Below are 114,411 nucleotides of genomic sequence, written 5' to 3'. Positions count from 1 at the left end.
GCGGTGACCTGCCCCTGGTAGGAGCCGGAGGTCAGGGACCCGGACAGTGGCGTGATGGTCTTGTCCGAGTTGGTCGAATTGCCATTCGCCAGGAACGGGCCGGACGCGGTGCCGCTCGGCAGGATCATCCGGAAGTACGAACCGGAATCGATCGAGAAGGTGCCCGTGAGCGTGTCGGCGTTCGCCGCGGGAGTAGCGACGGCGGTGACCGCCGCTGCGGCCGTCACTGCCAGGGCGGTGCCGAGGGCGCGGCGGGAGAAGGTGGTGCGCATGGGGGCGATCTCGCTTTCGTCAGGATGTGGAGGAGCCCGATGGAAGCTGAACGCTAGTTGCGGTCGTACGGTCCGCGAAGAGTTCCGATCACCGCGATCCGGGATACGTGATCTCGATCGCGTCGGCGCCCGGAGATCTGTCCGTCGCGACGGGCACCCCGGGCGGGACGGGCACGTTGACTAGAGTCATGGCGTGAGTACTTCGGCCATCGCCATCATCGTCGCCGTCGTCGCCGTCCTCGTCGTTCTGGCGGCGCTGGCGACCGGCCTCTACCTCAACAAGCGTCGGCGCGTCTCGCTCAAGGAGGAGACGGCCGAGCCCAAGAGCCTCGACAAGTCGGGCGGGTACAAGGCCGGCGGTGGTTTCACCTTCAGTGAGGGCACGCGCGAGGCCGAGCCGGTGCCGCTGGTGCCGAAGGCCCCGACTGCCCCGAAAACGGTGTCCGAGGCGGCACCTCATATCTCCCTCAAGGACCTGCAGGAGTCACGCGAGCAGGAGGCCGCCGAAGCGGCGCAGGCGCAGACCGACGCGCGCCTCGCCGAGGCTGAGGACATCGACCCCGGCATCGCGAACGTCGCGCCGTCCGCGCCGACCGAGATCGAGCGCATCGAGGACGAGGCGCCGGAGGCCGCGCCCGAGGCGCCCGCCGAGGCCGACACTCCCGCCGACGCACCTGCGGAGACGATCGCGCCCGCCGCGCCCGTCGCACCGGCGGAACCGGTCGCTCCGGCGGCGCCCGCCGAGGACGAGGCGCCCGTGGCGGCACCGTCGGCCCCGAAGCTGGACGAGATCGCCCCGACGGAGGGCCGCCTCGACCGGCTCAAGGGCCGGCTCGCGCGCTCGCAGTCGACGGTCGGCGCATCGCTGCTCGGACTCCTCGGCGCGGGCGACCTCGACGAGGAGTCGTGGGAGGAGATCGAGGACACGCTGCTCCTCGCGGACCTCGGCACCCCCACGACGATGGCCGTGGTCGAGAAGCTGCGGGACCGCATTGCGACACAGGGCGTCGCCAACGCCGCCGAGGCGCGCGCGCTGCTGCGCCAGGTGCTGATCGAGGAGCTGCACCCCGAGTACGACCGCAGCATCAAGGCCCTGCCGCACGCCGGCGCACCGTCGGTGCTGCTGGTAGTGGGCGTGAACGGCACCGGCAAGACCACCACCACGGGCAAGCTGGCCCGGGTGCTCGTGGCCGACGGCCGGCGCGTACTGCTCGGCGCCGCCGACACCTTCCGTGCCGCCGCGGCGGATCAGCTGCAGACCTGGGGCGAGCGCGTGGGCGCGGAGGTGGTGCGAGGCAAGGAGGGCGCCGACCCGGCCGCCGTTGCCTTCGACGCGGTGGCGCGCGGCACCGAGGAGGGCGTCGATGTAGTGCTCATCGACACCGCCGGCCGCCTGCACACCAAGACCGGCCTCATGGACGAGCTGGACAAGGTCAAGCGTGTCGTCGAGAAGAAGGCCAAGGTCGACGAGGTGCTGCTGGTCCTGGACGCCACCATCGGCCAGAACGGCCTCGCGCAGGCGAAGGTCTTCGCCGAGGTCGTGGACATCACCGGCGTCGTCCTCACCAAGCTCGACGGCACCGCCAAGGGCGGCATCGTCTACGCCGTGCAGCACGAGCTCGGCGTGCCGGTGAAGCTCGTCGGCCTCGGCGAGGGCGCCGACGACCTCGCGCCGTTCGAGCCGGCGGCCTTCGTCGACGCCCTCCTCGGATAGGAAAACGCCGGGAATTCCGCACTGAGCCTGGGTTCGAGGCCGCATTCGGGCTCGAAGCGCTGCGGAATGCGAAATCTCTGGCGCCGCCGGAAACACGGGCGTAACCGGAGGCCTCGATGTAGGGCTGACCGGTTACACACGAGCAACACGAGCGCCCCCGCAGGGAAACCGCGGCCGCAGAAGCTGTTCTCACTCGCACCGCAACGGCGGCGCGCCCGAGGAGGTTTCCCGTGCTCTTGGCTTCTGTGCCCGACGAACTGTTCGGCAAGGTCGACTCCGGCACCACCGCGTGGATGCTGATGTCCGCAGCGTTGGTGCTGCTCATGACGCCTGCCCTCGCGTTCTTCTACGGCGGTCTCTCCCGCCAGAAGAGCGTGCTCAACATGATGATGATGTCGATCGGCTCGCTCGGGCTGGTCTCCGTGATCTACGTGCTGTGGGGCTACTCGATGTCGTTCTCCGGCGAGGGCAACTATCTCGGGCTGTTCGACAATCCCTTCAAGTACTTCGGTCTCGACCAGCTGATGGAGACCAAGCCGTCGGGTGAGGACACCCTGGTGGTGCTCAACGCCGCGGGCAGCGGCCTCCCGGCGATCGTCTTCGCCGGCTTCCAGCTGACCTTCGCCGTGATCACCGTCGCGCTGATCTCGGGCGCCCTCGCCGAGCGCGTGAAGTTCGGGACGTGGCTGCTGTTCACCGGCATCTGGACCACCATCGTGTACCTGCCCCTGGCGCACATGGTGTGGGGCGGTGGCCTGCTGTCGGGTGCCGAGGGCGGCATCGCCGCGAAGATGTTCGGCACCACCGACGGCCACGCCACCGTGGCGCCCATCGACTTCGCTGGCGGCACCGTCGTGCACATCAACGCCGGTATCGCCGGCCTCGTGCTGGCGATCATCGTCGGCAAGCGACTCGGCTTCGGCAAGCACTCCTACCGCCCGCACAACATCCCGTTCGTGATGCTCGGCGCCGCGCTGCTGTGGTTCGGCTGGTTCGGCTTCAACGCAGGCTCCGCGCTCGGCGCCAATGCCACGGCCGGACTGGCCTGGGTCAACACGACCGCCGCCACCGCCGCCGCAATGCTCGGCTGGCTCGCGGTGGAGAAGTTCCGCGACGGCCACGCCACCACGGTGGGCGCTGCGTCGGGCGTCGTCGCCGGCCTCGTCGCCATCACCCCGGCATGCGCGAACGTGACTCCCGTGGGCGCCCTCATCCTCGGCGTCGTGGCCGGTGTCGCCGCCGCCTTCGGCGTGGGCCTCAAGTCGAAGTTCGGCTTCGACGACTCGCTCGACGTGGTGGGCGTGCACCTGGTGGCCGGAGTGATCGGCACCGTCGCGCTCGGCTTCCTGGCCAAGGACACCGGCCTCTTCTACGGCGGCGACTACAAGCAGTTGGTGGTCCAGATCGTCATCGCCGCGGTCGCCCTCGCCTTCACGGCGATCCTCACCGCCGTCATCGCCTTCGCGCTCAAGCCGCTCGGCTGGCGCATCGACAAGGAGGAAGAGGCCGACGGCATCGACAACTCCGAGCACGCCGAGACGGCTTACGACCTGGTCTGAGGGGACCGGATCTAAGCTGAATCCACATCCGACTTAAGCGAAGGAAACTCTTATGAAGCTGGTCACCGCGATCGTCAAGCCCTTCACACTCGAGGACGTGAAGGCGGGCCTCGAGCAGGCCGGGATCCTCGGTATGACCGTCAGCGAGGTACAGGGCTACGGCCGGCAGAAGGGGCACACCGAGGTGTACCGCGGCGCCGAGTACTCCGTGGACTTCGTGCCCAAGGTCCGCATCGAGGTCGTCGTCGACGACGCCGTCGTGGACAGCGTGGTCGACGTGATCGTCGAGGGCGCCCGCACCGGCAAGATCGGCGACGGCAAGGTCTGGGTCACGCCCGTCGAGTCCGTCGTGCGCGTGCGCACCGGCGAGCGCGGCAACGAGGCCCTGTAGCGAGGATGACGGTGCCGGACAGGGCGATCATGACGGTCGGGGAGAGCGGGTCGCCCGCGGGCGGCGGGCAGACGGGCGGACTCAGCGGCGCGAAGGAACTCGTCGCCGCCCGCGCCCGGCTCCTCGACCGGGCGTCCGGCCCGCACCGGCTCGAGCCCGCCGCCCTGCGCGGCGCCCTCGCCGACTTGGCCGAGGTGTGGCTCACCACCCACGGCGCCGCCGCCGGGATCGGACCGGACAGCGGGCTCGCCCTCGTCGCCGTCGGGGGACTGGGGCGTCGGGAGCTGCTGCCCCACAGCGACTTCGACCTTCTGCTCGTGCACGACGACGGGCTGGATCCGGAACGCGTGACGGCAGTCGCCGAGAGCATCTGGTATCCGCTGTGGGACGCGCACATCAAGCTCGACCACAGCGTCCGCACCGTCCCCGAGGCGGTCCGCGTCGCGCGGTCCGATCTCACCGCGGCCCTCGGCCTGCTCGACGCCCGGCACATCGTCGGCGACGAGGAGATCACGAACCTGCTCATCAGCGGCGTGCGCCGGCAATGGCGCGCCGATATCCGCTCCCGCGTCGACGACCTCGCCGAGCAGGCACGCGAGCGGTGGCGCCGCTCCGGGGAGATCGCCCACCGCGCCGAACCCGACCTCAAGAACGGTCGCGGCGGCATGCGCGACGTGCAGCTCCTCCAGGCCCTCTCGCTCGCCCAGCTGACCGACGGGATCCCGACCCCGTCGGCAACGCCGAGCGGCACCACCGGCAACGATTTGGCCGCCGCCTACGCCCGGCTGCTCGACGTACGCACCGAACTGCACCGCATCGCCGGTCGCGCACGGGAGCAGGTGCGCGCCCAGGAGGCCGACGAGATCGGGGCCGCGCTCCGCCTCGGCGACCGATTCGACCTGGCCCGCACCATCAGCGACAGCGGCCGCACCGTGGCTTACGCCGTCGACGTGGGCATCCGCACGGCCCAGAACGCCGTGCCGCGCCGCGGCTTCGCCCGGCTGCGCCGGCCGCCCGTCCGGCGACCACTCGCCGAGGGCGTCGTCGAGCACGCCGGCGAGGTCGCGCTCGCCCGCGATGCCCGGCCGGACCGCGACACGGGTCTCACGGTCCGGGTCGCCGCCGCGGCCGCCGCCTCCGGGCTGCCCCTGTCGGCGTCCACCCTGGCCAGGCTCGCCGAGGTCGCGCCCGCCCCGCGCAGCCCTTGGTCGCCGGAGACCGTCGCCGACCTGCTCGCCCTGCTCGGCGCCGGGCGCAGCGCCGTGCCCGTGATCGAGGCGCTCGACCGTACCGGCCTCTGGGGGCGCCTGCTGCCCGAGTGGGGTGCCGTCCGCGACCTCCCGCCGCGCGACGCGGTGCACACGTGGACCGTGGACCGGCACCTCATGGAGACCGCCGCGCACGCCGCGGGCCGCGCCACCGACGTCGCGCGACCCGACCTGCTCGTGCTCGGCGCGTTGCTGCACGACCTGGGCAAGGGCCGCGGCGGCGACCACAGCGTGATCGGCGCCGAACTCGCCGAGGCCATCGCCGCCCGCCTCGGGCTCTCCGCCGACGACACCGCCCTGCTCGCCGCGATGGTCCGCCATCACCTCCTGCTGCCCGCCGTCGCCACCCGGCGCGACCTCGACGATCCCGCAACGATCGAGATGGTCGCGGAGAAGGTCGACCACGATCCTGTGCTGCTGGAACTGCTGCACGCCCTCGCGGAGGCCGACTCGCTCGCCACCGGGCCCGGCGTCTGGGGCGACTGGAAGTCGCGACTCATCGGCGAGCTCGTCCGCCGCACCCGCCGCGTGCTGGACGGGGAGCCTGCGCCGCAGCCCGGTCCCGTGCCCGAGGAAGTGGCGGCGCTCGCCGCCACCGGCGGGACGCATGTGCGGATCACGCCCGCGCCCGCGCTGGGGCCGCACACCTTCACCGTCGCCGTCGTAGGCCCCGACCGGCGAGGCGTCCTCGCCCGGATGTCCGCCGTCCTCGCGCTCGCGGGCCTGCGGGTGCAGAGCGCGTCCGTCGGCGCCGTGGGGGAGTGCGCGGTCAACACCTTCCTCGTGGTGCCCACCTTCGGCGACCCTCCCGACCCGGCGGTCGTCCGGCAGCGGCTGCTCGCCGCGCTCGACGGCGCCGACGTACTCGCCGAACTGCGCGCCCGCGAGCGCGCCGCGGCCGCCCCCGTTGACGGCAGCGTCGCCGCCCCGCCCTTGCGGGTGGCCGCCCCACCCCGGCTGCACTGGTTCGACGGCGCCCCCGGCACCGTAGTCCTCGAAGTCCGGTCCGGTGATACCCCGGGCCTGCTCGCGCGGGTCGCGGGCGCCCTCGACGACGCCGGGGTCGACGTCCGGTGGGCGAAGGTCGCCACCCTCGGCGCCACCGCCGTCGACGTCTTCTGCCTCGCGGTGCCCGGCGACGAAGCGGTCGTTCGGGCCCGCGCCGAGGAGGCCGTCATCGCCGTTCTGCCGGAGGCCGCGCCGCCTGCGCCACCGGACGACGAGCCGACCCGATAGTCTGGAGCAATGTTCGAATCCCTCTCCGATCGGCTCACAGGCGCGCTCAAGGACCTGCGCGGCAAGGGCCGGCTCACCGACGCCGATATCGACGCGACGGCGCGCGAGATCAGGCTCGCGCTGCTCGAGGCCGACGTCGCGCTGCCCGTGGTGCGCGCCTTCGTCGCCCGGGTCAAGGAGCGGGCCAAGGGCCACGAGGTCTCGGCCGCGCTCAACCCCGCGCAGCAGATCGTCAAGATCGTCAACGAGGAACTCGTCGCCATCCTCGGCGGCGAGACCCGGCGGCTGAACCTGGCGAAGACCCCGCCGACCGTGATCATGCTGGCCGGCCTGCAGGGCGCCGGTAAGACCACGCTCGCCGGCAAGCTGGCCCACTTCCTCAAGAAGCAGGGCCACACCCCGATGCTCGTGGCCTGTGACCTGCAGCGTCCTGGTGCCGTCGACCAGCTGAAGATCGTCGGCGAGCGGGCCGGCGTGCCGACCTACGCGCCGCACCCCGGCACGTCCGTCGGCGGTGAGGGCGTGCTCGGCGTCAGCGCGGCCGACCCCGTCGAGGTCGCGAGCGGCGGCATCGCCGAGGCCCGGGCCAAGCAGCACGACGTCGTGATCGTCGACACCGCCGGCCGCCTCGGCATCGACGAGGAGCTGATGGGGCAGGCCAAGGCGATCCGCGACGCCGTCGACCCCGACGAGGTGCTGTTCGTCCTCGACGCCATGATCGGCCAGGACGCGGTGACCACCGCGCAGGCCTTCGCCGACGGCGTCGACTTCACCGGCGTCGTGCTCACCAAGCTCGACGGCGACGCCCGCGGCGGCGCGGCGCTCTCGGTCCGCGAGATCACCGGCAAGCCGATCCTCTTCGCGTCCACGGGCGAGAAGCTCGACGACTTCGACGTCTTCCACCCGGACCGGATGAGCTCCCGGATCCTCGGCATGGGCGATGTGCTTTCGCTCATCGAGCAGGCCGAGCAGCACATGGATCAGCAGAAGGCGGAGGAGGCGGCCGCCAAGATCACCTCCGGGGAGCTGACCCTCGAGGACTTCCTCGACCAGATGCTGATGATCCGCAAGATGGGGCCCATCGGGAACCTGCTGGGCATGCTGCCCGGCGCTGGCCAGATGAAGGACGCCCTCGCGGCCGTCGACGACAGCCAGCTCGACCGGATCCAGGCGATCATCCGCGGCATGACCCCGGCCGAGCGCAGCGACCCGAAGATCATCAACGCTTCCCGTCGCCTGCGCATAGCCAAGGGCTCCGGCGTCACCGTCACCGACGTGAACCAGCTGGTGGACCGGTTCTTCGAGGCGCGCAAGATGATGTCGCAGATGGCCGGCTTCGGTGGCGGCGCCCCCAAGCGGCTCTCCAAGCGCAAGCAGAAGGGCAAGCAGGGCAAGAAGAACAACCGCGCCCGGCAGACCGGCCCCGCAACGCCCCGTGCGGGCGGCTTCCCCGCCATGCCCGCCGGGATGGACCTGTCCGGCATGCCCCAGGGGCTCAACCAGCTGCCGCCCGGCCTCGAGGGGATCGACATGGCCGCGCTCGAGGAGCAGCTGCGCAAGAAGCGGTAAGCGTCGAGGAATCGGGGGATTTCTCGTCGGTGGCGAGGATATCGATCGTCAGGTCGAAATCGACCGGTTTCACGACGTAGGGTTGCCGGGGTGAGCGATCTGCACTTCACCGGCGCCGTCCTACCCGGCGGCGAGGGCGAGTTCTGGGTGTCCGACGGTGTCCTGCACCTGTCGGATCCGGGCGGTCCCGCCACCGAGCTGCGCGGCTTCGCGGTGCCCGGCTACGTCGACGCGCACTGCCACGTCGGCATCGTCGAGGAGGGCGAGCCCGACCTGGTGCGCGGTCGCGCCCTCGCGCTGGAGGACGTCGCCGTCGGCGTCACCGTGATCCGCGAGCCCGGTTCCGACCTCGACACGTCACCGCTGGACGGGCGGCCCGGACTGCCGCGGTTCGTGCGGATGGGCCGGCACATCGCGCTGGTCAAGCGGTACACGCGCGGGCTCGGCGAACAGCTCGAGGACCCGTCGCAGCTCGTCGACGCCGTCCGCCGGCGCGCCGCCGAGGGACACCCGTGGATCAAGTTGGTGGGCGACTGGATCGACCGGTCCACCGGCGACCTCGCGCCGTTGTGGCCCGACGACGTCCTCGCCGAGGCCGTCGACGTGGCGCACGACGCCGGGGCCCGGATCACCGCGCACGTCTTCGGTGAGGACGCCCTCCCCGGCCTGCTGGCCGCCGGCGTCGACGCGATCGAGCACGGCTCGGGCCTCACCGCCGACACCATCGAGGTCATGGTCGAGAAGGGGATCGGCCTGGTGCCCACCTTGATCCAGATCGAGAACTTCCCCTCCATCGCCGAACCCGCCCGTGAGAAGTTCCCCACTTACCACCGGCACATGATGGCGCTGCACGACCGTCGCAAGGCGACGTTCCGGGCCGCGTGGGAGGCGGGCGTCGCCCTGTACGCGGGCACCGATGCCGGCGGCTTCAACGTGCACGGTGCCCTACCGCGGGAGATCGAGGCCCTCGCCGCCGTCATGCCGCCCGAGGAGGCCGTCGCCGCCGCGTCCTGGCGGGCGCGACAGTGGCTCGGCTTCGCCGGAATCGACGACGGCGCCCCCGCCGACCTCGTGATCTACGACGAGGACCCGCGCATCGCGCTCGCCCACGGTGCCCTGCCGGCACCGTCGGCAGTGGTGGTCCGTGGCGAGCTCGCCGACCTGCCCCGGTAGCCGCTACGCGTGCGCGCGGAGCGCGGCGATGACCCACTCCGCTGCCGGCACCATCGCCGGACGTTGCGGCCAGCCGTTCAGTGCGCCGAGCAGCGACCAGTAGCGCTCGACGCGTGCGTCGGTGAAGGTCGCCATCTGATCGGCCATCCCGACGCGGTCCGTTCCCTCCGGTAGCAGCGTCGCCAGCAACGCTGCGGCCTCCGCCGAGTCCGGAGCGGTCCCGTTCTCCGCCGCCGTGCGGGCTGCCTCGAGGTCCACCATCACCGGCGGCTCCGTGGCCGCGGCCCCCGTGACCGCCATCTCGCGGGCCCGGGCCCGGAACTCCTCGTCCGCGACCAGCTCCGCCAGCTCGATCCACGCGTCCACCTGGGCGGGCGTCGGATCGTCGGGCAGCTCGGCGGGCATCGACCGCATTCCGTTCGCGATGTGGGCGCCGGGCGCGTCCGCAGCGATGCCGGCGAAGGCCTCGTCGACGAACTCGTCGATGATCCGCTGGCGCTCGGTCGCGGACAATGTCGCCATCTCGTGCATGATTCTCAACTCCTCGGTCGTGCTGTTCCTGGTCGCGACCGACCGCAGCACCGCCCGCCGGATCCGCAGCGTGCGGATCTCGGCGTCGAGGGCCCTCGCGTGCGCGTCGGCCACCGCGGCGAGGCCGACCTGCTCCGCGAGCACGGCACGCACCGTCCTCACGTCGAGGCCCAGCGCGCGCAGCGTCCGCACCAGCTCGAGCCGTGCCACCGATTCCGCGTCGTACAGCCGATACCCGGCCGCGCTGCGGATAGTGGGGACGAGGCCCTCGTCGGACCAGAATCGGATCGTCTTCACCGACGCCCCGGTCCGGGCCGCGACGTCGCCGATGCTGAACAGTGCGTTGTCGTCGGTCACGGGATCAGCCTGCGGTCTCCAGTGCGGGGAGAGTCAAGAGGTCGTGGAACGGGCGATGCCGGCGAGGCTCTGCCCGCTCGGCTCCGACGGTGCCTGCTTCCGCTTCGCCGGCCGGGGCCGGCCGACCCACCACTGTGCCTTCGGTGCGCGGCTCAGCAGCTCGACGATGCCGAGTGTGATCGCGATCGTCAGTACGTACGCGACGGCGGTCCCGAAGGGCGCGGGCAGCACCGTCGTGAGCCACGGCGCACCGTCGGCCGTATGGGGCAGCAGCAGCGTCGACAGGACCATCACGTGCACCAGGAAGACGCCGAAGGAGCGCTTGGCGCCGTACGAGGCGAAGCGGGTGAGTCGAGGCAGCCGGTGCCGGTTGCGCGCCAGCAGTAGGCCCACTGTGTACACCGCCGCGACCAGCACGACGTAGAGCACGAAGTTGGCCGGTTGGAATACCGCCGACGCCACGATCGGCGCGGTCTCGTCACCGAGGCGCACCCGGTAGAGCACCTGCGCACCCACCGCGACAAGGGCCGCGGCCGCGAAGATCAGCGGCGCGTGCCGCAGCAGGACCGCCTCGATCCGCTCCCGGTGGAAGGCCGCGACGACGCCCAGCAGGATGAAGAACTGGTACGGAACGAACGTGGCGTACAGGTGCCAGAAGTTCTCGCCCCACCACCCGGTAGTCGGGTTCCAGTAGGTGGCGGCGACGTAGATGCCCACCTGGAGGACCGCGCTCGCGGCCAGGATCGGCGCGTGGAACCGGCGGGTCCGCTCGGCGAACACGAAGATCAGGGGGAAGAGCAGGTAGATCTGCAGCGTGACGAAGATGAAGTACAGCTGGTAGCCGTTGGTGCCGCCCCACTTGAGGCTGTTCCAGAAGTCGCCCAGCTCAGTGGGGATCTTGCCACCGTTGCCGGCGACCACCATGTCGTAGGCCCAGTAGGCGAACGCCCACAGCACGAACGGCGTGATGACCAGGGTGAGTCGCTTGCGCCAGAACTGCACCGGGCTCAGGCGTGCCCCGCGTTCGACGATGCCGTACGCCAGCACCAGCCCCGTGAGCGCGAAGAAGGCATTGCGGGTGAAGTGCAGGTTCATCGCGATCGCGTTGGTGACGGTGCCGTTGACCTCGTCGTTGGTGTTCGTCAGCGTGTGGATGAAGACCACGAGGAGGAACGTGATCGTGCGGACAAAGTCGAGCTGGTACAGATAGCCGCCGCGGGAACGGGCGACCGCGTCGCCGGTGGTCACCGGTGACGGGGCGGTGCGGTCCAGGTGCGTGGCCATATGTCTGAGTCTGCGGTCCGATCCTGCGAGGTGGCTGTCTGCGGCCTGGCAGGGGGCTACACCGGGCTGGCGGTGCATCGCGCAGGCAACAACGGGGTTGAGTTTACCCGTCGGTAACCATTGCTTTCGCAACATCAGGGCCGAAGTGGCGCGTGTCACGCGATGGGGACCGTCTTCACCTCGACCCTAGCTGTTGGGCGGAATCGCGGCCCGGAGCCGCGTGTCGCGAGTCAGTGGTGGAAGGCGGTCCGCCGCTCTCCGTGCCCGTCGTTCCGCGAGAGTCGGGTGAGGGCGGCGGCGAGATCGTCGCGGAGCTTGCCGGCGAGGTCGCCGGAGAAGCCCTCTCGGACGACGATCCGCAGCACCGTGACGTCCTGTGCGTCGGCGGGCATCGTGTACGCCGGTACCTGCCAGCCGTAGGCGCGCAGCTCGTGGGAGACGTCGAAGGCGGTGAACGGTGCGGCATCGTCGACGGACAGTGTCACCACCGGCAACGCCGAGCCGTCGGTGACCACATGCAGGTGCGGCAGTGCCGCGAACTCCTTCGCCAGCCAGGCCGCCGTTCCGCGCAGGGCACGCATGATCTTGGTGTACCCGTCACGGCCGAGGCGGATGAAGTTGTAGTACTGGCCGATGATCTGGGCCCCGGGGCGGGAGAAGTTGAGTGTGAAGGTGGGCATGTCGCCGCCGAGGTAGTTCACCCGGAAGACCAGGTCCTCGTCGAGGGCCGCCCGGTCGCGGAAGACCACGAACCCGATGCCCGGATACGTCAGCCCGAACTTGTGACCCGAGGCGTTGATCGACGCGACCCGCGGCAGCCGGAAGTCCCATGCGAGGTCCGGGTCGAGGAAGGGCGCGACGAAGCCACCACTCGCGGCGTCGACGTGCACCGGCACATCGGGGCCGCCCTGCGCCGCCAGATCGTCGAGCGCGGCGCAGACCCCCGCCACGTCCTCGTACTCGCCCGTGAACGTGGTGCCGAGGATCGTCACGGCGCCGATGGCGTTCTCGTCGACAGCGGCCCGCACCTGCTCGGGCGTGATCACGTAGCGCCCGGGTTCGACCGGCAGGTACACCGGCTCGACGTCGAAGTAGCGGCAGAACTTCTCCCACACGACCTGCACGTTCGACCCCAAGACCAGCTTCGGTGCGCTTGCGTCCAGGCCCCGCGCCAGGCGGGCCTTCCGCCAGCGCCACTTCAGCGCGAGACCGGCCAGCATCACGGCTTCCGAGGAGCCGATCGTCGACGTGCCCGTCGCGGAGGCGGGGTCGGCGGGGTTCAGACCGGGGGCGTGGAACAGATCGGCCACGATCGCCACGGTGCGGGCGTCGATCGCGGACGTCGCGGGGTATTCGTCGTGGTCGATAGCGTTCTTGTCGAAGGACTCGGACATCAACGCCTGGCCCTGCGGCTCCATCCAGGTGGTGACGAAGGTCGCGAGGTTCATCCGCGACTGGCCGTCGAGCATGAGCTCGTCGTGGATGAAGCGGTAGGCCTCCGACGGCGTGGTCTCGCCGTCCGCGAGCCGGGCGCGGGGGAGGGGGTCGGTTCCCAGCCGTCCAGCGTAGGCGGGGATCAGAAAGGTGTCGTCGTCGAGGGGATTCGTGCCCATGGCCGAACGCTACCGCCGCGAGCCCGCTGCGGCAGGTCGGGAACCGGCGGAACGACAGCGGGAGCGCCGTCACGCGATTTCGCACCGGTCGCATGGCGTGGCAGAATGGAACGCTGCTGACCGGCAGCGGCTGAGATACCGCCCCGGCGGTCACGCAACCAGACGGCAAAACCGGGTGCGTTCATCCTGACGCATCGCTGAATTGCACACGTGACTACACACGAAGGAACCACAGGCACATGGCTGTCAAGATCAAGCTCACGCGGCTCGGCAAGATCCGCAACCCCCAGTACCGCGTCGTCATCGCCGACTCGCGCACCCGCCGCAACGGCCGCGCGATCGAGTCGATCGGCAAGTACCACCCCAAGGAGGAGCCGTCGCTCATCGCGATCGACTCCGAGCGCGTGCAGTACTGGCTGGGCGTCGGCGCGCAGCCGACCGAGCCCGTCCTCGCCCTGCTGAAGATCACCGGTGACTGGCAGAAGTTCAAGGGTCTCCCCGGCGCCGAGGGCACCCTGAAGACGGCCGCCGAGAAGCCGTCCAAGCTGGACCTGTTCAACGCGGCCCTCGCCGCTGCCGACAACGAGCCGGCCGCTGCCGCCACCACGCCCAAGAAGAAGGCGGAGAAGAAGGCCGACGAGGCTCCCGCCGAGGCTGCTGAGGCTCCGGCCGAGGCTCCGGCCGAGGGCGAGTAAATGAGCGCCGTCGTCGCTGATGCCGTCGAGCACCTCGTGCGCGGCATCGTGTCGAACCCGGACGACGTCCGCGTCGACCTCATCACCGGCCGTCGCGGCCGCGTGATCGAGGTCCACGTGAACCCGGACGACCTGGGCAAGGTCATCGGCCGCAGCGGCCGTACCGCCACCGCCCTGCGCACCCTCGTCACCGGTATCGGCGGCAAGGGCATCCGGATCGACGTCGTCGACACCGATCGGGTCCGCTGACCCGATGGAGCTCGTGATCGGGCGGGTCGCCAAGTCGCACGGCATCCGCGGCGAGATCGTCGTGGACGTGCGTACCGATTCGCCCGAGCTCCGCTTCGCGGACGGCGCGGTCCTCACCGGCCGGCGCCCCCGCGAGAAGAACGCCCAGACGTACACCGTGGCAGCCTCCCGGAATCATTCCGGGAGGCTGCTGGTGCGTCTGCAGGGCGTGAACGACCGCACCGCGGCCGACGAACTACGCGGCACCCTCTTCCTCATCGACTCCGCCGATGTCGAGCCGAGCGACGACCCCGACGAGTTCTACGACCACGAGCTCGAGGGCCTCGCCGTCCGCACCGTCGGAGGTGAGGACGTCGGCACGATCGCCGAGGTGCTGCACGCGCCCGGTGGCGAGCTGCTGTCGGTGAAGGCGCCCGACGGCCGCGAGATCCTCATCCCGTTCGTCACGGCCATCGTCCCCGACATCGACCTCGCCGGTGGCGTCGTCACCGTCGACCCGCCCGAGGGTCTTCTCGATCCGGAATAGCGACTGACATGCGCATCGACGTGGTGACGATCTTCCCCGAATACCTCGCGCCGCTGCGGCAGGCGCTGCTCGGCAAGGCCGTCGACAAGGGCCTGCTCGAGTTCGGCGTGCACGACCTGCGCGACTGGACCCACGACGTGCACAAGGCGGTCGACGACTCGCCCTACGGCGGCGGGCCCGGCATGGTCATGAAGCCCACCGTCTGGGGGCCCGCCCTCGACGACGTCTGCCCCGACGACGCCCTGCTCGTCGTCCCCACGCCCGCGGGCGTTCCGTTCACGCAGGCCATGGCGCACGAGTGGGCCCGCGAGGAGCACATCGTCTTCGCCTGCGGCCGATACGAGGGCATCGACCAGCGCGTCTTCGACGACGCCGCCCGCCGCGTCCGCGTGGTCGAGGTGTCCATCGGCGACTACGTCCTCATCGGCGGCGAGGTCGCCGTTCTCGTCATGGTCGAGGCCTTCGGCCGGCTCATCCCCGGCGTGTTGGGCAATAAGCTGAGCCACCAGGACGACTCCTTCTCGGACGGTGCCGATGGCCTCCTCGAGGGGCCCTCCTACACGCGGCCCGAGACCTGGCGCGACCTCACCGTGCCCCCCGTCCTGCTCTCGGGTGACCACGCCAAGGTCGCGCAGTGGCGCCGCGAGCAGTCCCTCGCGCGGACCGCGGACCGTCGACCGGATCTGCTACCGCCCGACGACGCCGAGAACCCCGCCTGACCGTCGGGGCCGCCACGCCGCACGTCCCTGACACGATCAACGCCGGGAACGGATCGCCGATCGGTATCGTCAACCCGGGGAACGGTGCCGACGCGATCGCACCGCCGCGGCCGCGGCGATCGGCACCCCGGGAGGAGGATGCGTGGCAGGGACACCGGCGCCGGGTGCGACCGAGCCCGGTTCGACGCGCACGCGCCTGCCGCTCCTCGCCGGGACGGTCGTGGCGCTCGGCGCCGCGGTCGTCGCCTGGGCGGCCCTGCGGATCTCCGCCGCCCACCCCGGTTTCACCGTCGGTACGGTTCTGGCGGCCGTCGTCCTGGCGGGCCTCGTCGCCGCCCTCGTCGCGTGGGTCGCCGTGGACCGGGTCCTGCGGCGGGTCGGCGTGTTGGAGAGGCGGTTCCGCGACCTCGCCGACGGTGATCCCCGGCTGCGCGTGGACGAGCCCGGCGGCGACGACGAACTCGCCCGCCTCGCGCGTACGCTCAACGACGCCCTCGATCGCCGCCAGCGCGCCGCCGAGCACCGCCTCGACTTCGTCGGCGACGCCGCGGACGCACTGCGCGGCCCTCTCGCCGCAGTCCCCGCGGACCTGGCCGCAGCGGCGCGGCCCGGCGGCCCCGACTCCGCACACGCGGTACAGCGCGGCCTCGCTGCCACCGACCGACTGCAGACAGTCGCCGCCGACGTGCTGCTCCTCGCGCGGCTCCGCGCGGGTGATCGCCCACGCCGCGAGATCCTCCCGTGGTTCGAGGTGATGACCGACGTGCGTGCCCCTGCTCGGGCCGCGTTCTCCGTCGAGGGAGACCTCGCGACCCTCGTGCTCGGTGCCCACAGCCACTTGACGGTGCTGATGCAGTACCTCCTCGACGAGGCCGCGCGGCACGCCGAAACGGCGGTCGTGCTGCGGATCGCGACGTTCGACGACGCCGTCGTCCTCCGTGTCGACGACGACGGTCCGCCCATCCCCGCCGCCGAGCGCGCGCGGGCCTTCGCGCCCTTCGAGGATCCCGAGCGCCTCCGCGCAGACGGGAGCGGCCTCGCGCTGGTCATCGTCGACGAGATCGTCCGGGCGCACGGCGGTTCCGTCTGCATCGAGGAATCGCCGCGCGGCGGATCGCGCCTTCGGGTGGAGTTCCCCGCGGTGCGCGGCGACGTCCTGCCGAACTGGGAGTCCCCGGTACCCGATCCGCGCTGATTGCCGCCGAATCCGCACCCGGGGCGCGACCGCACGGCATGATGGTCGCAGTGGGCGTGGGGGCGCCCGCGGATTCGGGGGAATCATGGCTGAGATCAGCGGCGCCGCCGCGCTGCTCGCGGACGTGGAACGCCGCGAGGCGGAGCTCGCGCGGCTCGACGAGGAGTTCCGCACCGCCCGGGTGACGGCGCGGTCGCAGGACCGGGCCGTCGCCGTCACCGTCGACGTGCGAGGGCACGTCGTCGAGGTGGAACTGGCGCCCGGGACGCCGCGCGCGCACCCGCCGGAACGTCTGGGCCCCTTGATCGCCGAGCTCGCGGCCCGCGCGGCAGCCACGCTGCGCGAGCACTACGCGCGGCGCGCCGAGCTCACCCGCGTGCCGCGATGATCTTCGAACTGGAGCCGGACGCCTGGGAGCGGGAGGCGCGCACCGTCGACGCACTGGCGGACTCCTTGCTCGCACCGGAGCCCCTGCCGCTGCCCGCCGACCGGTTCGCGCGTGCCCTCGGCGACGTCCCCGCCGCGTCCGACGCCGCGGCGCAGGAGTTGCACGCCGCCGCCGTCGCCGAGCTGCGTACGCTCGCGGCGCTGATCCGGCACCGGGCCCGCCGGGCCGCCGGGGCGGACCGCGTCGCGGCCGAGACGATCGAGGCCGTCGGATGACCGATCCCGCGTTCTGGCCCCAGGAGCCCGGCCCCTACGCCGCGACGGGCGAGAAGTACCTCGTCGTGCACGACGCGGCCCGGCGGATCGCCGCCGGCCTCGGGATGAACCCGCCGTCGGGCGCGCTCGTCACGGCGGCCGAGTTGGACCGGGCGCGGGCGCACTTCCACGCCGACTACGCGCGCCTCGTGGACGACACCCGCGCCCGCATGACCGACGTCGCCGCGCGCACCGCCCTGGCCCGCCTGGAGGCGCGCGGGCAGCACCCGCCCGGCGATCCCGGGGCCGAGCAATCCGCCGACCTCGCGGACGAGCGCGGCCGCGCCGAGACCGAGGACGCCGCCGAGGAGGCCCGCCGACGGTCCGCCGAGCTCGCCGCAGGGCACGGCGCTGCGGTCGGCTCCTTCGCGCCACTCGCCGGGATGGGCATGCTCGGCCGGTCCTTCGGTGCCGACGGCAGCCACCGCGCTGCGCAGTACGCGATGCCCGTCGCCGCGCCCGCCGATCTCGACCTGCGGTTGCGTGAGGTGTGCGCGGCCGTGACCGGATCTGCGCGGGGCTGGGTGCGGATGGCGGTCGCCGAGGTGATCGATGAGGCCGGACGGTCGTGGCGGCTGATCGGCACCACCGAACTCGACGGCTACTTGCGGCCCGGGATCATCCTGCGCGACGGCGAGCTCGCCGCCGGTAACGAGGTGTGGCCCGAACTGTCCATCGCGACCTTCTGCGCGGCACACGGTTTCGCGCCCGGCCCTGTGGTCGGCACGCTCGAACCGCCGCCCGACGTGTGCGAGTACCTGCGCGCAGCCGGTTTCGCACCGTCGTGGTCGTCCGACGCGTGGACCGCGAGCTGGGAGGACGCCGATGCATCGGTCGACTAGCCTGCCCGACCTGTCCGATGCCGTCGCCGCGGTGCCCGCTGACCAGCGGCACGCTGCGGGCGTCGCGCTCGTCGCCGGGGCGCTGGACCGCGCCGCCGATCCCGCGCTCGACGCCGCGGGAGAGGTGCTGCTCGACGAGCGTCGTGCCCCCGGCTCGCGGGCGAGCGAGGCGGACCGTCTGGCGGTCGTGGCCGACCGGCTGGACCGCGAGGCGCACGCGCGCCGCCTCGACGGCGATCACACCGGCTACATCCTGGGCTTCCAATCCGCGCGGGTGATGGCGGCGCTGCACTTCCTCGTACGCGACGGCGGCGCAGGATTGGCCGACGTCGCCTACGAGGCGGTGATGGTGTGCGGCGCCACCGAGCCGGTGATCGCCGAACTCGTCGGTGCCCGCCGGTAGGGTGGCCGCGTGAATTCGAGCGCGCCCGTGAAATCCGTATCCGCCCGCATCGCCGAGGAGCTCTCGGTGGGGGAGAACCAGGTGGCCGCCGCGGTCCAGCTGCTGGACGAGGGGTCGACGGTCCCGTTCATCGCCCGGTACCGCAAGGAGGTAACCGGCAGCCTCGACGACGCGCAGCTGCGCACACTGGAGGAACGGCTCGGCTACCTGCGGGAGCTCGATGACCGGCGCGCCGCGGTGCTCGCCTCGATCGAGGAGCAGGGCAAGCTGACGCCGGAACTGCGCGCGGCGCTGCTCGCGGCGGAGACCAAGGCCCGCGTCGAGGACATCTACCTGCCGTACAAGGTCAAGCGCCGCACCAAGGCGCAGATCGCGCGGGAGAACGGCCTGCAGCCGCTCGCCGAGCGCCTGCTGGCCGATCCCACGCTGGTTCCGGAGGAGCTGGCCGGGGAGTTCCTCGGCGAGAACGTCGCCGACGCCGCGGCCGCGCTCGAGGGCGCGCGGCACATCCTCGTCGAGCGCGCGGCCGAGGACGCCGAGCTGGTGGGCACCGTGCGCGAGAAGTTCTGGGCCGATTCCACGCTGCGCACCGGCGTGCGCGAGGGCGCCGACCCGCAGAAGTCACAGAAGTTCCGCGATTACTTCGAGTTCTCCGAGCCGCTCGAATCGATGCCCAGCCACCGGGTGCTCGCCGTGCTCCGCGGCGAGAAGGAGGAGGTGCTTTCGCTGCAGTTCGACGGCGGTGAGGACGCCGACTATGAGGCGATGGTCGCCTCCGCACTCGGTATCTCGAACCAGGGACGCCCGGCCGACAAGTGGCTCGGCACCGTCGCGCGGTGGGCCTGGCGCACCAAGCTGATGGTTTCCGCCACCGTCGACGCGCGGACCCGGCTGCGCCAGCGCGCCGAGGACGATGCCGTGCACGTCTTCGCCACCAACCTCAAGGACCTGCTGCTGGCGGCGCCCGCCGGCACCCGGCCCACGCTGGGCCTCGACCCGGGCTTCCGCAACGGCGTCAAGACCGCCGTCGTCGACGGCACCGGCAAGGTGCTCGACACCCTGATCATCTACCCGCATCAGCCGCAGAACCAGTGGGACAAGAGCAAGGCACTGCTCGCTGCGCTCATCGCCCGGCACGACGTGGAGCTGGTAGCCATCGGCAACGGCACCGCGTCGCGCGAGACCGACGCCCTGACCACAGAGCTCCTCGGCGAGATCAAGAAGGCCGGTGCTCGCGTCCCGGCGAAGGCCGTCGTGAGCGAGGCGGGCGCGTCGATCTATTCCGCCTCGGAGTACGCCTCGCAGGAGCTGCCGGACATGGACGTCTCCCTCCGCGGCGCGGTCTCCATCGCCCGTCGCCTGCAGGACCCGCTCGCCGAGCTGGTGAAGATCGACCCCAAGTCGATCGGCGTGGGCCAGTACCAGCACGACGTCTCGCAGGCCAGCCTCGCCAAGTCGCTCGACGCGGTCGTGGAGGACGCGGTGAACGCCGTGGGCGTCGACCTCAACACCGCCTCGGCGCCGCTGCTCGCGCGCGTCTCCGGTGTCACCGAGGGCCTGGCCGCCGCGATCGTCGCGCACCGGGACGGCGCCGGCGCCTTCCGTAGCCGTCGGGGCCTGCTGGACGTCCCTCGCCTCGGCCCCAAGGCCTTCGAGCAGTGCGCCGGCTTCCTCCGCATCCGCGGCGGCGACGACCCCCTCGACGCCTCGGGCGTGCACCCCGAGGCCTACCCCGTGGTGCGGAAGATCCTCGACCGTTCCGGGCTGGCCCTCGCCGAGCTCATCGGCAACGGCCCCGCGCTGGCGAAGCTGCGGCCTGCGGATATCGCCGCCGAGCTCGCCGACGAGCGCTTCGGCGTCCCGACGGTGACCGACATCCTCGCCGAGCTGGAGAAGCCGGGTCGCGATCCGCGTCCCGCTTTCGCCACCGCGACGTTCGCCGCTGGTGTGGAGAAGGTCTCCGACCTCAAGCCGGGCATGGTGCTGGAGGGCGTGGTCACCAACGTCGCGGCCTTCGGCGCCTTCATCGACGTGGGCGTGCACCAGGACGGGCTGGTGCACGTCTCCGCCATGTCCGACCGGTACGTCTCCGACCCGCACGAGGTGGTCAAGTCGGGCCAGGTCGTCAAGGTCAAGGTGGTCGACGTGGACGTCGAACGCCAGCGCATCGGTCTTTCGCTGCGCCTGAACGACGACGCCGCCCCCAAGGAGCGTGGACCGCGCGGCGGGGGAGCGCAGCGCGGCGGCGCCCAACGGGGCGGTGCTCCTCGCGGCGAGGCGCGCGGCGGGCAGCCGAGCGGTGGCCAGCGCGGGCAGGGAGGTCAGGGCGGACAGAACCGCGGCCAGGGGCAGCGCGGAGGAGGACCGAACCGGCCGTCGCGCGGTGGCGCGCAAGCGGCACCGTCGGGCTCGATGGCGGACGCGCTGCGCAAGGCCGGCTTCGGGAAGTAGTCCCGAGCACGCCGCGCGACTGTGCGCACCCGCCGCGTGCGCGCCGGCGCGGCCGGTGCGCGGGAAGTCATCCGCGGACGAGCGGCGTGCGCGGGTTCGTGCATCGGCGGCTTTCCGACCTGGGGCGACGGTGTGCGGCGCTAGGTTGGAGGGATGTCCACCTGGTTCGCGAACGACATCGTCGGAGGGGGACGGCTGCCGCTGTTCTCCTTCTGCGTCGGTCTGATCGTGGGCTTCATGGGGATCCGGGTCAGCGTGCGGCTGATCCGGGCGGACGTGCGCTGGTGGTTCGGCAACGTCAAACCGGGCGGCCTGCACCTGCACCACATGGTGTTCGGCGTGGTGCTGTGCCTGGGCTCGGCGATCGGGCTCATCGCGAACTTCGACAAGGCCACCCAGACGACGGCTGCGGTGCTCGCGGGCGTCTTCGGGCTGGGGGCGGCGCTGATCCTCGACGAGTTCGCGCTGATCCTCTACCTGCGCGACGTGTACTGGCAGGAGGAGGGCCGCGCGTCGGTCGACGCGGTCTTCGTCGCGATCGCGATGAGCGGCCTGCTACTCCTCGGACTGCGCCCCCTGGACCTGGTGGACTTCGCCGGGTTCCGTGACTCGCCGGAGCGAGCCGCACAGATCAGCTTCGGCGTGATCAGCCTCGGCACCGCGGCGATCGTGCTGCTCAAGGGTAAGATCTGGACCGGTCTCCTCGGATTGTTCTTCTTCCCGCTGTTGCTGATCGGAGCGATCCGGCTGTCGCGGCCCGGCGCGCCGTGGGCCCGCTGGCGGTACGAGCAGGACTCGCGGCGCATGCTCCGCGCCCTGCGCCGCGAGCGCCGGCTCCGCCGTCCGCTGATCCGCGCCAAGATCGCGGTGCAGGACCTCATGGCCGGCCGCCCGGACCTGCTACCGCACCTGCGCGAGGACGCGGAGAAGGAGCTGGACCGCACCGTCGTGCCCGCGCCGGCACCGCCCCGTCGGCCCCGGTCGATGGCGCGGCGGTTGACGATTTCGAGAAACCGGCGCCGATCTGGCACAATCAACAGGTTGCCCGGGCTGCGTGCTACTCGGGCGTATCCGGCTGCGGAGCGGCCGGTAGGACAGGAGTACGAACCGGTCGAACCCCCGCGGCAGTAGTCGCGACGGGCCGCCAGGGTCCTCTGCTCACGAAGACATGTAAGAAACGGATGATCCAGCGATGAACACGCTCGACTTCATTGACCAGCAGTCCCTGCGCAGCGATGTGCCCGACTTCCGCCCCGGCGACACCCTTGACGTGCACGTCAAGGTCATCGAGGGCAGCAAGGAGCGCGTCCAGGTGTTCAAGGGCGTCGTGATTCGCCGCCAGGGCGGCGGCGTGCGCGAGACCTTCACGGTGCGCAAGGTGTCCTTCGGTGTCGGTGTGGAGCGCACCTTCCCCGTGCATTCCCCGAACATCGCCAAGATCGACGTGCTCACCCGTGGTGACGTGCGTCGCGCGAAGCTGTACTACCTGCGCGACCTGCGCGGTAAGGCCGCCAAGATCAAGGAGAAGCGCTGACACCAGCGCCGGTCGCAGTCCGGATGGGCGAGACCGATCCGCCTGCTCGGTAGTGTGTACCCGTGCCCGAGCAGACGAACTCCCCGGAGACCCCCGAGCCCAGCGATTCCGCATCGCAGGCCGGGGGTCCCGGCATTTCCGGGGGCGACACCCCCGCCGAGCCCGACCGTCAGGGTGGCCGCCACGCCGCACCGGACCCGGCACCTTCGGGCGAGGGGCGCGGGGGAGCGGACGCCGCTGACGGCGGGGCCCCGAAGGGCGCGAAGGCGACGAAGGACAAGAAGACCAACTGGCCGCTGGAGGTCGCGGCGATCGTGCTGGTCGCGCTGGTGCTCAGCTTCTGCCTGCAGACCTTCGTCGGCCGCCAGTGGTACGTGCCGTCCGAGTCGATGGAGCCGACACTGATCGGGTGCCAGGGCTGCACCGGCGACCGGATCGTCACGCAGAAGATCAGCTACTTCACCGGCGATCCGAAGCCGGGCGACGTGATCGTCTTCCGCGCGCCCACCGAGTCCTGGGGCCTGGACCCGGTCACACCGGTGCGCTCGAACAACACGGTGATCCGCGGCGTCCAGGAGGCGCTGTCCTACGTGGGCCTGCAGCCGCCGAATGAGAACGACCTCGTTAAGCGCGTGGTCGCGGTCGGCGGGCAGACCATCCAGTGCCGCCCCGAGACGGGTGTCACCGTGAACGGCAAGAAGCTCGTCGAGCCGTATCTGGCGGAGACGGCGAAGACCTTCGCGAAGGATCAGGACGCCTGCTGGCAGAGGCCCTTCGGGCCCGTCACCGTGCCGGACGGCAACGTCTTCGTGATGGGCGACAACCGGATGTTCTCCGCGGACTCGCGCTTCCACATCGACAACGACCCCCTGCAGGGCACGGTGCCGAAGGCCGATATCCGCGGCAAGGTCGTGGCGATCATCTTCCCGTTCAGCCGCTGGCAGACGGTGGATTCGATCAATCCGCAGCAGGGCTAGAGGCGTATGCGCGACCGATGGCCCCCGCGGCCGGTGGTGCGGGCATCGTCGGGCTTGAGCACGCTCGAGACGGTGCTCGGCCGGGCGGGGCTCGGTCCGGTCGCGGGCATCGACGAGGCCGGGCGCGGCGCCTGCGCGGGCCCGATGACGGTGGCCGCCTGCATCCTGCCGGCGCGCATACCGCCGTCGTTGGCGCGTCTCGACGACTCGAAGAAGCTGACCGAGATCACCCGGGAGCAGCTGTATCCGAAGATCCTCGACCTCGCGGTGAGCTGGTCGGTCGTATCGATCCCGGCCCCCGAGATCGACCGGATCGGCGTCCACGTCGCGAACATCATGGGGATGCGGCGCGCGATCGCGGGCCTGCAGGTGCGGCCGGGGTACGTGCTCATCGACGGCTTCACCGTGCCCGGCCTCGGCATCCCGTCGCTGCCGGTGATCGGCGGCGACGCCTCCGCCTCGTGCATCGCCGCGGCCAGCGTGCTGGCGAAGGTGACGCGCGACCGCGTGATGACGGAGCTGGACGATGACTTCCCCGGGTACGGCTTCGCGGTACACAAGGGTTACTCGACGGCGGTGCACATGACGGCGCTGGGGGAGTTGGGGCCGAGCACCCAGCACCGCATGCGGTACCAGAACGTGCGGGCCGCGCTGGACGCGTCGTCGAGGAACACCGCGGCGGCGCGGTAATCTGGAGCGGTTACGACTGATGACATCAGGTGAGGAGGACGACGTGAGCGCAGAGGATCTCGAGAAGTACGAGACCGCGATGGAGCTCTCCATGTACCGCGAGTACAAGGACGTGCTGAGCCAGTTCACCTACGTGGTGGAGACGGAGCGCCGCTTCTACCTCGCCAACGGGGTCGATCTGATCCCGCGCAACGCGGACGGCGAGGTCTACTTCGAGGTACGGATGACCGACGCCTGGGTGTGGGACATGTACCGGCCGGCCCGCTTCCTCAAGCAGGCCCGCGTGGTGACGTTCAAGGACGTCAACATCGAGGAGCTCGACAAGCCGGAGCTGCGGCTTCCCGAGCAGTGACCGCTCCGCAGTAGCGGGTTCATCCACAGCTTTCCGTACATAACCTTTTTTCTCCACAGGCACCGTCTTCGCGGACGGTGCCTGTGGTGCACCGGCGGCACGATCGGGCCATGGGGAACAACGAGACGGGGCGTGCCGGCGAGGACGTGGTCTGCGGCTTCCTGGCGAACCGTGGATGGACGGTGCTGGCGCGGAACTGGCGGTACTCGGGCGGGGGCCTGCGCGGCGAGCTGGACGTGATCGCCCGCGCGCCGGACGGGATGCTCGCGATCGTCGAGGTGAAGACGCGGTCCGGTACGGCCTTCGGCACCGGCTTCGAGGCGGTGACGCCGCGCAAGGTCGCCCAGCTGCGGGCGCTCACCTCCCGTTGGTTGGCCGAGACCGACGGTGCCTTCGCGCAGGTCCGTATCGACGTCGCGTCGGTCTACACGCCGCCGGGCGGGCCGGTCACGCTCGAGTACCGTGCCGGGGTGGCGTGATGTCAGCGCTGAGCAAGGTGCATTCGGTCGCCATCACCGGGGTCGACGGTGCCGTGGTCGAGATCGAGGGCTGCATCGGCCCGGGCCTGCCGGCGGTGCACCTCGTGGGCCTGCCGGACACGGTGCTCAAGGAGTCCCGCGACCGGATTCGCGCCGCCATCGTCAATATCGGGATCAGGTTCCCGGACACGCGGGTCACCGTCGCGCTGTCGCCGGCCACCCTGCCGAAAGTGGGCTCGATCTACGACCTGCCGCTGGCGATCGCGATCCTCGTCGCGGCCGAACGGGTGCCCGTCGGTCGGATCGACGGTGCCGTCCTGCTGGGGGAACTCGCCCTCGACGGCCGCGTCCGGGCGGTGCGCGGGGTGCTCCCGGCGGTGCTCGCCGCGAAGGAGTCTGGCTTCACCCGTGCGGTGGTCCCGCTCGCCAACCTCGACGAGGCCGGTCTCGTCCACGACATCGAGGTGCTGGGCGCCGCGCACCTCTCGGAGGTCGTGGCATGGCTCGCGGGGGAGGGGAATCTCGCCGAACCGGGCCCGCTCGTCGCCGAGGCGTCCGATCCCACCGTGGCGGACCTGGCCGACGTGGTGGGGCAGCCCGAGGCCAAGTACGCGCTGGAAGTGGCCGCCGCCGGCGCCCATCACATCATGATGACGGGGCCGCCGGGCATCGGGAAGACGATGCTGGCCTCCCGGATGCCGGGAATCATGCCCGCGCTGGGGCGGCGCGAAGCCCTCGAGGTGAGCGCGATCCACTCGATCGCCGGGAACCTGAGGCCGGACCGGCCGCTCATCACGGTGCCGCCCTTCGTCGCTCCGCACCAGACCTCGTCGGTGAGCGCGCTCGTCGGCGGTGGCACCGGGCTGGCCCGGCCCGGAGCGGTCTCCCTCGCACACCGGGGTGTGCTCTTCCTCGACGAATGCGCCGAGATGGGGCCGCGCTCGCTCGAGGCGCTGCGGACCCCGTTGGAGGAGGGCCAGATCCGGCTCGCCCGCCGCGACGGCGTGGTGAAGTACCCGTCGCGGTTCCTCCTCGTCATGGCCGCGAACCCGTGTCCGTGCGCGCCCGCCCGGAACCAGGACTGCACCTGCACGGCGACGGTCCGCCGCCGCTACCTCGGCAGACTCTCCGGACCGCTGCTCGACCGGGTGGACCTGTGGGTGCGCATGGAGCCGCCCGGCACCGGCGCCCTGCACGAGGACGGCGTCGCGGAGGAATCCAGTGCGACGGTGCGCGGCCGGGTACGCCGGGCGCGGGAGGCAGCGGCCGACCGCTGGGGCGCCGAGGGCTGGCTGACGAACTCGGAGGTCCCCGGGGTGGTGCTGCGCCGCCGGTTCCGGCTCTCGGCCAAGGCTCTTCGGCCGCTCGAGCTGTACCTACGGGGCGGGAAGGTCACGGCGCGCGGAGCGGACCGCTGCCTGCGACTCTCGTGGACCCTCGCGGACCTGCTCGGTCTCGACAAACCGGGGGAGGACGAAGTGATTCAGGCCCTGCAGTTCCGGGACAAGGAGTGACGATGACCGACGACCTGACGCGCGCGTGGGCGTATCTGAGCCGGGTCGCGGAGCCGCCGTGCGGGCCGCTGGTCGCGCTCGTCGAGGAAGTCGGACCGGTGGCCGCGGCGGACATGGTGCGCCGCCGGGAGTTCGCCGACGGCTTCGAGGACGTGGCAGACGGGACCGCCGGCCGGGCGCAGGAGGATCGGGCAGAGGCCGACCTCGCCCACATCGCGCACCTCGGTGGAAGGCTCGTGACGCCGGACGACGACGAGTGGCCCGCACAGACCCTGCGGCGGCTCGCAGAGCGCCTGCCGTCGGAGGACACCGAGCACGAGGACGAGGTCCGCGAGCTGCGGCCGGTAGCACTGTGGGTGGTCGGCCGCGGACGTCTCGACGAGCTGCTGGAGCGGTCTGTGGCGATGGTGGGGACCCGCGCACCGTCGAGCTACGGGGAACGGGTGACGGACGACTTCGCCGGCGACCTCGCGGCCGAGGGCTTCACGATCGTCTCCGGCGGCGCGTACGGGATCGATGGGGCGGCGCACCGCGCAGCGCTCGCCGCGGAGGGCCCGACGGTGGCCTTCGTCGCGGGCGGTCTGGACCGGCCTTACCCCGCCGGCCACGCTGGGTTGTTCCGGCGCATCGCGGAGTCGGGTCTCCTCGTCTCCGAGTACCCGCCGGGCGGCGTCCCCGCGCGGCACCGGTTCCTCAACCGGAATCGGATCGTGGGCACGGCGACGGGAGGTGTCGTGGTGGTGGAGGCCGGATTCCGGTCGGGCACCAAGAACACCGCGACGTGGGCGCGGCGCCGCGGGGTGCCGGTGTGTGCGGTGCCCGGCCCCGTGACAGCGGCGACCTCCGTGACCTGCCATCAGCTGATCCGCGAAGGGGCCGTGCTGGTCGCCCGGTCCGCGGAGGTGATCGAGGAGGTGGGCCGGATCGGCGAGCTCGCACTGGAACTCGACGTGCCAGCTCGTCCGACCGACGGCCTCGACGGGCCGGCGCTGCGGGTGCACGGAGCGCTTCCGGCGAAATCTGCGCTGCCGGTGTCCGAGATCGCCGTGATCGCCGGGCTCCCCGCCCGCGCGGTGATGGGGCAGCTCGCCCTCCTCGAGCTACAGGGCCTGGTACGGCGTGAGGGCGCGCTGTGGCGCCTTGATGGATGATCGGTGCCGGATCGTGGCGTGGTGTAGATCCACTGAGATCGAGTCCGCTGAAGGTGGAGCCGCATCAGGCGATCCGATTCGACGGGGTGAAATGTCGTGAATGCGATCGCTTGTCGCGGGAGTTGGGGGTGTTGACGCGAGATCGGCCCGATGTTGTGCTTAGGGTTGGCGCCAGGGTGGCGGTGTCCAGTAACCGGCGTGGTCCCCAAGTCCTTCCCGCGGATACCTGCAGCGCGTGCTGTGCGACTGGGTATCGCTGATCGAGAGGTGAAGCCATGACCTCCCAACTCGCCATCGACTACGGGGCGGGGCTCTCGGACGCCTGGAGCTCCGTCGCGACCTTCGTTCCCAAACTGGCCGCCTTCCTGGTCATCCTGGTCATCGGCTGGATCGTCGCTAAGGTCCTGTCCAAGGTCATCGCGAAGATCCTCGCCAAGGTCGGCTTCGACCGGCTCGCCGAGCGCAGCGGCCTGCAAGGGGTCCTCGCCAAGAGCGACTACGACGCCTCGACCCTGCTGGCCAAGGTCGTCTACTACGCGGTCCTGCTCATCACGCTGCAGCTCGCGATCGGGGTCTTCGGGCCCAATCCGGTCGGAGACCTGTTGTCCCGGTTCGTCGCGTGGCTGCCCAAGCTGTTCGTCGCGATCCTCATCATCGTGATCGTCGCAGCCATCGCGAAGGCGGTGAAGGACATCGTCGGCGGGGCGCTCGGCAGCGCCTCGTACGGTCCGCTGGTCGCCACGATCGCCTCGCTCCTCATCTGGGGCGCCGGGATCATCGCGGCCCTCAACCAGATCGGCGTCGCCACCACCGTCACCACGCCGGTCCTCGTCGCCGTGCTCGCCACGATCGGCGGCGTCCTCGTCGTCGGCGTCGGCGGCGGACTCGTGAAGCCCATGCAGCAGCGCTGGGATGGGTGGCTGACCAAGGTCGAGGCCGAGATCCCGGCCCGCCGCGCCGAGCGAGAGGCGGCCGCGCAGGAGGCCGCGCGCGTCAGTCGGGCCCGGAACCAGGCGGGGCAGCAGTCGCCGGGGGAGTCGCCCCTGGCGCAGGCGGCCACGCAGGGTCAGGCCCATCAGGCCGAGGGGTATCGAGCTCACGATTTCGAAGCCCAGGGGTACCGACCCCAGAGCTACCAGGCCCCGCTGCCGCCCCAGGCCCCGCAGGCGCCGCTGTCCGCGCAGCCGACCCAGGCCGTGCCGCATGCCGCGCCGGGCACCGGGGAGCAACTCGCGCACGGGGGACAGCCGCCCACCATCGGCTTGCCCGCGCAGCCCGCGGGACAACATCAACCCGGCCAGCACCAGTACGGCGGCCGGGCGCCGCAGCACAGCGCCCCGAGCCAGTCGCCGGCCTGGCAGCGGGGCGCGGACCCCCAGGGGTGGCAGAGCGGGCCCGACGACTGGAACCGGCAGACCCCCGAGCCTCCAGCGTGGCAGCCGGGCGAGACCCCGTACACCGGACAGCACGCCGGCCATCCGGGCGCCGAGCCGCAGGGCTCGCAGCCGGGGCCCGACCCCGAGCGGTGGCCCGGCTCGGACCCGCAGGATCCGGGTCGCCCGGGCGGGCAGTAGCCGCCGCAGAACTGGACCGATCGATCGCTCACCGGCCGGCCGCGCATGTCGCGGACCGGCCGGTGCTGCGTTCGGGGGGCTACGCCGGGCGGAGCGCCGTCTCTTCGGGCGCGATCAGCTCGCCGTTCTTCATCAGCTCCGGATCGGTGCACGAGGCGAGGTCGAAACAGCACGGCCGGCGCTTGCCCGAGCACATCTTGGAGATCGTCACGTCCACGCGCTTGGCCCGGGTCGCCGGGTTCTTCGTGGCGCCGATCCACCGCACCCACTCCCACCGGGCCATCGGCGTGATGTCGGTCCACACGTCGGCGGTGTCCGGCGCCCCGTCGAGGGCGACCCGCAGGTCGTCGGGCACCGTCGGCTCCGGCCACTCCTTCGTCGGTGCGAGGACCAGGGCGACCTCGTCGCCGGCCTCGACCGGGGCGTGGTCGAGAGCGATCCAGTGCCCCTTGCGGCCGTCCGGCTCGACGACGGTGCGGAAGTCCGCGCCGTCGAGCGTGCCGGTCACGGCGACCTGCCCGCGCGACGGTAGCGCGGCGCTGGCCTCGGCGGGCAGCCGGACGAGTGTCCGTTCGCCGAGGAGCTCGGCGGTGGCGGTGAAGCGGACGGCGGTGTCGCTGCGGGTGGTCATGGTGCTCTCCTCGCGGTGGTCCTCGGGTTTCCACCGAGACTACGAGCGGCGGTCCGCGCGGGCTTCTCGATTCGTGATCGATCCGGTCCGATGCTTCCGCCCGGGGCGAGCGATCATTCGGTGCACTCATGAGCGAAACCGGCGGCGGACCGTCGAACCTGGTCACGGAACCGGGCGCCGGGCCGAAGCCCGCACTTGTCCCACCGATGTACTAACCAGTAGGTATCGTTCACGCAGCTGGGAGATCCCCGGTGCCGTCGAGTTGGAGAACAAAGCCGTGAAGATGAAGCGTTTCGCGCTCGCCCTGGTCGTGCCCATCGCCCTCACCTCGGGTGTCGCCGCGTGCGGCTCGAGCTCGGACGGTGACGCGATCAAGATCGGCGTGACCGACGGCGCCCAGGCGTTCTGGAACGTTTACAAGGGCCTCGCCAAGGACCAGGGCATCGACGTGGAGCTGAAGAACTTCAGCGACTACAAGCAGCCCAACGCCGCGCTCAATGACGGCGATCTGAACATCAACGAGTACCAGCACCTGCTGTACCTCGCCGACTACAACGCCAAGAACAACACGAAGCTGGTCCCGATCGGCGCGACCGCGATCTACCCGCTGCCGCTGTATTCGAAGAAGCACAAGTCGGTGGCCGACATCCCGCAGGGCGGCACCATCGTCGTTCCCGACGACCCGACGAACCTGTCCCGCGCGCTGCTCGTGCTGTACTCGGCCGGCTTGGTGAAGTTCAAGGTCGAGCAGAACCCGTTCGTGACGCCGGCCGACATCGACACCGCCGCGTCGAAGGTCACCGTCAAGACGGTGGACGCCAACCAGACCGCGCTGAGCCTCGACAGCGTCGACGGTGCCGTCGTCAACAACGATCCGGCCGAGAACGCCAAGCTCGGCAAAGACCTGATCATCGCCAAGGACGACCCGGCCAACCCGGCGTCGGAGCCGTACATCAACGCCTTCGTCGTCCGCGAGGCCGACAAGGACAACCCGAAGTATCTCCAGCTGGCGAAGCTGTACCAGGACCAGAAGGTCGTCGAGGCGCTGCGCAAGGACAAGGGCGACACGTTCATCCTCATCCAGAAGCCCGCGACGGAGTTGCAGCAGATCACGGTCAAGCTGCAGGAGCAGGTCAAGGCACACGGCAAGTGAGTAACGGGACCGATACCCGGGTGGCGATCGAGTTCCGCGACACCACCCGGGATTTCGGCACGACGAAGGCGCTCGACGGGGTCAGCTTCGCGATCCCCGAGGGATCGATCACCGGCGTGATCGGCCAGTCCGGCGCCGGCAAGTCGACATTGATCCGCACCATCAACGGCCTCGAGTCCACCACCTCCGGCGAGGTGCGGGTACTCGACACCGTGGTGGGCACGCTCGGCGAGCGCGACCTGCAGAAGCTGCGCGCCCAGGTGGGCATGATCTTCCAGCGGTTCAACCTGATGAACTCGCGCACGGTGGCGGGGAACGTCGAGTACCCGCTCACTCTGGGGGACCTCTCGAAGGACGAGCGCCGCACGCGCGTCGCGGAGCTGCTCGATTTCGTCGGCATCGGCGACAAGGCGACGCAGTACCCGAACAAGCTGTCCGGCGGGCAGAGTCAGCGCGTCGGGATCGCCCGCGCGCTGGCCCGGAACCCGAAGATCCTGCTCGCGGACGAGGCGACCAGCGCGCTCGACCCCGGCACCACCAGCGAGGTCCTCGACCTGCTGCTGCGGGTCAACCGCGAGTTCGGCACCACCATCGTCGTGATCACCCACGAGATGGACGTGATCCGCCGCATCTGCGACACCGTCGCGGTGCTCGACCACGGCAAGCTCGTGGACTACGGCCCGGTGTACGACGTCTTCGCCGCGCCCACGTCGCCCGCAACCACGTCGCTGGTCCACGCGGCCGTCGGCGACGACGTGACGCCCGAGACCCTGCAACGCCTGCACGCGGCCCGGCCCGGCACCGTCGTCACCGTCGACGTGCGGGACGAGCCCGACGCCCTCGACGCGGCGGAGGTCTTCGCCGCGCACGGCACCGGCGCGCGCGTGCTCTACGGCGGCGTCGCGGAGGTCGGCGGTCGGCCCTTCGGCTCGCTGACCTACTCGGTGACGGGCGACGAGGCCGCGGTCGCGGCGGCGGTCGCCCAGCTCGGATCCCTCGCGCACGTCAAGGACCCGCGGACCGGTCAGGAGATCGTGCGATGACCTACCCGACCTTCCTCGACGACGTCTTCCCGCCCGGGACGCAGGACGTCTTCATCGACGCCATCGGCGAGACCGTCCGCCTGGTCGGCATCACGATGATCGTCGGCGGCCTGCTCGGACTCGTCTACGGCACGCTGCTCTACGCCACCCGGCCCGGCAACCTGCTCGCCAATCGCGCGGTGTTCTCGGTGCTCAACGTGCTGGTCAACATCATCCGCCCCATCCCGTTCATCATCTTCATCACGGCGATCGCACCGATCACCAAGGAAGTGATCGGCACCCGGATCGGCGTGGAGGCCGCGGCCTTCGCGATGACGGTGATGGCGACCTTCGTGATCGGCCGCGTCGTCGAGCAGAACCTCGTGACCGTCGATCCCGGCGTGGTCGAGGCCGCGCGGTCGATGGGGGCGAGCAAGGTCCGCACCCTCGCCACCGTCGTCATCCCGGAGGGCCTGGCGCCGCTGACCCTCGGCTACACGTTCATGTTCGTCGCGGTGGTCGACATGTCGGCCATGGCCGGCTACGTCGGCGGCGGCGGCCTGGGCGACTTCGCCCGCCAGTACGGCTACCAGCAGAACAACTGGCAGCTCACGCTCGTCGTGATCGTGGTGCTCATCGTCGTGGTGCAGATCGCCCAGTTCTTCGGCAACTGGCTCAGCCGCCGGCTGCAGCACCGTGACTGAGACGGGCACGGTCACGTCGCCCGCGGCGGGACCGAATCGGCGCACGCAGATCCTCACCGGGACGGTGGGGCACCTCGTCGAGTACTTCGACTGGAGCGCCTACTCCTTCCTCGCCATCTACTTCTCCCGCCAGTTCTTCCCGGGCGACGCGGAGTCGGTCGTGCCGCTGCTGGCGACCTTCACGGTGTTCGCGGTGGGCTTCCTCGCGCGGCCCATCGGCGGCGTCCTCATGGGGCGGATGGCCGACCGGTACGGGCGCAGGCCCACACTGGCCGTCGGCGTGGCGATGATGGGGCTGGGTAGCCTGCTCATCGGCATTGCGCCGACCTATGCGCAGGTGGGCGTGCTCGCCCCGGTCATTCTGGTGGTGGCGCGCCTGATTCAGGGCTTGTCGACCGGCGGCGAGCTCTCCACCGCGACCGCCTTCCTCGTCGAGTCCGCCCCCAGGAACCGACGCGGCGCGTACGGGAGCATCGTCAACGTGGGCTCCAGCCTCGGCAAGGTGCTGTGCCTGCTCGCCATCACGCTGCTGGTCGGGACCGTCGGCGCGGACGCGATGGCCGACTGGGCATGGCGCGTCCCGTTCCTCCTCGGCGCAGTCCTCGCGGTGGTCGCCTGGTGGATCCGGCGCAGCGCCGCGGAGACCCTCGCCGAGCCCGGGGCAGCCATCGGGTCGAACCCGTATCGCGAGATCCTCACCGGCCACCGCGCCGACTTCGGCCGCGCCTTCGTCCTCGCGTCGACGACCGCTGCGGTCTTCTACGCGTGGAGCACTTTCGTGCCCACGTGGGCGATCCTCACTGCAGGGCTGCACAAGGAGAGCGCCGTGACCGTCTCGGCGATCGCCTTCGTCGTGTACGGGCTCGTGCAGATACCGCTCGGCCTGCTCTCGGACCGCATCGGCCGCAAGCCCCTGATGTACGCCTTCCTCGTCGTCGGGGCGGTGGCGACGATCCCGCTGTTCCTCGCCCTCTCAGGCGCATTCGTCACCGTGCTTGCCGTGCAATGCGCCGGCATGGTGATCACCGCGCTCATGATGGCGAGTCTCGGCACCGCCCTCGCGGAGATGTTCCCGGCCCGGATTCGCGTGCTCGCCACCGGCACCGCCTTCGCCCTGGCGACCGCGATCTTCGGGGGCACGATCCCCGCCATCGGCACCGCGCTGCACGAGCGCGGCCTCGACCTCGCCTTCCCGGTCTACCTGGTGGTGCTGCACCTCGTCGCGCTGCCCGTGGTCTACCGCTGCCGCGAGACCGCGCACGCGCCCCTGCCCGATTGAACACCGTTCCTGTTCATCGCGACCTGCGGCTTTGCGGTCCGTAACGGTGTTCAATTCGGGGGTTAGGGTGGGGGCATGAGCGAGGCGCTGGCGGAGTACGAGACGTACCTGCGGCTCGAGCGCGGCCGCAGCGAGCACACGGTGCGCGCGTACCTCGCCGATCTCACCGCCCTGCTCGCCTTCGCCGCGGAGCGCGGGGTGGCGGCGGATCGCCTCGACCTGGCGACGCTGCGGGCGTGGCTGGGGGAGCGGGCCGCGTCCGGCGCCGCCCGGACCACCCTCGCGCGGCAGGCCTCGTCGGCCCGCACGTACACCGCCTGGGCGGCCCGACGGGGCCACCTCGACGCCGATCCCGGGGTCCGGCTCAAAGCCCCGCGCGCGCATCGCACCCTGCCCACGGTGCTCTCCTCCGACGATGCCGGGCAGGCACTGCGCAACGCGGCCTCCGGCGCGGCGGAGGGCGACCCCATCGCGGTCCGCGACCTCGCGATCGCCGAACTCCTCTACGCCAGCGGTATCCGCGTGAGCGAGCTGTGCGGCCTCGACCTGGGGTCCGTCGACCACGGCCGGCGCGTGCTCAGCGTGATCGGCAAGGGTGACAAGGAGCGGACGGTGCCTTTCGGCGCACCCGCCGCCGCGGCCCTGCAGCGCTGGCTCGACGAGGCGCGGCCCGCGCTCGCCGGCGAGCGCTCCGACAACGCATTGTTCCTCGGTGCCCGCGGCGGGCGGCTCGACCCGCGGCAGGCACGGACCGTCGTGCACCAGGTCACCGGGTCGGTGCCGGGCGGGCGCGAGGTGGCGCCGCACGGCCTCCGGCACACCGCCGCCACCCACTTGCTCGACGGTGGCGCGGACCTACGCGTCGTGCAGGAGCTCCTCGGCCACAGCTCGCTGGCGACGACGCAGCTGTACACGCACGTGAGTGTCGCGCGACTCCGCGCCGCGCATGAGCAGGCGCACCCGCGCGCCTAATGCTCAGTCGCGCCAGTTGCGCTCGAAGGGCAGGCGCCAGGCGTTCGGGGCGATCAGCTGGTGGATCGAGTTGGGGCCCCACGAGCCCGGCTCGTACGAGCGCACCGGCGGCGGGTCGTCGAGCAGCGGGATCGAGCGTTCCCACAGCGATTCGATGCCCTCGGCCGTGGTGAACAGCGTGTGGTCTCCGTTGATCGCGTCGAGGATCAGCCGCTCGTACGCCTCGAGCACATCGTCGGCCTGCTCGGTGTCCTCGGTGGAGAACTGCATCGACAGCTTCGACAGCCGCATACCCGGGCCGGGGCGCTTGCCGTAGAACGACAGCGAGACCTTGGACTCGTCCGCCAGGTCGAAGGTCAGGTGGTCCGGGCCCTGCTGGCCGATGCCCGAGCCGGCCGGGAACATCGACTTGGGCGCCTCTTTGAAGGCGATGGAGATGATCCGCATGCCCTGCGCCAGTTTCTTGCCCGTCCGCAGGTAGAAGGGCACGCCGGCCCAGCGCCAGTTGTCGATCCGCGCCTTGAGCGCGATGAAGGTCTCGGTGTCGGACTCCGGATCGACGCCGTCCTCCTGCCGGTATCCCGCGTACTGGCCGCGGATCACGTCGTCGGGACGGATCGGCTCGAGCGATCGGAAGACCTTGTTCTTCTCCTCCGAGATCGCGCGCGGTTCCAGCGCGGTCGGCGGTTCCATGGCGACGAAGGCCATCACCTGGAACAGGTGCGTGACCACCATGTCCTTGTACGCGCCAGTGGGCTCGTAGAACGCGGCGCGGGCGTCGAGCCCCAGCGACTCGGGGATGTCGATCTGCACATGGTCGATGAAGTTGCGGTTCCAGATCGGCTCGAACAGCCCGTTGGCGAACCGGAACGCCAGAATGTTCTGCGCCGCCTCCTTACCGAGGAAGTGGTCGATCCGGAAGATCTGCTTCTCCTTGAAGGTCTTGTGCACCTCGTCGTTGAGGGCCAGCGCCGACTCGAGATCCTCGCCGAAGGGCTTCTCCATGATCACCCGCGAGCGCTCCACGAGACCCGCCTCGTTCAGCGTCGCTATCACCTTGGTCGCTGCCTTGGGCGGCACGCTCAGGTAGTAGAGGCGCCGCACCCGCTCGCGATCACCCTGCGTGTCGGCGTCGGCGAGCTCCTGCTCCTTCGTCGCGACGGCCTCGGCGAGCGCTGCGGGGCCGGCGGAGGTGTTGACGTAGGACAGCTTGGGCGCGAACTGTTCCCACTGCTCCGCGGTCAGCTTGCGGGCGCCGAGCTCGTCGATCGCCTTCTTCGCGAAGGCGCGGAACTGGTCGTCGGTCATGTCGTCGAGGCTGGTGCCGATGACTCGCATGTCCGGGGCCAGGCCGGAGACCGCGAGGTACCCGAGGCCGCAGAGCAGTTTGCGCCGCGAGAGATCGCCGGTGGCACCGAAGAGCACCACCAGTGTGGGATCGTCCTGCGGGACCGTGCGGGAGCGCCGCGTGGATCCGCTGGGATAGGCGATCGTCTGTGCCTCCTGAAGCCGTTCCGCCTTCGCGTCGTCCGTGGTCGATTCTGGCGTGCTCGCGTCCGTCACGGAGGGAATCGTCGCATTCCCCGACGGTCCGCGCGCGGCGGCTCGTCGGATTCACCCGCTCGGGCCCGCCACGGCGTCCGGCAGCAACCGCACCGGCGCGGCCCCGACGAGCAGCAGCGGGTTGAAATACTCGGCGGCGCGCCCGGCCCCGCGCCGTAGCCCCCAGTGCAGGCAGGCGGTCGCGGGGCAGCCCTCGTGTCCGGCGGCCACCCGCCCGAGAGGGGTCCCGATCCCCACCTCGTCGCCCGCGCGGACCGCGGGTTCTTCGATCGGCTCGTAGGTGGTGATCAGGCCGTTCGGATGCAGCACCGACACCACGACGCGGTCGTCTACCCGCCCGACGTGATGCACTCGTCCGGCGCCCGCGGCGTACACCGTCTGTCCGGGGGCGGCGGCGAGGTCGGCGCCGCGGTGCCCCGGCTGCCACCGCTTCTCCGGGTTCGCGAAGGGCAGCGCGACGGCAGGCCTGGGGTCGAGCGGCCAGTCGTAGTCGTCCGCCGCCCGTGCGGGCGCGGCGCCTGCGAGGACGGCGAGGATCAGGGCGAGTGCCGAGCGAGTGACGATGCGCATGTCCCGACGATGCCGCACGGCACCGTCGGGAACCGGCCCGGAACGGGGTGCCTGTGGAGGAATTCGGCGTCTCCACAGGGGCTTGACATGCCGAATCCGAGGATCACGTGCGGCCGTCGCGGGGCAGGCGGCGAGGCCCGCCGCCGACGGCGTCGGCCGCCACCTGGAGCACCGGCGCGAGGATCGGGGCGCGCAGGGTCCAGCCGACGACCGCCCAGCCCAGGCCGAGGTGTTCGAGCCCGCGGCCGATCGCGGCGAGGCCGGACGCCGTGGCCGGGCCGTCCGGGCGGGTGTAGCGGACGCGACGCAGGCCCGCGGGATGCTCCTCCGCCGCGCGGACCGTCAGCTGCCGAGGTGCGCGGCGCGCGAACCACGCGCCGACCGGCGCGCAGACCGAGCACGTCGCCGACACCCACAGTTCCGCCGGGGCATTCCCCTCGATCGGTCGGAGGCGGGGAATCCATGCCCGCACGGCCCGCCGGTACGCGACCCAGGAGGGGCCGAACCGGGCGGTCAGCTGGTCGTCCTCGTGCCGCGCGGCGAGGACCGCGGCGAAGACCGCCGCGAGGGCCGCAGCGGCGACGAGCCGCCATTCGAGGAGCGCCGCCGCCTCGATGAGCAGGATCGCCGCGGCGCACGCTTGCATCGGATTCGACAGGTAGGCGTACGGACCCGTCCGGACCAGGCGCGGCGGCGGATCCCACGGGAACGGCGTGCCGCCGTGCTCGGCGAACTCGGCGACCGCGCGCTGCGCGACGATCGCGAGCAGCAATCCGGCCTGGATCCACAGCGACAGCACCGGCCGCGGCCACGCGGCGAGTGCCGCGCCCCACCCGCGGGCCGCGAAACCCAGCGCGACCGTCGGCAGGACCCAGGCGAGGATCGCTGTGAACAGCACCGTCTGCAGCCACGACCGCACGAGGATGGCGCGTCCCCGGGCCGTCAGCTCGCCCAGCAGGAGCCCCGGGACCAGGGCCGCTGCGATCGCCGCCGCCTCGCCCCACAACCACCCGGGGCCCAGCACCACCAGCGGGGCGAGCGAGGCCATCGCCAGAAGGTCGGCGGCCACGAGCATCGCGGCGGTGAGCGCGGGCCGCACCACCGCGCCGAGCAGGACGGGGACAGCGCCCCACAGCATCGCCCAGCCGAGGACGACGTCCACCGGCACGCCCGCCCACACCGAACCCGTGACCGGCTGCTCGTCGGTGCCGAACGACCACAGTCCGAGCCGCACGGCCGCGGCGTTGAGGGCGAGCAGCGCCACCGCGTTCCACAGCGTCCCCAGCGCGGCTCCGGCGCGGCGCGGCCGGTCCGCCGTGACCGCCGCCGCGGCCGCGAGGAGCCACGGCACCAGGGCGACCGCCGGGCGCAGCACGTCGAGGGGGAGGTCCGTGGGCACGTCAGGAGGGTAGGGCCAGCGAGCCGATGAGGTAGTGCGCCGCGCGCTGGGCGACAGCACGCTCGAGCGGGGTCCAGTACGCCGCCGGCGCGAGGCGTCGGTCGAACGTGAGCGACCAGGTGACGCGCGTGCCGCCGTCGGCCGGCTCCCAGCGGACCGTCGATGCGCGCCAGGTGAGCCAGGTCGCGATAGGGGTGGCGTCGTGCTCCGCGACGTAGTCCACGGAGCGGTCGCCCGCCGCGGCCACCCGCAGCGTCAGGGTCGACGGTGCCGTGCCCCAGTGGTGTCCGTGCAGCATCGCGGCGCGCTGCGGCGCGCCGCTGAAGACGATGTGCCGGGCGTCGCCGGGGGCGAGCCCCTCTGAGTGGTCCTCGAGCGGGCGAGGGAAGCCCAGCGCCAGCGCTCCCGTGGGCTCGGCGAAGCGCAGCGGCGCGGCGATGGCGGCGCGGACCTGCTCCGGCGTCGCGGACACCACGCGTTCGGCGGTGACGGTGTTCTCCGAGGGCAGCGTCAGCGCGGGCACCGCGCCCTCCGTCGAGGCGACGGCGAGCAACAGTGCGGGGACCGCGACCGCCCGTGCGCTGCGCCCGCCCGTGCGCACCGCCTGGACGAGCGCGGCCACCAGGAGCGCGACGGCGTAGATCAGCGGGGCCGCGAAGAGGACGCAGACGACGCCCTCGCCCGCGAAGATCGTCGCGATCAGCAGGAAGAGGGTCGTGCCCTTGAGCACGATGCCGTAGGCGCTGGTCGACGGCCGCGAGATCACCAGCAGGGCCGCGAGCAGCGCGGGCAGCCCGACGTAGAAGACCGAGGTCTGGTTCAGCCAGCCGTTCATCGACCGCATGAGGAGGCTGCCGACCACGCACACGACGATGAGCGCCAGCATCGTCAGGACCGCGGGCCGGCGGCTCAGCGGCACGGCCTCCGGCCGGGCGCCCGCCTCGGGAGCAGCGGACGACGCCGCTTCCAGGGAGGGCTCGGCGTCGTCCGCCGGTGCAGAGGCCTTCGCAGGCTCGGGTGCGTCCTCCGGCCCCGGCGACGGGGGAGTAATCACTCGCCCTCGTCGTACTTCCGCGCCGAGTTGCGGCGCCACTCGTCGATCTTGCGACCGACGCCGGTCGCGACGTCGGTCACGCCCTGGCCGACGGTGTTCACCGCCGTCGCGCCGAAGTCGCGCAGCGTGGTGATCAGCGGGTCGGCGGAGGCGTCGAAGCCGTCCTTGTAGGTCCGGGCGGCGGTCCTGAACTCGTCCGCGGTGCTGGCCTTGTCATCGTCGGCGCGCTGGGGGTACTCGCCGCCCACGATGCGCCCGTAGTCGCCGCGCTCCACCCAGCGGTTCAGGTCGGCGGCGCGCAGCACGGAGAACGGGTGCGACTGCAGCTCCAGGTTGAGGAGCTTGAGCACACCGTCGCGCAGGTCGCCGGTGCGCTCGTACTCGGCGGCCTGCGCGAGAAAGCGCTGTGTGTCCATCTCGCCGAGTCGAGTACCACCCGCCGTCTTCATGTGCACGCGCATCGCGACGTCCGGATCCTGCACGCACAGGAGGCCGGCCCGGTCGCCCGACAGCTCGGACTTGCGCTGCCACTCCATGAGCGCCGCGACGAGAGCGCGCAGCGCCCACCCGCCGATGGGGATCAGGCCGAACGTGCCGGCCAGCCGCATGAGGTGCATGAGCATCGTCCGGTACACGGCGTGGCCGGACAGTGCGTGGCCGAGCTCGTGGCCGATCACGAAGCGCTTCTCCTCCTCGTCGAGGAGTTCGAGCAGCCCGGTGTTGATCACGATGAAGGGCTTGTCCATGCCGATGGTCAGGGCATTCACCGTGGGGCTCTGCACTACGTACAGCTCGGGGACGACGTCCGTGTCCAACACCCGGGCGCAGTCGACGAGCATGCCGTGCAGGTCGCGGAACTGCCGGTCGTCTGCGCGCACGCCGGAGGCGAGGAACAGCAGGCGGTGCTGACGCTCGCGCAGCAGCGCCGAGATGGCCTTGAGAACGGTGTCGAAACCCTTGAGACTGCGCAGTGCGACGAGCGCGGCGCGGTCGGCCGGGTGCTCCCAGGCGCGCGTGCTGATTCCGGGTAGCGAACGGTAGGTTCGAGCGACTGAATCGGTCATGCGGGCCACGTTACCGGCTGGCGGTTGGCGCTCGCTTGGCGATCACGAAGGACGCCGCCGCTCCCACCGCGCAGAGCACCATGACCGTTCCGAGCACCACGGGATTCCCGCCGATCCCGGCGAACAGCGCCGCCACGCCGCCCAGCACCATCCGTGCTGCGCCGAGTGCTGCTGAGGCCGTGCCGGCGAGGTTCCCGTGGTCGTCGAGGGCCAGGGCCGCCACCGTCGGCATGACGAGGCCGAGGCTCGAAACGGTGACGAACAGCGAGACGATCACCAGCGGCGGATTCCCGATCGAGAGCGTGACGAGTGACGCGATCGAGCCGATCACCATGCCTGCGAGCCCGATTCGCACGAGCGACGCGGCCGGCACGCGGCCGACGAGCCGTCCGCCGATCAGGTTCGTGGTGAGCAAGCCCACGGCGTTCACCGCGAAGACGACGCTGAACTGCGACTCGGTGTAGCCGTAGTGGCTCTGGAAGACGAAGGCGGAGGTGGAGATATACGCGAACATCGCCGCGAAGGCGAGACCGCCCGTCAGCGTGAGCGCGACGAAGCGTCGGTCCCGCCCGAGGGACGCGAAGCCGCCCGCCACCGACGCCCAACCCACCGGCCGACGGTCGGCCTTCGGCAGCGTCTCCGGCACCTTGGCGGCGGCGATCGCGAGCAGGGCCACGCCGAGCACCGCGAGCACCACGAACAGGCCGCGCCAGTCCATGAACCGCAGCAGCTGCGCGCCCGCCAGCGGCGCGACGATCGGGGCCACGCCGCCGACGGCCATGAGCGCGGCGATCATCCGGGCGGCGGCGACGCCGTCGAACAGGTCGCGGACGATGGCGAGGCTCAGCACGATTCCGGCCGCCCCCGCGGCCCCCTGGAGCAGTCGGGCGACGTCGAGCAGGTAGACCGACGGGGCGACCGCGCACAGCAGCGAGCTGAGGATGAACAGCGCCATCCCGACGACCATCGGTCGGCGGCGCCCGATCGAGTCCGACAGCGGGCCCACGAAGATCTGTCCGACGGCGAGGCCGATCAGGCACGCGGTGAGCGTGGCCTGGATCGCCGGCTGCGAGGCGCCGAGGTCCGCCGCGGCGGCGGGGAGGGCGGGGAGGTAGAGGTCGGTCGTGATGGGACCGAATGCCGACAGCGAGCCCAGGATCAGGGCCAGGCGGAGTTCTCCTGGGTTACCTCGAGATGGGGTGCGGGGTTGTGACACCTGTCGATCCAACCGCAGGTGCGCGGACGGGGCGAAATCGGGCGCGAAGAGCGGCGCGCCGTCCGGCCGCGGCGGCACACGGCGTGCGCGGCATGGACGGCCCGCGCGGGCGGTGGCGAGCCTTTCGCTCAGTGTGAGTGAAAGGGAACACGGGGCGGTCGCGCGTCGTTGCACCCCCACATGTCCTCTGTGGAAACCCCATCGCGTGTGCCCGCACTGCTGAAGAACTTCGGCTTCCAGATCATTGTCGGCCTCGTCGCCGGTGTGGTCCTGGGGCTGATCGCCCGCACCATGGCGCCTGCGGCCGATGGCAACGTGAACTGGCTGGTCGGCACGCTCAAGACGATCGGTTCCAGCTACGTCAAGCTGCTCACCGTGGCGGTGGTGCCGCTCGTGGTGACCGCCGTCATCGCGTCGATCGCGAACCTGCGCAACGTGACCAACGCCGCGCGACTCGCCGGCAAAACCCTGCTGTGGTTCGCCATCACCGCCTTCATCTCGGTGATCATCGGCATCATCCTGGGCCTGGTGCTGCAGCCCGGCGCGCACACCACCGTCACCGGTGAGGGCAAGGCGCCGTCGAGCACCGGTTCCTGGTGGGCCTTCATCACCGGCCTCGTCCCGTCCAACTTCCTCGGGCTGCAGGCCAAGGCGTCCGACGGGTCCGTCTCGCTCAGCTTCAACGTGCTGCAGGTGCTCGTGGTCGCGGCCGCGATCGGCATCGCCGCGCTCAAGGTGGGGGATAAGGCCGAGCCCTTCATCGCCTTCAACGCCTCGCTGCTGGCGATCATCCAGAAGGTGCTGTGGTGGATCATCCGCCTCGCCCCGATCGGCACCGCCGCCCTCATCGGCACCGCCGTTGCGACCTACGGCTGGGACGCCATCGGCTCGCTCGGCGTGTTCACCGGAGCGATCTACCTGGGCCTGCTGATCGTGGGGCTCGTGGTGTACCCGGTGATCATCCGGGCGCACGGCCTGTCCGTGAAGCAGTTCTTCAGCGGCGTCTGGCCGGCCGCGCAGCTCGGCTTCGTCTCCCGCAGCTCGATCGGCACCCTGCCCGTCACCGAGCGCGTGACGGAGCGGAACCTGGGCGTGCCCCGCGAGTACGCCTCCTTCGCCGTGCCGCTCGGGGCCACCACCAAGATGGACGGTTGCGCGGCGATCTACCCCGCGATCGCGGCGATCTTCGTGGCGCAGTTCTTCCACGTCCCGCTCGGGATCACCGACTACCTGCTCATCGTGATCGTCTCGGTGATCGGCTCGGCCGCCACCGCGGGCACTACCGGCGCGACCGTCATGCTCACGCTCACCCTCTCGACCCTCGGGCTGCCGCTGGCCGGCGTCGGTCTGCTGCTGGCCGTCGAGCCGATCGTCGACATGGGCCGCACCGCGCTCAACGTCACCGGCCAGGCGCTGGTCCCGACCATCGTCGCGAAGCAGGAGGGCATCCTCGACGTGGACGCCTACAACGCGCCGCGCAAGGACGTCTACGCCGACGAGTCGGCCGAGGATCGGGTCCCGGCTACAGCGTGAGTACTACCCGGCTGCCCGCGGTGTCCGCCCGCCAGACCTCGGCGACGGATTCCGCGGGCACCGCGGTGACGTCCATCGAGATCCCCAGTTCGACCACCGCGGCGAGGATGTCCGGCCGCGCCGCGGCGACCTCCTGCGCGGTGAACGAGCCGAAGCCGCTGCCCAGCAGGCGGATGTCGGTCGACCGCAGGAGCGCACCCGGCAGCGCGATCTCCGCGCCCGCCATCGTGCCGATCTGCACGAACTCCGACGGTCCGCGCTTCTCGAGTGCCGCGAGGGCCAGCTCCGCGGGGCGGCCCCACAGGTAGTCGACGACCACGTCGATCTTCTCGCGGCGCAGCGCCTCCTCGATCTCCGCCTCCGGCGCGCCCAGGTCGACCGTCGCGTCCGCGCCCACCGTCGCGAGCACGTCCGTGTTGCGCCCCGCGGCGATCACGCGTGCGCCGAGGTGGCGTGCGACGGCCACCGCGGGACGGCCGGAGCCGCCGGTGGCGCCGAGCACCAGCACGGTCTGCCCCGGATGGACGCGGGAACGGACCGTCATCGCCATCCAGGACGACATGACGGCGTTCACAGTAGCGGCGGCCTGCAGGTCGTCGAGCGCGTCCGGCACCTCGACCAGTGCGCCGGCGGGCACCGCGATCGTCGGGGCCGCGGTGCCGGGCGCCGAGACGTAGACCCGGCGGCCGTCCTCGGCGACGCCGACGCCGTCGACGCCGATGATGAAGCCCGGCGCCGCGGGGGCGGCGTAATGCCTACCGTCGGCGATTCCGCGCGCGAGATTGTGCAGCGGCACGGCCCGCATCGACACCGCGACGAGATCGGGCCCGGTGGCCGGATCGGGGGCATCGGCCCAGACGGGCGCATCGGCGTAGGTGGCGAGTGCTGCCTTCATGCGAGTCTCCTTAACGATGTTAAATGCGACATCACCTTAACATTGTTAAGCTGTCGGGGTGGGACTCACTCGGACGGACGTGGTGGCAGCGGCGCTGGAGGTGCTCGACGAGGTCGGTGTCGAGGGCCTGACCCTGCGCCGGATCGCCGATCGCCTGCAGGTCAAGGCGCCGGCGCTGTACTGGCATGTCGCGTCCAAGCGCCATCTGCTCGATGAGATGGCCACCGAGCTGATGCGGCGCGCCCTCCCTGTGGCGCCCGTCGCCGACGAGTGGCGCGCCGAGTTGCTCGACGGGGCTCGGCGGCTCCGGACCGCGCTGCGCGCGCACACCGACGGCGCCCGGGTCTTCAGCGGGTCGAAGTTCACGGACGTCGCCGTCCTTCGCGCGAGCGAGCGGCCCTTGCGCCTGCTGGTCGACGCCGGATTCCCGCTGCGCGATGCCGCGCTCGCCATGTCCACCCTGCGGGACCTGGTGGTGGGGTTCGTCATCGAGGAGCAGGAGGTCTTCGGCTCCGACGGTGTGCCCGTCGAGGGGTACGACCCGGTCGCCCGTGCGACAGCGATCGGTGCGGCGGAGCACCCCCTCGCGGCGCAGGCCGGGCCGACGGCCTGGGGCGCGCCCGATGAGCGCTTCGACGACGCCGTGCGCTTCCTGCTGGACGGCCTCGCCGCTCGGCTGCCCGGCTGTGCGGCGACGTATCTTTACGGTGAGATTACTTGTGAGTAACCAAAGGTCGTGGATGTGCCCCGATCTCTTGGATTTCCCTTTAGGGTTGCTCGCATGTCTGACCTGCTGGCAACCCTGAACGAGTACGTGTGGAGCCCCGCCCTGATCTACCTGTGCCTCGGGGTCGGCGTCTACTTCTCGATCCGCTCGAGGCTGGTGCAGGTTCGTCAGATCCCGGCCATGCTCGGCCAACTCATCCACGGCGAGAGGTCCGGGTCGGGCGTGAGCTCGTTCCAGGCGCTCGCGATGTCGCTCGCTGGGCGCGTGGGCACCGGCAATATCGCGGGTGTCGCCACCGCGATCGCCTTCGGCGGACCGGGCGCAGTGCTGTGGATGTGGGTGATGGCCTTCCTCGGTGCATCGACGTCGTACGTCGAGTGCACGCTCGGCCAGATCTACAAGGAGCGTGACCAGCTCACGGGCGAGTACCGCGGCGGCCCCGCCTACTACTTCCGCCGCGCCCTCGCGCACGGCAAGTACGCGGTCGTCGGGAACTTCTACGGCCTGCTCTTTGCCGCGGTCACCGTGCTGGCTTGCGGCCTGCTCATGCCGATGGTGCAGGCGAATTCGATGGCCGTCGCCATGGAGGGCGCCTGGGGGATCGAGCCCTGGGTCGCAGCCCTCGGCACCGTCATCGTGTTGGCCTTCGTCATCATCGGCGGGGTCAAGCGAATCGCGACCTTCGCGTCCGTGGTTGTGCCGTTCATGGCGATCCTGTACATCGCGGCGGCCCTGATCATCATGGCCTTCAACGCCGGAGCGATTCCCGGCGTCCTCGAGCTGATCGTCCGCGAAGCCTTCGACCTGTCCGCCGGCTTCGGTGCGCTCGTCGGCACTGCTGTCATGTGGGGCGTCAAGCGCGGCGTCTACTCCAACGAGGCCGGGCAGGGCACCGGCCCGCACGCCGCCGCGGCCGCCGAGGTCAGCCACCCCGCCAAGCAGGGTCTCGCGCAGGCCTTCGCCGTGTACGTCGACACCCTCTTCGTCTGCTCCGCCACCGCCTTCATCATCCTCAGCACCGGCGCCTACCGCGTCTTCGAGGGCGACTCCGCGTCCGGCCGCGTGCTCGCCGACGGCGGCGCGCTCGTCGGCGATCCGGAGGTCGGGCCCGCGTATGCGCAGCAGGGCTTCGACACCGTCTTCAACGGCTCCGGCGCCAGCTTCATCGCGATCTCGTTGGCCTTCTTCTGCTTCACGACGATCGTCGCCTACTACTACATGGCCGAGACGAACCTGCGGTTCATCCTGGGCCGCGCGGCCACCGCGATCGTGCCCGTCCTCAGCGCCCCGCTTGGCCGCATCCTGACGATGTTGCTGCAGGTGCTGATCCTGGCCTCGGTCGCGGTCGGCGCCGTGTCGACCGCGAAGGACGCCTGGGCGATGGGCGACCTCGGCGTCGGACTCATGGCCTGGCTCAACATCATCGGCATCCTGGTCCTGCAGAACGCGGCCTTCAAGACTCTCCGTGACTTCGAGCGGCAGCAGAAGCTGGGGATCGACCCGCAGTTCGACCCGGCACCGCTGGGCATCGTCAACGCGACCTTCTGGGAGGAGCGCGCCGCGTCGCGTCGCGCCGACCCGGTCGACGCCTAGCCGGCGCTCGGCACCGTCGACGCCGAGCGGGAGCTTGGTGCCGTCGACCTGCGGAATCCCGGCGATTTCGCAGGTCGACGTCGCGGGCGTACACTTGCCCTTGCACTCCGTCCCTATGGCGGGGTGACTACGCGTGTTCCCCAGTCGCCCTATGGGCGTGCCGTGCAGCGCGGTCTCCTTCCTCGAAGGAGTGCAGCGCGGCGGAGCACCAGGACACCGCGCACCACTCTCGCCCGCTGACCAGCGGATCCGGGGGTCGTCGCGGCGTGTACAACTGCAATTACGAAAGAGGCATCATGGCTGTCGTCACCATGAAGCAGCTGCTGGACAGCGGCGCGCACTTCGGTCACCAGACCCGTCGGTGGAACCCGAAGATGAAGCGTTTCATCTTCACCGACCGCAACGGCATCTACATCATCGATCTGCAGCAGACGCTGACCTACATCGACAAGGCCTACGAGTTCGTCAAGGAGACCGTCGCCCACGGTGGCACCGTCCTCTTCGTCGGTACCAAGAAGCAGGCCCAGGAGTCGATCGCCGAAGAGGCCACCCGCGTCGGCATGCCCTACGTGAACCAGCGCTGGCTGGGCGGCATGCTCACCAACTTCCAGACGGTCCACAAGCGCCTTCAGCGGATGAAGGAGCTGGAGACCATGGAGCAGACCGGTGGCTTCGAGGGTCGCACCAAGAAGGAAATCCTCATGCTCACGCGTGAGAAGAACAAGCTCGAGCGCACCCTCGGCGGCATCCGCGACATGGCCAAGGTCCCCTCGGCCATCTGGGTCGTGGACACCAACAAGGAGCACATCGCCGTCGGCGAGGCCCGCAAGCTGGGCATCCCGGTCATCGCGATCCTCGACACCAACTGCGATCCCGACCTCGTCGACTACCCGATCCCGGGTAACGACGACGCGATCCGCTCCGCCGCGCTGCTGACCAAGGTCGTGGCTTCGGCCGTGGCCGAGGGCGTGCAGGCCCGTGCGGGCGTCGCCACCGGCGATGCCAAGCCCGAGGCCGGTGCCGGCGAGCCCCTCGCCGAGTGGGAGCAGGAGCTGCTGGAGTCCGCCACCGTCGCTGCCGAGGCCCCCGCGGCCGAGGCCGCTGCGACCGAGGCTCCCGCCGAGACCCCCGAGGCCTGATCCGGTCTCGGACCGATTCCCTTCTACTGCAAGGAGCCGCATACATGGCGAACTACACCGCCGCTGACGTCAAGCGTCTCCGCGACCTCACCGGGTCGGGGATGATGGACTGCAAGAACGCGCTCACCGAGACCGACGGCGATTTCGACAAGGCCGTCGAGGTGCTGCGCATCAAGGGCGCGAAGGACGTCGGCAAGCGCGCCGGTCGTTCCACCGCCGAGGGCCTCGTGGCCGCCAAGGACGGCGTGCTCATCGAGCTCAACTCCGAGACGGACTTCGTCGCGAAGAACGCGGAGTTCCAGGAGCTCGCCGACGCGATCGTCGGCGCCGCTGCCGCGTCGGACGCTGCCACCGTCGAGGCCGTGCTCGAGCTGCCGCTCGACGGCGAGACCGTCGCTTCGCGCATCGAGGCCGCGTCGGCCAAGCTGGGCGAGAAGCTGGTCGTGCGTCGCATCGCGCGGTACGACGGCCCCGTCGCCGTCTACCTGCACAAGCGCAGCACCGACCTGCCGCCCGCTGTGGGCGTGCTGGTCTCGTTCTCGGGCGAGGGTGACGCCGCTGCCGAGGCCGCTCGCGGTGCCGGTATGCAGGTCGCCGCGCTCAAGGCGAAGTACGCCAGCCGGGATGAGGTTCCGGCCGACGTCATCGAGAACGAGCGTCGCATCGCCGAGGAGACCGCGCGTGCCGAGGGCAAGCCGGAGCAGGCGCTGGCGAAGATCGTCGAGGGCAAGACCGTGGCCTACTACAAGGACACCGTCCTCCCCGACCAGCCGTCGGTGACCGACAACAAGAAGTCGGTCCAGCAGGTGCTGGACGAGTCCGGCGTGAAGGTCCTCGCCTTCACCCGCTTCGAGGTCGGCCAGGAGTAACTCCTCCGTCCCCGCGCACGAGGCCCGCACCGATCCGTCGGTGCGGGCTTCGTCGTCTGTCGGCCCCCGCGAATTGAACGCTGTTTTGGAGATTCCGACCTGGGGTTTTCCTCTCCAGAACGTCGTTCAATCGGGGGGGGGGCGGGTGGGCGTGCCGAAATCTTCAAGCCCGACGGTGCCGCCGGCTGCCAGTCTTGAGGGCATGAACAGCACACGCAAGGACACCAACATCTGGCCCGGACTCACCTACGACGACGCGCTCGCCGCGCGGGCCTGGCTGCGGGGGATCGGCTTCGACGAGGGCATCCTCGTCGAGGGCGACGGGGACGGCGAGGTCGTCCACTCCGAGATGCTGTGGCCCGACGGCGGCCGGGTCATGGTCCACTCCACCTGCAAGCAGGACACCACCTTCTCCACGCCGCGCGGCAGCGGCAGCGTCTACGTGGTCGTCACCGACCCCGACGCCGTCTACGCCCGCGCGCAGGAGCTCGGCGCCCGCCTGGTGCGGGACATGGCGGAGGAGGACTATGGATCCAAGGGATTCTCCGTCGCCGATCCGGAGGGCAATACGTGGAGTTTCGGTACCTACGCGGGGTGACGGCGCCCGGGATCGCCCGGGCCGCCGCGTACGACATCAGCGGCGTGCGTCCGGGCACCCACCTCGCCGTTCCCTCGCCGACCCTCACGATGATCATCGACCTCGGGCACGGCCTGGACCTGACGGGCCCGGGCCTGCCGGATCGCACCACGTTCCGGCTCTGCCTGTCCGGCATGCACCCCACGCCGTACCTGGTGCACCACGACGGGCTGCAGCGCGGCGTCCAGGTGGACGTGCGGCCGAGCCTCGTCCGTGCCCTCACCGGTGCCCCGGCGGCCGAGCTCGGGGGAGAGGCCGTCGAGCTCGACGACCTCTCCCCGGAGCTCGCCGACGAGCTGTACGGTCGCGTGGCGGCGGCCCCCGTCGCCGACCGCGAGGCGGTCGCGGCCGCCGTCCTGGCGCGGTACGCGACCTCGGGCAGCGAGGTCCAGCCGGACGCCGCGGCGGCATGGGCTCACCTCTCTGCTCGGCGGGGACGGGTCACCGTCGCCGAGCTCGTCGAGCGATCCGGGTGGTCGGCCCGGTACCTGGCGATGAAGTTCACCGCGGAGTTCGGCATGGGGATCAAGCAGGCGGCCCGCCTGATGCGCTTCGACGCCGCGCGCCACGCCCTCGAGGCGGGCGGGAGCGCCGCCGAGGTCGCGGTCCGGGCCGGGTACGCCGATCAGGCCCACCTGAGCCGCGATGTGCGCGCCTTCCTCGGGTACTCGCCCTCGGCGTACCTCGCGCGTCGCAGGAGCGAATTCACGCCTGTGTAGTGTCGCCGGGGTGTCCTGGATCCGGCGCGCGATCGCATTCGCCCTCATGGCGTGCCTCGTCTTCACCATCGGGGCGTCGACGGCGATCGGCGGGGGCAGCGGCTACGAGCATCATCAGACGAACGGCGTGAGCTACATCCCGGACCTCCCGGGCGGAGCCCAGTACGTCTCCATGGGCGACAGCTACGCCGCCTCCGGTTCCCACGCCAAGGTACGCCCGATGGACCTCTGTGCCCGGAACGGCGACGACCTCGGGCACGTCCTCGCGCAGCGGCTGCAGCCCAACACCTTCACGGACCGCGCCTGCTCCGGAGCCACGCTCGACGACCTCACCCAGCCCTCGCCGAAGCCGAACACGTCGCCGCAGCTGTACGGCGTCGGGCCGTTCACCCGGTTGGTCACCGTCATCATCGGCGCGAACTCGCTGGGATTCGGCAACATCGTCGTGCACTGCCTCGGCAACCCCGACGACCGCTGCGCCGCCGCATCCACCCAGGACATGCCGGGCTCGCAGGGCTGGAATTTCGTGCGCGCGCAGTACGCGGCCACGGTCGACGCCATCAAGATGGCCGCCGCGCCGGACGTGCGGGTCGTCCTCGTCGGCTATCTCCCTCTGTTCCCGCTCGACGGTCCGCCCGACCTCGCCTGCCTGGACCGGGCCGGGATCCCTGCGGAGAACGTCGACCACTGGCGCACCTGGTACCGCAGCCTCGACCGGCTCATCCGCGAGGTCGCCGCGGACCGTCGGGTGATGTACGTCCAGCCCCCGATGGACCACACCGCGTGCGCCCCCGAGCCCTACGTGCGCCTGGGTGGGATCAAGCTCGCAGCGCAGGAGCCCGAGGCCAATGGATTGCATCCGACGGTCGCCGGACAGCGCGCGTTGGGCAACCTGATCGAGGACCGGCTCCGAGGAACTGCGCCGCCCGCATAGGATGGTCGTCGTGACGGACACGGCCCAGGGACAGCAGACGGATCAGGACACGGAGCATCAGGTGCGGCACGGCTACAAGCGCGTGCTGCTCAAGCTGGGCGGCGAGATGTTCGGCGGCGGCGAAGTAGGGCTCGATCCCGACGTGGTGAGCACGGTGGCGCAGCAGATCGCGGAGGTCTCGCGCAGTGGCCACGAGGTCGCGGTCGTCATCGGCGGCGGCAACTTCTTCCGTGGCGCCGAACTGCAGAACCGCGGCATGGACCGCGCCCGCTCGGACTACATGGGCATGCTCGGCACGGTGATGAACTGCCTCGCCCTGCAGGACTTCCTGCAGAAGGAGGGCGTCGACACCCGCGTGCAGACCGCCATCACCATGGGGCAGGTCGCCGAGCCGTACCTGCCGCTGCGCGCCAAGCGCCACCTGGAGAAGGGCCGCGTCGTGATCTTCGGCGCCGGCATGGGCATGCCGTACTTCTCGACCGACACCACCGCCGCGCAGCGGGCGCTGGAGATCGGTGCCGAGGTCGTGCTCATGGCGAAGGCCGTCGACGGCGTGTACGACAGCGACCCGCGCACCAACCCCGACGCGAAGCTGTTCGACGAGATCACGCACCGCGCCGCGCTGGAGAAGGGCCTCAAGGTGGCCGACGCGACCGCGTTCAGCCTCTGCATGGACAACAAGATGCCGATGCTGGTGTTCAATCTCCTGGAGGAGGGGAACATCGCCCGCGCCGTCGCGGGGGAGAAGATCGGCACCCTCGTCCGGCCGTGACGCCGGACCCGACCATTCATTTCACAGCAAAGGACGTGTGACCCAAGTGATCGACGAAACGCTCTTCGACGCCGAGGAGAAGATGGAGAAGGCCGTCTCGGTGGCCCGGGAGGACTTCCAGTCGATCCGCACCGGTCGCGCGAACCCGGGGATGTTCTCCAAGGTGGTCGTGGACTACTACGGCTCGCCCACGCCGATCACCCAGATCAGCTCGATCACTACGCCCGAGGCGCGGCTCGTGGTGATCAAGCCCTACGAGGCGAACCAGCTCGGCCCGGTGGAGACCGCGATCCGCAATTCGGACCTCGGGGTCAACCCCACCAACGACGGACAGCTGATCCGCATCGCGATCCCGCAGCTCACCGAGGAGCGCCGCAAGGATCTCGTCAAGCAGGTCAAGAGCAAGGGCGAGGACGCCAAGGTGTCCATCCGCAACGTGCGCCGCAAGGCGAACGACCAGCTCGCCAAGATCGTCAAGGACGGCGACGCCGGTGAGGACGAGGTGGCCCGCGCCGAGAAGGAACTCGACAAGACGACGGCCAAGTACGTCGCCCAGATCGAGGACCTCGTGGCGCGCAAGGAAGCCGATCTGATGGAGGTCTAGCCGTGCCGGAAACCCCCGACTCGGTCGGCTCCGACGCTCCGACCCCCGGCACGCCCGAGGCGGGCCAGGAGGCAGCGAAGCGCAAGATCAGTGCAGGGCGCAACCTCCCGGCAGCGATCGGAGTGGGCGTCAGCCTGGGCGCGCTCATCGTGGCGATCCTGTACTTCGCGCCGCACCTGTGGGTGCCGCTGGTGGCGGCCGCGATGGCAGTCGCCACCTGGGAGGTGGTCAAGCGGTTCCGCGCCGCGGGCACCAACCTGGAGCTGTGGCCGATGCTCATCGGCGGCCAGGCCATCATCTGGTTGAGCTGGCCGTTGGGGACCGAGGGCGTGCTCGCCGCGTTCGTGGCGACCGTGCTGGTCGCCATCGTCTGGCGACTGCTGGGGCACCAGAGCACCGCGGAGCCGAACTCCTTCACCCGCGATATCTCGACGACGGTCTTCGTGCTCGCGTGGGTGCCGCTGTTCGCGTCCTTCGGCGCGATGCTCGTGCTCCCCGAGGACCGCGGGCCGCAGCGCGTGGCCGCGCTGATCATCCTCGTCGTCTGCTCGGACGTGGGCGGCTACGCCTCGGGCGTCGTCTTCGGAAAGCACCCGATGGTACCCGCGATCAGCCCGAAGAAGTCCTGGGAGGGCTTCGCCGGGTCGATGGTGGCCGGCGCGGTCGGCGCCGTGCTTGTGCTGAATTTCCTGCTCGATGTGAACCCGGTCTGGGGGCTCCTGCTCGGTCCGGTCGTGGTGATCACCGCGACGCTCGGCGATCTGCTCGAGTCCCAGGTCAAGCGCGACCTGGGCATCAAGGACATGGGCACCCTGCTGCCCGGCCACGGCGGCATCATGGACCGCCTGGATTCGCTCCTGCCCAGCGCCGTGGTGGTGTGGGCCGCATTGACCGCGTTGATGGGCTCCTGAGGCGGGTCAGGCGCGGCGACGCAGCGCCTCGCGGAGAGGCCGCGGCACGACCCCTTCGCGGCGCCGGGCCTTGCGCCGCGTGACGATCACGCCGATCAGCGCAATCGCCCACAGCGGGTACTGCGCCATCCACGCCACCCGGAAGCCGTCGAAGGTCAGGCCTGCACCGGAGCCCATGATCATGCCCATCGCCTGGATCAGGACGAGGCTCGCGAGGAAGCCGCCGATGTTCACCATGCCCTGCGCCGTGCCGAGCACCCGCGTCGTGTTGAACGTGCGGGCGTAGTCGAAGCCGATAGCGGAGCTGGGACCGCCGACGGCGATCACCAGCACGAGCAGCGTGAGCAGCCAGACCGGCGAGGGCTCGTCGCGGAGGAGGACGACCGTCCACAGCGCCGCGCTGGCGAGGATGATCGTGATCACCATCCAGGAGCGGCGCACGGGGAACCGTCCGGTGAGGAAGCCGATGACGGGGCCCGATGCCAGCGTCGCGAGCACACCGAAGCTGACGACTCCACCCGCCGTGCCCGACGAGAGCCCCTGGGCGTTCGTCAGGTACGGCACGCCCCACATCAGCATGAACGCGGTCACCGAGAACATCGTGCCCATGTGCGTGAAGAATCCCAGCCGGGTGCCCGGATGCATCCAGGTCGTGCGGAGGATCCCGGGGATCTCCGCGGCCTTCACCGTGATGTGCGGTGCCGTCCGGCCGGGCGGGGCGTCGCGAACCGTCGCGAGCACGGCCAATGCGGCGAACAGGCCGAGCGCCGCCGCCGAGGCGTAGGCACTGCTCCACCCGCTTCCGTGCAGCAGCGCGAGGAAGGGCACCGCCGAGAGCACCTGGCCCAGCTGCCCCGTCATGCCGGTCAACTGGGTGACCAGCGGGATCCGGCGCACGGGAAACCACGCCGGAACGAGGCGCAGTACCGAGACGAACGTCAGGGCATCGCCGCTGCCCACGGCGACGCGGCCAGCAATAGCGAGGGGGAGGGATTCCGTGAGTGCCAGCGTCAGCTGGCCCACCGCCATGAGGAGCGCGCCGCTGACGATCAGCCGACGGGACCCGAACCGGTCCAGCAGCAGCCCCGCGGGTATCTGCATGCCCGCGTAGACCACGAGCTGGAGCACCACGAAGGCGGCGAGCGTCGCCGGGGCGGCGCCGAACCGTTCACTCGCCTCTGTGCTGGAGACGCCGAAGGACGTGCGCTGCAGGATCGCGACGACGTACGCGAGGGTCGCGACCGACCAGACGACCCATGCACGCATGGGCCCATCGTTTCATCGGTGGCGCCGCCCGCGCGCCGCGGCCCGTCGGATCAGTCGCGGAGCTTCTTCGCGGCGCGGCGCAGCTGGAGGATGCGGAGGCCGCCGGCCGAGCCGACGAGGAGCGCGCCGAGGATGGCGGCGATCAGCAGGGATACGCCGAGGGGGAGGTTCGCCTCCCAGAACAGCAGCGTGATCTGCGTGTTCTGCTGGTTCTGCACGATGAAGGCGAGCAGCACGAGCAGGATGACGGCGCCGCCGACGAGTCCGGACCATAGCGACGCCGAACGGGTGTGCTTGACCTGTTCGTACGCGTCGCGGGTGTCGCCGCGCCGCTTCGTCGCCGGTGCGCCCGCCGCCGGATCGGCGGCCGGCTCGATTGCGCCCCGCTCCGCGGGGAGGTTCCGAGCGTCGGTTGCGTCGACGTCGGGATCGGGGATCCCGATCGCTTCTTCGCTGTCTCGAACGCTGTCTTCATCCTTGGCCATGGCGTCATCCTGCCACCTCGAGCGGGCCCTGACGCGGGGACGCGCGGTGTCTCGGATCGCTCTGGTCGGCACCGCGTCGTCGACGTGGGAGAATGGGGGAGTTATGAGCACCTCCCTGCCTCTGGTATTCGACGCACCCAAGCGCGGCAAGCCCCCGCGCCACCTTGCCGACCTCACCGACGACGAGCTGCAGCAGGCAGTCGTCGATCTGGGGCTGCCCAAGTTCCGCGCCAATCAGCTCGCCCGTCATTACTACGGTCGGCTCGAGGCCGACGCGGCCACTATGACGGACCTACCGGCCATGGCGCGCGGCACCGTCGGCGAGGCGCTCCTGCCTGAGCTGATGACGCCCGTCCGGCATATCGCCACCGACAGCGGCACCACCCGCAAGACGCTCTGGCGTCTGCACGACGGCACGTTGCTGGAATCCGTGCTGATGCGATACACCGACCGCGCGACGTTGTGCATCTCCAGCCAGGCCGGCTGCGGCATGGCATGCCCGTTCTGCGCCACCGGCCAGGGCGGTCTCGACCGCAACCTGTCGACCGCCGAAATCGTGGACCAGGTCCGCAGCGCTGCGAAGGCCATGCAGGACGGTGATGTCGCGGGGGGCCCGGGTCGGCTGTCGAACGTGGTCTTCATGGGCATGGGGGAGCCGCTCGCCAACTACAAACGGGTCGTGCAGGCCGTGCGGCGCATCACGTCGCCCGCCCCCGAGGGGATGGGCATCTCGCAGCGGCACGTCACCGTCAGCACCGTCGGCCTCGCGCCCGCGATCCGCAAGCTGGCCGACGAGGGCCTGTCGGTGACGCTGGCCGTTTCGCTGCACACCCCCGACGATGAGCTCCGCGACACCCTGGTGCCCGTGAACAACCGGTGGAGCGTGCAGGAGGTGCTGGAGGCCGCGCGGTACTACGCGGACCGGACCGGCCGCCGGGTGTCGATCGAGTACGCGCTCATCCGCGACGTGAACGACCAGCCCTGGCGCGCCGACATGCTGGGCGAGAAGCTGCGCAAGAAGCTCGGCCAGTTCGCGCATGTGAACCTGATCCCGCTGAACCCGACGCCGGGTAGCGAGTGGGATGCGTCGCCGAAGGACCGCCAGGATGAGTTCGTGCGCCGCGTGATCGCGCAGGGCGTCTCGTGCACCGTGCGCGACACCCGCGGCCAGGAGATCGCGGCGGCCTGCGGTCAGCTGGCCGCCGAGGAGAAGTAGCTCAGTACTTCCACTTCTTGCGGCGAGTGGTGATCCAGTTGACCAGGATCACGCCGAGGATGGCCACGGCGAAGCCGACGAGGAAGATGTCCTCGGTCTTGCCCTGGTGGTTGCCGATGTTCATCAGCAGCAGGAGCACGGCGAACAGCACGCCGGCGATGCGCGCAGCGTTGGGGGCGTTGCCGCTCCAGCCCCAGTCGCGCGACGGCACGTCGGCGACGTCGACCTTCGAGGTGGTCTGACGCTCCAGGTCGGTGGTTGCCACTCGCTTCTCCTTCGTCGCTTCCTCAGCTGAGCACCGGGCCGAGCCCGGGATACGGAGGAATCCTATCCCGCTACGACCGTGCGTCGTACGAGGGGCGGCGATTCGTCGGTAGCGTGGCGCGGGTGATCTTCCATCTCGCTCTCGTGACCGACTGGGAAGCCGCCCGCGCGGCCGGTGAGTACGCGGTGTCAACGCGTGGCGCGACGCTCGCCGACGTCGGCTTCGTGCACTGCTCCACCGCCGAGCAATGGCGCGGCGTGCGGGAGCGCTTCTACGCCGACCTCCCCGCGTCCGAACTCGTGCTGCTGTCCATCGACCCGGCGGGGCTCGACGTGCGGTACGAGCCGCCCGCCCCCGCCGGCGCCGGGAGCGCAGCGAGCGGGCCGAGTGACGTCGTCGAGGAGCTGTTCCCGCACGTCTACGGCCCGATCCCGGTGTCCGCGGTGGTCGGCGTCGACACTCTGTCTGCGGAGTGATGGCGGCATAGACTGAGCTCACGAAACCTGTCAGACCGACGACCTACTGTCACCGCCACGAGAGGAGGTGCCGATATGGCTCAGCCGATGTACTCGTTCCCCGACTCGTGGGGCGAGGCCGATCTGGAGGATCTGCCGGAGGACGGGCACCGCTACGAGATCGTGGACGGGAGCCTGCTGGTGACGCCACCACCGTTGGACGGACATCAAGGGATCGGCGTGAATCTGCTCGTGACGCTCCGGTCAGTCATGCCGAGCGGATGGCGCGTGCTGTACGAGATCGGAGTGCGTGTTCCGGGCGGGAACTTCGTTCCTGACGTCGTAGTCCTGAGGCCAGGCGCCGCGCGCGACGTCGAGTGGCGTGAATCCGAGGACGTCGTCCTCGTCGTCGAGGTCGCGTCGAGGTCCACGCGGGTCACGGACCGCACCTTGAAGGCGGCGAAGTACGCGGAAGCCGGCATCGCCTCCTACTGGCGCGTCGACGCCGACGGCACGGTCACGATCCACACCGAGCCCGTCGACGACGAGTACACGCGGTCCACCACGATCCGCCCCGGCGAGAACCGGGGCGTCGAGCAGCCGTTCCCGGTCGAGCTGATTCCCGCCGACCTCGTGGACTGACGGGCCGCAGCCCTTACGCGCCGGCGTACTCCACGACGTAGGTGCCCCAGCCGAGCGGCGCGATGCGGTGCGCGCCGCCGCCCACGAGGGCGCCCAGCTCCTCCGCCGTCCGCAGGCCCCCGCCGTACAGGCACAGGTTCCGGAGGTCGTCCTCGGTCTCGTGGTCGTCGGTGGTGCCCGGGTCGAGCACGTTCCCCACGAAGACCACGCGGTCGGCGCTGCCGCGCAGCGTGGTGACCAGCAGCTCGGCGTCGGCGTCCGGCAGGGTCTGCAGGAGGTCGATACCCACGACGAGATCGTAGCGTCGCGGCAGCGGCGCGAAGACGGTGCCGGGCGCGGCCGTTACGCGGTCTCGGCGCTCGGGGGCGACGATCGCGATCTCGCGTTCGACGGTGCTGGGCATACCGACGATCGCGACGCTCAGGTCGGGCAGCAGGCGGGCCAGGTTGTCGGCGTACACGCCGGCGCCGTCGCCGAAGACCGCGACGGACCGCACGGAGGAGAAGTCCACGGCCTCGGGCAGGGCCGGCGCGCGATAGGTGGCCCACCGGCTCGCGACGGAGTGGAGCTGCTCGGCGAGGTTCTCGTCGGCGGCGCGCACGCCGCGCAGGTCGGCGCCCTCGAAGGGCACCGCGGTCCCCGTGCGGACGGCATCGACGAGGTGCACGAAGGACATGTCCAGGCGGGTGCGCACCTGGTCGTGGTGCAGGCTGCCGGCGAGGAGCTCGTCGGGATCGGTGAGCAGCTCGCCGCGGCCCGTGAGGGAGTACCCGCCCTCGCCGAGCGCGACGAAGCCCATCAGGGCGAGATGCCGGAGCAGCTTCTCCGTGGCGCGGGGGTCGGTGCCGCAGGCGGCGGCGACAGCCGCGGGCGTCGTGGCTCCGTCGTCGATCGCGGCGAACAGACCGAGCGTGACGGCGGCGCGGATCGCGAAGGGCGGCAGCAGTTCCGTCATCTCGTGGATCTCGGAGAGGATGTTCTCGTCCTGGCTCGTGTCCACCAGCTGGTCGTCGCCGTCGACGGTGGTGACCACGCGGTGGCGCCAGTAGCCGGTGATCTCCACCCGGTCCTTGTCGAGGCCCTTCTCGTTCTTGGCCCAGCGGCGCAGCGGCTTGATGCCCAGGGTCTCGCCCGCAACCCAGAGGTACGGGCGATCGCCGCGCCAGTCGACGGCCTGCACTGCGTCGACGAGGCGCGACGCGCCGTCCGCCTCGGAGCGGTAGAGCCAGACGAAGTCGACGTCGCCCTCGGTGGCGAGCTCCTGGCGGTGGCTCGGCTCGGCGACCTCGATGACCGCGGTGGCCCTGAAGCCCGGCGGCAGGATCTCCACGGCGCGACCGATCGCCGGCAGCGCCGTCTCGTCACCGGCGAGCAGCAGCCAGTCGACGTCGCGGGGGAGAGCGGCCGAATGCTTGGGGCCGGCGATCAGCACCTTCGACCCGACCTCGACGCGGCGTGCCCAGGTCGCTGCGAGGCCCGTGCCGTGCAGCACGAAGTCGATGGTCATCTCGCGCGCCGCGGCGTCGAACTCGCGCACGGTGTACGTGCGGGCGTGTTCGAACGAGCCGTCGGTCCAGTCCACGCGGCCCTGGTCGGTGTTCTTGGGCACCTCGAAGGGGAACTCGCCGGTCTGCAGGTCCGGTAGCAAGACCTTGACGTCGTCGTCGAAGCCGGTGCTGTGCACGGCCGGAAGTTCCACGCCGTCGCGCACATGGGGTCCGACCGCGTCGCCGCCGACGACGATGCGCCGCATCCCCGGCGTCACGTCCGACACCCGCAGCACGTCGAACTCGCGGAGGCAGATCGGGAACACCGCGCCGTCGCGGAGTGTGCTGGCCATCGTGGACGTCCCTTTCGTCGGTTTACCGTGCAAGGCTAGCCTGCCCTGTTGAATCGGCGCCGACGGCAGACCGTCGGGCGGGGGCGGGCCGCCGATAGGCTGACGGCGTGACCACCCGCGTCCTCATACTCGGTAGCACCGGCTCCATCGGCACCCAGGCGCTGGAGGTGATCGCCGAGAACCCGGACCGGTTCGAGGTGGTCGGCCTCGGCGCCGGTGGAGGTAACCCCGAGCTCCTCGCGCAGCAGGCGCGCGCCGTCGGCGTCGACGGGGCCCGGATCGGTATCGCGGACCCGGCCCGCGCCACCGGCTTCGATGGTGCGCTGACCGGCCCGGACGCCATGACCCGCCTCGTGGAGTCCGTCGAGGCGGACGTCGTGCTCAACGGCGTCGTCGGCAGCCTCGGACTGGGCCCGACGCTTGCGGCGCTCGACAGCGGCGCGCGGCTCGCCCTCGCCAACAAGGAATCCCTGGTAGCGGGCGGCTCGCTCGTCCTCAAACGGGCCACCGAGGGGCAGATCGTGCCCGTCGACTCCGAGCACTCCGCGATCGCGCAGTGCCTGCGCGGCGGCACCGCGGCCGAGGTCGACCGGCTGATCCTCACCGCGTCCGGCGGCCCGTTCTTCGGTCGGACGCGCGCCGAGCTCGCCGACGTCACCCCGGAGGAAGCGGGCAAGCACCCCACCTGGTCGATGGGGCCGATGATCACGCTGAACTCCGCGACGCTGGTCAACAAGGCGCTCGAGGTGATCGAGGCGCACCTGCTGTTCGGCGTGCCCTACGACCGCATCGATGTGACGGTGCACCGGCAGTCCGTCGTGCACTCGATGGTCACCTTCGTCGACGGCGCGACCATGGCCAAGGCCTCGCCCCCGTCGATGAAGTTGCCGATCGCGCTGGCGCTCGGCTGGCCGGACCGGGTGCCCGGCGCGTCCACCGCCTGCGACTTCACCCAGGCCCACACCTGGACCTTCGCCCCCGTCGACGACGAGGCCTTCCCCGCGATCGCCGTCGCGCGCGACGCCGGCACCCGCGGTGGCAGCCTCACCGCCGTCTTCAACGCCGCGAACGAGGTCGTCGCGCAGGCCTTCCTCGACGGCCGCACGCCCTTCCTCGCCATCGTCGACACGGTCGCGCAGGTCGTCGCCGACGGTGCCCAGTGGCGGGCCGAGCCGCGCGACGTCGCGGACGTCCTCGCGGCGGAAGAGTGGGCCCGTCGGCGGGCGTCCGAGCTGGTCGGGTTGGTCTGATCCGACCGGTATTCTGGATCTCATGATGTACGCACTGGGTATCGCAGCGTTCGCGCTGTGCATCCTCGCGTCGATCGCCTGGCACGAGTGCGGGCACATGTGGGCGGCGCAGGCCACCGGCATGAAGGTCCGGCGCTATTTCATCGGCTTCGGGCCCACCCTGTGGTCGGTGCGCCGCCCGAAGACGGAGGACGGCATCGAGTACGGCGTGAAGGCGCTGCCGCTCGGCGGCTTCTGCGACATCGCCGGGATGACCCTGCTGGACGAGCTGAAAACGCCCGTCGAGCGGGAGAAGGCGATGTACAAGCAGGCCGCGTGGAAGCGGCTGTTCGTGCTGTTCGCCGGCCCGGGCATGAACTTCATCCTCGGCGCGCTGCTGATCTACGGCGTCGCCGTCACCGCGGGTCTGCCGTCGACCACCGCGACGCCGCGCGCGGCCGTCGCCGCCACCGGCTGCGTCGCCGACGCCACCACCAAGCCCACCAAGGAGCAGCCCAGCCGCCCGGTCGGCGAGTGCCGCCCTAGCCCCGCGGCGCAGGCGGGCCTGGTGCGGGGCGACGTCATCGCCTCCGTCAACGGCACCGCGGTCGACGCCGACACCGTCTTCGACGCCCTGCAGAACACCACCGGCGCGATCGTCCTCGGCATCGAGCGCGACGGGCAGCAGCGCACCGTCTCGATCGATCCCGTGACCAGCAAGAAGTGGCGGCCGTCGGCCGACGGGAAGGACCTCGTCGAGGTCTCCGGCCCGACGATCGGCATCAGCGTCGGCACCCTGGGGGTGACGGAGCGCTACAACCCGATCACCGCGATCGGCGGCACCGCCGCCTTCACGCTGGACCTCGGGCACAAGACGATCGTCGCGATCGGGCAGCTGCCGCAGAAGATCCCGGCCCTGATCGACGCGATCAAGGGGGAGGAGCGCGGCCTCGACACCCCGCAGTCGCTGGTCGGCGCGTCGATGATCGGCGGTGAGGTGGCCGAGCGCGACATGTGGAGCGTCTTCTTCCTGCTCCTCGCCGGCCTCAACCTCATGCTGGGCCTGATCAACCTACTGCCAGTGCCTCCGTTCGACGGCGGACACATGGCGGTGGTGATCTTCGAGAAGCTCCGCGACCTGGTCACGGGCCGCAAGGGAGGCCCCGTCGACTACATGAAGCTCGCGCCGCTGACGTACGTCGTTCTGGCGCTCGCCGGCGGGTACATGTTGCTCGTCCTCACAGCTGACATCGTCAATCCGATCAAGCTCTTCAACTGAAACCGGAGAAGCAGCACATGTCCGTAGGTTTGGGAATGCCGGCAGCCCCGGCCCCGACGCTCGCACCCCGTCGCAAGACCCGTCAGCTCAACGTGGGCGGCGTCGGCGTCGGCAGCGATAGCCCCATCTCGGTGCAGTCCATGTGCACCACCAAGACGCACGACGTCAACGCCACGTTGCAGCAGATCGCCGAGCTCACCGCGTCGGGTTGCGACATGGTGCGCGTCGCCTGCCCCCGGCAGGAGGACGCCGACGCGCTGCCGATCATCGCCAAGAAGGCGAACATCCCGGTCATCGCCGACATCCACTTCCAGCCGAAGTACATCTTCGCCGCGATCGACGCCGGCTGCGCCGCGGTGCGCGTGAACCCCGGCAACATCAAGGAGTTCGACGGCCGCGTCGGCGAGGTGGCGAAAGCCGCCGGCGCCGCGGGTATCCCGATCCGCATCGGCGTCAACGCGGGCTCGCTCGACAAGCGGCTCATGGAGAAGTACGGCAAGGCCACCCCGGAGGCGCTCGTCGAGTCCGCGCTGTGGGAGGCGAGCCTGTTCGAGGAGCACGGCTTCGGCGACATCAAGATCTCTGTCAAGCACAACGACCCGGTGATCATGGTCGAGGCCTACCGGCAGCTCGCCGCGCAGTGCGACTACCCGCTGCACCTCGGCGTGACCGAGGCGGGCCCGTCGTTCCAGGGCACCATCAAGAGCGCCGTGGCCTTCGGCTCCCTGCTCTCCGACGGCATCGGCGACACGATCCGCGTCTCCCTCTCGGCGCCGCCGGCGGAGGAGATCAAGGTGGGCGACGCGATCCTCCAGTCGCTCAACCTGCGGCCCCGCAAGCTGGAGATCGTCTCCTGCCCGTCGTGCGGTCGCGCGCAGGTCGACGTCTACAAGCTCGCGAACGAGGTGACCGCCGGTCTCGAGGGCATGGAGGTGCCGCTGCGCGTCGCCGTCATGGGCTGCGTCGTCAACGGCCCGGGCGAGGCCCGCGAGGCCGACCTCGGCGTCGCCTCCGGCAACGGCAAGGGCCAGATCTTCGTCAAGGGCGAGGTCATCAAGACCGTCCCCGAGTCCAAGATCGTGGAGACCCTGATCGAGGAAGCCCTGCGCATCGCGGAGGAGTCGGGGGATAGTGAGAGCGGAACGCCGGTCGTCACGGTGTCGTAGGCCGCGGCCCGCCGCTGCGTGCGGGCCGCGCCAGGGTTGAGGAGTCTTCAGTGTTGAGGATGCTGCACGAACGGCCGGTCCCGTCGCGGGACCTTCCGAGGGTGCTTGCCGTCCTCGACGACGACCCCGTTGCCGCGTGTATGGTCGCCGGCCGCGTGCAGGAGTGCGGCACCGAACCGGGCCGCCTCGGCGGCGAACTCTGGACCCACCGCGATGTGGGCGATTCGCTCTGCTTCTCCGGTGCCAACCTCATGCCGCTGCGGGGCGACCTCGAGGACATGCGTTACTTCGCGGGCCGCGCCGGGCGTGCGCACCGGACGGCCGCATCGGTCGTCGGTCGCGCCGAGATGGTGCTGCCCCTGTGGGAGGGGCTCGAGAGTTCGTGGGGCCCGGCCCGCGAGGTCCGCCCCGAGCAGCCTCTGATGACGATGAGCGAGCCCTCCCGGTTCGCGCACGCCGGCGTCCGGCCGGCCAGACTCGCCGAGCTCGACCGCTACCTCGACGCCGCGATCGCCATGTTCACCGCGGAGGTCGGAATCGACCCGCGCGGTGCCGACGGGGGCCGGGCCTACCGCCGCCGCGTCGCCAACACCATCCTCGCCGGGCGCGCGTACGTCCTGTTCGACGGTGCCGAGGTCGCCTTCAAGGCGGAGGTCGGCGCGGTCTCGCGGACCGTCGGGCAGATCCAGGGCGTGTGGGTGCGGCCCGACCTACGCGGGCAGGGACTCGGCGGCGCCGGCACCGCCGCGGTCGCGGAGGCGGTCCTCCGCTCGGGACGGTTGCCCAGCCTGTACGTCAACAGCTTCAACGTCGCGGCCCGCCGCGCGTATGAGCGCGTTGGCTTCCGCCAGGTGGCGACGTTCGCCACCGTCCTTCTGGCCTGATCCCTCGCGGGCGGCGCCGCGTCAGATGAACAGCGCGATCCCCATGCCGCCGAAGGCCAGAGCGATCGCGACGACGTAGACGACGAGCAGCCGGCGATAACGCCGTGGCGCGTCCTCCGGGGTGTACGAGTTGCTGAGAACGCCGACCAACACGGTGATCATCAGCGCGGCCGAACCGAACAGCGTCACCACGATCACCCAGTCCGTCGCGCTCTCGACGGGCGCCTTGCCATCGTCGCGAATGGCCCACTGCGCGAGGAAGTTCAACAGGAATCCCAGGATGATGCCGAGTGAGGTCACCATCGGTTGGCGCGCCTCGCGGATCTGATCGCTCATGCTTCACGCTCCTTCGTCTCGGCGGTAACGATATCGGTCGCACCTTGACTGAAAATTCAGTCAGTAATACGGTGGAGGGACGGCAGGGGCCCGACCGGTGCTGACCGCCGTGTTATGAGACGAAGAGGAACACCCACCATGCGACGCCGCACCTTCATTCAGACCTCGATCGCCGCACTCGGCGGCCTGCTCCTGACCGGATGCGCCGACGATGCCGCGGGCGAGGCGCAGGCCCGTGACGGCGGACCCTGGTTGATGCCGGAGGAGGGGACGCGGCACGCCCGCACCTGGTTGGCCTTCGCTGCGAGCGATCGCATCTGGGGTGCCGACCTGGTACCCGTGGTGCAGAGCAACCTGGCGCTGATCGCGACCACCATCGCGCGGTTCGAGCCGGTCTCGATGCTCGTGCCGCCGGCGCAGATGGCGCAGGCGCAGCGCCTGGTGAGCGGGTCCCGGGTCGAGCTCGTCCCGTGCGAGCTCGACGACCTGTGGATCCGCGACAGCGGGCCGACGTTCGTGAAGAACGGGTCGGCGAAGGCCGGAGTCGACTTCAACTTCAACGGCTGGGGGTCCAAGCAGCGCCACCGGCGCGACCGGGAGGTCGCGGGTTTCGTGACCGCCCGGGCCGGTGTGCCCGCGTTGCGCACGGACCTGGTGCTCGAGGGCGGGGCGCTCGAGGTCGACGGGGAAGGGACCGCGATCATCACCGAGAGCTGTGTGCTCAACGACAACCGCAATCGTGGCTGGACGAAGTCCGAGGTGGAGGACGAGCTTCGCGAGCTGCTCGGGATCCGGAAGGTCATCTGGCTGCCCGGGATCGCGGGCGAGGACATCACCGATGGGCACACCGACTTCTACGCGCGGTTCGCCCGGCCCGGCGTCGTGGTGGCGGGCCTGGAGACCGACCGGGACTCGTTCGATTACGACGTGACCCGCCGCCACCTCGAGATCCTGCGGGCCGCGACGGACGTGCACGGCAACAGGTTGCGCGTCGAGGTGATGGAGAGCCCATCGTCCGTGCGCGAGGAATTCGCGAGCGACGACTTCGCCGGCGGGTACATCAACTTCTACGTGTGCAACGGCGCGGTGATCGGCCCGGAGTTCGGGGCTCAGGACACTGACGCCGCGGCCCGCGCGACGATGCAGCGACTCTTCCCGGACCGGGAGGTCGTTCAGATCAACATCGACGGGATCGCGGCCGGTGGCGGAGGCATCCACTGCACGACGCAGCAGGAACCCGCGTGACGCGCCGGCAACCGTCGTGCGCGGCACCGTCGTGCGCGGCGGGAGACGCGCCCGCGCTCCGATACTGTGGGGGCCCATGACCGACCGCCGCACCCAGATCACGCAGGCCGCGGTCCGCGTCATCGCCCGCGACGGTGTCCGAGGGCTGCGGGTGGAGAAGCTCGCGGCGGAGGCGGGTGTCTCGACCGCACTGATCTACTACCACTTCCACGATCGCGACGGGATCGTCCACGCGGCGTTCGAGCAGATCAACCGCACCGCGGAGGCGTACACGGAGCCGCGGGCCGATGTCGGAGGTCCGCGCGAGCAGCTCCAGGCGATGCTGCTCGACGAGCTCCAGGACACCGACGAGGTGCGGACCACCAGCGTCGCCTGGGGCGAGCTCCGCGCGAGCGCCGTCTTCGAGCCCTCGCTCCGGGAGGACCTGCGCGGCGCCACCGACTCGTGGGACCGCGACGTCGCGGCGCTGGTCGAACAGATCCCGGAGGCGGCCGGCCGCGATGCCGCGGGGATCGCCACGCGGCTCACCGCCCTGGTCGAGGGGCTCAGCGAGCGGTGGCACAGCGGATCCCTCACCGTGGACAGGGCGCGGGCTCTTGTCATCGGCGCCGTGGAGGCCGAGCTGCCACCGGCTCGATGACCCGCAGGCTCCATTCCGCGGCTACTCTTCCTGCGTGAACGCATGGGGGTACGCGGCGGTCGTCGCGCTGATGGTGATCGGCCTGCTGGGGATCGTCGTCCCTGTCCTGCCGGGCTCGTCGGTGGTGGCACTCGGCATCCTGATCTGGGCGATCTTCACGGGCGGCAGCGCCTGGTGGGTGTTCGCCGCCGCGCTGGCGGTGATGGTGCTCGCCTGGGGCGTGAAGTACCTCGTCGGCGGCCGCAGGATGGCCAAGGCCGGGGTGGGGAAGTGGTCCCTCGTAGTCGGCGGCATCGCTGGCATCATCGGCTTCTTCGTGATCCCCGTCGTGGGCCTGATCATCGGCTTCATCGGCGGCACCTTCGCCGCCGAGGCGATCCGGCTGGGGGACGCGAAGGCCGGCTGGCAGGCGGCGGTCGCCGCCACCAAGGCCGCCGGCCTGCTCATCCTCATCGAGCTGGCCGGTGCGTTGGGCGCCATCGCGATCTGGCTGGCGGCGGTACTGACCTAGCAGACGTCGCGCACTCCGAGCGCCCCCAACCCAGTCGTCGGGCGCATCGTCTGCTGGACGTGTTTCGTAGGGTGACGGCATGAATCGGGATACGACGGCACTGTTCGACCTCACCGGCCGCACGGCGCTGGTCACGGGCGCGAGCTCGGGGATCGGGGCGGCGATCGCGACGGCGCTCGACGGTGCCGGCGCTCGCGTGCTGCGGGCGGGCCGCGACCGCGCACGGCTCGGGCCCGACGGGATCAGCGCCGACCTCGCCCACGGTGCCGCCGGCGTGATCGCGCAGGCCGACGCCCGGGCCGACGCCGTCGACATCCTGGTCAACTGCGCCGGCAGCAACCCGCGCCCGCCGCTCGGCGACATCGACGACGTGCTCTACCGCGAGATCCTCGCAGTGAACCTCGACGCCCCGTTCCAGCTCGGCCAGCACTACGGGCCGCGGATGGCCGCGCGGGGCTGGGGCCGGATCATCAACGTCGCGTCGACGCAGGCGCACCGCGCCTTCGGCAACAGCGGCGCCTACGGCGTCGCGAAGGCGGGCATCGCCGGCCTCACCCGCTCCCAGTCGGAAGCATGGGCCCCGTCCGGCGTCACCGCGAACTCGCTGACGCCGGGCCTGGTGGCGACGCCGATGACCACCGCGGTACTCGCCGATCCCGAACGCGCCGAGTACTTCCGGCGCCGCGCACATACCGCGACGCTCGGTGCACCGTCGGACTTCGCCGCGGCGGCGGTCTTCCTGGCAGGGCCCGGCTCGGCATTCGTGACCGGGCAGAATCTGTGCGTCGACGGCGGCCTGTCCGTCACCTAGAGCGTGGGCTGCGTTGAGGAATCGGCCGAATTCCGCGCCGCGATGCTCTCAGGCGATTGCGAGCGCGGATTCGGCCGATTCTCCGACTAGACGCGCTCGAGAACGACGCTCGCGCCGTGCCCACCCGCCGCGCAGATGCCGAGGAGTGCGGTGTCCTTGCCGGTGAGAGCCAGCTCGTTGGCCATCGTCGTGACCATGCGGGCGCCGGTGGCGCCGAACGGATGTCCGATCGACACGGAGCCGCCGTGGACGTTGAGCTTCTCGACGTCCACCTCACCGACGGCCTCGTCGCGACCCAGCCGCTCGGCCGCCCAGTCCGGGCTGGCGAGGGCATCGAGCACGGAGAGGGTCTGTGCGGCGAAGGCCTCGTGGATGTCGACGAGATCGACGTCCTCCAGCTTCAGGCCCGCCTTCTCCAGCGCGCGGGGCATGGAGATTGCGGGGCCGATGAGCACCTCGTCGGCGGGGTCGACGCTGACGTAGCTCCAGGAGCGGATCGCGGCCAAAGGCGTCAGACCGAGCTCGCGGGCCTTCTCCTCGCTCATGATCAGGACCGCGGCGGCGCCGTCGGTGAGCGGGCTGGCGTTGCCCGCCGTGACGGTGCCCTCGCGCTCGAAGGCCGGCTTCAGTCGCGCCATCTTCTCGGCGCTCGTGTCGTCGCGGACGAGTCCGTCGCGGGTCACGGTCTTCCCCTCGGGCGTGGTCACCGGCACCACCTCGCGGTCGAACCGGCCCGAGGCGATGGCAGCGGCGGCGCGGGCGTGCGAACGGGCGGCGAACGCGTCCTGCGCCTCTCGCGTGATGCCGTGGATCCGCGCCATCTTCTCGGCGGATTCGCCCATCACCTCGCCGGTGGTGCGCTCCTCAATGCGCGGGCGGCTGGGTAGGAGACCGGTGAACGGCGCTAGGCCGATCGCGGCGTCGAGGTAGGCGCGGGGCGAGGGCTTGCCGAGCGCGAGAGGAGCGGCCGCCTGGACGAGCTTCTGCGGCAGGTTGACCGCCGCGTTGGAGACCGAGTCGGAGCCACCGGCGACCATCACGTCGTATTCGCCGCGCTCGATCGCCGCGGCGGCGGTGGTGACGGCCTGCAGGCCGGAGGCGCAGGCGCGGGTCACGGTGTGCCCCTCGACGCCGTGCCCGAGGCCCAGGTCGAGCGCGATCTCGCGGGCGATGTTGGGGGCGCCCGCGGGCAGGATGACTCCGCCCCAGACGATGGCCTCGATCCGGTCGGCGACGGCGGGAACGCGGTCGAGCAACCCGCCGACGGCCTGGTCGGCAAGCGCGATGCTGTCGAGGTGGGTGTAGTCGCCGAAGGCGCGGACGAACGGGGTACGTGCGCCGGAGACGATCACGGCGCGACGGGGCGAGGCAGTGGTCATACCGCTATCTTACTCACGAGTCAGTTCCCGGGCGTGACCCCGGTCACCGCGGCGAGTTCAGTCACCTGCGTCTCACCGGCCACACCCCAGCGCGGCAACCCGAACCCGGCGGCCCACCGTCCTACGCTGGGCCGGTGAACAAGCCGTTGCGCCGCGCCGTCGTGATCCTCGCCCTCGTGGCGCTGGTCGCGACCGGCGGCTGCTCGCCGGCGAACACCAACGGCCCGGGGCCGCTCGCGGCGCGCTTCGGCGACGCCCTCGCCGGCCACGACCTCGACGCCGCGGCCGCGCTGACGACGACGCCCGAGACGGCGAACAAGGCGCTGCAGGCCGCGTTCGCCGGGCTGCAGGCCCGGGGCGTCCAGCTCAAGGTCGGGCAGGTGCGGACCGCCGGCGCGACCAGCGAGGTCGAGTACGAGTACATCTGGGACCTGCCCGCCGAGCAGGGACGCTCCGGCAGGTCGTGGGATTACCGCGGCTCGCTCACCGCCGTGCAGGAGAACGGGCAGTGGCGGGTGCGCTGGGCGCCGTCGGTGCTGCACCCCCGGCTCGGCGCGAACCAGACGATGGTGCTCCGCGCCCTGCCCGCGGACAAGGCGCCCGTGAACTCGGCGTCCGGCGGCTCCGTGCTCGTGCCCGGGGTGATCACGCGGATCCGGATCGAGGCGTCCAAGGTCGTGGCGCCCACCACGGTGCTCGACGTAGCCGGCCAGCTGACCCGCGCGCTGCAGCCGATCCTGCCCAACCTCGATCCGGTGCAGATCACCGAGCAGGCGACCTCGTTGAGCGCCCCGTACACAGTGGCCTCCGTGAACCAGGAGGATCTGCGTAAGCTCGCCGGCGACGTCACGTCGCTCCCCGGGGTCACCCTCGTCGAGCAGGCCGATCTGGTGCCCACCGACCGCACCTTCGCGCCCGCGCTCATGTCGTCGATCAAGCAGAACGTCACCGGCGACCTGGCCGGCAAAGACGGCTGGGAGGTGATCGCGCAGGCCGACACCGGCGCGCGGGTCTCCACGCTGTCGTCCACTGCGGCACAGCCGGCGCCCGCTGTGTCGGTGAGCATCTCGCCGATCGCGCAGGCCGCCGCACAGGCCGCTGTGAACACCCGCCGCGACCGGCAGTCGATGATGGTCGTGATCCAGCCCTCGACCGGCAACGTGCTCGCCGTCGCGCAGAACTCCGAGGCGGACAAGCTCGGCTCGCTCGCCACCTCGGGCCTGTACCCGCCGGGCTCCACCGGGAAGATCGTCACCGCGACCGCGGCCATCTCCGCGGGCATCGCCACCCCGGAGACGATCGTGCCGTGCCCCGGCACCCTCACCATCGGTGAGCGCGAGGTGCCCAACTACAACCGCTTCGCCCTCGGCGATGTGACGATGCAGCGCGCCTTCGCCCGCTCCTGCAACACGAGCTTCGCCTTCCTCGGTGCCAAGCTCAAGCCCGAGGCGCTCACCACTGCGGCCGCCGAACTCGGCATCGGGCCTGACTACACCATCGCCGGGCTGCCCGTCTCGTCCGGCCAGTACCCGCTGCCCAAGGCCATGGTCAACCAGGTCGAGGACAGCTTCGGCCAGGGCGAGGTGCTGGTCAGTCCATTCGCCATGGCGCTGGCTGTCGCGTCCGTCGCGCACGGCGGTGCGGTCACCCCGCAGCTGCTGCTCGGGAAGCCCACCAAGGTCGACGGGGAGCGGCCCCCGCTCGACCTCAAGGCGGCCGACGGCGTGCGCGCCATGATGCGCGAGGTCGTCGCGTCCGGTACGGCCGAGCTGATCCGGGGCTCCGGGGACATCCTCGGCAAGACGGGTGAGGCGGAGGTCGACGGCGGCTCGCACGCCTGGTTCGTCGGTTACCGCGGCGACCTGGCCTTCGCCACCCTGGTCGTGCTCGGCGGCAGCTCCGACAATGCCGTCGCGGTCACCAAAGAGTTCTTCGACCGCTTCGACGCCCCCGTCTCCGCCGTTCCCAACTGACCCCCGTTCGGTCGGGTCACAGGCGGTCCCAACGCGCACCGATCGTGTAGCTCGTCGACCAGGTGCTCGTGCCGCGGGGTGGCCATTGCACGGTCACGACCAGCGGACCGATGTCGACCTTGGCGTCGCCGACCATGAACTGCACGCTGTTCGCGGTGTCGGTGAAGTACGTTCCCCGGAACGCGATCCGCGGCGGTGAGGTGTCGAAGCTGGAAGGCTCGCCGCTGGCCCATGCCCGTAGGTACCGGGTGCCCTTCTCGTCCCGGCACACCGCGAACCGGTACGGGTCCATGGCGCGGCCTCCGATGATCAGCGTGACGGGAAGATCGGACCCGTCGCACCGCGCAGAAGCGTTCTTGAAGCCGCGGCGGTCCGTGTCAGCGGGAACGGTTCCTCGGCCGGCCGGGAGGGCGAGCGCTGCGCTCACCTCCACCGGATCGACGGTGGCCCGGCCCTCGACGGTGGTCGTGCATCCTGTCAGGACGGCCCCTCCGGCACACAGCACCGTCACCGCGTACGCCGTGCGGAGGGCCTTCTTCGCCGGCGCAGCCTGCCCGACGGCGCGCTGCATGCGAGTCATAGTCTCTCCCAGGGCTGGATCGGTCGGATTCGCGACCGTGCAATCGGCGGTGAGGCGAGTGCAAGGCTGCGGCATCGTAGGAAGCTACCGAGCGTTGCGACGAGCTTCAAGAGACGAGGATTACAGCGACTCGAGTTGCGTTTTTCGGGTCGTCGTGCGGCGCCCGGGTCCGGTCCGACGGAGATATCCGATTGCTGTCGCGATGGAGTCGGCGAGGGTGCGGCCGTCGTCGCGCCGGCAGGGCGCCGCCTCGGCGGCGCTGCGCGAGGTGGTCCGGTGCGCCGCGGGATTCGGGCTGGCGGGGGGTCCTCGTGACCTGCGACGAGAGCAACCGGGGCCTCGTGCCGCACCGCGGAATCGGCGGGCGGTGTGCTTACCCGGATCTGCCCCGTCGACGACTACGGCATAGGCAACGGCTTCCTCGAACCCACCTATCACTATTGGATCCCCACCGGGCCCGACGGCGTGCGAGCGGTGCCGATTACGCTGAACGGATGACCCGCGCTGCACTCGTTCCCGGCACCGTCTCACCCCGTCTGGCCGTCCCGGCGAAGATCGTGCGACCCGAGTACGTCGACAAGCCGTCGGCGAACGAGGGCAACGAGCCGTGGGTGCAGACCCCGGAGACGATCGAGAAGATGCGGGTGGCCTCGCGGATCGCCGCCGATGCCCTGCAGGCCGCGGGTGCCGCAGTGGTACCCGGTGTCACCACCGACCACCTCGATCGGGTGGCGCACGAGTACATGCTCGACCACGGCGCCTACCCGTCGACGCTGGGCTATCGCGGCTTCCCCAAGAGCTGCTGCACGAGTCTCAACGAGGTGATCTGCCACGGTATCCCGGACTCGACGGTGATCGAGGACGGCGACATCGTCAACATCGACGTGACCGCCTACATCGACGGGGTGCACGGCGATACCAACGCCACCTTCCTGGCCGGCGACGCCTCCGAGGAGCACCGCCTGTTGGTCGAGCGCACGCGCATTGCCACCGAGCGCGCCATCAAGGCCGTCAAGCCCGGGCGTGAGCTCAACGTGGTCGGCCGCGTCATCGAGTCCTACGCGAATCGCTTCGGCTACACCGTGGTCCGCGACTTCACCGGCCACGGCATCGGCGAGACCTTCCACAACGGCCTCGTCGTGCTGCACTACGACGAGCCCAACGTCGAGACGGTGCTGGAGCCCGGCATGGTGTTCACCATCGAGCCGATGATCAACCTCGGCGGACTCGATTACGAGATCTGGTCCGACGGCTGGACCGTCGCCACCACCGACAAGAAGTGGACCGCGCAGTTCGAGCACACGCTCGTCGTCACGGACGACGGTGCCGAGATCCTCACCCTGCCGAGCGCCCCCACCGCGTAGCCGTGCGCGGCGCACTCCTCCTCGCCGGCGCCACCTCCGACGCCGGCAAGTCCACCGTCACGGCCGGGCTCTGCCGCCTCCTGGCCCGACGGGGCGTGCGCGTCGCGCCGTTCAAGGCGCAGAACATGTCCAACAACTCCGTCGCGACCGTGGAGGCCGACGGAACCAGCGGCGAGATCGGGCGCGCCCAGGCGACGCAGGCGCTCGCGTGCGGACTGGCACCGTCGACTCGGTTCAACCCGGTCCTCCTCAAGCCCGGCAGCGACCGCCGCAGCCAGCTCGTCCTGCATGGCCGGCCGGTCGGCGACGTGGGCGCCCGCGACTACGTCACCCGGCGGCAGTGGCTGCTCGACGAGGTGACCACCACGCTGCAGGCCCTGCGCGACGAGTTCGACGTGGTGCTCTGCGAGGGCGCCGGCAGTCCCGCCGAGATCAACCTGCGCGCCACCGACATCGCCAACATGGGGCTCGCGAGGGCCGCGAACCTGCCGACGCTGATCGTCGGCGACATCGACCGCGGGGGAGTGCTCGCGCACCTCGCGGGCACCGTCGCCGTGATGCCGCCGGACGACCAGCGCCTCGTGTACGGCTTCCTCATCAATCGCTTCCGCGGCGACGTCTCGCTCCTCCAGCCAGGTCTCGAGCAGCTCGAGGAGATCACCCAGCGTCCCACCCTCGGCGTGCTCCCGTACCTCACCGACCTGTGGCTCGACGCCGAGGACTCGCTCGCCGCGCTCGGCGCGGATCTCGTCGGCCGGGGATCGGCGTACCCGGATCCGATCCGCGTGGCCGCGATCGCGCTGCCGCGCGTCTCCAACACCACCGACGTCGAGGCCCTCGCGTGCGAGCCCGGTCTGACCGTCCGCTGGACCACGAGGCCCGCCGACGTCGCCGACGCTGATCTGGTGGTGGTCCCCGGCAGCAAGAGCACCGTCGGCGACCTGGCCTGGCTCCGCGAGCGCGGCCTTGCCGACGCCCTCGCCCGCCGCGCGGGGGCAGGCGGCCCGATCGTCGGGATCTGCGGCGGCTATCAGATGCTCGGTCGCAGCATTGCCGATCCGAACGGTGTCGAGGCTGCCGCCGGCACCCGCGTCGACGGCCTCGGGATCCTCGACCTCGACGTCGAGTTCGCGCGCACCAAATGCGTCCGGAACGTGGCCGGGACCGGGCTCGGCGCCGCCGCGACCGGCTACGAGATTCACCACGGCACCGTTGTCCGGACCGCGGAAGTCCCTGCGCTGCAGGGGCCGGACGGGCCGGAGGGAGCCCTGCGTGACGGGGTCCTCGGCACCCACTGGCACGGCCTGTTCGGGTCCGACGCGCTCCGCCGCGCCTATCTCGAGCGCACCTTCCCCGGCCGGGATCTCGGGCCCGGTACGAGTTACGACGGTGCGCGGCTGGCCCAGCTCGACGCGATCGCCGACGCGATCGAGGAGCACTGCGATATGGAAGCGATCGTGGCGCCCCTGCAATCGTTGCATCAAAATTCGGCGATCCTGCCGACCATCCGGATCACGAGTGACTAGCGTTACCGGTCATGGGGATCGATTCAGCGCAGACGGTGCAGGTGCCTGCGGGCTCGTGGACCTTCGACGTCTCGGTCGGGGGGGCTGAGCACGGCGTACCCGTACTGCTGCTGCACGGATTCCCGCAGACAGAGGAGTGCTTCGACCAGGTTCGGGAGCGCCTCCACGAGGCGGGACTGCGCACCATCGCGCCCCGCCAGCGTGGTTACAGCCCCGGCGCCCGCCCGGTGGGCGTCGATCAGTACACGATGAAGCACCTCGCCGAGGACGCCGCACGCATCCTCGACGCGCTCGAGGTGTCCTACGCGCACGTCGTCGGCCACGGCCTCGGCGCGACGGTGGCATGGCACTTCGCCGCCGCCTATCCACTGCGCGCCATGAGCCTGACGGCGGTCTCGTTCGGCCACCCGTCGGCGTTCGGCGACGCGATGGCGAACGATCAGGACCAGCGGCAGCGTTCGCGCTACCTGGAGCTGTTCCTGCGGTCCGGCGAAGCGGAGAAGGCGCTGCTCGCGAACGACGCGCGCACGTTACTCGCCACGGCACCGGGCGGCGGGATCGACTCCCTGGCGGACGAGCCGACGCTCACGGCCGCCCTGAGCTGGTATCGGGCGAACCTGGCGCCCGGCGGCGAGGGGCTGGATTGCCCCGTGATCGAGGTGCCCACCACGCTGGTCTGGGGCACCCGCGACGCCATCGCTGGGGCTGCGCAGGCTAAGGGCACCGCCCACTACCTCCGGGCCGACTACCGGCTCAGCGAGGTGCCCGACGGTGACCACTGGCTCCCGTTGCGCGCTCCCGCGGCGCTGGCCTCGGAGATCGCGCTGCGGACGCTCCGGAACTGACCGCGCGCTCGCGCGGCCGTCCCGGAGCGGCGTGGGCTACTTGTCGCTGCCGCAGGTGCAGCTGTCGCCGCACGAGCAGTTCTCGCACGTGCAGTTCGGGTTGGAGCAACCGGGGACCTTCAAATCATGCTGATTCATGCATGTGACTGTACCCCGCGGCGCCCCGGCGATCACGCGTCCTTCGCAAGCCCCAGCAGTGCGTTCTCCACCAGCTCCGGCAGCGCCGGGTGGATCCAGTACTGCCCGCGCGCGAACTCCTGCGCCGGGATCGAGAAGGACATCGCCGTGATCGCCGACTGGATCAGCGCCGACGCCTGGTGCCCCACGATGTGCGCGCCGACCAGCAGCCCCGTCGACCTGTCCGCGATGAGCTTGCACACGCCCTCGGCATCGGCCATGGCCCAGCCGTAGGCGATGTCGGCGTACCGCTGCTCGGCGACGGCCACGTCGATGCCGCGCGAGCGGGCCTCGGCCTCGGTCAGCCCGACCGACGCCACCTGCGGGCGGGAGAAGACTGCGCCGGGCACGAACCGGTGATCGGACGTCGCGCCGGGGGAGTCCCACCCCGAGAGGAGGTTCTCCGCAACCACCCGCGCCTCGTGGTTCGCCACGTGCCGCAGCGGGAACCGCGTGCTCACATCGCCCAGAGCCCACACGCCGCGGACCGGAGTGCGCTGGTGCTCGTCCACCGGGACGCGCCCGGCACCGTCGAGCTCGATGCCGATGGCCGGAAGCGCGAGCGAGTCGCCGTTGGGCGTGCGCCCCGTCGCGACGAGTAGGACGTCGCCCGCCACCGTCGAGCCGTCGGTGAGGTCCACCTCGACGCCGTCGCCCACCGGCCGGGTCGCGGTGACCTCGGTGCTCAGGCGCACGTCCCACCGCGACGAGGCGGCCTCGGTGAAGGCCTCGGAGATGGTCTGATCCTGCGAGCGCAGCAGCCGCTCGCCCCGCGCCACGACGGTCACCTCGGCGCCCAGACCGGCGAAGACGTGCGCGAACTCGGCCGCGATGTAGCCGCTGCCGACGATGATCACGCGCCCGGGCAGCGCGTCGAGCCGCATGATCGTGTCGTTGGTGTGGAAGGGGGCCGCGCCGTCGGCGGTGAAGACGGGCGGGATCACGGGCCGCGAGCCGGCCGAGATCACCACATCGCGCCCGGTGACGACGGTGCCGTCGGCCAGCTCGAGGCGGTGCAGCCCGTCGCCGGAGCCCGGAAGGAACCACGCCTCCTGCTGGAAGACGGTGATGTTGGGGCACTTGTCCTCGCGGTAGCGCAGCCCGCCGGCGGCGTACCGGTCGATCCGCCCGAAGACCCGGTCGCGGATGTCGGCCCACCGAGTGCCGGTGATCTCGGCGTCCACGCCGACCACGCCGCCGTCCCGGGCCTCGTCGGCGACGTCGGCGGGGTAGACGAACATCTTGGTCGGGATGCAGCCGACGTTCAGGCAAGTGCCGCCGAAGGCGCCGTTGAACTGCCCCTTGTCGACGATCGCGATCGAGCGGTCGTCGAAGCGGTCGTCGGGGATAGTGTTGCCGGCCCCGGACCCGATGATGACGAGATCGAAGACGTGCTCGGCCATGTCAGGCCTCGATCTCGCGGGCCAGCCACGCGCCCAACTCGGCGTACGCGGTGTCTCGGGCGCCCTTCTCGGACAGGAAGACGTCGTGCTTGGCGTTCTGGACGGGGATCACCGTGAGGCGGCCGCCGAGCGCGCCCGACCACTTCGCGATCTGCCGGGTGTCGAGGACGATGTCGGCGCGGCCCGCCTCCTCGCTCCACTCCTTGGGCGCGAAGCTCTTCGTCGAGCGCAGGACGAGCGACGGGACGCCGACGTCCAGGCCGCGGTGCAGCAGGCTGTGCGCGACGCGGACGGCGCGCAGCCAGCCGAAGCGCACGGGGAAGCCCTCGATCGGCTTGATCCGGATGTCGAAGTCGAACTCGCCGTGCTCGTCGGCGTGGATGGTCTGGCCGTAGACGCCGACCGCCTCGACCGGGACGGTGCGGGTGCCCACGGCCTTGCCGACGAGCTTGACCACGGGCGTCGCGACCTCACGCAGCACCGCGGAGCCCTGCAGGTCGAACCACGGGCTGTCGAGCACCAGACCGACGATCGGAGCGGTGCGGCCCGCCCGGCGGCGACGGTCGAGCCACAGCGGGGTGATCAGTCCGCCGGTGGAGTGCGCCGCGACGACGACGCCGAGGCCGGGGTGCTCCTCCTCGATCGCCGCGACCGCGAGGTCCAGTTCGGCGTCGTAGACGGCGAAATCGGTCGCGTAGTGCGCCGACTGGCCCTCCCGCAGCGACCGTCCGCACTTGCGCAGGTCCAGCGCGTAGAAGGCGTAGCCGCGGTCAGCGAAGAACTCGGCGATCGCGGTCTGGAAGAAGTAATCCGAGAAGCCGTGCACCCACAGCACCGCGCGCTGAGGATCCACGGGACCGGCGACGTGCTTGACCAGCGTGGCGACGACGTCGCCGCCCGGCTCGCCGTCCGGGTCGGGGCCCAGCTCGAAGGTGTGGGCGACGAAGTCGTCGCCGAGGATGTCGGGGGAGTAGGTCAGCTCAGTGGTCGCCACGGCTTCACTGTAATGACGGCGCGGCGGCTCGTGGCACCGCGCGGACGGTCCGGTGGTACTGCACGGTGTGCCGCGCGCCACCGGAGGGCCCCGGAGTAAGGTTCTCGCGCAGAAGGGGGCCGCTGTGTGGCCCCGCCCCACGTCGAGGAGTGAACTACCAGATGGCCCGTAACGTGATCAGCACGGACGTCGCGCTCGTCGGCGCGGGAATCATGAGCGCCACGCTCGGCACCCTGCTCCGCAAGCTGGAGCCCAGCTGGTCGATCAACGTCTTCGAGTCCCTCGACGCCGCGGCCGCCGAGTCCTCCGACCCGTGGAACAACGCGGGCACCGGCCACTCGGCGCTGTGCGAGCTGAACTACACCCCACAGGCCGCCGACGGCTCCGTGGACATCGCCAAGGCCATCACGATCAACGAGCAGTTCCAGGTTTCGCGCCAGTTCTGGGCGTACGCCGTGGACGCGGGCGTGCTCGACGAGCCGTCGGATTTCATCAACCCCATCCCGCACGCAAGCTTCGTGCACGGCGCCGACAACGTCGACTACCTGCGCAAGCGCTATGACGCGCTGTCCGGTCAGACGCTGTTCGAGGGGATGGAGTTCTTCACCGATCCGGCTACGTTCTCCGAGCGCCTGCCGGTCATGGCCGCGGGCCGCAATTTCGGCGATCCGGTCGCCGTCAACTGGTACGAGGGCGGCACCGACGTCGACTTCGGCTCGCTGACCAAGAAGCTCATCAACTTCGTCGGCAAGGGCGGCGCAGTCCACTTCGGCACCAAGGTCACGAACCTCAAGCGCACCAAGGACGGCTGGCGCCTGACCGTGCGCAACCTGCGCACCCACGAGGTCTCGTACGTGGACGCGCGCTTCGTCTTCGTCGGTGCCGGCGGCGGAGCCCTGCCGCTGCTGCAGAAGTCGGGCATCAAGGAGGCCAAGGGTTTCGGCGGCTTCCCCGTCTCGGGCCAGTTCTTCCGCTGCACCAACCCTGAGCTCATCGACCACCACGCCGCGAAGGTCTACGGTAAGGCCGCCGTCGGCGCCCCGCCGATGTCGGTACCGCACCTCGATACCCGCGTGATCGAGGGCAACAAGGGCCTGCTGTTCGGCCCCTACGCCGGCTTCTCGCCGAAGTTCCTCAAGGCCGGCCAGTACACCGACCTGCCGCTGTCGGTGAAGCCGAACAACCTGCTCCCGATGATGGCCGTCGGCCTCAAGGAGATGGGCCTGACCAAGTACCTCATCGGCGAGCTCATGCAGTCGCCCGCCGACCGCGTGAAGACGCTGTCCGAGTTCGTGCCCCGCGCCACCGGCGGCGACTGGGAGCTCATCACCGCCGGCCAGCGCGTGCAGGTGATCCGCAAGGGACCCGGCGGCGGCAACCTGGAGTTCGGCACCGCGGTCATCGCCGCCAACGACGAGTCGATCGCCGGCCTGCTCGGCGCCTCGCCCGGCGCCTCGACGGCCGTGCCCGCCATGCTCGACGTCCTGGGCAAGTGCTTCCCGAAGCACATGCAGGCGTGGAAGCCGCTGCTGCAGGAGATGATCCCGTCCTACGGCACGACCCTCAACGACAACAAGCAGCTCTTCGGCCAGGTCTGGGACTGGACCAACCGCACGCTGCAGCTGTCCCCGGGCGTCGAGGCCGACGCGCAGGGCTAGCGCCGTGCGCCGCGCCACCGGAGACGAACTCGACGCGAGGACCCTCTACGCGCTGCTGAAGCTGCGCGCGGAGGTCTTCATCGCGGAGCAGCAGAGCCCCTGGCTCGACATCGACGGGCGCGACCTCGACCCGTCGACGGTCCACCTCTGGCTGCCCGACGATGTCGCCCCCGGCGACTCCGGCAGCGCGATCGCGACGGTGCGCGTCACTGACGAGGGCCCGGGCCTGGCCGCGATCGGCCGAGTCTGCGCGGCACCGTCGCACCGCGGGCGTGGGCTGATCGGCGAGCTGATGACCGCGGCGCTCGCCGAGCTCGACGGCCGAGCCTGCCTGCTTGAGGCTCAGTCGCACCTTGAGAGCATGTACGCCAAATACGGATTCGCCCGCGAGGGAGACGAATTCATCGAGGACGGCATCCCGCACGTCCCCATGAGGAGGCCCGCCGGTGTCTGACCGCTACCCGTTCAGCGCCGTCGTCGGCCACGACGAGCTGCGGCTCGCCCTCACCCTGTGCGCCATCGCGCCCGCCGTCGGCGGCGTGCTCGTGCGCGGCGAGAAGGGCACCGCGAAGTCCACCGCCGCCCGCGCGCTCGCCCCGCTGCTGCCGCCCCGCCCCGACGGTGCGCCCGCGCGCCTCGTCGAGCTGCCCATCGGCGCTACCGAGGACCGGGTCGTCGGCTCGCTCGACCTGCACCGCGCTCTCGGCGAGGGGCGCGTCGACTTCACGCCCGGCCTGCTCGCCGACGCCGACGGCGGCATCCTCTACGTCGACGAGGTCAACCTGCTCTCCGACCACCTCGTCGACGTGCTGCTCGACGCCGCGGCGATGGGGCGGGTCACCGTCGAGCGGGACGCCGTCTCGCGCTCCTATCCGGCGCGATTCGTGCTGGTGGGCACCATGAATCCCGAGGAGGGGGAGCTGCGGCCGCAGCTGCTGGATCGCTTCGGCCTGGCGGTCGACGTGCGTGCCAGCCGCGAGGTGGACGCCCGCGTCGAGGTGATGCGTCGCCGCCTCGCTTTCGAGGCCGACCCCGCCGCCTTCGCCGCCGAGTACGCCGACGCCGACGCCGACCAGGCCCGTCGCATCGCCGAGGCGCGCGACCGGCTGCCCGCCGTCGCACTGCCCGACGCCGAGCTGCGCCGCATCGCCGCGGTCTGCGCGGCCTTCGACGTCGACGGCATGCGCGCCGACCTGGTGATCGCCCGCGCGGCCCGCGCCCACGCGGCGTGGCGCGGCGCCGCCGAGGTCACCGAGGACGACGTCCGCATCGCCGCGGCGCTCGCGCTGCCGCACCGCAAACGCCGCGACCCGTTCGACGAGCCCGGCCTCGACGACGCCGAGCTCGACCGCGCCCTCGACGACGCTCGTCAGGCCGACGATCCCGACCCGGAACCCGACGACGACGGTCCGGACGGCGGCCCCGACGGCGGACAGCCGACGGAACCGCCCTCGACGCGGGACGACTCCGCAGCTTCCGCACCCGAGCCGCAGGGCGCCCCGTTGCCGACGGCGCGGCACCGCACCGTCGGACGGCTCGCCGTGCCCGGCACGGGAACCGGGGTAGCGACGGGCCGCCGCTCCAAGTCGCGCTCCGACCGCGGCAGCGTCGTGCGCGCCGCGCCCGCCGGCACCGGCGCGGGCCTGCACCTGGCCGCCACGCTCCGCGCCGCCGCCCCCGCGCAGGCCGCGCGCGGCCGCGTCGACGGACCGCTGCACCTGGCGCCCTCGGATCTGCGGTCCCCGATCCGCGAGGCCACCGAGGGCAACCTCGTCGTCTTCGTCGTGGACCTGTCCGGCTCGATGGCCGCGCGGGAGCGGATCGCGCTGGTCGGCGAGGCCGCTGTCTCCCTGCTGCGCGACGCCTACCAGCGCCGCGACAAAGTGGCGGTCATCGGCTTCCGCGGCGCAGAGGCCACACTGCTGGTGCCGCCGACGCGGTCGGTCGACGTGGCCGTCGCGCGCCTGGCACGGGCCCGCACCGGCGGCCGAACGCCGCTGGCCGAGGGGCTGATCGAGGCGCGGAAGCTCCTGCGCCGCGAGGACCTGCGGCCCGACGCCCGTCGCCCGCTGGTCGTGGTGCTCACCGACGGTCGCGCGACGTCCGGCCGGGATCCGCTGCCGCGCGCGCTCGCCGCGGCGGCGGGCCTGCACGCCGATGGTCGCGCGACGGTCGTCGTGGACTGCGAGACCTCGATGGTGCGGCTGGGCCTCGCGGCGAAGGTCGCGGCCGCGCTCGGCGCGCCGATGCTCCCGCTGGGCGGCCTGAGCCCGCAGGACCTGGCCCGCGTCGCCTGACGTATGTTCCGAAAGTCGGGTTCTACGGCGGTCCGAGGCGAGATCTGGTCGTGGAGTCCCGGAGAACCCGCAACTCAGTGAGGAGTCTTCGATGCCGCAGGGCAAGGTCGAATCGGTGCCGCAGGACGGCCTGACCACCCGGCAGCGCCGCAACCAGGCGCTGCTCGCCGTTCACACCGGCCCGGGCAAGGGGAAGTCGACGGCCGCGTTCGGCATGGCCATGCGCGCGTGGAACCAGGGCTTCGACATCGGTGTCTTCCAGTTCGTCAAGAGCGCGAAGTGGAAGGTCGGCGAGGAGCAGACCATGCTCGCACTGAACGAGCTGCACGAGCGCACCGGAGCCGGCGGGCCGGTGCAGTGGCACAAGATGGGGCAGGGCTGGTCCTGGCTGCGCCGTGACGAGGACGCCGAGCAGGATCACGCCGAGGCCGCCCGCGACGGGTGGCGGGAGATCGCCCGCCGACTCGGCGCCGAGCAGCACCGCTTCTATGTGCTCGACGAGTTCACCTACCCGCTCAAGTGGGGCTGGATCGACGTCGACGAGGTTGTCGAGACCCTGGTGAACCGGCCTGGGAACCAGCACGTAGTCATCACCGGCCGTGATGCGCCGCAGTCGCTCATGGACGCCGCCGACCTGGTCACCGAGATGACCAAGATCAAGCACCCGATGGATGCGGGGAGGAAGGGGCAGAGGGGGATCGAGTGGTGAGGAACGGCTCCGGGATCCCGGGAGGTGCGGTGGTCGGGGAGAGCAGGGGGATCGAGTGGTGAGGAACGGCTCCGGGATCCCGGGAGGTGCGGTGGTCGGGGAGAGCAGGGGGATCGAGTGGTAGCGCCCGCGGTCGTCATCGCGGCGCCCGCGTCGGGCAGCGGCAAGACGACCATCGCGACGGGGCTGATGGGCGCGCTGGCGCGCACCGGCACCGTCGCGCCGTTCAAGGTGGGCCCCGACTACATCGATCCCGGCTACCACGCCCTCGCGACCGGTCGGGCCGGCCGCAACCTCGACGCGATCCTCTGCGGGGAGCAGCGCATCGCGCCGCTGTACCGGCACGGCTCGCGCGACGCCGACATCGCGGTCGTCGAGGGCGTGATGGGCCTGTTCGACGGACGCATCGTCGACGGCCCCGGCGGCGCGGCCACCGAGGGCATCGGCTCCACCGCGGACGTCGCGCAGATCCTCGGCGCCCCGGTGCTACTGGTCGTCGACGCCCGTGGGCACTCGCAGTCCCTCGCCGCGCTGCTCGCCGGGTTCGCCACCTATCGGCCGGGTATCGCGCTCGCCGGCGTGATCCTCAACCGCGTCTCGAGCCCCCGGCACGAGCGGGTCCTGCGCGACGCCTGCGCGCACGCGGGCCTGGAGGCGGTCGGCGCGGTCCCCGGCGCCGCGGCGCTGGAGGTGCCGGCGCGGCACCTCGGCCTCATCCCGGCCGCGGAGCGGGGCGCCGAGGCCGTCGCCGCGGTCGCCGCGATGACCGAGCTGGTGGAGCAGCACGTCGACGTCGAGCGGATCCGCGCGCTGGCCCGGCCGGTCGCGGACGGGCCCGTGTGGTCACCGACGGACGAAGTGGCACGCGCGGGCGAGCCGGTGGTCGCGCTGGCCGGCGGCCCGGCGTTCAGCTTCGGCTACGCCGAGCACGAGGAGATGCTCCGCGCCGCCGGCGCGCGGGTCGAGCGCTTCGACCCACTCAGCGACGAACTGCCCGGCGGCGCCGCCGCCGTGGTGCTCCCGGGCGGCTTTCCCGAGGTGTACGCGCAGACACTGTCGGCGAACACGGCGCTGCGCGACCAGCTGCGTGCGCTGGTCGGCGCCGGGGGCGTGATCCACGCCGAGTGCGCGGGGCAGCTCTACCTCGCGGAATCGCTCGACGGGGTGCCGATGTGCGGGATCGTGCCGGGTGCCGCGACCTTCACCCGGCGCCTGACGCTCGGCTACCGCGACGCCGTCGCCCTCGGCGCGAGCCCGCTGTTCGAGCCCGGCGAGCGTGTGGCGGGGCACGAATTCCATCGCACCGCACTCGCCCCGGGCGCCTCGCCGGCGTGGGGATGGCGCGACGGTGAGGGGGTCGCTACCACCGACGGGTATCTGTCGCCCGCTCTGCACTCTTCGTATTTGCATGTGCACCCTGCTGGATATCCACAGGTGGCAGAACGGCTGGTCAGGGCGGTTGTTTGAGGAATATGTCTCATCCTGAGCGAGGGCCTCGCGCGGGCTGAGAGCTTCCTGTACAAAAGCCTCATGCACAAGTCGATCAAGCTCGTCTCCGTCACCTTCGCCGCCGCCGCCGTGGTCGCCACCTCCGCCTGCGCCGCCGGCTCCTACGCCGCACCCGGATCGCCCTCCTCCTCCGCCAAGGCCAGCGCGTCGGCGAAGCCCTCCGCCAAGCCCTCGACCAGCGCCTCGGCGAGCGCGTCGGCCAAGCCCTCCGCCTCGAAGCTCACCCCGGTCAAGGCCGGCACCCCGAGCGCGATCCTCGCCTCGACCGCGTGGGAGACCACCTCGGCCAAGGACGCCAAGGGCGACAAGGTCGCGCTGACCGACAAGAACGTCAAGAACTACGTCGGCTGGGCGTACTTCAAGAAGGACGGCACCTTCACCCTCTACAACCTGGACGACAGCGCCAAGGGCAAGGGCGACTGGACCGTCTCCGCCGATGGCAAGACCCGCACCATCGTCGCCAAGAACGCCGATGGCAGCGTGCAGTACAAGCGCACCGTCGAGATCGTGACCCTCACCGAGAAGGAGTTCACGTACCGCGTGTACCCCGAGGCCTCCACCAAGGCCGTGTACTACGACATCGTGCACACCGCCACCAAGCACGCCGAGCCGCGCGCATAGTGACGGAAGCCGCTCACTAAGCTGAGCGGAATGAACAGCCACGGCGCCCCGCACGATCCCTACCTCGTCGGTCTGGATCTGCGAGGGCGCCGTGTCGTCGTCGTGGGGGCCGGCACCGTCGTCCAGCGCCGACTGCCCGTCCTCCTCGCCGCCGGCGCGGACGTCCACATCATCGCGCCCGAGGCCACGCCCGCCGTCGAGTCGACGCCCGGCATCGTCTGGCACCGCCGCGAGTACGCCTCCGGCGATCTCCTGGGGGCCTGGTACGCCCTCGCCGCCACGAACGACCCCGCGGTCAACGCCGCCGTCGTCGCCGAGGCCGAGGTGCAGCGCACCTTCTGCGTCCGCGTCGACCTCGCCCGCGAGGGCACCGCCGTCACCCCCGCCACCGTCGCCACGGACGGGCTGCAGGTGGGCGTACTGGCATCCGGGGATCACCGACGGTCCGCAGCCGTCCGCGACAGCCTGCGCGCCGTCCTGACCGGCGACGAGGCCGCCCGGCCCACCCACAAGCCCGAGGGCGTGGCCCTCGTCGGCGGGGGACCGGGCGATCCGGACCTCATCACCGTGCGCGGCCGGGCCCTGCTCGGCCTGGCCGACGTGGTGGTCGCCGATCGCCTGGCCCCGCCTCGGTTGCTCGCCGAGCTCGCGCCCCACGTCGAGGTCATCGACGCCGCGAAGGTGCCTTACGGGCGTGCCATGGCCCAGCAGGCCATCAACCAGGTCCTCATCGATCGGGCCCGTGAGGGCAAGTTCGTCGTCCGCCTCAAGGGCGGCGACCCCTACGTCTTCGGCCGCGGCTTCGAGGAGCTCGAGGCGCTCGCCGCCGAAGGCATCCCTGTCACCGTGGTCCCGGGCATCACCAGCTCGATCGCTGCGCCGTCGGCGGCGGGAATCCCCGTGACGCACCGCGGCGTCACGCACGAGTTCGTGGTCGTCTCCGGCCATGTCGCGCCGGGGCATCCTGAGAGCCTCGTCGACTGGGACGCGCTCGGCCGACTGCGCGGCACCGTCGTGGTGCTCATGGCGGTGGAGCGGCTCGCCGCGATCGCCGAGGCGCTGATCGCGGGTGGACGGCCCGCCGAGACGCCGGCCGCGGTGGTCGAGAACGCGACGACCGGCGGGCAGCGCACCGTCCGTGGCACGCTCGCCACCATCGCGGCGGATGCGGACGCCGCGGGCGTCGTGCCGCCCGCCGTGCTCGTCGTGGGCGCCACGGCCGGGTTCACGGCAGCGCTGGGCGACTGAGCCGCATCCCCGGGTGTGGGTTTTCGCGCGTGTCGTCACCCTGTGACGCCCCCATTCGGAAAACCTCGATCGGACCGGGGAACAGCACCCTGGGCTGCGTGAATCGTCCGATTCGAGGGAATTCAGCCGAGGCTAGATCTACCACTTCAGTAACTCTCGTCACAATTGTTACCGTTCTCGACTTCCGGATCGGCCGGGGGAGTCGGTAGCCTCGGGCATCATGACTTCCACGATGGCGCCCTCCAGCCCGGCGCAGACGTACCGCGTCAAGGGCAGCGCCATCGGCATCCCGATCCTCGTTCTGTGCGGGATGATCTTCCTCTCGGTGCTCGACGGCACCGTCGTGTTCGTGGCGATGCCGGAGATCCAGGACGCCCTCGGACTCTCGGACGCCACCAAAGTCTGGGTCTTCGGCGCCTACGCGCTGACCTTCGGCGGATTCCTCCTCCTCGGCGGCCGCCTCGGCGACACCTTCGGCCGCAAGAAGATGTTCTTGCTGGGCGTCGTCGGCTTCACGGTGGCGTCCGCGCTGGCGGGATTCGCGACCAATGAGGCGTGGCTGCTGGCCGCGCGCGTCGGCCAGGGCCTGTTCGCCGCGATCGCCGGCCCCACCGCGCTCGCGCTCATCGCCACCACCTTCGCGCCGGGCAAGGCCCGTAACCAGGCCTTCGCCGTCTTCGGTGCCATGGCCGGCCTCGGCTCCATCGCCGGGCTCGTCGCCGGCGGCCTGCTTGCCACCGTCGACTGGCGCCTCATCTTCTGGATCAACGTCCCCGTCGGCATCGCCTGCGCCATCGGTGGCTGGTTCACCCTCGACGAGGCGGTGGCCGAGCGGCGGCACGCCCTCGACGTCAAGGGCGCCGCGCTCGCGGTCGCGGGCTGCGTGACCGGCGTCTACGCCCTCACCGCGGGGCCCGAGGCGCACTGGCAGAGCACGTCGGTCTACGTCGCCGCCGTGGTCAGCGCGATCTGCCTGGTCCTGTTCCTGTGGGTCGAGCGCACCGCCAAGAACCCGATCCTGCCCTTCTCGCTGTTCAACAACCGCAACCGCGTCGCGGCGATGCTCGCGATCCTGGTCTGCGGCGCCCTGATCCCGACGCTCGGCTTCTACGTCGCGCTGACCTTCCAGCTGGTCCTCGGCTACACCCCCTTCCAGTCGGGGCTCGCACTACTGCCTTTCGCCGTCGGCTTCGGTATCGCGGTCGCGATCAGCGCCTCGCTCGTCCGCCGCTTCCAGGCCCGGTGGCTGGTCGCCTTCGGCGGTCTCATCGTGTTCCTGCCCTGCCTCTACGTCCCGACCCTGATGAGTAAGGCCCCGGCCACCATCGACTACTTTCCGCAGATCGCGATCCCGGTGTTCCTCATCGGCGTCGGCGTGGGGATGGCCGTCGTGCCGCTACCGCTCGGTGCGGTCGCCGGCGTGCGCCCGTCGGAGATCGGGCCGCTGACCGCGCTCATCGAGGTCGCGCAGAACCTCGGCGGCATCATCGGCCTCGCCTCGGTGCAGGTCGTCGTGACCTCGCGGATCATGGCCGAGGGCGGCCCCACCACTGGGCACCTGCGCCACGACTCACTGACCGGCAACCAGATCCACGCCCTGGCCTCCGGCTACGGCCTGGCGTTCATCGCGTGCGCCGCGATCCTCATCCTCGCCGGCCTCGTCGTGGTCCCGTTCATGCGCTTCACCCCGGAGGAGATCGCAGAGGGGCAGGCCGCCAAGGAATCGAGCGAGTCCGGCGGCGCCATCCCGTCCACGTCCTTCCCGGCCCAGGCCTTCGAGGACGATGACGACGACGTCGACGACGACTGGGAGCCCCTCGAGGGCGACGTCACGTCGGGCTCCTTCGCCGCGATCCGCCGCGAGGACGTGGACCGCGCCTACAACGAGCGGCCCGGTGATCCCGAGCCGGTGTACTTCACGGACCGTTTCCGGGCCATCAAGCGAGCCGACATGGACGAGTCGGCCTCGCCCCTCGCCGGCCTCGGGGTCCAGCCGGGCCCGCCGAACGCCGCCCCGCAGCCCGTAGCTCCGCAGCCCCCGACGCAGCAGGTCCCCGTTGCTCGGCCGCAGCAGCGCCCGCAGCCGACGGCCCCGCAGCAGGCTTACTCGCAGCCGAGCGGCCCGCTGACTCGCCCGGCTCCGACTGCCCCGCAGCAGGCGTACTCGCACCCCAGCGATCCGCTCCCGCGTCCCCTCGCCCGTCCGGGTGACGGTCTCGCCGGCATCGCCCGCCCGTCCGGCCCGATCCAGCGCGAGAGCGTCGACCTCCCGCGCCCGCCGGTGCCGCCGGCGCCCCGGGCGTCCGTCCCCGACTATCGTCCCCCGCGCCCGGCGCCGCAGCAGTACCGTGCGGACCCGTCGGAGCCGCGGTCCGGTGGTCCCGCACAGCGCCCTGATGCAGCCCGGCCGGAGTCGCAGTTCGAGGGCGTCGCTGCCGGTGCGCGCGGAGGCCGGCACGCAGCCCCCGAGTCCGACGGCATGCATCACGCTGAGCGGACGCAGCAGGCCGATCGTGTGAGCCGCGCTCGCCGGCACCGTCGCGAGGACTGAGGACTCTCGCGCCCGGCGTGTCGCGCGAGAGGTGATCGAGCGCGGCGGACGTTACGCCCGATTCCGCCCGATACCGTCTCTGGTCTGCGAAAAGCGCCCCCACGTTGATTGCTGAGTGCACGCATTGGGGAGTCTGCTCGGGCGACGCGACCTGAAAACCTGCGTGAGCGATTTCTTCGCGACTTCTCTCAGCCGGTAGCCTCGGTCTCCATGACCTCAGCGATGGCCCCGGGGGCCCCGGCGCAGACGTACCGCGTCAAGGGCAGCGCTCTCGGTGTCGCCATCGTCGTCCTCTCCGGCATGATGTTCCTCGCGGTCCTCGACGGCACCGTGGTCTTCGTCGCGCTGCCGCGGATCCAGGACGCGATGCACCTGTCGGATGCCGCGAAGATCTGGGTGTTCGGCGCCTACGCGGTCACTTTCGGCGGTTTCATGCTGCTCGGCGGCCGCCTCGGCGATACCTTCGGGCGCAAACGGATGTTCATCCTCGGCGTCGCGGGATTCACCCTCGCATCGCTGTTGACCGGTTTCGCCACCAACGAGGCGTGGCTGCTCGTCGCGCGCGCCGGGCAGGGGCTCTTCGCGGCAATTGCCTGTCCCACCGCGCTGGCGCTGATCGCCACCACCTTCGCCCCCGGTAAGGCGCGCAACCAGGCCTTCGCCATCTTCGGCGCGATGGCCGGGCTCGGATCCGTGTCGGGCCTCGTCGCCGGCGGCCTCCTCGCCACCTGGGACTGGCGTTTCGTCTTCTGGATCAACGTCCCGGTGGGCATCGTGTGCGTCATCGGCGCGGTGATCGCCCTGGAGGAGTCGACCTCGGAGCGACGCCACGCCCTCGACATCAAGGGGGCCTTCCTCGCCGTGGCGGGCTGCGTCGCCGGCGTCTACGCCCTGACGATGGGCCCGGAGTCGCACTGGCAGGGGGCGACCATCTACGTCGCGGCTGCCGTGAGCGCCGTGTGCCTTGTCGCGTTCCTCGTGGTGGAGCGCACTGCGAAGAATCCGATTCTGCCGTTCTCGCTGTTCCACAACCGCAACCGCGTGGCGGCGATGGTCGCCATCCTCGTGTGCGGTGCGCTCATCCCGACGCTCGGCTTCTACGTGGCGCTCACCTTCCAGCAGGTACTCGGATACACCCCACTGCAGTCCGGTCTGGCCCTGATTCCGTTCGCCGTGGGCATGGGCATCGCCGCACCCATCTCGTCCAAACTCGCCCTGAAGATCCAGGCGCGCTGGCTGGTCGCCATCGGCGGCGTCATCGTCTTCCTGCCGTGCATCTACGTGCCGACGCTCATGACCAAGGATCCGTCCGCGGTCAGCTATTTCCCGTACATCGGGCTGCCCGTGTTCCTCATCGGGCTGGGCGTGGGCTTCGCGATGATCCCGTTGCCGATCTGTGCCTTGGCCGGTGTGCGTCCGTCCGAGACCGGGCCGATGTCCGCGCTCGTCGAGGTGTGCCAGAACATCGGCGGCATCGTCGGTCTCGCGTCCGTGCAGGTGCTGGTGACCTCCCGGATCATGAAGGAGGGCGGACCGACGAAGGGCGAGATCACCCACGAGATGCTCGACGACGCGCAGCGCAGCGCGCTGGCGTCCGGATACGGCCTGGCGTTCATCGCGTGTGCCGCGATCCTCATCCTCGCCGGCCTCGTCGTGGTGCCCTTCATGCGGTTCACCCCGGAAGAGGTCGCCGAGGGGCAGGCCGCCCAGGAGTCGAGCAAGTCCGGCGGATCGATCCCGTCCACGTCCTTCCCGGCGCAGGCCTTCGAGGATGATGACGATGTCGACGACGACTGGGAGCCCCTCGAGGGCGACGTCACGTCCGGCTCGTTCCCGGCGGTGCGCCGCGAGGACTTCGACCGGGCGTACAACGAGCGGCCCGGGGACCCGGAGCCGGTGTACTTCACGGACCGGTTCCGTGCGATCAAGCGCCCGCAGGCCACGGGGCAGCAGCCGGTGCAGCAGCCCCTCCAGCACCGTCCGGCCACGCAGCCGCCGCAGGCGGCCCCGGTCGCGCAGCAGCCGCAGCAGGCGTATTCGCACCCCAGCGATCCGCTGCCCCGCACTGCGCAGTCCGGCGAGGGCCTCGCCGGCGTCGCCCGGCCCTCGGGCCCGATCCAGCGCGAGAGCACCGGCCAGCCACGTCCGCCGCAGCCTCCGCGCCCGGCGGCGGACCCGCAGTACCGGCCCCCGGTTCAGCCCCCGCAGGGCCGGCAGCGTCCGAGCACCCCGATCCAGCGCCCGAGTGGGCAGATGCACCGTCCTAGCGCCCCGATCCAGCGCCCGAGCGGACAGATGCCGCGCCCGAGCGGGCCGGTGCCCGGACCTCCGGGGCAGGCCAGCCCGCCGCTGCAGCGGCCCAGTGGAGCGATCCAGCGCCCCGGCCGGCAGGCCCCGCCGCAGCCCGGCGGCCCCGGGCCGCGGCTGAGCGACCCCGTGCAGCGGCCCAGCGCGCCGATCCAGCGTCCACCCGCCGCGCCGCAGTCGGACACCCCGTCGAACGGCGGCCGGCACGCGCTGCCCGAGCCCGACGCCATGCACCACCCCGAGGCCTCGGCGCAGGCCGAGCGCGTCAGCCGCGCCCGGCGGCACCGCCTCGACGAGGACTAGACGCCGCTGGACTCCAGTCAGCCCGCGGTGACGATCGTGACCTCGGTCGGCGACGAGAGTTCCGCGCGCAGGCCGGCCTTCTCGGCCACCTTCACCACGGCCCGCGCATCCCCGGGTTCGGCGCGGCTGACCACGAGCGCCCGGGCCAGCAGTCCCTTGTGGTGCTTGTTGAAGTGCGAGACCACGGACCGCGAGCCGTCGGCCTTCTCGGTCACGACGGTGGCGGTCACCGCCCCCGGCACCCGTCCCAGCGCCGCGTAGCCGCCAGACCGCAGGTCCACGACGAGGCCGCGGTCGGTGGCGGCGAGGGCGTCCGCCAGGTCCGGCTTCCAGGCGGCGGCCAGCGTGCCCAGGCCGGGCAGCTTCGAGCCCGACGAGAGCCGATACGCGGGGATCGGGTCCCGCGCCCCCACCGCGCCGAACAGCGCCGAGCCCACGGCGAGGCGAGCATCGGCCTTCGCGCGTTGCGCCTTGGTCAACCCGCGTACGTCGAGCGCGTCGTAGAGCACCCCCGTGTACTGCTCGATCGCGGGCCGGGTGGCCGCCGTGCGCAACGCGCGGTTGCGTTCCAGCTCGTCGGTCTGCCCGTCCGAGAGCCCCAGCGCGGCCCGGGCCACACCGTCGTCCTGCGAGACGGCGACGAGCGCCTCCAGGAGGCGCTCGCGGGTCGCGGTGAGTGACGGGAAGGTCAGCGCGCCCAGGTCGAGCGGCGCGCCCGAGCCGCCGCCGGCTTTGGTTTCGGACGGGGGAAGCAGGATCAGCACACCGGACACACTAAGCTGTGGCGTCGTGATCACCCGATTCTCCCAGCTGTTCCTGCGCACGCTCCGCGACGACCCCGCGGACGCGGAGGTCCCCAGCCACAAGCTGCTCGTCCGCGCCGGCTACGTGCGGCGCATCGCGCCCGGCGTCTACTCCTGGCTGCCGCTGGGCCTGCGGGTGCTGCGAAACGTCGAGCAGGTCGTCCGCGAGGAGATGAACGCCATCGGCGGCCAGGAGATCCTGCTGCCCGCGCTGCTTCCGCGCGAGCCCTACGAGAGCACCAACCGGTGGACCGAGTACGGCGACGGACTGTTCCGCCTGAAGGACCGCAAGGGCGCCGACATGATGCTCGGCCCCACCCACGAGGAGATCTTCGCCCTCACCGTGAAGGGCGAATACAACTCGTACAAGGACCTGCCGGTCATCCTGTACCAGATCCAGACCAAGTACCGCGACGAGGAGCGGCCCCGCGCGGGCATCCTTCGCGGCCGCGAGTTCGTCATGAAGGACAGCTACAGCTTCGACACCTCCGACGAGGGGCTGTCCGCGGCGTACGCCCAGCACCGCGCCGCCTACCAGCGGATCTTCGCGCGCCTGAACGTCGAGCACGTCATCGTCTCGGCAACCTCCGGTGCCATGGGCGGCAGCGCCTCCGAGGAATTCCTCGCGGTGAGCCCCGTCGGAGAGGACACCTACGTGCACTCGACCGAGTCGGACTACGCCGCGAACGTCGAGGCCGTGATCACGCCTGCGCCGCCCGCGATCCCGCTCGACGGGCTGCCCGCCGCGCAGGTCTTCGACACCCCCGGAACGCCCACCATCGACACGCTCGTCGCCTGGGCCAACGGGGCCGCCGACGGTGCCTCCGTCCTCGGCCGTGAGGTCGTCGCGGCGGACACCCTCAAGAACGTCATGGTCAAGACCCGTGCCCCGGGCGGCGACTGGGAGCTTCTCGGCGTCGGCGTGCCCGGCGACCGCGAGGTCGACTTCAAGCGCCTCGAGGCATCCCTCGAACCCACCGAGGTGGCGCTCATCGAGGCCGAGGACTTCGCGAAGTACCCGTTCCTCGTCAAGGGCTACATCGGCCCGAAGGCGCTGCTGGAGAATGAGGTCCGCTACCTCGTCGACCCGCGCGTGGTGACCGGCACCGCCTGGATCACCGGAGCCGACGCGCAGGGGCAGCACGTGGTGAACCTCACCGCGGGCCGCGATTTCACGCCCGACGGCACTATCGAGGCCGCCGAGGTTCGCGACGGCGATGCCTCGCCCGATGGCCGGGGCGTCCTGCAGTCGGCGCGAGGCATCGAGATCGGCCACATCTTCCAGCTGGGTCGCAAGTACACCGACGCCTTCGAGGTCGACGTGCTCGGCGAGAACGGCAAGCCCGTGCGCCTCACCCAGGGCTCCTACGGCGTCGGAGTCTCGCGCCTCGTCGCCGTCATCGCCGAGCAGCAGCACGACGATAAGGGCCTGCGCTGGCCCAAGGGGATCGCGCCCTTCGACGTACACGTGGTCATCGCGAACAAGGACGAGGGCGCCTGGACCGGTGCCGAGTCGTTGGCCGCCGAGCTCGACGCCGCCGGCCTGCAGGTGCTGCTCGACGACCGCAAGGCTTCGCCCGGCATCAAGTTCAAGGACTCCGAGCTGGTCGGTGTTCCGACCGTCGTCGTGGTCGGCCGAGGCTGGGCCGACGGTGTCGTCGAGCTCCGTGACCGCCTTACCGGCGAGTCGCGGGAGATCCCCGTCGCCGACGCCGCCGCTGAGATCACCGCCGCCGCACGCTGACGGTCATTGAGCACGGACGCAGGAACCCCCGCACCATCCGGTGCGGGGGTTCCTGCGTAGCGGGGGTCGGCTCAGGACAACAGTGAGAGCAGCGAGTAGCTGCTGTCGAACCCTCCGTTGGCGGCGACCACGACGATGATGATGATCGCGATGATGAACAGGGCGATGTAGACGCCACCGAGGATGACCCCCGCCAACGCCATCCCGTGCCCGCTCTGGCCGGATACCTTGACCTGCTTCATCCCGATGATGCCCAGGACCACCGCGGCGATGGCCGTCGCGATGCCGAGGCCGTACGCGCAGCCCAGTGGGAAGGAGAGGATGCCGCACACCAAGGCGGCGACCGCCAGGCTGTTGGTGCCGGCCGTCTGGCCGTAACCCTGGGCGGGGTAGCCGGGAACGTTCTGGCCCGGGTAGGCCGGGAAGCCCTGCTGCCCGTACTGCTGCTGCCCGTACTGCTGCTGCCCGTACTGCTGCTGCCCGTACTGCTGCTGTCCGTACGGCTGCTGGCCGTACTGCGGCTGCCCCGGGTACTGCGGCGGCGCGGCGTACGGATCTGCGGCGGGCGCCGCGTACGGATTCTGCGCTGCGTACGGGTCCGCAGGCGCGGCGTACGGGTTCTGCTGCGCGGCGTACGGATCGGCCGGTGCCGCGTAGGGGTCCACAGGCGGGGTGTACGCCGACGGCGCGGCATAGGGATCCGGCTGTGCGGTGTGGTGCACCGTGGTCGCGGCGTCGGGATCGCCGCTGACGTTCGGATCGCCGTCGCGCTTCGTCAGGTCGGGCGCGGACGCGGTCGGCTCTACCGGGCGGATCGCAGTCGGGTCGTAGGTCCCGTCGCCGGGCTGCTGGGGATCACTGGACGTCATTCCCCGAGTGTAAAGGCACGCAAACGGAACGTCAGGTGCGGATGCCGGGGAACGGGGTGGTCACGGGGGAGGCCCCGAGCGCCACCCGCCAGCGGGCCCCGCGGACCGCGGCCCCGCCGAGGCCCGTGACGCCGAGGTGCCGGATCCCGTCACCGTCGGCCCGGGACAGGAGGTTGCGGTGCGCGGCCGCGGCGTCGTCCTCCACGGCGGCGGCGACCTTCGCGGCGCTGACGGGGTCGGTGACCGGCTCCGGCGGCGTGTACGCGGGCGCGGCGACGGGCACCTCGACCCCGGCCGAGCTGAGCACCCGTGCGAGGGCGTCGCGCTGCGCGCGGTGCTCAGCGGCGTAGGTTGCGATCTCCGCCTTGCGAGTGGGCGCGGCGTAGGCCTCGATGAGGCCGTACAAGTAGACGGCGGCGTGCTCGGACCGGACGGCGGCGGCCACGGCGTCCTGGGCCGGGGTCATGCGAGCACCACCTCCGCGTGTACGCGGGTCGCGGCTGCGACGGAGCCGAGCAGGGCGGCCTGATAGCCGGACGCGGCGACGGCCGCGTCGGCCGCGTCCTTCGCCGAGCGGGTGAGCTGGGCGTGCAGCGAGGCCCGGGTCAGCGGCGACGAGGCCGCCGGGGTCGACGACGGTGCGGCGGTGACCGAGGTGGGGCGCTCGACATACCGCGACAGCTCGTCGGCCAGCGCCGACGCGTGCTGCCCGCGCTGATCGGCGATGAGCCGCAGCTGCGGTCCGGTGGCGCCGTCCAACACGGCCAGGCCGCGGGCGGCGTCCGCGTCGGCCTGGGCCTGCGCGGCGGCCGCCTGCAGCCGTACGGCCTGCGGGTCGCCGGCGCGGTCCGCGGGCGTCCTGCACCCCGTCAGTGCCGCCCCGCCCGCGAGCGCGCCGCCCGCGAGGAGGACGGACGTGAGGGCGGTGCGTCGGTCGATGCCGCGGCGCGGGGGTAGGGCGATCACGGGGGCGAGTCTAACGGCGCGCCCGGGTACACTGGCCGCAGCGTTCGACACCGGGCACGTCCGGTGACAATTTCACAGGGAGGCGCGTATGGCTTACGACGAATCGGCGGTGAAGGCCGTGATCGCGCCTCACCTGGACGCGGCCGGGCTCGACCTCGAGCGGGTCAAGATCAACAATGCGGGCACCAAGTCCTCCATCGCGGTCGTCGTGGACAGCGACGCGGGCCCCACTCTCGACGAGCTGGCAGTGGTCGCCCGGACGCTCTCCGCAGCGGTCGACGATGCGGACGACGTCTTCGGCGCCCAGGCGTTCACTCTCGAGGTCACCACGCCGGGCGCGGAGCGCCCGCTCACCGAACTCCGCCACTGGCGCCGTGCCCGGGGCCGGCAGGCCGCGATCGAGCTGGCCGACGGCACGAACCTGCTGGCCCGGATCGGACCACTCGCGGACGGCGGTGCGACGGTCACCGTCGTCTTGCCCGGGGCGAAGGGGCGCGCTCCGACGACCCGGGACATCCCGCTCGCCGACGTGGCGGCCGCCGCGGCGCGGGTGGAGTTCCGCAAGCCCAACCCCGTGGAGCTCGAGCTCTCCGGCATCACCCCGGGACGGGTGCTCCCCGGTGCCGAGCCCGCAGATCTGACAGGCGACGACGCCGGAGAAGAAGAGGACTAGATGAACATCGACATGGCGACCCTGCGGGCGATCGAGGCGGAGAAGGACATCTCGGTCGACACCGTGATCGACGCGATCCAGGTGGCCCTCCTCACCGCGTACAAGCACACCGAGGGGCATCAGCCGCACGCCCGGATCGACGTCAACCGCCGCACCGGTGAGGTCAAGGTGCTGGCGCAGGAGGTCGACGCGGACGGCAACATCATCACCGAGTGGGACGACACCCCCGAGGGCTTCGGGCGCATCGCCGCGGACTCGGCGCGCCAGCTCATCACGCAGCGCCTGCGTGACGCCGAGAACGACCGCACCTTCGGCGAGTTCGCCGTCTACGAGGGCGAGGTCGTCTCCGGTGTGGTGCAGGCCGATGCCCGCGCCGCGGCCCGCGGTTTCGTCGTCGTCCGCATCGGCGGCGAGCGCGAGGGCCACGAGGGCCTGTTGCCGCCCGCCGAGCAGGTGCCGGGGGAGTCCTACACCCACGGCGACCGGATGAAGTTCTACGTCGTCGGCGTGAGCCGCGGCCAGCGGGGCACGCAGATCACCCTGTCGCGCACCCACCCGAACCTGGTGAAGAAGCTCTTCGCTCTCGAGGTGCCGGAGATCGCCGACGGCAGCGTGGAGATCACCTCGGTGGCCCGCGAGGCCGGCCACCGCTCGAAGATCGCGGTGCGCACCTCGGTCGCGGGCCTCAACGCCAAGGGCGCCTGCATCGGCCCGATGGGCCAGCGCGTCCGGAACGTGATGAGCGACCTCGAGGGCGAGAAGATCGACATCATCTCCTACGACGACGACCCCGCGGTCTTCGTCGGTAACGCCCTGTCGCCGTCGTCGGTGGTGTCCGTCACCATTGTCGACTCCAAGGAGAAAGCCGCCCGCGTGGTGGTCCCCGACTTCAAGCTCTCGCTCGCGATCGGCAAGGAGGGCCAGAACGCGCGCCTCGCGGCCCGGCTCACCGGCTGGCGGATCGACATCAGGTCCGACGCGGAGAGCACCGAACCGAAGTGAGCTCACCGGTCCGGACCTGCATCGGGTGCCGGCGCCGCGCGCCTGCGGGCGAGTTGATCAGGGTGGTTGCGCCCGCCGCGGTCGACGGTGCGCGGACCGTCGTGGTGGACGCGCGGCGCCGCCTGCCGGGCCGGGGAGCGTGGCTGCACGACGATCCGTCGTGTCGCGAGCTCGCGCGCAAGCGGAACGCGTTCCGCCGAGCGTTGCGGGTCTCCGGTTCGCTCGACGACTCCCTCGGCGAAACGACTTGCCAGGACGCGCTATGATGATGAGCGGTCTGAAGAGGGTAGGTCTTTCCAAGGCCCACCTACTCGGAGATGAAGGAATCGAGCTGAACACATGAGCACACCGTGAAGCACCAGCGATGAACGGCAATCGGAGTAACTAACCGAGGTCGGCGGGACCAGTGATGCCCTCGACCTCACATTTGAGGAGAAGAGTGGCAGGCAAGGCCCGCGTGCACGAGTTGGCTAAAGAGCTCGGTGTCACCAGTAAGGAAGTTCTCGCACGGCTCAGTGAGCAGGGCGAGTTCGTGAAGTCCGCGTCGTCGACGGTGGAAGCCCCCGTCGCGCGGCGCCTGCGCGAGTCGTACGGACCCAAGTCCGACGGCGGCGCCAAGCCGGGGCCCGCCCCGGCGAAGAAGCCCGGCCCTGCGGCCGCGAGCACCCCCGCGCCCGCGGCGCCCGCCGCGGATGCACCCCGTCCGGCCTCGGCTCGACCCGGCCCGCGTCCTGCGGCACCGGCCGCGCCCGAGCCCACCCCGGAGCCCGTCGCACCGGCGGCTCCCGCCGCGAGCGCCGCACCGTCGGCGCCCGAGGCAGCGGCGCCCGCCGCGCCGGCGGCACGTCCGGGCCCGCGCCCGGCCGGCCCCAAGCCCGGCCCGCGCACCCCGAAGGTGGGCAACAACCCGTTCTCCTCGCAGGCTCCCGTCGAGCGTGCGCCGCGTCCGCAGCCGGGCCCCGGTGGTCCGCGTCCGCAGGGCGGCGCGCGTCCGGCTCCCGGCCAGGGCGGTCCCCGTCCGCAGGGCGGCGCGCGTCCGGCTCCCGGCCAGGGCGGACCCCGTCCCCAGGGCGGTCGCCCCGCGGCCGGTCCCGGCGGCCCGCGTCCGACCCCCGGCAGCATGCCTCCGCGCCCGAACCCCGGTGCCATGCCCTCGCGCGCTGCGCGTCCGGCGGCGCAGGGCCGTCCCGGCCCCGGTGGCCGTGGTGGGCCCGGCGGTCGTCCCGGCGGCGGTGGCGGCGGCTACCGCGGTGGGCCCGGCGGCGGTGCCGGTGCAGGCACCGGTGCTCCCGCGGGCGGTTTCCGCGGTCGTCCCGGTGGCGGCGGCCGTGGCCGTCCCGGCGGCACCGCGGGTGCCTTCGGTCGTCCCGGTGGCGCCCCGCGTCGTGGCCGCAAGTCGAAGCGGGCGAAACGCGCCGAGTACGAAAGCATGCAAGCGCCGATCGCCGGTGGCGTCCGGTTGCCACGTGGCGGCGGTGAGACGATCCGTCTCGCCCGCGGCGCGTCGCTGAGCGACTTCGCCGAGAAGATCGACGCCAACCCGGCGTCGCTGGTCCAGGCGCTGTTCAACCTGGGCGAGATGGTCACCGCCACCCAGTCGGTGAACGAGGAGACCCTCGTGCTGCTGGGCGAGGAGATGAACTACGTCGTCCAGGTCGTCAGCCCCGAGGACGAGGACCGCGAGCTGCTCGACAGCTTCGACCTCACCTACGGCGAGGACGAGGGCGACGAGGACGACCTCGAGCAGCGCCCGCCGGTGGTCACCGTCATGGGCCACGTCGATCACGGTAAGACCCGACTGCTGGACACGATCCGTAAGGCCAACGTCCGCGAGGGCGAGGCCGGCGGCATCACGCAGCACATCGGTGCCTACCAGGTGCTCACCGAGCTCGACGGCAACGAGCGCCTGATCACGTTCATCGACACCCCGGGTCACGAGGCGTTCACCGCCATGCGTGCCCGTGGTGCGAAGGCCACCGACCTCGCGATCCTCGTGGTCGCGGCCGACGACGGCGTCATGCCGCAGACGGTGGAGGCCATCAACCACGCGCAGGCGGCCGACGTGCCGATCGTCGTGGCGGTGAACAAGATCGACAAGGAGGGCGCGCAGCCGGAGAAGATCCGCGGCCAGCTCACCGAGTACGGCCTGATCCCCGAGGAGTACGGCGGCGACACGATGTTCGTCGACATCTCCGCGAAGCAGGGCACGAACGTCGAGGCGCTGCTCGAAGCGGTGCTGCTGACGGCCGACGCCTCGCTGGACCTGCGGGCGAACCCCGACATGGACGCGCAGGGCGTCGCGATCGAGGCGCACCTCGACCGCGGCCGCGGCCCCGTGGCCACCGTGCTCATCCAGCGCGGCACCCTGCGGGTCGGCGACTCGATCGTGGCGGGCGACGCCTACGGTCGTGTCCGGCGCATGGTCGACGAGAACGGCGACGACATCACGGAGGCGCTGCCTTCGCGTCCCGCTCAGGTCATCGGCTTCACCTCGGTGCCCGGCGCAGGCGACAACCTGCTCGTGGTCGACGAGGACCGGATCGCCCGGCAGATCGCCGACCGGCGCGCGGCGCGCAAGCGCAACGCGCTGGCGGCCAAGTCGCGCAAGCGCGTCTCGCTGGAGGATCTGGATGCCGCGCTGAAGGAGACCAGCCAGCTCAACCTCATCCTCAAGGGCGACAACTCGGGCACCGTGGAGGCGCTCGAGGAGGCACTGCTGGGGATCGAGATCGACGACGAGGTGCAGCTGCGGGTCATCGATCGCGGTGTCGGTGGCGTCACCGAGACCAACATCAACCTGGCGTCGGCGTCGAACGCGATCATCATCGCCTTCAACGTGCGGGCCGAGGGCAAGGCCACCGAGCTCGCCAACCGCGAGGGCGTGGAGATCCGGTACTACTCGGTGATCTACCAGGCGATCGACGAGGTCGAGGCCGCGCTCAAGGGCATGCTCAAGCCGGTGTACGAGGAGAAGGAGCTCGGCCAGGCCGAGATCCGCGCGATCTTCAAGTCGTCCAAGGTGGGCAACATCGCGGGTTGCATGGTCCAGTCCGGGATCATGCGCCGCAACGCGAAGGCGCGTCTGCTCCGCGATTCGAAGGTCGTGGCCGAGAACATCACGGTCACCTCGCTCAAGCGCGAGAAGGACGACGCGACCGAGGTCCGCGAGGGCTACGAATGCGGTCTGACGCTCTCGTACTCCGATATCAAGATCGGCGATGTGATCGAGACCTACGAATTGGTCGAGAAGCCGCGCGACTGATGTTCCTTCGGCCGGGTGCGGCCGGCGCGACCTGCGCCGGCCGCACCCGCCCGACTATCCCCTGGGCCGGGTGGCCCGACAGATGTTCACAGGTGTCCTTGAGATAGATCTGCTGCTGGGCGACGTGCACTCGCTCAAGCACAAGCGTTCCGTGCTCCGGCCGATCCTCGCGGAGCTGCGACGGTTCTCCGTCAGCACCGCCGAGGTGGGCTACCAGGATCTGCACCGTCGCGCTCTGATCGGCGTGGGGCTGGTCGGTCCGGACGCGGGCCACGTCGGAGAGGTCCTCGATCGGTGCGAACGCACCGCCGCGGGGCATCCCGAGGTGGAACTGTTATCGGTGCGTCGGCGCCTCTGGGGGCCGGAGGACTGAAGCCCCGGCACGGGATTGAGTGTGGTGGACGCAGGTGCCGTCGCTGCAGTCCCACACCGGGATATGCTCGCTGTTCCATCGGTTGATCACACCGTTCCACTGATCGACCGTTCGACGCGTAAGGGAGGGACTGGCCATGGCTGACCCGGCACGGGCCGCTCGGCTCGCCAAGCGGATCGGGACCATCGTCGCGACCGCGATCGAGCACGACATCAAGGATCCGCGGCTCGACTACGTCACCGTCACTGATACTCGCGTGACCAACGACCTGCACGATGCGACGGTCTTCTACACCGTCATGGGTCCGACGCTCGACGTCGAGCCCGACTACGAGGCGGCCGCCGCCGGCCTGGAGAAGGCCCGTGGGCAGCTCCGTAGCAAGGTGGGGGCGGGCACGGGCGTGCGGTTCACGCCCACTTTGCGCTTCGAGCTCGACGGGGTGCCCGCCGCCGTCGCGAACATGGAGGCACTGCTCGCCAAGGCCCGCGAGCAGGACGAGCGCGTCGCCGCCGTCGCCGCCACCGCGAAGCCCGCGGGCGAGGCGGACCCCTACAAGCACGACGATGAGGACGCGGACGACGAACCGGACGGAGCCGAGCGGTGACCGACGCCGTCGTCGCCGCCGCGGCGGCGCTGGACGGTGCGCGCAGTGTGGCGGTGTACTGCCACGTGCGCCCCGACGCCGACACTCTCGGCTCGGGACTGGGCCTCGCGCGGGTGCTGCGCGCCCGCGGCGCCCACGTCACCGTCAGCCACCCGGGTCCGGATCTGCCGTCCGGGATCGGTCTGCTCCCCGGCGTCGACGGCTTCACCGCGCCGAACGCGGATGCGGAGGTCGCCGTGGCGGTCGACTGCGCGAGCGCCGAGCGACTCGCGGGGCTCGAGGAGTCCTTCCACGGCCACCCCGTCCGGGTCGTCATCGACCACCACGCGACGAACACCGGATTCGGCTCCGTCGACCTGATCGACCCCGCCGCGAACTGTACGACAGAACTCGTGCTCGCGGTCGTCGACGCGCTCGGTGCGGAGCTGGATCCCGGGACGGCGGACTGCCTGTACGCGGGGCTGATCACCGACACGGGCTCGTTCCGCTGGGCGACGCCCGCCGGGCATGTGATGGCGGGTCGGCTCCTCGCCGCGGGTGCGCAGGGACGCGCGCTGTCGCGGGACCTGCTCGACAGCCACCCGCGGGCCTGGTTCGCCATGGTCGCCGCGGTGCTGGGCTCGGCGACCGCGGTGCCCGAGGCCTTCGGCGGCCGGGGCGCGGTGTACGCCGTGTGCCGCGCGGCCGATCGTGGGCCGCTCGGCTGGGACGCCGCGGAATCGCTCATCGACCTGCTGCGCACTGCCGAGGACTGCGAGGTCGCTGCCCTCTTCAAGGAGAGCGACAGCGGTGAATGGTCCGCGTCGTTGCGGGCGCGCACCGACCTCGACGTCTCCGAGGTCGCGCGCGGCTTCGGCGGTGGCGGTCACCGGCTCGCCGCGGGCTACTCCGCCACCGGGACGAGCGACGACGTGGTCGTCGCCTTTCTCGCCCGGGTCTGATCTCGCATGACGGGAACTGCGTGACCGAGACCGCCGCTGTGCCCACCGGGCTCGGCCGGCGCATTGTCGGGCAGGCCCTGCCCGCCCTCGGGGTACTCGCGGCGGAGCCCCTGTACCTGCTGTGGGACACCGCCGTCATCGGCCGCCTGGGCGCGCTGCCGCTGGCCGGCCTGGCGGTCGGCGGCCTGATCCTCGCGACCGTCTCGACGCAGCTGACCTTCCTCTCGTACGGGACCACGTCGCGGTCGGCCCGCCGGTACGGTGCGGGCGACCCTGGCGGCGCCGTCGTCGAGGGCGTGCAGGCGACGTGGATCGCGCTCGCCGTCGGCACCGTTCTGCTGGCGCTCGTGCAGGGTTTCGCCGGCCCGATCACGCGCGTGATCGCCGGTCGCGCGGAGATCGCCGAGGCCGCCGAGTCGTGGCTGCGGGTGGCCTCGTTCGGGATCCCGCTGATCCTGATCACGATGGCAGGCAATGGTTGGCTCCGCGGCGTGCAGCGGCCCCGCGCACCCCTGCTCTTCGTACTGGTCGGGCTGGGCCTCTCGACGGTGCTGTGCCCCGTCCTCGTCTTCGGCTGGGGCGGTGCGCCCGAGCTCGGCCTCGTCGGCTCAGCGTGGGCGAACCTGGCCGGGCAGATCGTGAGCGGCGTGCTCTTCCTCGGGGCCGTCGTGCGCGCGGCCCGGGCGGGCGGCGGAGGCACCGTCGCGGCGCTGCGGCCGCGCCTCGACCTGGTGCGCGCGCAGCTGGTGCTGGGGCGCGACCTGATCGTGCGGAGCCTCTCCTTCCAGATCTGCTTCGTCTCCGCGGGCGCGGTGGCCGCGCGGGCGGGCGCGCAGTACGTGGGCGCACACCAGATCGCGATGCAGCTGTGGAACTTCGTGGCGCTCGTGCTGGACTCCCTGGCCATCGCGGCGCAGACGCTCGTCGGCGCCGCCCTCGGGGCGGGGAACACCGGCGCGGCGCGGTCTCTGGGCCGCCGGGTCACCGCGTGGTCCACGGTCTTCGCGGTCGTGATCGCCGCGGCCCTCGCCGCGCTGCAGGGCACCCTCCCCAGGCTCTTCACCGCCGACGCCGCGGTGCTCGACGCCCTCACCGTGCCGTGGTGGTTCCTCGTCGGGATGATCCCCGTCGCGGGCGTGGTCTTCGCGCTCGACGGGGTGCTGCTCGGCGCCGCGGATGCCGCATACCTCCGATCCGCGACGATGGCTGCGGCGCTCGTCGGCTTCCTGCCGCTGATCTGGCTCTCGTACGCCTTCGGCTGGGGCCTGGCCGGGATCTGGTCCGGCCTGGCGGCGTTCATGGTGCTCCGCTGCGCCGCCGTGGTCGTCCGGTTCCAGGGGCACCGGTGGGAACGGGTGGGCACCGCGCCGGCCTGATCGGCTTGCAATGCGGCGCCGAATACGATCGGATAGCGCATATGGCATTCACTGTGATCACGAACACGGCCGCGTTCCGCAAGGCCCTCGCCGGTGCGGCAGTCCTCGCGGCGTGCGGCGCGGCGGTTGCCTGCGCCCCGTCGGATCCCGGGTCGGTTCCCTCCTTCACCGTGAATCCCTCGGCGGCGCAGAGCGCGCCCGCGCGCCCGTCGTCCGGCGCGTCCGCCTCCGTCTCGACCTCGCCGGCGACCACGACCACGGCGCCGGCCCCGACGGCCACCCAGCAGCCGCCCGCGGGCGGCACACCGTACGTCGCGCCCACCACGACCTACCCGACGGCGGAGACGACGACGGCCGTTGCCCCGACGACCACCCAGCCGTACCCGACGACCGTGGTCATCCCGCCCGGGATCGACCTGCCGCCGGGCGCGCCGCGCACGATCACCATCCCCCCGGGCTTGCCCTTCCCGCGCTGATCCCGGCCCGGTACGCCTCGGCCCCGGTGCGCGGGCGGCGGTTCGCCGTGGCCGCGCACCCGGTGCCGGGGGCTCGGGGTGGATCAGCGCGACGCGCGCGGCGCACCTTGACCGGGATCGATCTGCACCGGGCCGTCCTTGCCCGGCGTCACGTCGAAGTCGAAGATCGATGTCGGGATGTACACCGTGGCACAGGAGTTCGGGATGTCGACGACGCCGGACAGACGGCCCTCGATCGGTGCTGCACCGAGCAAGAGGTATGCCTGCTCCGGGCTGTAGCCGAACTTGGTGAGGTAGTCGATCGCGTGCAGGCAGGCACGCTGGTACGACAGGTGCGAGTCCAGGTACCGCTGCTCGCCGTCGAGGGTCACCGACGTCCCGGAGAAGGCGAGGAACTGCTCGTACCGCGGGCCCACGTCGCCGCCGGGTAGGAAGATGGCGTTCTCGCTGACGCCGTAGGTCTCCATCCCGCCGGAGATGATGTCGACGTGTAGGTCGATGAAGCCGCCCATCTCGATGGCGCCGCAGAAGGTGATCTCGCCGTCGCCCTGGCTGAAGTGCAGGTCGCCGACCGACAGGTTCGCGCCGTCCACGAACACCGGGTAGAAGACGCGGGTGCCGCGGGTCAGGTTCTTGATGTCCTGGTTGCCGCCGTTCTCGCGGGGCGGTGCGGTGCGGGCGGCCTCCGCCGCGGCCGCGGTGAAGGCGTCGCCGGTGAGGCTGCCGAGGACGGCGTCGTTCGGCTCGGGCGGCAGTGCCAGGGGCGGCACGCGGTCCGGGTCGGTCGCGATCAACGCGGCCTCGCGGGCGTTCCAGCGGGCCAGCAGGTCCTTCGATGGCGCCGTGCCCATGAGGCCCGGGTGGATGATCCCGGTGAAGCTCACGTGCGGCACGTGCCGCGAGGTGGCGGTGTGCCCGGTGAAGTCCCAGATCGCCTTGTACGCATCGGGGAACTGGTCGGTGAGGAAGCCGCCGCCGTTCTCCTTGGCGAAGATGCCGGTGTAGCCCCAGCCCTGCCCGGCGAGCGGGCCACTGTCCTCCTGGGGGATCGGACCCACGTCCACGATGTCCACGATGAGCAGGTCGCCCGGCTTCGCGCCCTCGACGGCGATCGGCCCGGACAGCGTGTGCACCGTCGTCAGCGGCGCATGGAGGATGTCCTCGGCCGAGTCGTCGTTGTGGATGGCCCCGTCGAACCACTCCCGGCAGTGCACCCGGAAGGTGTCACCCGGTTTGACGGTGACCGCCGGCGGGATGGCGTAGTGCCAGCGGTTGTGGCCGATCTTCTCCTGATCGGTGAACTTCTTCGAGGAATCGAGTGGGAATACGACCTCTGGCATGGGACGGACCTCTCTTTTTCGGTGGACCTTCTCGGGTGCGAGCTCAGGGGCGGGGCAGGTGCGCGTGCCGCGGGTCCGACGGTGCCGGCCCGCGGCCCGGGCGCGGCGCGCCCGCGGGGGAGCCGACGACGGCGGGTCGTTCGGCGGTGGCCTTCGTGGCGTCGAGGAGTCGCATCGCGCCGCGGTCGGCGCGGCCGATCTGCGGCGCTGTCACCCCCCGCGGAGCCGGATCGCCGCAGCGACACGCCGTGGCGTCAGGGACGTCGCGCATGCTGAAGGTGGCGTCGAACGGTCCGCAACGGGCGCAGCGGAATTCATACGTAGGCATGAGTGGACGGTATTCCTTTCGCGGGGCCGCCGGAGGGTAATTACCGAATCGGTAGTGAATCTCGTGGGTATCGTGAGCCCGTGCCAGCCGAGTCGTCCACGCCCCCGCCGAAGCGGACGAGGCCGCCCGTGTCACGGACGCGCAAGGCGAGGATCGCCCGCCGCAGGGCGAAGCGCGTGGCTGCCGCCGACAACGATCTGACCGGCGCACAGTGGGACGAGCTCGTCGGCTTGTGGGGCGTATGCGCCTATTGCGGGGGACCGGGGCCCTATCAGAAGGACTGCGTTCTCCCGATCTCGAGCGGCGGCCGCTACACCCAGCAGAACGTGGTACCCGCGTGCCGTTCGTGCAATGCGAGCAAATGCAATTCCGAGGTGACGGGGTGGATGCGCCGCAAGAAGCTCGACGAGCGGGCCTTCCTGCAGGGCCACGCCGAGATCCTGATGCACCTGCGGGAGCGGGACGCCGACGACGGTGCACCGACCGGGGAGGTCGGGGCACCGTCGGGCGCCTGAGCACGAGACGTGCGCCCCTACTGCACCGGCGGATCCGCGGGCAGGACGTGCGCGCCCGACTTGTCGGTCGACAGGGCCAGCGAGCTGATGTACTGCTTCCTGCCGTCGGCGCCGGGCACCGCGGAGGCCACCATGTCGGGCCGCTCGAACTCGACACCGGTCACGCAGCACAGGAGCTTCTCGCCCGACGGATTGCCGTACTCGTCGAACATCGGCAGGTCGATGCCGTCGTCGGACCGGCGCAGGTAGTACTTGCCCCGTGTAGCGACGGCGAGGGCCGGAGGCAGCACGAGTGCGAGGACCAGGGCGACCAGCGGTGAGTAGGGCTGCAGGCCCGAGCCGAGGAGCCCGAAGAACGCGGCGATGGAGAGCCCGGCCGCGACGATCACCGAGACGAAGCCGACGGGGTTGATGTCGTAGAGCATGCCGCGGCGGAACTCGGGGACCTTCGGCGAGATCTTCAGCAGGTACTTGTTGATCGCGATGTCGCTGGCGACGGCGACGATCCAGGCGATGCCGCAGTTGGCGTAGAAGTTCAGCAGATTGTTGAGGAAGCTGAACATGTCGGCCTCCATGAGCACGATCGCGATGACGACGTTGAACACGAGGAACACCAGGCGACCGGGGTAGGTCTTGGTGACGCGGGTGAAGCTGTTGGTCCACGCCAGCGAGCCCGAGTACGCGTTGGTCACGTTGATCTTGATCTGGCTGATCACCACGAGGATCACGGCGAGGGTGAGCGCGAGCCAGTGCGGCAGGAAGTCCTGGTAGATCTCCACGAACTGGTGGACCGGCTGGTTCGCGATGCCGGCGTTGTCGATGGTGATCCCGATCAGGTAGACGGCCAGGAAAAGACCGACGATCTGCTTGATGGCGCCGAAGAACACCCAGCCGGGGCCCGCGGTGATCACGGCGGTCCACCAGCGACGAGAGTTCTCGGGGGTCTTGGGCGGCATGAAGCGCAGGTAGTCGATCTGCTCGGCGATCTGCGCGATCAGCGAGAGGCACACGCCCGCGGCGAGCATGGTGCCGGCGAAGCTGACGCCCTTGTGCAGGGGCTCGCCGGTGGCGGTGTCGATGCCGCCGAAGGCGAAGAAGTCGCCGATGGCCTCCGGGTGCTTGAACAGCAGGTAGCCGAACGGCAGCACCATCATCACGAGCCACAACGGGGTCGTCCACACCTGCAGCTTCGCGAGCGTGTTCATGCCGTAGATCACCAGCGGGATGATCAGCACTGACGAGAGCAGATATCCGAGCCAGAGCGGGATGCCCAGGCCGAGTTCAAGGCCCTGCGCCATGATCGAGCCCTCAAGGGCGAAGAAGATGAAGGTGAACGACGCGAAGATCACGTTCGTCAGCACCGAGCCGTAGTAGCCGAAACCGCTGCCGCGGGTGATGAGGTCGAGGTCGATGTTGTACCGCGCCGCGTAATACGCCAGCGGGTAACCGGTCAGTACGATGACCAGCGCGAAGAAGCCGATACCCCACAACGCGTTGCCGGTGCCGTTCGCGATGCCGATGTTCGCGCCGATGGCGAAATCGGCGAGGTAGGCGATGCCGCCCAGCGCCGAGGTGGCCACCACGGCCGGCCCCCACTTGCGGTAGCTGCGCGGCGCGAACCGCAGGGTGTAGTCCTCGAGCGTCTCGCGCGCGGCGGCGTCGCGGAGCGCGGTCGACGGTGCGCCGTCGGCTTCCGCGGGTTGCAGTGCGGTCACGGTTGTTCCCTTCCGGCCCACACCACGCGGCGCGGGGTTGGGGAAATCGTGCTGCCGCGGGGTTCAGCTGGGGTGACTGCGCCGTAACGGATCGGTTACGGGGCCGGGTGCCGTGTGACGGCGATGTTGCCCGGCTTCGCCCTCGCCGCCGCGTCCTCCTTGCGCTTGACGGAGTCGCGGATCTGATCGATGTTCTCGCGCAGCATGTCGGCGACCAGTTCGTCCGTGCGCTCGTCGGCGAGCACTTGCAGCACCATCCGGAACGTGGTGTCGACGATCAACTGGATGATCTCGTCGTGGAACGGGATGTACTTGACCCGCCTCGTTTGCGGGTCGTTCTTGATCGTCTCGAGGATCATGCCCGTCATCTCGGGCTGGTTCTCCTCGAGCGCGGCCGCGATGTTCTTGGTGTAGTGGCCGGACTTGAGCACCTCCGCGACTTCGTCGAGGACGGCCACGGTGATCGGCCGCTTGACGGCGTCGATGACGGTGTCGGTAGCCCGGTTGACGACGGCCGCGGTGATCCGGTCCCCGTAGATCCGGTCGATGGCGCGGGCCAGCCTGGCCAGCGCGACCGCGATGCGGATGATGCGGAAGGCGCGGGGGATGGGCGAGGTCACGACGGCGGCGGGGATCATGCCGAGGATCTCGTACCAATTGACGAGGAGGAATCGGCGGTGCCAGCCCACCTGGCGCCAGCGCCACAAGAACTCGGCGGCGAAGACCGCACAGATCACCGCGTCCACAATGAGGACGGTGGTGAGGGTGGTTGGGGAGACTTCGAAGAACGTGATCCAGACGATCAGCCCCACGGAGACGAAGGCCAGCACGACCATGGCCCAGTCGGTCCACAGGACGGGCGGCTTCCGCGGGTAGGGGGCGAGTCGGGCGTCAGTCGTGGCGTTCATCGCGTCCGACACTACTGAGCCGACGTGCGCCCGGCGGCAGGTCCGTGCGGACCGGCCTCCGGGGACGCGATCACGCCGCGGGAGGCAGGTGCCGCTGCACGTCGTCGATGATGCGGCCGGCGCCGAGTACGCCGATCCCCACCATCCAGGTCTCGTCGTCGACCGCGTACGCGCGATCGGCGGCCACGGCGGGCAGCGCGCCCCAGCGGTCGGTCACGGTCCGCTGCGTGGCAGCCGAGTTGGCGCCGGGGGTGTGGAAGACGAAGTCGCCGTTGATCTCCGCGAAGTTCTCCAGCGACGGCTCGATCATCGAATACTCGTTCCAGGGCTTCGGCGGAATGCTGAAGCCCATCGCGGTGATCACGCTGCCCGAGAACGTTCCGGGGCCGTAGATCCGGAACGTGCCGTTCGCGCGCCACCGCACGATCGAGACCGACTTGCCCGGCGCTCCGACCTTGCGGCCCACCTCGGCGGCGCGGGTGTCGAGTGCGGCGAGCTGCGTGGCCATCTGCTCCGTGCGGTTCACGGCCAGCGCGGTGATGTTCGCCTGCTCCTTCCAGTTGGTGCCGGTGTCCACCGAGTACACGGTGGGCGCGATGGCGGAGAGCTGCTGGTAGAGCTTCTCGTGCCGGACCTTCGAGCCGATGATGAGGTCGGGCCGGAGCTTCGCGATGGCCTCGATGTCGGGACTGGCGATCAGGCCCACGTTCGCCGTGCCGTCCAGCTTGTCGCGCAGGTAGCCGGGAAAGCCCTCGTTCGCGGCCGCGACGGCGGCGCCGACCGGCGTGATGCCCAGCGCGACCAGGGCGTCCGTGTGCGGCGAGTCGATGACGACGATGCGCTGCGGGTCGTTCGGCACCTTCGTCTCGCCCATCGCGTGCGTGACGGTGCGCGTCTGGGCGGGTTCGGCGCCGTCGCCGCCGGATCCGCACGCGGTGAGCGCGACGGTGGTCGCTACCGCGAGGGTGGCGGCGAGGAATCGGCGGCGGTTCGGTCCCGAGGCGATCGTCATGCCGGAAAGATAGCATTCAGTTAGGCTTGCCTTGGTAGAAGGTCGGCGTGCGCGGTCACCCCGACGGCGCCCGGTAGCGTGGAGGGGTGGCGAAGCTCTGGGCGATCAGTGACCTGCACGTCGGGCACCGCGGGAACGAGGGCGTCGTCGACAAGGTGTGGCCTGAGTCGCCGGATGACTGGCTGATCCTCGCTGGTGACCTCTGCGAACGCACTGACCAACTCGACGAGGTGCTCGCCGCCATCGCTCCGCGGTTCGCGACGGTGATCTGGGTCCCGGGCAACCACGAGCTGTACACCACCTCGAAGGACCCGATGCAGGTCTTCGGCGAGGCCCGGTACGACCACCTGGTGGAGATCTGCCGGCACCACGGGGTGCTCACGCCGGAGGATCCGTTCCCGGTGTTCGACGACGCCGACGCCGGGCCCGTCACGATCGTCCCGATGTTCCTGCTCTACGACTACAGCTTCCGCGACGAGGGCCTCACCACGCTCCAGGCGCTGGCCCGCGCGAAGGAGAAGAGCGTCGTCGCCACCGACGAGTTCCTGCTCTCGCCTGAGCCGTACGCCACCCGCGACGCCTGGTGCCGGGCCCGGCTGGAGTACACCCGCCGGCGCCTCGCCGCGCTGCCGGCCGGCACCCGCACCGTGCTCGTGAACCACTGGCCGCTGCGCCGCGAGCCCACCGAGGTGCTCTTCTACCCGGACTTCGCGCTGTGGTGCGGCACCGTCGAGACACGGGACTGGCACACGGCCTACAACGCCGAGGCGGTCGTCTACGGCCATCTGCACATCCCCCGCACCACCTGGTACGACGGGGTGCGGTTCGAGGAGGTTTCCGTGGGCTATCCGCGGGAATGGCAGGAGCGGGGCCTGCCCGTGCCCCTGCTGCGCCGGATCCTGCCCGCGCCCGACTACACGGAGGCCTCGCTCGGGCACTACGGTGTGCACTTCCGGGTGGACCCGAAGTACCGGGACGACCCGGAGCGCTTCGCTGCCGAACGCGCGAAGGCACAGGCCCGCCTCGGCGACCGCCGGGTGGCTGCACGGGAGCGGATCGCCGAGCGCCGGGCGGCGCGGGCGAAGGAGGGGGAGAAGTGATCCTGCAGTCGATGCTGCCGCGCGGCGTGGTCGCCCGGGAGGCGCACGCCGATCTGGACGCGCCCCTGCATCCGCGTGAGGCGGCTCAGATCGCCAAGGCCGTGCCCAAGCGGCAGGCCGAGTACGCGACGGTGCGCCACCTCGCCCGGGAGGCGCTGGGCGAGTTGGGTATCGGCGATGCAGTCCTCGTCAAGGGCGAGGGCGGCGGCGTGGACTGGCCGCGCAATATCGTGGGCGCCCTCACGCACTGCGACGGCTACCGGGGCGCGGTCGTGGGCTACCGGATGGGGGTGCGCACCATCGGCATCGACGCCGAGCCGCATCTCGCCCTGCCGGACAAGGTGCTGCCGACGGTCTCCGTGGAGTCCGAGCGGGAGGTGCTCGCCGGGCGCCCCGACGACGGGCTGCACTGGGACCGCCTGCTGTTCTGCGCGAAGGAGGCCACGTACAAGGCGTGGAACCCGATCACCGGGCGCTGGCTGGGCTTTGAGGACGCGGAGATCACCTTCGACCTCGCCGAGCGCACCGACGGCGCGGCGGAGGGCACCTTCCGCTCTCGGATCCTCATCGACGGCAGAACCGTTGACGGTGGTGCGCCCGTCGCCGCGTTCGACGGCCGGTGGCGGATCACCGACGGCCTCATCGTGACCTCGATCGCGGTGGTGTGAGATGACCACCGCGAGAGGCTTTCTCGAGCCCGACGGCGCCGGACTCGTCATCATCGACAAGCCCGCGGGCCTTACCAGCCACGATGTCGTCGCACGGTGCCGGCGCGCGATGGGGACCCGCAAGGTCGGCCACGCCGGCACCCTTGACCCGATGGCCACGGGCGTGCTGGTGATCGGCATCGAGCGCGCCACGAAGCTGCTGGGCCACCTCGCGCTCACCACCAAGGCGTATACGGCCACTGTCCGTCTCGGTGCGTCGACGTCCACCGATGACGCCGAAGGTGAGGTCACGGGCGGGGCTTCCGCCGAACGCCTCGACGAGGACGCGGTGCGCGCCGCGATGGCGCCGCTGACGGGCGACATCGAGCAGGTGCCGAGTTCGGTGAGCGCCATCAAGGTCGATGGCAGGCGGGCCCACCAGCTGGTCCGCGAGGGGGCGGATGTGCAGCTCAAGGCTCGCCCGGTCACCGTCGACGAGTTCGCCGCGCACGCCTTCCGACGTGAGGGCGACTTCCTCGACGTCGACGTGACCGTGGAATGTTCATCCGGCACCTACGTCCGGGCGCTTGCGCGCGATGTGGGCGTGAGCCTCGGCGTCGGTGGGCACCTCACGGCGCTGCGCCGCACCCGCGTCGGTCCGTACGGGCTCGACCACGCGATCACTGTGGACGACCTCTTCGAGACTCCGCGCCTGTCCTACGGCATCGACGATGCGATCGCCGCCGGCTTCGCCGTCCGTGAGATCACTGAGGAGCAGTCCGCCGACCTGGCGCTGGGGCGGTGGCTCGACCCGGTCGGCCTGCCCGGCGTCTACGCCGCGGCGACCGCTGACGGCCGCGTCTTCGCACTGCTCCAGGAGTCGGGGAAGCGCGCGAGCTCCGTCTTCGTGGTCCGGCCCGCCGCGTGAGGGATCAGCCGTCTGAGAATCGGGTCCACGCCTGGCGGGGCGTGGACTCATCGCCGCGGGTGGGCCACGTAGCGCCCTCGGAGACGAAACCGAGCGCTTCGAGCGCGGGCGTGGCCGACGCGTGACGATCCGCCATGGCGATCGTCAGCCTCCGGGTGGCCTGGTGCTCCGCGGCCGCGCCACACGCCGCGATGATCACAGTGACGGCCGCGTCTGTCGCCGCGTTGCGCGGGATTCTGTCGATGACCTCCGTCGTGGAGGTCCTCAGGTCGATGGTCACCTGCACGTCACCGACTGGACTGCCATCCACTGACGCCAGGTACCGCCCATCACCTGCAACCTCGAATGCTACTGCGCAAGTGCTGTACTCATTCTCGCCGATGCGGAGGTGACCGGTGTTCGACGTCATGGCCATGAATGGGATGATATCGCAAATATCCGGACTTTTGTCCACCATTAGGGGCATCTGCCGAGGACGGCTCGCCTCTGGGTATCAGGCCCGGAGCGTACGCACCGTCAGACGGCGACGTCCGATCCGCTACTCGCGCAGGCGGGTCCACGTCGCGCGCGGCGTGGATTCGTCGCCGCGGGTGGGCCACGTGGCCCCCTCGGGGCGGAAGCCGATGGTCGCCAGCGCGTCTGTGACGCGCGGGCTCGGGTCGGCCGCGGCGATCGTCAACCGCCGGGTTTCCTGGTGCTGAGCAGCGGCCCGGCACGCGGCGATGACTACTGCGTCGGCCGTTCCTGCGGGCAGCTCGTGGGACGTACGGTCGATGATCTCCGTCGTGGAGGTCCCCACGTCGACGGACACCTGGGCCGTGCCGGCCGGCCGGCCGTCGACGTGCGCCTCGTACACTCCGCCACGCCTGGCGTGGAACTCGACCGTGTGGTCTCCGGCGGCGCGTGCCACTCCTGGAAGTGCGTGGGGTGCGTCGATCGGATTCGACCGGCGCATGCGACCACGCACCTTGCGCGCGCCGAGCCGGGCGGCGCCGAGCGTCGCCGCGAGTGAGGGCGCGGCGGCCCTGCTCCGAGGCAGCGGGACCGCTGCGATCCCATCGACGTTCGAGGCCAGCGCGGCGCGCACCTCGGCGGTGTTCTCGATGGCGTAGATCGCATGATCTGCGGGCTGTCCCGCGTACTCGCGGAGTCGGCGCAAAGTCTGGACGTGCTCGAATCCGACCGATTCGCCGAGGGCCGCTGCGGCGCGGTTGTGCACGTACACCGGTCCGATGACTCGCGGGACATCCGGAAACATGAGGAGTACGTCGAGTACGCACGTCGCGAGCGCCCACTGGGCGATGGAGGGGGACGATTTCGGTACTCCCGCGATCCAGATCGAGGTCTCGACGTGGCCCGTCCGTGGGTCGGGGCCGACGTGCTCCACCTGACCCACCATGCGCGCATCGGTTCCGTCCCCGGCGATCAGGACGCGGGAGTGGACGACGAACGGGTCCGTCCGTGCGCACCACCATTTGTCGGCCCACGCCGTCGACGAGTGTTCGGAGACCCAATCGGCGTTCGCGTCGCCGAATGCGGGGCGCAGCCGCTCCTCGTGCTCCAGGCAGGTGCGGCGCCACGAGTCGGCATCCGAGAGCCGGGGTGCACGGAGTTCGACGGTGTGCTGGCCGATGCGGAAGCGTCCGGAGGCCGACTGTGTTCTCACCCGATTATGCTACTGCAAGTTCTCTCCGATGTAGCGGGCGGACGGGCGGATGATTTTGCCCTGTCGGACCTGCTCGAGGACGTTCGCGGTCCAGCCGACGACGCGGGCGACGCCGAAGGTGGGCGTGAACATGGACGGCGGCAGACCCACCTCGGTCATCAGCACGCCCGCGTAGAACTCGACGTTCGCGTAGAGACGCCTACCGGGCTTCAGTTCGTTGATCCCCGCCTCGATCTCGGCCTCGACCGCGCGGGCCTGTCTCACCAGTGGGGAGTCGAATCCGGTCACCACTTCCTTGAGTAGCTCCGACCGCGGGTCGTGCGTGCGGTACACGGCGTGCCCGAAGCCCATGATCTTCTCGTCGCGGGCGATCTTCCCGCGCACCCAGGCGCGAGTGTTCGACGGATCGCCGATTTCGTCTAGCGCGGCCAGCGCCCGGCTCGGCGCACCGCCGTGCAGCGGACCGAGG

112 protein-coding genes (2 of these 112 running past the window's edge) are annotated in these 114,411 nt (G+C 71.0%); 79 read left to right on the top strand and 33 right to left on the bottom strand.

Features of this window, described 5'->3' with window-relative positions:
• Window positions 1-272, bottom strand: the 5' end (the start) of a protein-coding gene (locus HNP44_RS09865) for a hypothetical protein (protein ID WP_259139854.1). Its footprint begins 325 nt before the window's first position; only the first 272 of its 597 coding nucleotides appear in the window; the start codon lies at window positions 270-272; its stop codon lies off the left edge, out of view.
• Between the two features lie 193 nt (window positions 273-465).
• On the opposite strand from HNP44_RS09865, the gene ftsY reads away from it, so the two are divergent.
• From ftsY to HNP44_RS09835, 6 genes are all read left to right on the top strand, one after another.
• Window positions 466-1,986, top strand: coding sequence for a signal recognition particle-docking protein FtsY (gene ftsY / locus HNP44_RS09860; protein WP_259139855.1), 1,521 nt, complete (start codon window positions 466-468; stop codon window positions 1,984-1,986).
• Window positions 1,987-2,216: 230 nt separating this feature from the next.
• Entirely contained in the window at window positions 2,217-3,545 is a 1,329-nt protein-coding gene (locus tag HNP44_RS09855) for an ammonium transporter (protein ID WP_259139856.1), read from the top strand.
• Between the two features lie 52 nt (window positions 3,546-3,597).
• The gene (locus tag HNP44_RS09850) at window positions 3,598-3,936 is read left to right on the top strand and encodes a P-II family nitrogen regulator (RefSeq protein WP_068524879.1); all 339 of its coding nucleotides are present in this window, start codon (window positions 3,598-3,600) and stop codon (window positions 3,934-3,936) included.
• 29 nt (window positions 3,937-3,965) lie between these two features.
• On the top strand, window positions 3,966-6,440 hold the full coding sequence (locus HNP44_RS09845; protein ID WP_259139857.1) for a [protein-PII] uridylyltransferase: 2,475 nt from the start codon (window positions 3,966-3,968) through the stop codon (window positions 6,438-6,440).
• A gap of 9 nt (window positions 6,441-6,449) precedes the next feature.
• On the top strand, window positions 6,450-8,009 hold the full coding sequence (gene ffh, locus HNP44_RS09840; RefSeq protein WP_259139858.1) for a signal recognition particle protein: 1,560 nt from the start codon (window positions 6,450-6,452) through the stop codon (window positions 8,007-8,009).
• Window positions 8,010-8,099: 90 nt separating this feature from the next.
• Window positions 8,100-9,182, top strand: a complete 1,083-nt coding sequence (locus tag HNP44_RS09835) for an amidohydrolase family protein (RefSeq protein ID WP_259139859.1) — start codon at window positions 8,100-8,102, stop codon at window positions 9,180-9,182.
• A 3-nt stretch (window positions 9,183-9,185) separates the two neighbouring features.
• Here HNP44_RS09835 and HNP44_RS09830 read toward each other — a convergent pair whose 3' ends face one another.
• From HNP44_RS09830 to HNP44_RS09820, 3 genes are all read right to left on the bottom strand, one after another.
• Window positions 9,186-10,070, bottom strand: coding sequence for a MerR family transcriptional regulator (locus HNP44_RS09830; RefSeq protein ID WP_259139860.1), 885 nt, complete (start codon window positions 10,068-10,070; stop codon window positions 9,186-9,188).
• A gap of 33 nt (window positions 10,071-10,103) precedes the next feature.
• Entirely contained in the window at window positions 10,104-11,354 is a 1,251-nt protein-coding gene (locus HNP44_RS09825; RefSeq protein WP_259139861.1) for an acyltransferase, read from the bottom strand.
• A gap of 230 nt (window positions 11,355-11,584) precedes the next feature.
• The gene (locus HNP44_RS09820; protein ID WP_259139862.1) at window positions 11,585-12,967 is read right to left on the bottom strand and encodes a glutamate decarboxylase; all 1,383 of its coding nucleotides are present in this window, start codon (window positions 12,965-12,967) and stop codon (window positions 11,585-11,587) included.
• 239 nt (window positions 12,968-13,206) lie between these two features.
• Between HNP44_RS09820 and rpsP the strand changes: the two genes are divergently transcribed.
• From rpsP to HNP44_RS20800, 19 genes are all read left to right on the top strand, one after another.
• The gene (gene rpsP / locus HNP44_RS09815; RefSeq protein WP_259139863.1) at window positions 13,207-13,662 is read left to right on the top strand and encodes a 30S ribosomal protein S16; all 456 of its coding nucleotides are present in this window, start codon (window positions 13,207-13,209) and stop codon (window positions 13,660-13,662) included.
• On the top strand, window positions 13,663-13,911 hold the full coding sequence (locus HNP44_RS09810; protein ID WP_013126270.1) for an RNA-binding protein: 249 nt from the start codon (window positions 13,663-13,665) through the stop codon (window positions 13,909-13,911).
• 4 nt (window positions 13,912-13,915) lie between these two features.
• On the top strand, window positions 13,916-14,437 hold the full coding sequence (rimM, locus tag HNP44_RS09805) for a ribosome maturation factor RimM (RefSeq protein ID WP_259139868.1): 522 nt from the start codon (window positions 13,916-13,918) through the stop codon (window positions 14,435-14,437).
• Between the two features lie 8 nt (window positions 14,438-14,445).
• Window positions 14,446-15,156, top strand: coding sequence for a tRNA (guanosine(37)-N1)-methyltransferase TrmD (gene trmD / locus HNP44_RS09800; RefSeq protein WP_259139869.1), 711 nt, complete (start codon window positions 14,446-14,448; stop codon window positions 15,154-15,156).
• A gap of 142 nt (window positions 15,157-15,298) precedes the next feature.
• Entirely contained in the window at window positions 15,299-16,351 is a 1,053-nt protein-coding gene (locus tag HNP44_RS09795) for a HAMP domain-containing sensor histidine kinase (protein WP_259139870.1), read from the top strand.
• An 85-nt stretch (window positions 16,352-16,436) separates the two neighbouring features.
• Window positions 16,437-16,739: a YbaB/EbfC family nucleoid-associated protein gene (locus HNP44_RS09790; protein WP_259139872.1), complete on the top strand. Its 303-nt coding sequence runs from the start codon at window positions 16,437-16,439 to the stop codon at window positions 16,737-16,739.
• A complete protein-coding gene (locus tag HNP44_RS09785; RefSeq protein ID WP_259139873.1) occupies window positions 16,736-17,014 on the top strand; it encodes a hypothetical protein in 279 nt (92 codons plus the stop codon). Before HNP44_RS09790 ends, HNP44_RS09785 begins: the two co-directional genes overlap by 4 nt.
• On the top strand, window positions 17,011-17,895 hold the full coding sequence (locus tag HNP44_RS09780) for a hypothetical protein (RefSeq protein WP_259139875.1): 885 nt from the start codon (window positions 17,011-17,013) through the stop codon (window positions 17,893-17,895). Before HNP44_RS09785 ends, HNP44_RS09780 begins: the two co-directional genes overlap by 4 nt.
• Window positions 17,879-18,298, top strand: a complete 420-nt coding sequence (locus HNP44_RS09775; RefSeq protein WP_259139876.1) for a hypothetical protein — start codon at window positions 17,879-17,881, stop codon at window positions 18,296-18,298. The genes HNP44_RS09780 and HNP44_RS09775 overlap by 17 nt, the downstream gene beginning before the upstream one ends.
• Window positions 18,299-18,307: 9 nt before the next feature.
• Entirely contained in the window at window positions 18,308-20,749 is a 2,442-nt protein-coding gene (locus HNP44_RS09770) for a Tex family protein (protein ID WP_259139877.1), read from the top strand.
• A 153-nt stretch (window positions 20,750-20,902) separates the two neighbouring features.
• Window positions 20,903-21,880: a hypothetical protein gene (locus tag HNP44_RS09765; RefSeq protein ID WP_259139878.1), complete on the top strand. Its 978-nt coding sequence runs from the start codon at window positions 20,903-20,905 to the stop codon at window positions 21,878-21,880.
• Window positions 21,881-21,941: 61 nt separating this feature from the next.
• Window positions 21,942-22,283 carry a 50S ribosomal protein L19 gene (gene rplS / locus HNP44_RS09760; protein ID WP_019203499.1) on the top strand — a complete coding sequence of 114 codons (342 nt, stop codon included), beginning with the start codon at window positions 21,942-21,944 and terminating at the stop codon, window positions 22,281-22,283.
• A gap of 62 nt (window positions 22,284-22,345) precedes the next feature.
• Window positions 22,346-23,260 (top strand): signal peptidase I, encoded by a 915-nt coding sequence (gene lepB / locus HNP44_RS09755; RefSeq protein WP_259139879.1) that lies wholly within the window; start codon window positions 22,346-22,348, stop codon window positions 23,258-23,260.
• Window positions 23,261-23,266: 6 nt separating this feature from the next.
• Window positions 23,267-23,950 (top strand): ribonuclease HII, encoded by a 684-nt coding sequence (locus HNP44_RS09750; RefSeq protein WP_259139880.1) that lies wholly within the window; start codon window positions 23,267-23,269, stop codon window positions 23,948-23,950.
• A gap of 43 nt (window positions 23,951-23,993) precedes the next feature.
• Window positions 23,994-24,302 carry a DUF2469 domain-containing protein gene (locus tag HNP44_RS09745; RefSeq protein WP_259139881.1) on the top strand — a complete coding sequence of 103 codons (309 nt, stop codon included), beginning with the start codon at window positions 23,994-23,996 and terminating at the stop codon, window positions 24,300-24,302.
• Window positions 24,303-24,412: 110 nt separating this feature from the next.
• A complete protein-coding gene (locus HNP44_RS09740) occupies window positions 24,413-24,781 on the top strand; it encodes a YraN family protein (protein ID WP_259139882.1) in 369 nt (122 codons plus the stop codon).
• Entirely contained in the window at window positions 24,781-26,295 is a 1,515-nt protein-coding gene (locus tag HNP44_RS09735) for a YifB family Mg chelatase-like AAA ATPase (RefSeq protein ID WP_259140266.1), read from the top strand. Before HNP44_RS09740 ends, HNP44_RS09735 begins: the two co-directional genes overlap by 1 nt.
• A gap of 2 nt (window positions 26,296-26,297) precedes the next feature.
• On the top strand, window positions 26,298-27,446 hold the full coding sequence (gene dprA / locus HNP44_RS09730) for a DNA-processing protein DprA (protein WP_259139884.1): 1,149 nt from the start codon (window positions 26,298-26,300) through the stop codon (window positions 27,444-27,446).
• A 275-nt stretch (window positions 27,447-27,721) separates the two neighbouring features.
• Complete coding sequence (locus tag HNP44_RS20800; protein ID WP_310437669.1) at window positions 27,722-29,020, top strand: mechanosensitive ion channel family protein; 1,299 nt, start codon at window positions 27,722-27,724, stop codon at window positions 29,018-29,020.
• A 79-nt stretch (window positions 29,021-29,099) separates the two neighbouring features.
• On the opposite strand, the gene HNP44_RS09720 is transcribed toward HNP44_RS20800, so the two are convergent.
• The gene (locus HNP44_RS09720; protein WP_259139890.1) at window positions 29,100-29,651 is read right to left on the bottom strand and encodes a YdeI/OmpD-associated family protein; all 552 of its coding nucleotides are present in this window, start codon (window positions 29,649-29,651) and stop codon (window positions 29,100-29,102) included.
• Between the two features lie 283 nt (window positions 29,652-29,934).
• On the opposite strand from HNP44_RS09720, the gene HNP44_RS09715 reads away from it, so the two are divergent.
• The 5 genes from HNP44_RS09715 (at window position 29,935) to HNP44_RS09695 (ending at window position 34,781) form a co-directional block, all read left to right on the top strand.
• Window positions 29,935-30,804, top strand: coding sequence for a MetQ/NlpA family ABC transporter substrate-binding protein (locus HNP44_RS09715; RefSeq protein ID WP_259140269.1), 870 nt, complete (start codon window positions 29,935-29,937; stop codon window positions 30,802-30,804).
• Window positions 30,801-31,847: a methionine ABC transporter ATP-binding protein gene (locus HNP44_RS09710; RefSeq protein ID WP_259139892.1), complete on the top strand. Its 1,047-nt coding sequence runs from the start codon at window positions 30,801-30,803 to the stop codon at window positions 31,845-31,847. Before HNP44_RS09715 ends, HNP44_RS09710 begins: the two co-directional genes overlap by 4 nt.
• Window positions 31,844-32,530 (top strand): methionine ABC transporter permease, encoded by a 687-nt coding sequence (locus tag HNP44_RS09705; protein ID WP_259139893.1) that lies wholly within the window; start codon window positions 31,844-31,846, stop codon window positions 32,528-32,530. The genes HNP44_RS09710 and HNP44_RS09705 overlap by 4 nt, the downstream gene beginning before the upstream one ends.
• A complete protein-coding gene (locus tag HNP44_RS09700) occupies window positions 32,523-33,809 on the top strand; it encodes an MFS transporter (protein ID WP_259139897.1) in 1,287 nt (428 codons plus the stop codon). The genes HNP44_RS09705 and HNP44_RS09700 overlap by 8 nt, the downstream gene beginning before the upstream one ends.
• A 75-nt stretch (window positions 33,810-33,884) precedes the next feature.
• Window positions 33,885-34,781: a tyrosine recombinase XerC gene (locus HNP44_RS09695; protein ID WP_259139898.1), complete on the top strand. Its 897-nt coding sequence runs from the start codon at window positions 33,885-33,887 to the stop codon at window positions 34,779-34,781.
• Between the two features lie 3 nt (window positions 34,782-34,784).
• On the opposite strand, the gene zwf is transcribed toward HNP44_RS09695, so the two are convergent.
• From zwf to HNP44_RS09665, 6 genes are all read right to left on the bottom strand, one after another.
• Entirely contained in the window at window positions 34,785-36,344 is a 1,560-nt protein-coding gene (gene zwf, locus HNP44_RS09690; protein WP_259139900.1) for a glucose-6-phosphate dehydrogenase, read from the bottom strand.
• Between the two features lie 51 nt (window positions 36,345-36,395).
• Window positions 36,396-36,914: a M23 family metallopeptidase gene (locus HNP44_RS09685; RefSeq protein ID WP_259139901.1), complete on the bottom strand. Its 519-nt coding sequence runs from the start codon at window positions 36,912-36,914 to the stop codon at window positions 36,396-36,398.
• A 103-nt stretch (window positions 36,915-37,017) separates the two neighbouring features.
• The gene (locus HNP44_RS09680; protein ID WP_259139903.1) at window positions 37,018-38,313 is read right to left on the bottom strand and encodes a methyltransferase family protein; all 1,296 of its coding nucleotides are present in this window, start codon (window positions 38,311-38,313) and stop codon (window positions 37,018-37,020) included.
• 1 nt (window position 38,314) lies between these two features.
• Complete coding sequence (locus HNP44_RS09675; protein WP_259139905.1) at window positions 38,315-39,367, bottom strand: SRPBCC family protein; 1,053 nt, start codon at window positions 39,365-39,367, stop codon at window positions 38,315-38,317.
• Window positions 39,364-40,431, bottom strand: coding sequence for a M48 family metallopeptidase (locus HNP44_RS09670; RefSeq protein ID WP_259139906.1), 1,068 nt, complete (start codon window positions 40,429-40,431; stop codon window positions 39,364-39,366). The genes HNP44_RS09675 and HNP44_RS09670 overlap by 4 nt, the downstream gene beginning before the upstream one ends.
• A 10-nt stretch (window positions 40,432-40,441) precedes the next feature.
• Window positions 40,442-41,647, bottom strand: coding sequence for a multidrug effflux MFS transporter (locus tag HNP44_RS09665; RefSeq protein ID WP_259139908.1), 1,206 nt, complete (start codon window positions 41,645-41,647; stop codon window positions 40,442-40,444).
• Between the two features lie 180 nt (window positions 41,648-41,827).
• On the opposite strand from HNP44_RS09665, the gene HNP44_RS09660 reads away from it, so the two are divergent.
• Window positions 41,828-43,180 (top strand): dicarboxylate/amino acid:cation symporter, encoded by a 1,353-nt coding sequence (locus tag HNP44_RS09660; protein ID WP_259139910.1) that lies wholly within the window; start codon window positions 41,828-41,830, stop codon window positions 43,178-43,180.
• On the opposite strand, the gene HNP44_RS09655 is transcribed toward HNP44_RS09660, so the two are convergent.
• On the bottom strand, window positions 43,170-44,075 hold the full coding sequence (locus tag HNP44_RS09655) for a quinone oxidoreductase family protein (protein ID WP_259139913.1): 906 nt from the start codon (window positions 44,073-44,075) through the stop codon (window positions 43,170-43,172). The genes HNP44_RS09660 and HNP44_RS09655 overlap by 11 nt on opposite strands.
• A 58-nt stretch (window positions 44,076-44,133) precedes the next feature.
• Between HNP44_RS09655 and HNP44_RS09650 the strand changes: the two genes are divergently transcribed.
• The 10 genes from HNP44_RS09650 to HNP44_RS09605 all read left to right on the top strand — a co-directional run bounded on the left by HNP44_RS09650 (window position 44,134) and on the right by HNP44_RS09605 (window position 52,980).
• Complete coding sequence (locus tag HNP44_RS09650; protein ID WP_259139914.1) at window positions 44,134-44,802, top strand: TetR/AcrR family transcriptional regulator C-terminal domain-containing protein; 669 nt, start codon at window positions 44,134-44,136, stop codon at window positions 44,800-44,802.
• A 54-nt stretch (window positions 44,803-44,856) separates the two neighbouring features.
• Entirely contained in the window at window positions 44,857-46,395 is a 1,539-nt protein-coding gene (locus HNP44_RS09645; RefSeq protein ID WP_259139915.1) for an alanine/glycine:cation symporter family protein, read from the top strand.
• A gap of 296 nt (window positions 46,396-46,691) precedes the next feature.
• On the top strand, window positions 46,692-47,534 hold the full coding sequence (gene rpsB, locus HNP44_RS09640; RefSeq protein ID WP_259139916.1) for a 30S ribosomal protein S2: 843 nt from the start codon (window positions 46,692-46,694) through the stop codon (window positions 47,532-47,534).
• Window positions 47,535-47,578: 44 nt separating this feature from the next.
• Window positions 47,579-48,403, top strand: coding sequence for a translation elongation factor Ts (gene tsf / locus HNP44_RS09635; protein WP_259139917.1), 825 nt, complete (start codon window positions 47,579-47,581; stop codon window positions 48,401-48,403).
• Window positions 48,404-48,605: 202 nt separating this feature from the next.
• Window positions 48,606-49,001, top strand: coding sequence for a VOC family protein (locus tag HNP44_RS09630; RefSeq protein ID WP_259139919.1), 396 nt, complete (start codon window positions 48,606-48,608; stop codon window positions 48,999-49,001).
• A complete protein-coding gene (locus tag HNP44_RS09625; RefSeq protein ID WP_259139920.1) occupies window positions 48,998-49,759 on the top strand; it encodes a helix-turn-helix domain-containing protein in 762 nt (253 codons plus the stop codon). The genes HNP44_RS09630 and HNP44_RS09625 overlap by 4 nt, the downstream gene beginning before the upstream one ends.
• 10 nt (window positions 49,760-49,769) lie before the next feature.
• The gene (locus HNP44_RS09620) at window positions 49,770-50,693 is read left to right on the top strand and encodes an SGNH/GDSL hydrolase family protein (RefSeq protein WP_259139924.1); all 924 of its coding nucleotides are present in this window, start codon (window positions 49,770-49,772) and stop codon (window positions 50,691-50,693) included.
• 1 nt (window position 50,694) lies between these two features.
• Window positions 50,695-51,465, top strand: coding sequence for a UMP kinase (gene pyrH / locus HNP44_RS09615; RefSeq protein WP_259139925.1), 771 nt, complete (start codon window positions 50,695-50,697; stop codon window positions 51,463-51,465).
• Between the two features lie 46 nt (window positions 51,466-51,511).
• Window positions 51,512-52,069, top strand: a complete 558-nt coding sequence (gene frr / locus HNP44_RS09610; protein ID WP_259139927.1) for a ribosome recycling factor — start codon at window positions 51,512-51,514, stop codon at window positions 52,067-52,069.
• Window positions 52,070-52,071: 2 nt separating this feature from the next.
• Window positions 52,072-52,980, top strand: coding sequence for a phosphatidate cytidylyltransferase (locus HNP44_RS09605; RefSeq protein WP_374758761.1), 909 nt, complete (start codon window positions 52,072-52,074; stop codon window positions 52,978-52,980).
• Between the two features lie 6 nt (window positions 52,981-52,986).
• Here the strand turns inward: HNP44_RS09605 and HNP44_RS09600 are convergent, their stop codons facing one another.
• The gene (locus tag HNP44_RS09600; RefSeq protein WP_259139930.1) at window positions 52,987-54,246 is read right to left on the bottom strand and encodes an MFS transporter; all 1,260 of its coding nucleotides are present in this window, start codon (window positions 54,244-54,246) and stop codon (window positions 52,987-52,989) included.
• 50 nt (window positions 54,247-54,296) lie between these two features.
• Window positions 54,297-54,731, bottom strand: a complete 435-nt coding sequence (locus HNP44_RS09595) for a LapA family protein (protein ID WP_259139931.1) — start codon at window positions 54,729-54,731, stop codon at window positions 54,297-54,299.
• Window positions 54,732-54,834: 103 nt separating this feature from the next.
• Between HNP44_RS09595 and rlmN the strand changes: the two genes are divergently transcribed.
• Window positions 54,835-55,947 carry a 23S rRNA (adenine(2503)-C(2))-methyltransferase RlmN gene (rlmN, locus tag HNP44_RS09590; protein ID WP_259139932.1) on the top strand — a complete coding sequence of 371 codons (1,113 nt, stop codon included), beginning with the start codon at window positions 54,835-54,837 and terminating at the stop codon, window positions 55,945-55,947.
• A gap of 1 nt (window position 55,948) precedes the next feature.
• Here the strand turns inward: rlmN and HNP44_RS09585 are convergent, their stop codons facing one another.
• A complete protein-coding gene (locus HNP44_RS09585; RefSeq protein ID WP_259139933.1) occupies window positions 55,949-56,212 on the bottom strand; it encodes a DUF2631 domain-containing protein in 264 nt (87 codons plus the stop codon).
• A 122-nt stretch (window positions 56,213-56,334) separates the two neighbouring features.
• Between HNP44_RS09585 and HNP44_RS09580 the strand changes: the two genes are divergently transcribed.
• The gene (locus tag HNP44_RS09580) at window positions 56,335-56,688 is read left to right on the top strand and encodes a DUF952 domain-containing protein (protein ID WP_259139935.1); all 354 of its coding nucleotides are present in this window, start codon (window positions 56,335-56,337) and stop codon (window positions 56,686-56,688) included.
• A 75-nt stretch (window positions 56,689-56,763) separates the two neighbouring features.
• Window positions 56,764-57,309 carry a Uma2 family endonuclease gene (locus HNP44_RS09575; RefSeq protein ID WP_259139936.1) on the top strand — a complete coding sequence of 182 codons (546 nt, stop codon included), beginning with the start codon at window positions 56,764-56,766 and terminating at the stop codon, window positions 57,307-57,309.
• A gap of 13 nt (window positions 57,310-57,322) precedes the next feature.
• Here HNP44_RS09575 and HNP44_RS09570 read toward each other — a convergent pair whose 3' ends face one another.
• Window positions 57,323-59,149 (bottom strand): siderophore-interacting protein, encoded by a 1,827-nt coding sequence (locus tag HNP44_RS09570; protein WP_259139937.1) that lies wholly within the window; start codon window positions 59,147-59,149, stop codon window positions 57,323-57,325.
• 107 nt (window positions 59,150-59,256) lie between these two features.
• Between HNP44_RS09570 and dxr the strand changes: the two genes are divergently transcribed.
• The 4 genes from dxr to HNP44_RS09550 are packed head-to-tail and all read left to right on the top strand — an operon-like array spanning window position 59,257 to window position 63,707.
• Window positions 59,257-60,399: a 1-deoxy-D-xylulose-5-phosphate reductoisomerase gene (gene dxr, locus HNP44_RS09565; protein ID WP_259139939.1), complete on the top strand. Its 1,143-nt coding sequence runs from the start codon at window positions 59,257-59,259 to the stop codon at window positions 60,397-60,399.
• A gap of 22 nt (window positions 60,400-60,421) precedes the next feature.
• Window positions 60,422-61,657, top strand: a complete 1,236-nt coding sequence (locus HNP44_RS09560) for a M50 family metallopeptidase (protein ID WP_259139940.1) — start codon at window positions 60,422-60,424, stop codon at window positions 61,655-61,657.
• Window positions 61,658-61,674: 17 nt separating this feature from the next.
• Window positions 61,675-62,823 (top strand): flavodoxin-dependent (E)-4-hydroxy-3-methylbut-2-enyl-diphosphate synthase, encoded by a 1,149-nt coding sequence (gene ispG, locus HNP44_RS09555; protein ID WP_068524936.1) that lies wholly within the window; start codon window positions 61,675-61,677, stop codon window positions 62,821-62,823.
• Window positions 62,824-62,873: 50 nt separating this feature from the next.
• Window positions 62,874-63,707: a GNAT family N-acetyltransferase gene (locus HNP44_RS09550; protein WP_259139941.1), complete on the top strand. Its 834-nt coding sequence runs from the start codon at window positions 62,874-62,876 to the stop codon at window positions 63,705-63,707.
• A 21-nt stretch (window positions 63,708-63,728) separates the two neighbouring features.
• On the opposite strand, the gene HNP44_RS09545 is transcribed toward HNP44_RS09550, so the two are convergent.
• Window positions 63,729-64,043 (bottom strand): hypothetical protein, encoded by a 315-nt coding sequence (locus HNP44_RS09545; RefSeq protein WP_259139942.1) that lies wholly within the window; start codon window positions 64,041-64,043, stop codon window positions 63,729-63,731.
• A gap of 138 nt (window positions 64,044-64,181) precedes the next feature.
• On the opposite strand from HNP44_RS09545, the gene HNP44_RS09540 reads away from it, so the two are divergent.
• The 4 genes from HNP44_RS09540 (at window position 64,182) to HNP44_RS09525 (ending at window position 67,250) form a co-directional block, all read left to right on the top strand.
• A complete protein-coding gene (locus HNP44_RS09540) occupies window positions 64,182-65,288 on the top strand; it encodes an agmatine deiminase family protein (RefSeq protein WP_259139943.1) in 1,107 nt (368 codons plus the stop codon).
• 76 nt (window positions 65,289-65,364) lie between these two features.
• Entirely contained in the window at window positions 65,365-65,928 is a 564-nt protein-coding gene (locus HNP44_RS09535) for a TetR/AcrR family transcriptional regulator (protein ID WP_259139944.1), read from the top strand.
• 34 nt (window positions 65,929-65,962) lie between these two features.
• Window positions 65,963-66,439: a DUF456 domain-containing protein gene (locus tag HNP44_RS09530; RefSeq protein WP_259139945.1), complete on the top strand. Its 477-nt coding sequence runs from the start codon at window positions 65,963-65,965 to the stop codon at window positions 66,437-66,439.
• Window positions 66,440-66,518: 79 nt separating this feature from the next.
• Window positions 66,519-67,250, top strand: a complete 732-nt coding sequence (locus tag HNP44_RS09525) for an SDR family NAD(P)-dependent oxidoreductase (protein ID WP_259139946.1) — start codon at window positions 66,519-66,521, stop codon at window positions 67,248-67,250.
• 86 nt (window positions 67,251-67,336) lie between these two features.
• Here the strand turns inward: HNP44_RS09525 and HNP44_RS09520 are convergent, their stop codons facing one another.
• Window positions 67,337-68,629, bottom strand: a complete 1,293-nt coding sequence (locus HNP44_RS09520) for an acetyl-CoA C-acyltransferase (protein WP_259139947.1) — start codon at window positions 68,627-68,629, stop codon at window positions 67,337-67,339.
• A gap of 134 nt (window positions 68,630-68,763) precedes the next feature.
• Here HNP44_RS09520 and HNP44_RS09515 point away from each other — a divergent pair, with 134 nt between their 5' ends.
• On the top strand, window positions 68,764-70,602 hold the full coding sequence (locus HNP44_RS09515) for a penicillin-binding transpeptidase domain-containing protein (RefSeq protein ID WP_259139948.1): 1,839 nt from the start codon (window positions 68,764-68,766) through the stop codon (window positions 70,600-70,602).
• Between the two features lie 16 nt (window positions 70,603-70,618).
• Here HNP44_RS09515 and HNP44_RS09510 read toward each other — a convergent pair whose 3' ends face one another.
• Complete coding sequence (locus tag HNP44_RS09510; RefSeq protein ID WP_259139949.1) at window positions 70,619-71,182, bottom strand: hypothetical protein; 564 nt, start codon at window positions 71,180-71,182, stop codon at window positions 70,619-70,621.
• Between the two features lie 494 nt (window positions 71,183-71,676).
• Between HNP44_RS09510 and map the strand changes: the two genes are divergently transcribed.
• Genes map through HNP44_RS09495 form a run of 3 tightly spaced genes read left to right on the top strand, consistent with a single transcriptional unit; the run spans window position 71,677 to window position 74,917 of the window.
• Complete coding sequence (map, locus tag HNP44_RS09505; protein ID WP_259139950.1) at window positions 71,677-72,546, top strand: type I methionyl aminopeptidase; 870 nt, start codon at window positions 71,677-71,679, stop codon at window positions 72,544-72,546.
• Window positions 72,547-72,548: 2 nt separating this feature from the next.
• Window positions 72,549-74,072: a cobyric acid synthase gene (locus tag HNP44_RS09500; protein ID WP_259139952.1), complete on the top strand. Its 1,524-nt coding sequence runs from the start codon at window positions 72,549-72,551 to the stop codon at window positions 74,070-74,072.
• An 11-nt stretch (window positions 74,073-74,083) separates the two neighbouring features.
• On the top strand, window positions 74,084-74,917 hold the full coding sequence (locus tag HNP44_RS09495; RefSeq protein ID WP_259139953.1) for an alpha/beta fold hydrolase: 834 nt from the start codon (window positions 74,084-74,086) through the stop codon (window positions 74,915-74,917).
• Between the two features lie 170 nt (window positions 74,918-75,087).
• Here the strand turns inward: HNP44_RS09495 and HNP44_RS09490 are convergent, their stop codons facing one another.
• Window positions 75,088-76,497, bottom strand: coding sequence for a mycothione reductase (locus HNP44_RS09490; RefSeq protein ID WP_259139954.1), 1,410 nt, complete (start codon window positions 76,495-76,497; stop codon window positions 75,088-75,090).
• A 1-nt stretch (window position 76,498) separates the two neighbouring features.
• Window positions 76,499-77,491, bottom strand: coding sequence for an alpha/beta hydrolase (locus HNP44_RS09485; protein WP_259139955.1), 993 nt, complete (start codon window positions 77,489-77,491; stop codon window positions 76,499-76,501).
• A 161-nt stretch (window positions 77,492-77,652) separates the two neighbouring features.
• Between HNP44_RS09485 and mqo the strand changes: the two genes are divergently transcribed.
• From mqo to HNP44_RS09440, 9 genes are all read left to right on the top strand, one after another.
• The gene (gene mqo / locus HNP44_RS09480) at window positions 77,653-79,149 is read left to right on the top strand and encodes a malate dehydrogenase (quinone) (RefSeq protein WP_259139956.1); all 1,497 of its coding nucleotides are present in this window, start codon (window positions 77,653-77,655) and stop codon (window positions 79,147-79,149) included.
• Window positions 79,150-79,153: 4 nt separating this feature from the next.
• Window positions 79,154-79,603, top strand: coding sequence for a GNAT family N-acetyltransferase (locus HNP44_RS09475; protein ID WP_146563996.1), 450 nt, complete (start codon window positions 79,154-79,156; stop codon window positions 79,601-79,603).
• Window positions 79,596-81,446 (top strand): VWA domain-containing protein, encoded by a 1,851-nt coding sequence (locus tag HNP44_RS09470; RefSeq protein WP_259139959.1) that lies wholly within the window; start codon window positions 79,596-79,598, stop codon window positions 81,444-81,446. The genes HNP44_RS09475 and HNP44_RS09470 overlap by 8 nt, the downstream gene beginning before the upstream one ends.
• A gap of 91 nt (window positions 81,447-81,537) precedes the next feature.
• A complete protein-coding gene (cobO, locus tag HNP44_RS09465; RefSeq protein WP_259139960.1) occupies window positions 81,538-82,155 on the top strand; it encodes a cob(I)yrinic acid a,c-diamide adenosyltransferase in 618 nt (205 codons plus the stop codon).
• Window positions 82,156-82,272: 117 nt separating this feature from the next.
• Window positions 82,273-83,622: a cobyrinate a,c-diamide synthase gene (locus HNP44_RS09460; protein WP_259139961.1), complete on the top strand. Its 1,350-nt coding sequence runs from the start codon at window positions 82,273-82,275 to the stop codon at window positions 83,620-83,622.
• A gap of 63 nt (window positions 83,623-83,685) precedes the next feature.
• The gene (locus HNP44_RS09455) at window positions 83,686-84,285 is read left to right on the top strand and encodes a DUF4822 domain-containing protein (protein ID WP_259139962.1); all 600 of its coding nucleotides are present in this window, start codon (window positions 83,686-83,688) and stop codon (window positions 84,283-84,285) included.
• A 30-nt stretch (window positions 84,286-84,315) separates the two neighbouring features.
• Entirely contained in the window at window positions 84,316-85,533 is a 1,218-nt protein-coding gene (cobA, locus tag HNP44_RS09450; protein ID WP_259139963.1) for a uroporphyrinogen-III C-methyltransferase, read from the top strand.
• Between the two features lie 220 nt (window positions 85,534-85,753).
• The gene (locus tag HNP44_RS09445) at window positions 85,754-88,084 is read left to right on the top strand and encodes an MFS transporter (protein ID WP_259139964.1); all 2,331 of its coding nucleotides are present in this window, start codon (window positions 85,754-85,756) and stop codon (window positions 88,082-88,084) included.
• A 210-nt stretch (window positions 88,085-88,294) separates the two neighbouring features.
• Window positions 88,295-90,694 (top strand): MDR family MFS transporter, encoded by a 2,400-nt coding sequence (locus HNP44_RS09440; protein WP_310437668.1) that lies wholly within the window; start codon window positions 88,295-88,297, stop codon window positions 90,692-90,694.
• A 17-nt stretch (window positions 90,695-90,711) separates the two neighbouring features.
• On the opposite strand, the gene yaaA is transcribed toward HNP44_RS09440, so the two are convergent.
• Window positions 90,712-91,458: a peroxide stress protein YaaA gene (gene yaaA, locus HNP44_RS09435; RefSeq protein ID WP_259139966.1), complete on the bottom strand. Its 747-nt coding sequence runs from the start codon at window positions 91,456-91,458 to the stop codon at window positions 90,712-90,714.
• A 25-nt stretch (window positions 91,459-91,483) separates the two neighbouring features.
• Between yaaA and HNP44_RS09430 the strand changes: the two genes are divergently transcribed.
• On the top strand, window positions 91,484-93,241 hold the full coding sequence (locus HNP44_RS09430; RefSeq protein ID WP_259139967.1) for a proline--tRNA ligase: 1,758 nt from the start codon (window positions 91,484-91,486) through the stop codon (window positions 93,239-93,241).
• 71 nt (window positions 93,242-93,312) lie between these two features.
• Here HNP44_RS09430 and HNP44_RS09425 read toward each other — a convergent pair whose 3' ends face one another.
• Genes HNP44_RS09425 through HNP44_RS09415 form a run of 3 tightly spaced genes read right to left on the bottom strand, consistent with a single transcriptional unit; the run spans window position 93,313 to window position 95,076 of the window.
• Complete coding sequence (locus tag HNP44_RS09425) at window positions 93,313-94,110, bottom strand: DUF4190 domain-containing protein (protein ID WP_259139968.1); 798 nt, start codon at window positions 94,108-94,110, stop codon at window positions 93,313-93,315.
• 31 nt (window positions 94,111-94,141) lie between these two features.
• The gene (locus HNP44_RS09420; RefSeq protein ID WP_259139969.1) at window positions 94,142-94,576 is read right to left on the bottom strand and encodes a ferritin-like domain-containing protein; all 435 of its coding nucleotides are present in this window, start codon (window positions 94,574-94,576) and stop codon (window positions 94,142-94,144) included.
• On the bottom strand, window positions 94,573-95,076 hold the full coding sequence (locus HNP44_RS09415) for a hypothetical protein (protein ID WP_259139970.1): 504 nt from the start codon (window positions 95,074-95,076) through the stop codon (window positions 94,573-94,575). The genes HNP44_RS09420 and HNP44_RS09415 overlap by 4 nt, the downstream gene beginning before the upstream one ends.
• A gap of 88 nt (window positions 95,077-95,164) precedes the next feature.
• Here HNP44_RS09415 and rimP point away from each other — a divergent pair, with 88 nt between their 5' ends.
• The 9 genes from rimP to HNP44_RS09370 all read left to right on the top strand — a co-directional run bounded on the left by rimP (window position 95,165) and on the right by HNP44_RS09370 (window position 103,783).
• Window positions 95,165-95,749 (top strand): ribosome maturation factor RimP, encoded by a 585-nt coding sequence (gene rimP, locus HNP44_RS09410; protein WP_259139972.1) that lies wholly within the window; start codon window positions 95,165-95,167, stop codon window positions 95,747-95,749.
• On the top strand, window positions 95,750-96,751 hold the full coding sequence (gene nusA / locus HNP44_RS09405) for a transcription termination factor NusA (RefSeq protein WP_259139973.1): 1,002 nt from the start codon (window positions 95,750-95,752) through the stop codon (window positions 96,749-96,751).
• Window positions 96,748-97,017, top strand: a complete 270-nt coding sequence (locus tag HNP44_RS09400; protein WP_374758760.1) for a YlxR family protein — start codon at window positions 96,748-96,750, stop codon at window positions 97,015-97,017. The genes nusA and HNP44_RS09400 overlap by 4 nt, the downstream gene beginning before the upstream one ends.
• A gap of 173 nt (window positions 97,018-97,190) precedes the next feature.
• Entirely contained in the window at window positions 97,191-100,013 is a 2,823-nt protein-coding gene (gene infB / locus HNP44_RS09395) for a translation initiation factor IF-2 (RefSeq protein ID WP_259139976.1), read from the top strand.
• Between the two features lie 82 nt (window positions 100,014-100,095).
• Entirely contained in the window at window positions 100,096-100,386 is a 291-nt protein-coding gene (locus HNP44_RS09390; RefSeq protein WP_259140279.1) for a DUF503 domain-containing protein, read from the top strand.
• A 136-nt stretch (window positions 100,387-100,522) separates the two neighbouring features.
• A complete protein-coding gene (gene rbfA, locus HNP44_RS09385) occupies window positions 100,523-100,990 on the top strand; it encodes a 30S ribosome-binding factor RbfA (protein ID WP_224649685.1) in 468 nt (155 codons plus the stop codon).
• The gene (locus HNP44_RS09380) at window positions 100,987-101,931 is read left to right on the top strand and encodes a DHH family phosphoesterase (RefSeq protein ID WP_259139978.1); all 945 of its coding nucleotides are present in this window, start codon (window positions 100,987-100,989) and stop codon (window positions 101,929-101,931) included. Before rbfA ends, HNP44_RS09380 begins: the two co-directional genes overlap by 4 nt.
• Window positions 101,932-101,951: 20 nt before the next feature.
• A complete protein-coding gene (locus tag HNP44_RS09375; RefSeq protein ID WP_259139980.1) occupies window positions 101,952-103,307 on the top strand; it encodes an MATE family efflux transporter in 1,356 nt (451 codons plus the stop codon).
• 41 nt (window positions 103,308-103,348) lie between these two features.
• On the top strand, window positions 103,349-103,783 hold the full coding sequence (locus tag HNP44_RS09370; RefSeq protein ID WP_259139981.1) for a hypothetical protein: 435 nt from the start codon (window positions 103,349-103,351) through the stop codon (window positions 103,781-103,783).
• Window positions 103,784-103,866: 83 nt separating this feature from the next.
• Here the strand turns inward: HNP44_RS09370 and fmdA are convergent, their stop codons facing one another.
• A complete protein-coding gene (fmdA, locus tag HNP44_RS09365; RefSeq protein ID WP_259139982.1) occupies window positions 103,867-105,123 on the bottom strand; it encodes a formamidase in 1,257 nt (418 codons plus the stop codon).
• 43 nt (window positions 105,124-105,166) lie between these two features.
• A complete protein-coding gene (locus tag HNP44_RS09360) occupies window positions 105,167-105,451 on the bottom strand; it encodes a zinc ribbon domain-containing protein (RefSeq protein WP_259139984.1) in 285 nt (94 codons plus the stop codon).
• Between the two features lie 128 nt (window positions 105,452-105,579).
• On the opposite strand from HNP44_RS09360, the gene HNP44_RS09355 reads away from it, so the two are divergent.
• Window positions 105,580-105,966 (top strand): HNH endonuclease, encoded by a 387-nt coding sequence (locus tag HNP44_RS09355; RefSeq protein WP_259139985.1) that lies wholly within the window; start codon window positions 105,580-105,582, stop codon window positions 105,964-105,966.
• Window positions 105,967-105,983: 17 nt separating this feature from the next.
• On the opposite strand, the gene HNP44_RS09350 is transcribed toward HNP44_RS09355, so the two are convergent.
• From HNP44_RS09350 to HNP44_RS09340, 3 genes are all read right to left on the bottom strand, one after another.
• A complete protein-coding gene (locus tag HNP44_RS09350) occupies window positions 105,984-107,681 on the bottom strand; it encodes a purine-cytosine permease family protein (protein ID WP_374758759.1) in 1,698 nt (565 codons plus the stop codon).
• A gap of 95 nt (window positions 107,682-107,776) precedes the next feature.
• On the bottom strand, window positions 107,777-108,589 hold the full coding sequence (locus tag HNP44_RS09345) for an ion transporter (protein WP_259139987.1): 813 nt from the start codon (window positions 108,587-108,589) through the stop codon (window positions 107,777-107,779).
• Window positions 108,590-108,659: 70 nt separating this feature from the next.
• Window positions 108,660-109,601 (bottom strand): ABC transporter substrate-binding protein, encoded by a 942-nt coding sequence (locus HNP44_RS09340; protein ID WP_259139988.1) that lies wholly within the window; start codon window positions 109,599-109,601, stop codon window positions 108,660-108,662.
• 86 nt (window positions 109,602-109,687) lie between these two features.
• On the opposite strand from HNP44_RS09340, the gene HNP44_RS09335 reads away from it, so the two are divergent.
• The 3 genes from HNP44_RS09335 to truB are packed head-to-tail and all read left to right on the top strand — an operon-like array spanning window position 109,688 to window position 112,276.
• Entirely contained in the window at window positions 109,688-110,701 is a 1,014-nt protein-coding gene (locus HNP44_RS09335; protein ID WP_259139990.1) for a metallophosphoesterase family protein, read from the top strand.
• Window positions 110,701-111,369, top strand: coding sequence for a 4'-phosphopantetheinyl transferase family protein (locus HNP44_RS09330; RefSeq protein ID WP_310437678.1), 669 nt, complete (start codon window positions 110,701-110,703; stop codon window positions 111,367-111,369). The genes HNP44_RS09335 and HNP44_RS09330 overlap by 1 nt, the downstream gene beginning before the upstream one ends.
• Window position 111,370: 1 nt before the next feature.
• Window positions 111,371-112,276 (top strand): tRNA pseudouridine(55) synthase TruB, encoded by a 906-nt coding sequence (gene truB, locus HNP44_RS09325; protein WP_259139991.1) that lies wholly within the window; start codon window positions 111,371-111,373, stop codon window positions 112,274-112,276.
• Window positions 112,277-112,280: 4 nt separating this feature from the next.
• On the opposite strand, the gene HNP44_RS09320 is transcribed toward truB, so the two are convergent.
• From HNP44_RS09320 to HNP44_RS09310, 3 genes are all read right to left on the bottom strand, one after another.
• Entirely contained in the window at window positions 112,281-112,562 is a 282-nt protein-coding gene (locus HNP44_RS09320; protein WP_259139992.1) for a hypothetical protein, read from the bottom strand.
• 252 nt (window positions 112,563-112,814) lie between these two features.
• Window positions 112,815-113,942, bottom strand: coding sequence for a GNAT family N-acetyltransferase (locus tag HNP44_RS09315; RefSeq protein ID WP_259139993.1), 1,128 nt, complete (start codon window positions 113,940-113,942; stop codon window positions 112,815-112,817).
• A gap of 9 nt (window positions 113,943-113,951) precedes the next feature.
• Window positions 113,952-114,411, bottom strand: partial view of a citrate/2-methylcitrate synthase gene (locus tag HNP44_RS09310; RefSeq protein ID WP_259139995.1) — the final stretch only. Its footprint extends 653 nt past the window's final position; only the last 460 of its 1,113 coding nucleotides appear in the window; its start codon lies beyond the right edge, outside the window — the gene reads right to left on this strand; it ends in the stop codon at window positions 113,952-113,954.

Origin of the sequence: Tsukamurella ocularis (genome assembly GCF_024807615.1) — a bacterium.
Taxonomy (GTDB): domain Bacteria; phylum Actinomycetota; class Actinomycetes; order Mycobacteriales; family Mycobacteriaceae; genus Tsukamurella; species Tsukamurella ocularis.
Note: the sequence above shows the minus strand (reverse complement) of the source record. Positions and strands in the feature narration are given on the sequence as shown.

Coding starts and splice junctions, on each gene's coding strand:
- HNP44_RS09655 (WP_259139913.1), bottom strand. CDS start 44,075: ATGAAGGCAGCACTCGCCACCTACGCCGATGCGCCCGTCTGGGCCGAT.
- HNP44_RS09560 (WP_259139940.1), top strand. CDS start 60,422: ATGATGTACGCACTGGGTATCGCAGCGTTCGCGCTGTGCATCCTCGCG.
- rpsB (WP_259139916.1), top strand. CDS start 46,692: ATGGCTGTCGTCACCATGAAGCAGCTGCTGGACAGCGGCGCGCACTTC.
- HNP44_RS09495 (WP_259139953.1), top strand. CDS start 74,084: ATGGGGATCGATTCAGCGCAGACGGTGCAGGTGCCTGCGGGCTCGTGG.
- truB (WP_259139991.1), top strand. CDS start 111,371: ATGACCACCGCGAGAGGCTTTCTCGAGCCCGACGGCGCCGGACTCGTC.
- tsf (WP_259139917.1), top strand. CDS start 47,579: ATGGCGAACTACACCGCCGCTGACGTCAAGCGTCTCCGCGACCTCACC.
- map (WP_259139950.1), top strand. CDS start 71,677: ATGACCCGCGCTGCACTCGTTCCCGGCACCGTCTCACCCCGTCTGGCC.
- HNP44_RS09345 (WP_259139987.1), bottom strand. CDS start 108,589: ATGAACGCCACGACTGACGCCCGACTCGCCCCCTACCCGCGGAAGCCG.
- ispG (WP_068524936.1), top strand. CDS start 61,675: ATGTCCGTAGGTTTGGGAATGCCGGCAGCCCCGGCCCCGACGCTCGCA.
- rlmN (WP_259139932.1), top strand. CDS start 54,835: ATGAGCACCTCCCTGCCTCTGGTATTCGACGCACCCAAGCGCGGCAAG.
- HNP44_RS09695 (WP_259139898.1), top strand. CDS start 33,885: ATGAGCGAGGCGCTGGCGGAGTACGAGACGTACCTGCGGCTCGAGCGC.
- HNP44_RS09705 (WP_259139893.1), top strand. CDS start 31,844: ATGACCTACCCGACCTTCCTCGACGACGTCTTCCCGCCCGGGACGCAG.
- rimM (WP_259139868.1), top strand. CDS start 13,916: ATGGAGCTCGTGATCGGGCGGGTCGCCAAGTCGCACGGCATCCGCGGC.
- HNP44_RS09545 (WP_259139942.1), bottom strand. CDS start 64,043: ATGAGCGATCAGATCCGCGAGGCGCGCCAACCGATGGTGACCTCACTC.
- HNP44_RS09540 (WP_259139943.1), top strand. CDS start 64,182: ATGCGACGCCGCACCTTCATTCAGACCTCGATCGCCGCACTCGGCGGC.
- HNP44_RS09425 (WP_259139968.1), bottom strand. CDS start 94,110: ATGACGTCCAGTGATCCCCAGCAGCCCGGCGACGGGACCTACGACCCG.
- HNP44_RS09715 (WP_259140269.1), top strand. CDS start 29,935: ATGAAGCGTTTCGCGCTCGCCCTGGTCGTGCCCATCGCCCTCACCTCG.
- HNP44_RS09720 (WP_259139890.1), bottom strand. CDS start 29,651: ATGACCACCCGCAGCGACACCGCCGTCCGCTTCACCGCCACCGCCGAG.
- nusA (WP_259139973.1), top strand. CDS start 95,750: ATGAACATCGACATGGCGACCCTGCGGGCGATCGAGGCGGAGAAGGAC.
- HNP44_RS09645 (WP_259139915.1), top strand. CDS start 44,857: ATGTCTGACCTGCTGGCAACCCTGAACGAGTACGTGTGGAGCCCCGCC.
- HNP44_RS09775 (WP_259139876.1), top strand. CDS start 17,879: ATGCATCGGTCGACTAGCCTGCCCGACCTGTCCGATGCCGTCGCCGCG.
- HNP44_RS09510 (WP_259139949.1), bottom strand. CDS start 71,182: ATGACTCGCATGCAGCGCGCCGTCGGGCAGGCTGCGCCGGCGAAGAAG.
- HNP44_RS09685 (WP_259139901.1), bottom strand. CDS start 36,914: ATGCGCATCGTCACTCGCTCGGCACTCGCCCTGATCCTCGCCGTCCTC.
- HNP44_RS09340 (WP_259139988.1), bottom strand. CDS start 109,601: ATGACGATCGCCTCGGGACCGAACCGCCGCCGATTCCTCGCCGCCACC.
- HNP44_RS09535 (WP_259139944.1), top strand. CDS start 65,365: ATGACCGACCGCCGCACCCAGATCACGCAGGCCGCGGTCCGCGTCATC.
- cobO (WP_259139960.1), top strand. CDS start 81,538: ATGCCGCAGGGCAAGGTCGAATCGGTGCCGCAGGACGGCCTGACCACC.
- pyrH (WP_259139925.1), top strand. CDS start 50,695: ATGGTCGTCGTGACGGACACGGCCCAGGGACAGCAGACGGATCAGGAC.
- HNP44_RS09360 (WP_259139984.1), bottom strand. CDS start 105,451: ATGCCTACGTATGAATTCCGCTGCGCCCGTTGCGGACCGTTCGACGCC.
- HNP44_RS09780 (WP_259139875.1), top strand. CDS start 17,011: ATGACCGATCCCGCGTTCTGGCCCCAGGAGCCCGGCCCCTACGCCGCG.
- HNP44_RS09735 (WP_259140266.1), top strand. CDS start 24,781: ATGTCAGCGCTGAGCAAGGTGCATTCGGTCGCCATCACCGGGGTCGAC.
- dprA (WP_259139884.1), top strand. CDS start 26,298: ATGACCGACGACCTGACGCGCGCGTGGGCGTATCTGAGCCGGGTCGCG.
- HNP44_RS09440 (WP_310437668.1), top strand. CDS start 88,295: ATGACCTCAGCGATGGCCCCGGGGGCCCCGGCGCAGACGTACCGCGTC.
- HNP44_RS09370 (WP_259139981.1), top strand. CDS start 103,349: ATGGCATTCACTGTGATCACGAACACGGCCGCGTTCCGCAAGGCCCTC.
- HNP44_RS09630 (WP_259139919.1), top strand. CDS start 48,606: ATGAACAGCACACGCAAGGACACCAACATCTGGCCCGGACTCACCTAC.
- HNP44_RS09670 (WP_259139906.1), bottom strand. CDS start 40,431: ATGACCGATTCAGTCGCTCGAACCTACCGTTCGCTACCCGGAATCAGC.
- HNP44_RS09825 (WP_259139861.1), bottom strand. CDS start 11,354: ATGGCCACGCACCTGGACCGCACCGCCCCGTCACCGGTGACCACCGGC.
- trmD (WP_259139869.1), top strand. CDS start 14,446: ATGCGCATCGACGTGGTGACGATCTTCCCCGAATACCTCGCGCCGCTG.
- HNP44_RS09850 (WP_068524879.1), top strand. CDS start 3,598: ATGAAGCTGGTCACCGCGATCGTCAAGCCCTTCACACTCGAGGACGTG.
- HNP44_RS09420 (WP_259139969.1), bottom strand. CDS start 94,576: ATGACCCCGGCCCAGGACGCCGTGGCCGCCGCCGTCCGGTCCGAGCAC.
- HNP44_RS09750 (WP_259139880.1), top strand. CDS start 23,267: ATGCGCGACCGATGGCCCCCGCGGCCGGTGGTGCGGGCATCGTCGGGC.
- rpsP (WP_259139863.1), top strand. CDS start 13,207: ATGGCTGTCAAGATCAAGCTCACGCGGCTCGGCAAGATCCGCAACCCC.
- HNP44_RS09455 (WP_259139962.1), top strand. CDS start 83,686: ATGCACAAGTCGATCAAGCTCGTCTCCGTCACCTTCGCCGCCGCCGCC.
- HNP44_RS09785 (WP_259139873.1), top strand. CDS start 16,736: ATGATCTTCGAACTGGAGCCGGACGCCTGGGAGCGGGAGGCGCGCACC.
- ffh (WP_259139858.1), top strand. CDS start 6,450: ATGTTCGAATCCCTCTCCGATCGGCTCACAGGCGCGCTCAAGGACCTG.
- HNP44_RS09525 (WP_259139946.1), top strand. CDS start 66,519: ATGAATCGGGATACGACGGCACTGTTCGACCTCACCGGCCGCACGGCG.
- HNP44_RS09570 (WP_259139937.1), bottom strand. CDS start 59,149: ATGGCCAGCACACTCCGCGACGGCGCGGTGTTCCCGATCTGCCTCCGC.
- HNP44_RS09490 (WP_259139954.1), bottom strand. CDS start 76,497: ATGGCCGAGCACGTCTTCGATCTCGTCATCATCGGGTCCGGGGCCGGC.
- HNP44_RS09820 (WP_259139862.1), bottom strand. CDS start 12,967: ATGGGCACGAATCCCCTCGACGACGACACCTTTCTGATCCCCGCCTAC.
- HNP44_RS20800 (WP_310437669.1), top strand. CDS start 27,722: ATGACCTCCCAACTCGCCATCGACTACGGGGCGGGGCTCTCGGACGCC.
- HNP44_RS09845 (WP_259139857.1), top strand. CDS start 3,966: ATGACGGTCGGGGAGAGCGGGTCGCCCGCGGGCGGCGGGCAGACGGGC.
- HNP44_RS09595 (WP_259139931.1), bottom strand. CDS start 54,731: ATGGCCAAGGATGAAGACAGCGTTCGAGACAGCGAAGAAGCGATCGGG.
- HNP44_RS09765 (WP_259139878.1), top strand. CDS start 20,903: ATGTCCACCTGGTTCGCGAACGACATCGTCGGAGGGGGACGGCTGCCG.
- HNP44_RS09790 (WP_259139872.1), top strand. CDS start 16,437: ATGGCTGAGATCAGCGGCGCCGCCGCGCTGCTCGCGGACGTGGAACGC.
- HNP44_RS09810 (WP_013126270.1), top strand. CDS start 13,663: ATGAGCGCCGTCGTCGCTGATGCCGTCGAGCACCTCGTGCGCGGCATC.
- rplS (WP_019203499.1), top strand. CDS start 21,942: ATGAACACGCTCGACTTCATTGACCAGCAGTCCCTGCGCAGCGATGTG.
- cobA (WP_259139963.1), top strand. CDS start 84,316: ATGAACAGCCACGGCGCCCCGCACGATCCCTACCTCGTCGGTCTGGAT.
- mqo (WP_259139956.1), top strand. CDS start 77,653: ATGGCCCGTAACGTGATCAGCACGGACGTCGCGCTCGTCGGCGCGGGA.
- fmdA (WP_259139982.1), bottom strand. CDS start 105,123: ATGCCAGAGGTCGTATTCCCACTCGATTCCTCGAAGAAGTTCACCGAT.
- HNP44_RS09390 (WP_259140279.1), top strand. CDS start 100,096: ATGTTCACAGGTGTCCTTGAGATAGATCTGCTGCTGGGCGACGTGCAC.
- HNP44_RS09575 (WP_259139936.1), top strand. CDS start 56,764: ATGGCTCAGCCGATGTACTCGTTCCCCGACTCGTGGGGCGAGGCCGAT.
- HNP44_RS09445 (WP_259139964.1), top strand. CDS start 85,754: ATGACTTCCACGATGGCGCCCTCCAGCCCGGCGCAGACGTACCGCGTC.
- rimP (WP_259139972.1), top strand. CDS start 95,165: ATGGCTTACGACGAATCGGCGGTGAAGGCCGTGATCGCGCCTCACCTG.
- HNP44_RS09660 (WP_259139910.1), top strand. CDS start 41,828: ATGTCCTCTGTGGAAACCCCATCGCGTGTGCCCGCACTGCTGAAGAAC.
- HNP44_RS09740 (WP_259139882.1), top strand. CDS start 24,413: ATGGGGAACAACGAGACGGGGCGTGCCGGCGAGGACGTGGTCTGCGGC.
- HNP44_RS09520 (WP_259139947.1), bottom strand. CDS start 68,629: ATGACCACTGCCTCGCCCCGTCGCGCCGTGATCGTCTCCGGCGCACGT.
- rbfA (WP_224649685.1), top strand. CDS start 100,523: ATGGCTGACCCGGCACGGGCCGCTCGGCTCGCCAAGCGGATCGGGACC.
- HNP44_RS09600 (WP_259139930.1), bottom strand. CDS start 54,246: ATGCGTGCATGGGTCGTCTGGTCGGTCGCGACCCTCGCGTACGTCGTC.